This is a genomic window from Marinovum sp. PR37 (assembly GCF_028807375.1).
Lineage (GTDB): Bacteria > Pseudomonadota > Alphaproteobacteria > Rhodobacterales > Rhodobacteraceae > Marinovum > Marinovum algicola.
In genome coordinates this window covers 1-111,356 of record NZ_JARAML010000002.1, presented here as the reverse complement: position 1 = coordinate 111,356, position 111,356 = coordinate 1, and the positions used below count along the sequence as shown (strand labels likewise).

Below are 111,356 nucleotides of genomic sequence, written 5' to 3'. Positions count from 1 at the left end.
CGAGCCTCGCGATGGTGCTGATCTTCGTCTACGGCTTCATCATCTTCACCTTCTACCTTTCCTTCACCGACAGCCGTATCCTGCCCTCCTACGATCTGGTGGGCTGGGAAAATTATTCCAAACTGTTCCGCATCCGCGCCTGGGACACTGCCGTTACCAACCTTCTGATCTTCGGTTCGCTTTATATCGTGATCTGCTGCGCGCTGGGCCTGACGCTGGCGATCCTGCTGGATCAGAAAATCCGGGCCGAGGGCTTCATCCGCACGATCTACCTCTACCCGATGGCGCTCAGCTTCATCGTCACCGGCACCGCCTGGAAATGGTTCCTCGATCCCGGCATCGGCTTGCAGGCCGTGGTACGCTCCTGGGGCTGGGAAAGCTTTACCTTCGACTGGATCAAGGACGGCGACATGGCGATCTATACCATCGTCATCGCCGCGGTCTGGCAGACCTCCGGCTTTGTCATGGCGATGTTCCTCGCCGGCCTGCGCGGCATCGACAACGAGGTGCTGAAAGCGGCCCAGATCGACGGCGCGTCGAACATGGCGCTCTATCGCCGGATCGTCATCCCGCAACTGCGCCCGGCCTTCATGTCGGCCTTCGTGGTGCTGGCGCATATGGCGATCAAATCCTACGACCTGGTTATCGCGCTGACCGGCGGCGGGCCTGGCACGGCCACCGAACTGCCGGCGACCTTCATGTATTCCTACACCTTCACCCGCAACCAGATGGGCATCGGCGCGGCCTCGGCCACGATCATGCTGATGGCGATCGCCGCGATCATGGTGCCTTACATCTATTCCGAACTCAGGGAGAAGAAGTGATGTCCAGCAATGCAACCGCAACCGTGGTGCGCACCGGGGCCGGCACGCGCTTCGTGATCTACACCCTGCTCACCTTGTTCTGTCTCTATTATCTGCTGCCGCTTTACGTGATGGTGGTCAATTCGCTGAAACCGCTAAGTGAAATCCAGGCCGGCGGGATGATGTCCCTGCCCGACCAATGGACCGTCGCGCCGTGGAAAAGCGCCTGGTCGACGGCGCAGATCGGCGTCGAGGCCACGGGTCTCAAGCCGTTCTTCTGGAACTCCATCGTCATGGTGGTGCCGGCGGTCGCGATCTCGACCGTGCTGGGCGCGCTCAATGGCTATGTGCTGACCAAATGGCGGTTTCGCGGCGACACCGTGCTCTTTGGCCTGCTGCTCTTCGGCTGCTTCATCCCCTTCCAGATGGTGCTGATTCCGATGGCGCGGATGCTGGGGCTGGCGGGTCTGGCTGGCACCGTGCCGGGGCTGGTGTTCGTACACCTGGTCTATGGCATCGGCTTTTCGACGCTCTATTTCCGCAACTACTATCAGCAGTTCCCCACCGAACTGGTGCGCGCGGCGATGATCGACGGCGCCGGGTTCTTCACCATCTTCCGCCGCATCATGCTGCCCTCGTCAGGCCCGATCGCCGTGGTCTGCGTGATCTGGCAGTTCACCAACATCTGGAACGACTTCCTGTTCGGCGCCTCCTTCTCGGATTTCGACAGCCAGCCGATGACCGTGGCCCTCAACAACCTGGTGCAAAGCTCGACCGGGGTGAAGGAATACAACGTCCATTTCGCGGGCGCCATCATGGCCGCCCTGCCCACCCTCCTCGTCTACATCGTCGCCGGCCGCTACTTCGTCCGCGGGCTGATGGCCGGATCTGTGAAAGGATAATCCGATGGGATTTCTCGATATCAACAATGCCACCAAATCCTATGGCACGGTCAAGGTGCTGCACGAGACCAATATTTCGGTCGAGGAAGGCGAATTCCTCGTGCTCGTCGGCCCCTCGGGCTGCGGCAAGTCCACCCTGCTCAACATGATCGCCGGGCTGGAAGAGGTCACCTCGGGCGACATCGCCATCAAGGGCCGGTCGATGAACGGCGTCCGGCCGGCCGAGCGCAACATCGCCATGGTGTTCCAGAGCTATGCGCTCTACCCCAACATGAACGTCGGCCAGAACATCGTCTTTGGTCTCGAGATGCACGGCACGCCCAAGCCCGAGCGCGAGAAGGCGATGAACGAAGTGGCGGATCTGTTGCAGATCAAGCACCTGCTCGATCGCAAACCCGGCCAGCTCTCCGGCGGCCAGCGTCAGCGGGTCGCCATGGGCCGGGCGCTGGTGCGTGACCCCGATGTCTTCCTGTTCGACGAACCGCTGTCAAACCTCGATGCCAAGCTGCGCGTCGACATGCGCACCGAGATCAAGAAACTGCACCAGAAGCTCAATACCACCATCGTCTATGTGACGCATGACCAGATCGAGGCGCTGACGCTCTCGACCCGGATCGCGGTGATGTTCGGCGGCCATGTGCAGCAGCTGGGCACGCCCAAGGAGATCTATGACAATCCGGCCAACATGTTCGTGGCGGGCTTCATGGGCTCACCCTCGATGAACCTCTTCCCCGCCCGCATCGCGGTGGAAAACGGACGCGCGGTGGCCATGGCCGGGCTGGCCGACGGCACCGAGGCCACCCTGCCCTTTCCCGAAGGCAAGGGGTTCGAGGCGCACGACGGCCGCGAGATCGTGCTGGGCCTGCGCCCCGAAGCGATCACCGACCGCGACGGCGCCGACCGCAACAGCCGTTCCGTGCAGATCGTCGAGGCGCATGTGGAAGTGACCGAACCGGCGGGCTCGGACACCTTTGTCGTCACCCAGCTCGGGGGCAAGGAGGTCACCGGACGGTTCCGCGCCGATGTGGATGTCCATGCCGGGCAAAGCTTCCCCTTTGCCATCAACATGGACAAGGCGGTGGCCTTCGATCCCGAAACCGAGTTGCGGATTTCCTGAATGAGCGCGGCGGCGGATATCGTGATCGTCGGCTCCGGGATCGGCGGAGCAACGCTCGCCGCCAGCCTGGCGCCGAGCGGCCGCCGCATCGTCATCCTCGAACGCGGCCACCATCTGCGCCCTTCGGAACATGATCGCGATCCCGAGGCGATCTTTGCGCGCGGCCATTACCGCCCGGACGAACAATGGCTCGACGGGGCCGGCCGCGCCTTCAATCCTGGCAACTACTACAATGTCGGCGGCAACTCGAAATTCTACGGCGGCGCGCTGATCCGCTATCGCGCCGAGGATTTCCGCCCCCTGCGCCACATCGGCGGCACCACGCCGGGCTGGCCAATCTCCTATGCCGATCTCGAACCATTCTATTGCGAGGCCGAGCGGCTCTACAGCGTGCGCGGCAAGACCGGCGACGACCCGACGGAACCGCCGCATGCCCGCGACTATCCCTTTGGCCCGGTGCCGCATGAACCGGTCATCGCCGATCTGAGCGACCGGCTGGCCGCGCTCGGCCTGCATCCGTCATCGGTGCCGCTGGCGGTCGATCTGGAGCGCTGGCTGTCGCGGGCCAGGACGCCCTGGGATGCCTTTCCCGACACCAATGGCGGCAAACGTGACGCCGAAAGCGCCGCGCTGACCCAGGCGCTGGCGCAGGACAACGTGACACTGCGCACCGGGGCGCGGGTCAGGCGGCTGCTGCGCGGCGCGGACAACCGGCTGCGCGGTGTCGAACTGGAGAGCGGCGAGGTGATCGAGGCCGGCCTCGTCGCCCTGGCCGCCGGCGCGGTGCAGAGCGCCGCGCTGCTGCTGGCCTCGGCGGACGAGAGCTGCCCCACCGGGCTCGCCAATCGCTCCGATCAGGTCGGGCGCAATTTCATGAACCACAATTGCTCGGCGGTTCTGGCCCTGCACCCGCTGCGCAAGAACCCGTCGGTCTATCAGAAGACCCTTATGCTGAACGATTTTTACCTCACCGGCGGGCCCGGCGGCGAACCGCTGGGCAATATCCAGCTGCTGGGCAAGATCTCGGGTCCGATCCTGCGCGCCAGCTCCGGCCTGCCGGGGCCGCTGGCCGACTGGATCGCCGCCCGCTCGATCGACCTTTATGCCATGTCCGAGGATCTGCCCAACCCCGCCAGCCGGGTGACGCTGAAAAACGGGCAGATCGTGCTCGACTGGCAGCGCTCGAACATGCAGGCCCATGCCGCGCTGGTCAGCCGGCTCAAGCGGCTGCTGCGCAAGGCAGGCTATCCGGTGGTTGTGGCGAAACCCTTTGATCGGCGCACGCCGTCGCATCAATGCGGCACCGCGCGGATGGGCGATGACCCGGGTGCCAGCGTCACCGACAGCTTTGGCCGCAGCCACGACCACCCCAACCTCTTCATCACCGACGCCGCGCTCCTGCCGACCTCGGCCGCGGTGAACCCGGCGCTGACCGTAGCGGCGCTGGCGTTGCGGGCCGGGGCGCATCTGCGCCAGCACGATCTCGCGGGCTGACCACCGTCCCAAACTCAGGAAGACCCCATGTCCAAAGGTTACGATTTCATCATCATCGGCGGCGGCTCGGCCGGTTCGGTCCTGGCCGGGCGGTTGTCCGAGGACGCCTCGGCGCGGGTGCTGCTGCTGGAAGCAGGGGGCAGCGACCGCCATCCGTTCTACCACCTGCCCGCCGGCTTCGCCAAGATGACCAAGGGCATCGGCTCCTGGGGCTGGGACACGGTTCCGCAGAAACACATGCAGAACAAGGTGTTCCGTTACACCCAGGCCAAGGTGATCGGCGGCGGCTCGGCGATCAACGCCCAGATCTACACCCGCGGCAATCCCCAGGACTACGACGACTGGCGACAGATGGGCTGCACCGGCTGGGGCTATGACGACGTGTTGCCCTATTTCAAGAAGGCCGAGGACAACGAGACCTACGAGAACGCCTTCCATGGCAAGGGCGGGCCGCTGGGGGTCAGCGAACCGCGCGCGCCGCTGCCGATCTGCGAGGCCTATTTCGAAGCCGCCGCCGCGCTTGGCATTCCGCGCAACCCCGACATCAACAGCGAAACGCAAGATGGTGTCTGCTATTACCAGCTGACCCAGCGCAATGTGCGGCGCTCCTCGGCGGCGATGGCCTATGTCACCCCGAACCGCGGGCGCCCGAACCTGACGGTCAAGCTTGGCGCGCAGGTGCGCAGGCTGCTGGTCGAGCGTGGCTGCGCCACCGGCGTCGAGATGATGGACGGCACGCGGCTGATGGCGGATCGCGAGGTGCTGCTCTGCTCCGGTGCCGTGGGCTCGCCACGCCTCTTGCAGCTCTCGGGCCTCGGACCGGCGGACCATCTGTCGCAGCTCGGCATCGACGTGGTGGCCGACCAGCCCGAGATCGGTGCGAACCTCCAAGACCACCTCGACCTTTACTGCATCAGCGAGCTGTCCGGCCCCTACAGCTATGACCGCTACGCCCGGCCGCATTGGGCGGCGCTGGCCGGGCTGCAATATGTCATGGGCCGCAAGGGGCCGGTGGCCTCGTCGCTGTTCGAGACCGGCGGCTTCTGGTACGCCGATCCCGACGCGCGTTCGCCCGACATCCAGTTCCACCTCGGCCTCGGCACCGGCATCGAACATGGGGTCGCCGCCATGCCGCAGGGCGGGATCACGCTGAATTCCTGCTACCTGCGCCCGCGCTCGCGTGGCACCGTCCGATTGCAGAACGCCGATCCGGCCAAGGCGCCGCTGATCGATCCGAACTATCTGCAAGACCCGCTGGATCGCGAGATGTCGATCCGCGGGCTGAAGCTGACGCAGGAGATCCTGTCGCAAGCCCCGCTGGCCAAATACATCCTGGCCGAACGCCTGCCCGGCCCGGATGTGAAGACCGATCAGGCGTATTTCGATTTCATCTGCATCCATTCCAAAACCTCGCACCATTGCGCGGGCACCTGTCGGATGGGGGTGGATGACGGCGCGGTGGTGGACACCCGCCTGCGGTTCAACGGCATCGAGCGACTGCGGGTGGTCGACAATTCGATCATGCCGACGGTGATCTCCTCGAACACCAACGCCGCCGCCATCATGATCGGCGAAAAAGCGGCAGAGATGATCAAATCAGACAACGGGATGAAAGCATGATCCGACACGTGGTATTGATCCGGTTCCAACCGGAGGTGAGCGAGGCGAAGATCGCCGCGCTGTTTGCCGAACTGAAAGAGATCGAGGACAAGCTGCCCGCCTGCCTCGGCATCACGGCCGGCAAGAGCGAAAGCCCGGAAAAGATGGAGCGCGGCTACATGCACGGCTTTATTGCCGATTTCACCGACTGGGACGGGTTGCAGGCCTATCAGGACCATCCCGATCACCAGATTGCCGGCGCCAAGCTGACCGAACACGCCCAGGGCGGCAAGAACGGCATTCTCTGTTTCGACCTGGAGGTCGCGGGCGCCTGAGCGGTCACGACTGGCGTTTGCCCTCGGACCAGCCTATGGCAAGTTGATCCGAGGAGAACGGCGGAAGAGCACAGAAATGACCCGCAGACCGACCATCATCGACGTCGCGCGCGAGGCGGGCGTGTCGAAATCGACCGTCAGCCTGGTGTTGCAGAACAGCGCCTCGGTGCGCGACGAGACCCGCAAGCAGGTGCGCGCCGCGATGGCGCGGATCGGCTATGTCTACAACCGATCGGCCGCCAACATGCGCTCGTCGAACGCCGGTCTGGTCGGGCTGGTGATCAATGATCTGCGCAACCCGTTCTTTACCGAATTCGCCACGTCCTTGCAGATGGCACTGGCCGACAAAGGGTATTCCGCCGTCATCGCCAACACCGACGAAGACCCGGGGCTGCAAGCCCAGGTGGTCGGCTCGATGATCGAACATGGTGTTTCGGCGCTGATCCTCTGCCCGGCCTATGGCGAGACGCGGGCGACCTTTGACGCCATCGCGCGCGCCGGAATTCCGGCGATGCAGATGCTGCGCCGGGTCGACGACCGGCTCGATCTCTTCCCCCTCACCGCGCCCGATTACGCCCGGGGCAGCGGCGAGGCGACCCGGCATCTGCTGGCCGGAGGCGCGCGGCAGGTGGCCTTTGTCGGCGGGCTCGAGGGACGGGCGGTGACGGAAGAGCGCCAGGACGGCTATCTGTCGGCGCTGGCCGAGGCCGGCATGACGCCGGTGATGCTGACCGGCCAGTCGACCCGCGAATTCGGCCGCGAGACGGCAAGACGGTTGGCCGAGACACATCCGCAGGTCGATGCCGCCGTCTGTTTCAACGATCTCGTCGCGCTGGGCATGCTGTCCGGCTTTCAGGAAGTGGGTCGCGACGTCGGGCAAGGCTTCCGCCTCGTGGGATTCGACGATATTTCCGAGGCGGCCCAATGCTTTCCCACGCTCACCTCGGTGCGCTGCGACATTGCCCGGATCGGCGCGCAGGCGGCGGAAACGGTGATCGGCTGGCTCGACAAAGGCACCCCGCCGCCGGGGGAAACCCGGACGCCGGTGAGCCTGGTGGTACGTCAGTCGAGCGGCGGCGACGGCAGGTCATAGATCGCCCCGGTCAGCCAGGCCGGCCAGTCGCGCTCGAAAAACGCCTTGGCCCCTTCGTCGAACGCCCGATTGGGCCGCGTGGCAAGCGTCATCCTGCCGCCCGCCATCCGCAGGGTGATCTGGCTGGCCTTGTCGTCCTCGCGCTCGGGGCGGAAGCGCACGTCTTCCAGCGGGCCTTGGACCGACATCGGCAAAGCGGTGCCGGCCGGATCGCAGATTGCCCGCGCGCCCCGGCTGCCGCCGCCGGATGAGATGTAGTGATCGAGCGCCGCCAGCACCGCCTCCGAGGCCAGCGCCATCTGCTGCCATTGCAGCGCCCGGCCGGCCTCGCTGCTGCGGCCAAAGGCGATGCCCTGCGCCCGGATGCGTGCGTTCAAGGCGCGGGCGTCCCGCAAGGCGGCGCGCACCTCTTCTGCGGTGCAGAGAATGCCGGCCGTGTCGCTCATCCGCGCCTGCACCTCGCGGCGCACCTCCTGCAACGGCACCCCGGTTTCCGGCCGCAACAGCGCGTCGATGGCCACCACCGCCTCGGCCACGCCCGGAGCCAGGCCCTGCGCCGGCACCGAGGCACGCCCGGCCGCCGCGATATGTTCGGCAACCCGGGTGCCAAAGACCTGCCCGGCATTCAGTGCCGACCCGCCCGGCCGCGTGGCGCCATGGGTGCCCGCGGCCTCGCCCACCGCATAGACCCCGGCGAGATTGCTCCGCCCCCAGGGATCGACTGCGATGCCGCCGTTCATGTGCTGGTTGTTCACCGCGAATTCCAGCGGATCGGCGGCGATATCGACCTTGTAGCGGCGGTAAAGCTCGATCGCGAGCGGGTTCATGTGCCGCAGCCGGTCGATCGGCAGCGCCTGATCGGCCCCGGCATTGCGCAGGTAACCGCGCACGTCGTCATCCAGCCGGTCGAGGTCAAACGGTGCGTCGCCGGGCACCGGCAGAGGGTTGCGATTGAAGTCCATGAACACCCGCCGGCCCTTCTGCGTCTCGCGAAAGATCGCCAGGTCGACAAGGCTGGAGCGGAAATCGAGCATCCGCGCGGCATGGAACGGCCATTGATAGCCCTTGCGAAAGACGTTCGAGGCCAGTTCCTGCGTGCTGCGGTAATAGTCGGCGAGGAAATGGCGCTCCTGCCCGGCGTCGTCGAGCGAATAGATATGCGGGATGACCTGCACATAGGTGCCCGACAGGTTCCAGGGAAAACCCTCGCGCCGGGTGCCGATGCCGAACTGGCTCTCGGTGATGTTGACCAGCTCGAGCCCGGCCTCCAGCGCCAGCCCGAGCGAGCCGAAACAGCCGTTGGGAAAGACACTGTCGCGATAGAGCTCGCCCGGTCCCCCCGCCGCCAGCACCAGCGCCTCGCAGCGAAAGAGCGCGAGGCCCAGCGGATTCTGCTCTGACCGGTCCTTCGGGCGGATGGCGAGAAATCCGGTGACCCGATGGCCGTCGCTCAGGATGCGTACGGCGGTGGTCTGGTTGGAAAAGCCGATGCCCAGGCGGAGCGCCTCCTGTGCCAGCACCTTGACCATCAGCCGCGAGGTGCGCGGCCCGCAGCTGGTGGCGCGGCCGACCTCGTCATGGTCGGTCTGATAGCGCAGGGTGCCGCCCAACCCGTCCTGCGGCAGCGGAAGACCGAGAAATTGCAGCGAAGCCATCGCCCGGACCGAGCCCACCGCCTCGATATAGGCGGTGTCCTCGTCCATCGCGCCGCCCGAGCGGATGGCGCGGGCCATCTCCTTGAAATTGTCGGCCTGATCGGCGGTATTGGCGGTGTGCAAGGTCTGCTTGTCCGAGCCGGAACAGGCCGAGGTGCCGCCCCAGGCGCTCTGGCTGACGATGCTCACATCGCCACCGCGCCGCTTGAGTTCCACCGCCGCGCGCAGCCCCGCCGCACCGCTGCCCACCACCATGGCGCCGGCCCGATGCACCGGAATGACATGCCCGGCCAGCGACAGCTTGTCGTCGAAACCCGGCTCGGGCGCCAGACGCGGCATATCGACGTCGGTCAACGCATCGAGGATGTCTTGCGGGATTGTCTGGGTCATTTCTGTCCGGCCTGACTGATCTATTGGAACGTTCCATTCAGGCGTATTGAATGGCGCCGCTTCTGTCAAGACGCGACCTCGGCGGTGTCTGGCGCTGGACGATGTCGCGGCGCGGCCCTAGGCTGAGGCCATGACAAACAAGGTCGTTTCCGCCGTTGACGCTGCCGCCCTGATTCAGAGCGGCGATACCCTCACCACCTCGGGCTTTGTCGGCATCGGCGTGCCCGACGAATTGCTTGCCGCGCTCGAGGCGCGGTTTCTCGAAACCGGCCAGCCGCGCGACCTTGGCCTCGTCTTTGCTGCCGGCCAAGGCGACGGAAAATGCCGCGGCCTCAACCGGTTGGGCCATGAGGGACTGCTGCGTCGGGTGGTCGGCGGGCATTGGGGGCTGATCCCCAAGGTGGCGGCGCTGGCGGTGGCCGGCAAGATCGAGGGCTGGAACCTGCCGCAGGGCTGTATCAGTCAGCTCTACCGCGATATCGCGGCCGGCAAGCCGGGGATGCTGTCGAAGGTCGGGCTTGAGACCTTTGTCGATCCGCGCAATGGGGGCGGTGCGATCAACGATATCTCAACCGACCCGCAGCTGGACCTGATGCAGATCGGCACTGAGGAGCTGCTGTTTTATCGGGCGCAGCGGCTGTCGGTGGCGCTGTTGCGGGGCACCACCGCCGACGAGGCCGGCAATATCACCATGGAGCGCGAGGCGCTGACCATCGACAACCTGGCGCAGGCGATGGCGGTGAAGAACGCCGGCGGCGTGGTGATCGTTCAGGTCGAACGGGTGGCCCGCGCCCGCACCCTGCCCGCGCGCGAGGTCCAGATCCCCGGCATTCTGGTGGATGCCGTGGTGGTGGCGCAGCCCGAGCATCATGTGCAGACTTATGCCACCGGGTTTTCGCAGGGGTTCACCAACCGGATGCGCACCCCGGCCGGAGACATGCCGCCAATGCGGCTTGACGCGCGCAAGGTGATCGCCCGACGCTGCGCCTTCGAATTGCCGGTGAACGGTGTGGTCAATCTGGGCATCGGCATGCCCGAAGGCGTGGCCGCTGTCGCTGCCGAGGAAGGCCTGCTGGAACATCTGACCCTGACGGCAGAGCCCGGGGTGATCGGCGGCCAGCCGGCCTCGGGCCTCGATTTCGGCGCGGCGGTCAACACCGACGCGGTGATCCCGCAGAATGCGCAGTTCGATTTCTACGACGGCGGCGGGCTCGACATGACCTGCCTCGGGCTGGCGCAGGCCGACCGGCTGGGCAACGTCAACGTCTCGCGCTTCGGGCCTCGGCTGGCCGGCGCCGGCGGCTTCATCAATATCTCGCAGAACGCCCGTGCGGTGGTTTTTGCGGGCACGTTCACTGCCAAGGGACTCGAGCTGGCGGTGGAGGACGGCGCGGTGCAGATCCGCCGCGAAGGCGCGGCGCGCAAGTTTCTGCGCGACGTGGAGCAGGTCACCTTTTCCGGTGCCCGCGCGGCGCGGCTGGGCCAGCCGGTGCTCTATGTGACCGAACGCTGCGTCTTCGAGCTGACGCCGGAGGGCCTGCGCCTGACCGAGATCGCCCCCGGCGTGGATCTCGACCGGGATATTCTCGGCCAGATGGAGGTGCGGCCGATTGTCGGCGAAGTGGCAATGATGGACGCACGCATCTTTCGGCCTCGCGAGATGGACCTGCGCACCGATCTGCTGCATCTCGACCTGCCGGATCGCGTGGCGCTGGATGCCGCCTCCAGCCAGCTTTTCCTCAATTTCGAAAAGATGCGCCTGCGGTCGCAGGCCGAGGTGGACCGCGTCGGCCGTCTTGTCGAAGAGCGCTGCGCGCCGCTCGGCCGCAAGGTCGACGTGGTGGTCAACTACGACGGCTTCCGCATCGACGAGGCGCTGGAAAAGCCCTGGGCGCGGATGGTCGCAGATCTGCACGCGCGCTTTTACGCCAAGGTCTCGCGCTATTCCGGCTCGGCCTTCATGCGGATGAAGCTGGGCGAGGTCTTTCCCGAGGCGCGCACCCATATCTACGAGACGGCGGAACAGGCCCGCGCCTATCTTGAGGGCTGAGGGCCCTGCCCCGCCTGCCGGTGTCCGCCCCGCCCGGCGTCAATATTGCATGTAGACCGTGCGTTTCTGCAAAAAGCCCTCGAGGCCGTGAATGCCGTCCTCGCCGCCGAGGCCAGAGCGTTTGTGGCCGTTGTGATAGCCCTGCACATAGCCCGAGATCCCCTTGTTGAGAAAGATCGTGCCGGTCTCCATCTCGTGGATGGCGCGCATGTAGCTGCCGGCGTCGCGGGTCCAGAGATAGGCCGAGAGCCCGTCGGGGCGTGCATTGGTGATGCGAAGCGCGTCGTCCAGCCCGCCGATGCGCACCACCGGCATGACGGGGCCGAATATTTCCTCGGAAACGGCCGGCGTGTCGGCCTGGGCGTCGAGCAGGATGGTCGGCTCGTACCAATTGCCGCTGGCGAAATCGCCGCTGCCGCGTTTGCCGCCCAGCGCGACCCGTGCGCCCGCATCGACGGATTGTGCCACCAGCGCCTCGATCCGGCTCAGCGCGCCCTCGGTCGAAACCGGGCCCATGCCCGCATCCTGCATCGGGTCGCCCAGCTTCACCTGCGCGGCGCGGGCAAGCAATTTCTCGGTAAAGGCCTCGGCCACGCTGTCCTCGACCAGCACGCTTTCGTTGCAGATGCAGACCTGTCCGGCATTGGCATATCGCGCCACCACCGCCGCCTCGACCGCCGCATCGAGATCGGCGTCCTTGAGCACGATGAACGGCGCATTGCCGCCCAGTTCCAGCGACAGCGCCGCAAGGTGCTGCGCCGCCGCCGCCGCGATGGCCTGGCCGGCGCGGGTCGATCCGGTAACGCTGACCAGACGGGTCGCGGGATTGGAGACCAGCGCCGCGCCCAGCTCGGCCCCGCCGCCGGTGACCAGCCCGACAACGCCCGCCGGCAGGCCGGCGTCGCGCACCAGCCGGCAGAATTCGCTGCCGGTCACCGGGGTCGCCTCATGCGGTTTGATCACCATGACATTGCCGGTCACCAGCGCCGGCCCGAGCTTGCGCCCGATCAGGGCGAGCGGATAATTGTAGGCGCAGATGCCCAGCGTCGTGCCATAGGGGACGCGGTAGATGAACAACTGTTCATTGGGCAGGTCAGAGGGCAGGATCTCGCCCTGGATGCGCCGCGCGGCCTCGGCGGCATAGGTCATGTAGCGGATGGTATCGTCGACCTCGGCCCCGGCCTCGGCCAAGGGCTTGCCCTGCTCCATCACCAGCAGCCGGGCGAAATGGTCGCGTTCGGTGCGCAGGGCCTCGGCGACGCGATAGATGTATTCGGCACGTTTGACCGAAGGCAGCGCCGCCCAGTCGCGGCGGGCGGCCTCGGCGGCGTCGATCGCGCGGCGGGCATCCTCGGGGCCGCATTCGGGCACCTCGGCCCAGACCGCGCCGGTCGCCGGATTGCGCACGGGCCGACGGTCGCCGCCGGCGGCATCGGTGAACTCATTGGCGATGAACGCCTGATAATAGGTGGTCATGTCGGTGTCCTTTTGGATGGGGTGCGGCGCGGGCGGGCGGCTAGTGCCCCTGCCCCGCGCCGGCCATGTCGGCCAGCATCCGGTCCTTGTCGAAACCGGGATAGGCATATTCCGAGACCGTCGCACCCTGGTAGAGGGTGAGCACGCGGTCGGCGAGCATGATGACCTCGTCGATTTCATACGACAGGATCAGGATGCCGACGCCGCGGCCGGCGAGGTCTTCGATAATGCGGTAGATGTCGGCCTTGGCGTGAACGTCGATGCCGCGCGTCGGCTCGAGCAGGATCAGCAGTTTCAGGTCCGGGTCGAGCCAGCGGGAAAAACAGATTTTCTGCTTGTTGCCCCCCGAGAGAAAGCGGATCTCCTGTTCCGGCGAGGAGGTCTTGGTCGAGGTGTCGCGGATCGCCTTGTCGACCAGCGCGTCGATCCGGCGGCCGTCAATCAATCCGGCCTTCACCGATTTCTCCAGATAGGGCAGCGCGATGTTGTCGCGCACGGAGAGTGGCGGCAGGATGCCGTTCTTGTCGCGGTTTTCCGTCACCAGCCCCATGCCGTCGGCCACCGCCTGCGCCGGGCCGCGTCCGGGCTTCAATGGCTGGCCGAAATAGGAGATCTTGCCCGCGTAACTGCCGTCCAGCCCAAAGATCGCCTTGGCCAGTTCCGGGGCGCCGCAGCCGCGCAGCCCGGTCATCACCACAATCTCGCCTTCATGGACATTGAAGGAAATGTCCTCGTAGGCACCGGGATGGGTGAGGTTTTCCACCGTCAGGATGGTCTTGCCGGTGATCTCCTTGTGCGGTTTGACGAAATGGTCGAGCTCGGCGCCGGTCATCGACCGGATGACATGATCCTCGGACGAGGCGGCGGTGCGTTCCGACAGCACGATCACCCCGTCGCGCATCACCGTCACCTGTTCGGCAATGCTGAAGATCTCGGGCATGTGGTGCGAGATATAGATGATGGCGATGCCCTCTTCCTTCATCTTGCGGATGAAGTCGAACAGCATCTCCTTGTCCTCTTCCGACAACGCCGAAGTCGGCTCGTCCATCACGATCAGCCAGGCGTCCGACATCAGCGCGCGGATGATCTCGACGATCTGTTTTTCGCCCGAGTTCAGGTCGGCCACCTTGCGGTTGGGGTCGAGCGTCAGCCCAAAGCGATCAAGCTGGGCGCGCACCTGCCGCGCCATTTCACGCTTGTTGACGAAGGGCGTGGCGCCGTGGCGCAGCTCGCGGCCGAGGAAGATGTTGCCCGCCACGGTCAGCTCGTTGATCAGCGACAGCTCCTGGTGGATCATCGCGATGCCACGGTCTCCGGCGTCCGAGGGCGCGGCGATTTCGACCTTTGCGCCGTCGATCTCGATCACGCCTTCGTCTTTCTGATAGACGCCGCCGAGGATCTTCATCAGCGTCGATTTCCCGGCGCCGTTCAACCCCACAAGCGCATGCACCTCGCCCGCCACGCAGGTAAAATTCACGTTGTCGAGGGCGCGGGTGGCGAAAAAGCTCTTGCCGATGCCCTTCATGTCGAGCCGTTTGGTCATTGCGCGTTCCTCCGCTGTACCAGCGTGTCGAGCAGCACCACGCCCAGCAGGATCATCCCCTTGATCAGGCTCTGCAAATAGGGATTGGTGCCGGTCAGTACGAGGCCGTTGATGATGATGCCGTAGAGCAGGACGCCGAGGATTGTGCCGAGCAGCCGCCCGCGACCGCCAAAGAGCGAGGTGCCGCCAAGGATCACCGCGGTGATGGCGTCGAATTCGAGGTAGAGCCCCGCCCAGGGCTGCCCCGAGGAGACGCGGCCGACGGTGATGATGGCCGAGAGGCCCGCCAATGCGCCCGAGAGGACATAGACCCAGACCAAGGTGCGTTCCGGCCGGCGGCCCAGCACGAAGGCGGTGTTGATATTCGACCCGGCGGCATAGACATCGCGGCCGAAAGTGGACTTGTAGAGCAGCACCGAGAGCGCGACGAAAACCAGTGCGACAAAGGGGATGACCACCGGCATGTTGCCCCAGCTCACCCCGCCCAGCCAGAGGAAGGCGGCGTCGGAGACATTGATCGAATCCGCATTATAGATCACCAGCGCCATGCCCCGGGCCAGCGCGTAGGTCGCCAGCGTCACCATGAAGGCCGAAAGCCTCAGCCGCCCGATGAAAACGCCGTTGATCGCGCCGATCGCCATGCCGGCGGCGACGGCGGCGGCAAACCCGATGGGGGCCGAACCGGTGGCGGTCAGCGCCACCACGCCCACCCCGCCGGAAAAGGCGACGTTGGAGCCGACCGAAAGGTCGATGCCGCCGGTCAGCATGATGAAGGTCATGCCCATCGACAGCAGGAACAGCACCGCAATGGAGCGCAGCAGGATGCCGATATTGGCCAGCGAATAGAAATTTTCGTTGGCGATGCCGAAGCCCACCGAGGCGATGACGATCAGCAGGATCAGGAACAGGTAGCGCTGGGTCAGGCTGTCGAGCTTGAAGCCCGGCCGTGACGGCGTCGTGGCGGTGGCTGTGGTCATGGTCTCTCCTCCCCGGAAGGGGACGGCCCCGGCTGGGGGCCGCCCCGGTCGTGTCGTTACTTCACCGAATCTGGGCCGAACTCGAGATAGCCCTTGGCGGCCACGTCGAGCGCCTGATCGACGTAATAGACCTGCACGTCCTCGGGAAAGCCGTTCGCCAGTGCCAGCTTGTGGTTCTCTTCGCTCATCACCAGCGGGGTGAAGAAGTCATAGACCTTGTCCGGCGTCTCGCCCTTGTGGATGCGATAGGCCATCTGCACGAAGTTCCAGCCCTCGCGGGTGCCCGACAGCAGGATATCGGCCTTGACCGGCCCGTCCTGCATCTGTTGCAGGATCGGGATGTCGCCGTCATAGCCAAAGAACTCCAGGTCCTTGCCCGAGTTGGTGGCGATGGCAATCGAGGGGTACATATACGCGTCGGTCACGCCCGAGATGGCATCGAGGTCCGGATATTGCGTCATCCAGTTCTCGGCAATCGACTGCGCCTTGACGGTGTCCCAGTCGGCGGGCTGTTCGGCCACCACCTCGACATTGTCGCACGAGGCGATACCCTTCATGATGCCTTCGCGCCGCGCCTCGCCCGACGGGTTGCCCGCCTGCCCCAGCATCACGGCCACCTTGTAGGCCTCGCCGCCCGACAGCGCGCACATCGCCATGCCCTGATTGGTGCCATTGGCCACGTCGCCCAGGGTAAAGCTGTAGTCCGCGCTTTCCATCGGCGAATGCACGGCGATCCAGGTGATGCCCGCCTCCTGCGCCTTCGCCACCAGCGGCTCGAACGCATCGACGTTGATGGCGTTGACGAACATCACATCGGGCTTTTCGTTGATCGTCACTTCGGTCTGCTGGATCATCTTTTCCAGCGAGCCTTCAGCCGAGAGCCAACGGCCGGTGATCTCGATGTCCTCGAAGGCGTCGTCATAGGCTTCGATGGCGTCCTCGAACCCCGAGAGCCAGGCGACGTGATAGGGCGCGACATGGCCATCGTTGATGAACACGATGTCGAGCTTGCCTTCGTCGGCCAGCGCGCCGCCGGCCAGCCCCGTGGCCAGCGCAAGCGTGCTGGCGAATGTCCGTTTGAAAGTCATCTGTAGTCTCCTCCTTGTTGATTGGTCTTTGGTAATTTCGCGGGTCAATGCGCCTCGACCTGCCGCGACTGCCAGAGCAGCCAGTTGGCCCCCAGCGCGGCCAGAATGACCGCCCCCTTGAACACCTGGTGCCAGACGTCCTCGACGTTGAGCAGGTTGAGCGCGTTGTTGATGACGCCGATGAACAGCAGGCCCCAGAAAGCGCCGCCAATGGTGCCGCGCCCGCCCAGGATCAGCGTGCCGCCGATGATGATCGCGGCGATGCCGTCGAGCAGCAGGCCGTTGCCGTCCAGCCCCGGCTGCACGAACCCCATGCGCGAGGACAGGACGATCCCCGCCAGCCCGCTGCACAGTGCCGAGAACATGAACACCCCGATCTTGACCCGGTCGACATCGATGCCGGCGAGGCGGGCGTTTTCCTCGGAATTGCCGATGGCGATCACATAGGCGCCCCAGCGGGTGTGGTTGTAGACCACATAGGCCAGCACGAAGAGCGCCACGAGGAACAGGAACGACCAGTAGAGCCCCATGAACTTGCCGGCGCCAATGAAGCGGAAGAAATCGCCCATCAGGAAAATCTGTTGCCCGCGCGGGATGATCAGGCCCGAAAGCCCCTGCGCGCTGAACAGCATGGCGAGCGTGACGATGAAGGCCGGTAACTTGAGCTTGGCCACCAGCACCCCGTTGAAGAAGCCCAGCGCCAGCGAGCAGACGATCACCGCGACAATCCCGAGGGCGACGCCGCCCGTGAGGCCGAAGAACACGCCCAAAACGATGGCAAAGAGCACCGATCCCATGCCCATCGACAGGTCGATATTGCCCGAGACCACGACAAAATACTGCCCCAGCGCGATCAGCCCGATGGGCACGATCTGGCGCGAGATGGCCGACATGTTGTCGAGGCTCAGAAAGCGCGGGCTGATCAGATAGAACAGCACACAGAGCGCGAGGGTCACGAAGATGATGTTCCTTTCGCGCAGCAGTCGTCCGAAGTTGGGCATATCTGTCATCCTTCTCATAGCCGCCCCAGCACCATCTCGGCGCAGCGGTCGCCCAGCACCATGGCGGGCGCATTGGTGTTGCCGGCAGGAATGTCGGGCACGGCGGACATGTCGCAGACGCGCAGCCCCTCGACGCCCCGCACCCTCATGCGCGCATCGAGCACCGCCATCGGATCGCCATCGGCGCCCATTTTCGCGGTGCCGGCGGGGTGGAAATTGGTCTTGACCACGCGGCGGCAATGGTCGCGCAGCGCCGCGTCGGAATAGTCTGTGGGCGCCACGACCTCGGCAATCCGGTCGGCCAGCGGCGACTGGTTCATGGTCTCGCGGAAATAGCGCAACCCCTTGACCATCTCGTCCATGTCGCGTTCGTCCGACAGGAAGTTGGGGTTCACCAGCGGCATGTCGTCGGGGTTGGCAGAGGCCAGCTTCACGTCGCCGGTGGACTGCGGCTTGAGCAGCACCATCTGGATCGAGACGCCGTAATCCTCGGGGATGGTCCTGGCCTGCGCGTCATTGAGATACATCACCGGGATGCAGTAGGCCTCATGCGTGGGCAGCGCCTCGGGATCGGTTGGGTTGACGAAACAGGCGGCCTCGAGCCCGGTGGTGGTGATGCGGCCCCGGCCGAAGAGTTTGAACTCCATGCCGTTGCGCAGCATGTTCCAGCCGCGATCCTGCTTGAAATAGCCGTAGTTTCCATTCGCCCGCGCGACGATCGAGACGTCGGGGTGATCCTGAAGGTTCCGGCCGATGCCCGGAATGTCCTGCACCACGTCGATGTCATGGTCGCGCAGGTGATCCGCTGGGCCCAGCCCCGAGAGCATCAGCAGCTTCGGCGTGATCAGCGCCCCCGCCGAAAGGATCACCTCGCCCGCGCAGCGCGCGGTGTGCTCGGTGCCGGATTTGTCGCGATAGACCACACCCACCGCGCGGCCATCCTGGATCAACACGCGCTGTACCGTGCTTCGCAGGCGGATCGTCAGCTTCGGGTTGTTCTTGATCGGATCAAGAAAGGCATAGGCCGCCGAAACCCGTTGGCCCCGATCATAGGTAAACTGGAAGAACCCGGCGCCGCGCTGGCTCTTGCCGTTGAAATCCGGGTTGAACGGCTCGCCCTGCGCCTGAAGCGCCTGCACGAACCATCGCGCCATATCGTCGATATGCCCCGGGTCCGAGACCGTCAGCGGCCCGTCGCAGCCATGCAGATCGTCGTTGAACTTGCGGTTGCCTTCGAGCCGCTTGAAATGCGGCAACACCGCCTCCCAGTCCCAGTGCACCGCGTCATTGTTCCCGCGCAGCGCCGCGTGCCAGGCGTCGTAATCCTGCGGCCGGCCGCGCACATAGGCCTGACCGTTCACGGTAGAGCCCCCGCCCAGCACGTTGCCCTGCGGGATCTCGGTCTGGCGCCCGCCAAGCTGGGACTGCGGGGTGGATTTGTGGGTGCGAAAAAACTTGGAGCCGTTCTTGAGCAGCTTGAACACCCCCGGCGGCATGTCGAGCAGAGGATGGCGATGGTGATACCCGCCTTCGAGCAGCAGCACCTTGGCGCCTCCCTCGATCAGCCGTGCGGTGGCCACGCTGCCCGCCGATCCCCCGCCGATCACGATATGATCGAAAGTCTCCATCATCCTCCCTCCCCAAGAAAGTCGCACTCCCCTCAATTTTGGTAATACCAAAATATGGAAAACTTGTGCCAAACGTCCGACATTCTGTCAATAGCCGTCGGTTTCGATATCTTTTGTAAGACTAAATAGATTTTCCTGTCAGGCCCTCTCCCAGCAACAATATCTTGCCGAAGGCCTTGCCGGCCGTCATATACGCCAGCGCGGCCCCGGTCTGATCAAGCGGGTATTCCGCGGCCGTCAGTGCCTCGAAATTCACCGCGCCGGATTCGATCAGCTGCACCGCTTCCTCGAATTCGCGGTTGAACTGAAAGGAGCCGCAAAGCTCGATTTCCTTGAGCATCACCAGATGCAGCATCACCCGGGCCTCACGCAGCTGGATATTCGACAGGATCGATACCCGGCCCTTCTGGCGCACTGCCTTGAGCGCGGTATTGAAGGCCGGGATCGCGCCCGAGGCCTCGACCACCACGTCAAAGCGTTTCTCGATGTCGGCGTCCGAAATCCGGTCGGCCAGAAGCCCCTCGCCGGCGCCGGCCTTGCGCGCGACCTCGACCGCACCGGGCCGCAGATCGAGCGCCGTGACTTGCGCGCCCCGTGCCGCCGCGCCGGCAATCGCCAGGAGCCCCATCGGCCCGCAGCCCGTCACCAGCACCTTGTCCCCCGCGCCCACGCCGCCCTTGTTCAGCGCGTGCAGCGCACAGGCCATCGGCTCGGCAAAGGTCAGGTGGCGCGGGTTCACATCTTCGGCCACCGGGCGGCAGCAGCGCGCCGGGTGATCGATCACATCGCGGAAAAAGCCGTCCAGATGCGGAACGGTGGTGGCCGATCCGGGGAATTTCTTGGCGGTGCAGAGGTTTTCCTCGCCCCGCTTGCAGGGATCGCAGCTCTGGCAATTCATGATCGGGTTGAGCGCAACGAGCTGGCCCCTGCGCAGTCTCGATCCGTTCGGATCCTCCACCCAGGCGCAGGCTTCGTGGCCCAGAGTCACCGGATTGTGCAGCTCGAACCCGGCATTGGCGAAATGCGCGTAGTAATGCAGATCGGTGCCACAGAGGCTGGCAACCGCAAGGCGCAGGCGGACATGGCCGTCTGCGATCTCTTCGGGCGGCGATTGGGGGCCGGTGGCAACGCTTTCGGCGGCGGTCAGGCGGGTCTGGACAAAGCTCATGACGGTTCCTTCAAAATCCGATGGCATAGCCGCCGTCGACCGGCAGATTGACGCCGTTGACATAGGCCGCCTGGTCTGAGGCGAGATAAAAGATGGCATTGGCCACATCCTCGGGCTGGCCAAAGCTGTGGGTTGGGATGCGGCTTTCGATCCTGTCGCGGCGCGCCGGGTCTTTCGCCAGCACGGCGCGGGTCATGTCGGTATCGATGAAACCCGGGCTGACGGCATTGCAGCGGATGCCAAACTGCGCCGCATCCACCGCGACGGAACGGGTCAGCCCGACAACGGCGGTCTTGGCGGTCACATAGGCCGCGGCCGAGGGCAGCGCCATGATCCCGCCCATCGACGAGACGTTGACGATGGCGCCGCCGCTGTCCTGATGCAGGCTGACATAGCGCCCGCAGGCCGCGAACATGGCGCGCACGTTGATGTCGAGCACCTGGTCGAGCGCCTCCGGCGGCACCTCCCAGATCGGCTTCTTGAAATGCACGCCGGCGTTGTTAACCAGCGCCGCGATCGGGCCGGCGCCGGCATGGATCGCAGCCAGCCAATCAGCCGCCCGGTCGGCGGCAATGTCGCATTCGTGGAAATGCGCCCCCTGCCCCAGCGCGTCAAAATCGGCCCGGCTCCGGGCCACCACATGCACCTCGAACCCGGCTTGCAGGAAACGCCGCGACTGGCTGAGGCCCAGCCCCTTGTTTCCCCCGGTGATGACGGCAATCGGCATGGCTCAGGCCTCACAAAAATGATGGTGATAGAGTTGGTTGATCCGCGCGAGGAACTGCTCCTCGGGGATCGCCCTGCGAAAGAAATCCGGCATGATCGCACAGACCTCGTCGACAAAATCCAGAAACCAGATGTCGCGCGGCCTGGTCCAGGCGTTGTCGATGGTGTGAAAGCCGCCCTTGAAGAAACCGGCAACCGCCGGGTTTTCCGCCTGCGCCAACCAGGTGTGGCGGTTGGCGGGTTGGCCATTGTTGTCCAGGTAGACGCCGGATTGCACCTCGGGCGAAGTGATCCATTGCGCGAAACCGATAGCGGCCTCGGGGTGCCGCGTCTTGGCGGACACGCCGATCCCGGCGCCCCCGAGGATGCTGCGCGCGCGGGAATGCCCGGCGCAGAGCGGCAGATCGAAATAGCCCACGGGATGCGGGCGAAATCCGGGGCGGGCGTAGTTGACGTATCCGAACAGGCAGGGCGACAGGGCGAAATCATCGGTGGTCGAGAGCACCTCCAGCGCGCCGATCGGGTTCATGTCGACCTGCTCATCCGGCCCGAGATTGTAGAGCGCGCGCAGAACCCCGAGCGCATAGAGTCCATTGTCGTCAGAGACGAAATGCGCCGGGCCCACCGGCATCACCGCACCCCCGCGCCCGGCGACAAGCGTCATCAGCATGTCGAAGGCATCGACCGGCAGCAGCGGCGTCAGCGGACGGAAGCGCGCGGCCTCCCCGCTCAGGAAATCCTCCCAGTGGCGCGGCAGATCGGGGCCCAAATCGGGGCGATAGGCCGCCATCTGGCAGGCCGCATCCACCGCATAGGCCCAGCATTTTCCGTTCCAGAAATAGCTCTCTGCCGACCCACCCAGCGAGGCCGAGGCATCTTGTGGCATCGGCAGCGACAGCAGCGCGCCGGTTTCGGCAATCTGGCCGACGTGCGGATGGTCGAGCACGATGAAATCGTAGCGCTCCGCCATCTCGGCAATCGGCGCATCGGCAAAGGCCTGAAGCGACCGCTTGTCCCAGGCGATCTCGACGCCGGTCTCAGCGCGAAACACTTCTGACGCGGCGACAACCGGGTCGAAGCCCCGCGGATGATCCCAGGTCATGCCCCTCAATTTCATGCGCTTGCCCTCCCGATTCTGCGGCTTGCCTTCTTGCTTGCCGAATCCGGATTCTATTTTCAAGTATCAAAATTACTTCTAAATTTGAAATTCCTGTGTTATCCCAGACTCGGAAACGGCGCAGACACTGCCGCCGACCACCGAATCGGAGGAGGAAAATTCATGACTTTTCAACTTATTGGCCGCGCTTCCCGCCTGATCGGCATTGCCGGCCTCGCCCTGGCCCCCTTGGCGGCCGGAGCGGCGGAATACACCTTTCGGCTTGCCCATGTGACCTCGGACAAGGAGCCGATCCAGCAGGCGATGGAAGAATTCGCAAAGAACGTGGAGACCCGCACCGACGGCGCGGTTGCGATCCAGATCTTTGCCAATGCGCAGCTCGGATCGAACCCGGAAGTCTTTGAGCAGATCCGCGCAGGCGCGCCGATCATCTCGATCTCCGACCCCGGCTATCTCAGCGATTTCGTGCCCGATTTCGGCGTTCTGGGCGGGCCCTACCTGATGGATGATCCCCGCGATTTCACCAAAATCGTGGAAAGCGATCTCTATGCCGAGATGAAGGACCGGCTGCGCAGCGAATCCGGCATCGAACTGCTGTCGCTCAACTGGCTGTTCGGCGCGCGCCACATGCTGGCCGACAAGGCGATCTCCAGCCCCGCGGACACCGAAGGCATGACCTTCCGCACCCCGCCCAACATCATGTGGGTGGAAACCTTCAACGCCATGGGTGCGCGCCCGACGCAGGTCGCCTGGGGTGAGGTCTATTCGGCGCTGTCCGCCGGCGTGGTCGATGGCGCCGAGGCGCCCCTGCCCTCGATCCACGGCGCCAAGCTGCACGAGACCAAGAAAACCATCTCGCTCACCGGCCATTTCAAGGGCTTCACCGGGCTGATGATGAACGCCGATCTCTTCGCCTCGTTGCCCGAGGACATCCAGATCGTGCTGGACGAAGAGGCCAACAAGGCCGGTGTCTTCATGACCGACGTTATGCTGAACTCGGAAGAAGAGTGGATTTCCAAGCTCGAGGCCGAAGGCGTCACATTCAACCGCGACGTCGACATCGCGGCCTTCCAGGACGCCACGGCCGAAGTCTATACCAAGTTCCCGGACTGGTCCGAAGGCCTGTACGACCGCGTGCGCGCGATCCTCGACAACTGAGGAAGGCCCCCGGTCCGGGCCAGATGCGGCCCGGGCCAACCAAGGGAGGAGAGATCATGCAGAACCTTGCCAAATGGGTCCGGCGGGCCGAGAATCTGGTGTCCTTCACGGCGCTGGCGGTGCTGACCGGCTCGGTGCTCTGGGGTGTTTTGACGCGCTACGTCACCGAACGCCCGGCGGTCTGGACAACCGAGCTCTCCGGCATCCTTTTTACCTGGGTGGTCTTTATCGGCGCGATGACCGCCCATCAGGAAGGGCGGCACATCCGGGTGACCCTGCTGATCGATCTCCTGCCCGCTGCGGCCCGGCGCGCGCTGCGCAAGCTGGCCGACGGGCTGGTGCTGGCCTTTCTCGCCTATGCCGCCTGGCTGAGCTTTGTCATGATGCAGAAGGGCGCGACGCGGCCCTCGCCGGTGCTCGATATTCCGTTCTCCTGGGTCTACCTCGCCACGCTGCTCGCCTTTGTCGGCATGTCGCTGACCTCGGCCCTGCGGCTGCTGGGCCTGATGGACCCGCCGCCGGTCGACGCGCTGGAGGATGTGGTATGAGCCTCGCGCCCGTCCTGATCCTGCTGCTCGGCATCGCCATCGGCATTCCCGTCGCCTTCGCCATCGGCATGGCGGGGCTCTCCTTCTTCCTGATTTCCGGCGCCATGCCGCCCGAGATCTTCATCCAGCGCATTGTCGCCGTCACCCATTCCTTTCCGCTGCTGGCGGTGCCGCTGTTTGTCATGACCGGCGTCGTGATGAACTACGCCGGCATCACCAGCCGCATGATGAGCTTCGCCGAGGCGATGACCGGCCATTGGAAAGGCGGGCTGGCGCAGGTCAACGTACTGCTCTCGACGCTGTTGGGCGGTGTCTCGGGCTCGGCCAATGCCGATGCGGCGATGCAGTCCAAGGTTCTGGTGCCCGAGATGACGAAGCGCGGCTATGACCCGGCATTTTCTACCGCCGTCACCGCGTCCTCCTCGATCATCTCGGTGATCATTCCGCCGGGGATCGGGCTGATCCTTTATGGCTTCATGGGCGATGTGTCGATCGGGCGGCTGTTTCTCGCCGGGATCGTGCCGGGGGTACTGATCTGCGCCGCGATGACGGGCGCGGTGGCCCTGCGCGCCCGCCAACTCGACCTGCAACCGGCGTATGAGGCGCCCCTGCCCTGGGCCGGCCGCGGCCGCGCCTTTCGCGGCGCCTTCCTGGCGCTGCTGGTGCCGGTGGGCATCGTGCTGGGCATCCGGCTGGGTTATTTCACGCCGACCGAGGCCGGCGCGATGGCGGTGCTTTTCGCGGTCGTCGTCGGGCTGGTGCATGGCGACCTGAAGCTTTCCCACATTCGCCCGATCCTTGAGCAGACGATGCAGGCGACGGCGGTGATCCTGCTGATCATCTGCGCCGCCAACGCCTTTGGCTTCTACATGACATGGGAGCGGATCCCGGCGCAGGTCGCCGAGGCGATGCTGGCCCTGACCCAGAACCCGCTGCTGCTGCTCCTGCTGATCAACCTGCTGCTGGTGCTTGCGGGCATGTTCATCGAAGGCTCGGCCGCGCTGATCCTGCTGACGCCGATTCTGGTGCCGGTGATCACCAAGGTCGGCATCGATCCGGTGCATTTCGGTGTCGTCATGGTGTTCAACCTGACCGTCGCCGGCGTCACCCCGCCGCTCGGCACGCTGATGTTCACCACCTGCTCGATCACCGGGGTGCGGATCGCCGATTTCATCCGCGCCTGCGCCCCCTTCTACCTGGTGCTTTTCGGGATGCTCTTCGTGCTCACCTATCTTCCGCAGCTCTCGCTCTGGCTGCCCAACCTGCAATTCGACGGAGGCCCGCAATGACTCAGGACACCGACGGCAGCGTGGATTTCACCCACGACGGACATGTCGCCGAGATCACGCTGAACCGCCCCGCCAAGCACAACGCGCTGACGCCGCAGATGTATCGCCAGATCGGCCAATGCTGCGCCGAGGCGAACGAGACCGCCGCCGTTCATGTGGTGATCTTTCGCGGCGCGGGCGACCGCGCCTTCTGCGCCGGTTCCGATATCAAGGCGCTGGAGGGCTATGAGGATTTCTGGGCCTGGCGCAACCGCCTCGATTACATCCCGCCGATCCTGTCGCTGCGCAAGCCCGCCATCGCGGCGGTCAAGGGCTGGGCCCTGGGCGGCGGGCTGGAAATCGCGCTGGCCTGCGACCTGCGCGTGGTGGCCCGCTCGGCGATCTTTGCCGCGCCCGAGGTGCGGCTCGGCTGGAATGGCGCCGGCGGCGCCGCGCAGCATCTGACGCGGATGTGCGGCCAGGGCCAGGCGATGCGGCTGCTGCTGACCGGGGATCGCTTCGACGCCGAAGAAGCGGCGCGGATCGGCATGGTCGAATACCTCGTCGCACCGGGCGAAGAGCTGGACAGCGCCCGCGCCATCGCCGGCCAGATCGCGGGACACGCGCCGCACGCCACCCAGGGCGTCAAGGCGGCGGTGCGCGGGGCGATGGATCTGAGTCTGGAACAGGGGCTGCGCAACGAAAATGAACTGATGTCCCTCTGTTTCGCCAAGGCGGAACAGGCCAAGATGCGCGCCAGGCAATCAGGGGACACCAGATGAACAAACCTGCGGCAAATGACGCGACCAAGAAAGCCAAATCCTCGGTTCCGGCGGTGGAAAAGGCGCTCGACGTGCTGGAACTGCTGACCGACCGGTCGGGCGGCCTGACGATGAACGAGATCGTCGATGCGCTGGGCCGGACCATGGGCGAAATCTATCGCGTCGTGGTCTATCTCACCGAACGCGGCTACCTGCATCAGGATCCGCGCACCAGCCGTTATGCGCTGACGCTGAAACTGTTCGAGCTGTCGCACCGACACGACCCGACCGAACGGCTGATCCATGCCGCCCTGCCGCTGCTGGAACGGATTGCCGCGCGCACCAGCCAATCCTGTCATCTCGGTGTCCTAAACCGCGACAACGTCCTTGTGCTCACCTCGGTGCAAAGCCCCCTGCCCGCCGGCTATGCGGTGCGCACCGGCGCCTTGTTTCCGGTCAGCCAGACCAGCTCCGGCCATGTGATCCTCGCCTTCTCGCCCGAGGACGTGCAGGACCGCCACATCGCCCGCCAGCCCGAAGACCAACGCGCGGCGCTGGCCCGGCGCCTCGCCCGCATCCGCCAGAACGGCTTCGAGGATACGCCCAGCACGATGATCACCGGCGTGCGCAACCTCTGCGTGCCGGTCTTTGACACGCGCGGCGTCACCGCCGCCATTACCTCGGGGTTCATCGGCCAGGTGGGCGACGCGCCCAGCGCCGAAGACGCCCTCGCCACAATTCGCCTCACCGCGCTCGAACTGTCGCGCTCGCTGGGCTTTCTGCCCGACGCCAGCCCATTCGGCGCCGCACTTACCTCATGACACAAAGGACCTGACCCATGACCGATCTTCCGCTCTCCGGCCTGCGCGTGCTGGATTTCGCGCAATTCCTTGCCGGCCCGGTGGCGGCGCTGCGGCTGGCCGACCTGGGGGCGGAGGTGATCAAGATCGAACGGCCCCAGGGCGGCGATCTGTGTCGGTCGATGGTAGTCAACGATCAACGGCTGGACGGCGACAGCCTGGTGTTTCACACCTTCAACCGGGGCAAAAAAAGCGTCACCGCCGACCTCAAGAGACCCGAGGATCTGGCCGACGTGCGCAGGCTGATCGAAACCGCCGACGTGATGATCCACAACTTCCGTCCCGGCGTGATGGAGCGGATCGGGCTGGGCTATGACGCGGTCGAGACCCTCAACCCGCGACTGGTCTATGGCGCGGTCTCGGGCTATGGCGCCGAGGGTCCGTGGAAGGACAAGCCGGGACAGGACCTGCTGGTGCAGGCGCTGTCCGGGATTGCCTGGCTCAACGGCAATGACGGTGACGGGCCGGTGCCGACCGGCTTTGCCATGCTCGACGTGGCGACGGCGGGGCAGTTGGTGCAGGGCATCCTTGCCTGTCTGGTGCGGCGCGGGGTCAGCGGCAGAGGCGGGCTGGTCGAAGTCGATCTGATGTCGGCGGCGATCGACATGACCTTCGAGCAGTTCACCTGTTTCCTCAATGACGACAGCGGCCAGCCGCGCCGCCACGCGCAGGGCAACGCCAACCCCTATCAGCCCGCGCCTTACGGTGTGTACCGGACCGCCGATGGCCACATGGCGCTGGCCATGGCACCTCTGGCCAAGCTGGCGGAGCTGCTCGCCTGCCCCGAGATCGCGGCCTTCGGACAGGCGCAGGCCTTTGCTCGGCTCGACGAGATCAAGTCGGTGGTGGCCGGCGTTCTCGCGACGCAACCGACGAAGCATTGGCTCGACATTCTCGAACCGGCCGGGCTGTGGTGCGCCCCGGTTCTCGACTGGCCCGCCTTTGCCGCGACCCCGGGTTTCGCGGCGCTCGATCCGGTGCAGGTGATCCGAACCGAAGGCGGTGCCGACGCCAAGACCACCCGCTGCCCGATCCGCATCGACGGCCGGATGCTGCGCAACCCCGTGGCCGCGCCGGCGCTGGGCGCCGACACCGACGCGGTGTTCGGCAGCCTTGTCGCCGCAGCCCGGGCATGAGGCCGCTCGATGGCGTGACGGTGGTGGATTTCAGCCAGTTCCTGGCCGGTCCCTATGCCGCGCTGCGGCTGCTCGATCTCGGCGCGCGGGTGATCAAGGTGGAAAACCCCGACCGTGGCGATCTCTGTCGTCATCACTATGTGTCCGCGACCCGCGTCGAAGGCGACAGCACGCTGTTTCACGCCATCAACCGTGGCAAGGAAAGCCTGACCCTCGACCTCAAGAGCGCCGACGGACAGGAGGCGGCGCAAAGGCTTGTCGCCGGGGCCGATGTGGTGATCCAGAATTTTCGCCCCGGCGTGATCGACCGGCTGGGCCTCGGCTATGAGACGGCGCAGGCCCTGCGGCCGGGGCTCGTCTACGGCTCGATTTCCGGCTACGGCGAGACCGGCGATTGGGCCGGGCTGCCGGGGCAGGATCTGCTGGCGCAGGCGCGCAGCGGGCTGATGTGGCTGAGCGGCGACCGGGGCCAGGGTCCGGTGCCGGTGGGGCTGCCGATTGCCGATATCACCGCCGGTGCCTGTCTGGCGCAGGGGCTGCTCGCCGCGCTTTTTCGGCAGGCTCGCAGCGGCGAGGGCACCCATGTGCAGACCAGCCTGCTGGAAGCGCTGATCGACCTGCAATTCGAATTCCTGACCACCTGGATGAGCAACGGCCAGACCCCGCCGCGCCGGATGCGCCAGGGGTCGGCGCATGGCTATCTCGCCGCGCCTTACGGGGTCTACGACACCGCGGAGGGCTGGCTGGCGCTGGCCATGACACCGCTGCCGGTGCTGACCGAGGCGCTGGGCCGGCCGGCGCTGACGGCAGAGCTGGACGGGATGGACGGCTTCGCCGACCGCGAGGCGATCCGCACAGCGGTGCAGGCGGTTTTCGCCACCGGCCGGGCGGCGGACTGGGAAGCGGAGCTTGCGGCCAAGGGCATCTGGTGCGCCCGGGTCCGTACCTGGGAGGACATGATCGCCGAGGGCGGCCCGGCGGTGACCGGAATGCTGCGGCCCGGAGCGGAACTGGCCCGCGTTGCGGCGCCGTTCCGGCTCGACGGTCAGCGCCCAGAGCCTGCCCGGCGCGGCCCGGCACTGAACGAACACGGGCAAAAACTGGCCGCGGAGTTCGGGTTCAGCGCCGCGGTCGCGACAGGCTAATGCGCCGCGACGTTCTTCATCCCCAGCGCCCGGATCTGCTGTGACATCTGCACGAAGGAGCCGTCGACATGCTTGCGGATCACGGTATCCGCGCGGGCCGGATCATTGGCGCGCAGGGCGACGATCAATTCGTCATGTTCCTTCTTGATCGCCTCGAACCGCGCCGGTGAAATCCGCAGCCGGGCCGCCTGGACGTTGAGCGTGGTGCGCAGGTTGCGCCAGATCTCGGCCGCTGTCTGGTTGTAATGCCCCCGGCAGAAAATCTCGTGAAACTGAAAGTCGAGCTTGCGAAAGGTCCGCTGCTCGGAATGCGGCAGCTCGTGGATCCTGGCCTGGATGCCCTCCAGCTCGTCCAGCAGATCGGGCGGCGCGTAATCGGCGAACCAATTGACGAAATACGGCTCGAGCATTTGCAGGACCTCGAAGATGTTCTGGATCGATCCGGCATCGGTGGGTCGGATCGTGGCGCCGCGGTTGGGATGGATCTCGACAAACCCTTCACCCTGCATCCGGCGCAGAACCTCGCGCACCGGGCTGGTGCTGGTGCCATAGCGCTCGGCGATCTCGGAGACCTTCAGCCGCTGGCCACCGGCCAGACGGCCATCATAGATGTCATCGAGGATCGCATCGTAGAGCGGGAGTTCCGCGGTATCGTCGCCGGTTTTCATGATAATGTCATACTCTTTGGATCAAGCGCCATCATAACGGTCTGCCCCGCCCTGTTCCAGTGGGGCGGGGCCCTTGCTGTCAGATCTCTCCCGCATAGTGGCACAGCACATCGGCGCCGGCGCTGGACTTTGCCGGCGGCCGAGTCTCGCGGCAGAGATCGGTGGCGTGCGGGCAGCGCGGGCTGAAGCGGCAGCCCTTTGGCGGCACGCCGACATCGACCGGCTCGGGTTTGCCGGAGCGACGGCCGCGCTGGCGCGGATCGGCCACCGGCACCGCTTGAAGCAGCGCGCGGGTATAGGGGTGCTGGGGGTTTTCGAACAGGGTTCTTGTGTCGGCCACCTCGACGAACTGGCCGCGATACATCACCGCCACCCGGTCGCAGATATGTTCCACCACGGCCAGGTCATGGGCGATGAACAGAAAGGTCAGCGCGAATTCCTCCTGCAAATCCTGCAACAAGTTCAGCGTCTGCGCCTGGATCGACACGTCCAGCGCCGAAACCGCCTCGTCGGCGACCACCAGCTCGGGGTGCGTCGACAGCGCCCGGGCAATGCCCAGTCGCTGGCGCTGGCCGCCGGAAAACGCGTTGGGATAGCGGTGCATGAATTCCTTGCGCAGCCCGACGTTCTCCAGAAGCTCGGCCACGCGCGCGTTCAGCGCCTTGCCTTTCAGCCCTTCGGTTTTTTGCAGCGCCTGGCCCACCACGTCGATCACCCGCAGGCGCGGGTTGAGCGAGGCCTGCGGATCCTGAAAGATCATCCGCACCTTGCGCCAGACCTGCCGCATCTGCTCCAGCGGCGCATTGGCCAGCTCGACCTCGCCACCCTCTTTCGGCAGGAAGCGGATGCTGCCGGAGCTCGGGTCCAGAACCCGCAGGATGCAGCGGCCGAGCGTCGTCTTGCCGCTGCCCGACTCGCCGACGATGCCGAAGGTCTCGCCGCGCCGCACCTCGAAGGAGACGGAATCCACCGCGACAAAGCCCTGCACCGGGTCCGAGAACCAGCCGCCCTTGCTGCCGCCGAATGACATCGTGAGGTCCTTGACCTCGAGTATGGCCTCAGACATTGGCATGCGCCTCCTCTTCGTGCAGGAAACAGGCCACCTGCCCCGGCCCATGCGGTTTCAGCAGCGGTTCGCGCAGGTCGCAGAAACCCTGCATGAAATGATCGCAGCGGGTGCGGAAGGTGCAGCCCGAGGGCCGCGCCAGCGGATGCGGAACCATGCCGCGAATGGCCGGCAGGCGGGCCCGTGCCGTCACCCCGATACGCGGCACGGAATCGAGCAGCGCCCGCGTATAGGGATGCTGCGGCGTCTCGAACAGCCCGTAGACATCCGATTTCTCGACGATCTTGCCCATGTACATCACCGCCACGTCATCGGCCACTTCGGCCACCACGCCCAGATCATGGGTGATCAGCATCACCGCCATCTGGAATTCCTCTTTCAGCTCGGCGATCAGGTCGAGGATCTGCGCCTGCGTCGTCACGTCGAGCGCCGTGGTCGGCTCGTCCGCGATCAACAGGCGGGGCTGGCAGCTCAGCGCCATGGCGATCATCGCCCTTTGCCGCATGCCACCGGAGAGCTCGAAGGGATAGGCCTCGAACCGCTCGGCCGGACGCGGGATGCCGACGCGGGCCAACATGTCGATCGCCTCTTCGCGGGCCTCGGACTTTGAAACGTCGCGGTGCAGGCGGATGGTCTCGGTGATCTGCTTGCCGATCTTCTGGATCGGGCCAAGCGAGGACATCGGCTCCTGAAAGATCATCGCGATGTCGCTGCCCCGGATCGAGCGCAGCTCCTTTGATCCCGCCCGGGCGCGCGCCAGATCGACCGTGCGGCCATCGGCGGAATGATAAAGGATGCTGCCGCCGGTGATCCGGCCCGGCGCATCGACGATGCGCAGGATCGATCGCGCCATGATCGACTTGCCGCAACCGCTCTCGCCCAGAAGGCAGAGGGTGCGGTTGGGCAGGATGTCGAGATCGACGCCCTCGACCGCCTTGACCAACCCGTCATCGGTGAAGAAGTGGGTTTTCAGGCCCTTGATCTCGACCAGGGGTTTTGCGGAGGTGTCAGTGTGCATAGGGATCTGCGGCATCGCGAAGGCCGTCTCCTAGAAAGTTGAGGGCAAGCACGGTGATCACGATCACCGAACCGGGCGCGATCAGAAGCCAGGGCGCCTCGATGATGGTGCGGATGTTCTGTGCCTCTTTCAGCAAAGTGCCCCAGGACACGATGGGCGGTTGCAGCCCGATGCCGAGGAACGACAGCGAGGTTTCCGCCAGGATCATCAGCGGCACCGCAAGGGTGAGCGAGGCGATGATATGGCTGGCGAAACTGGGCACCAGATGCTTGCGGATCACCTCCCAGTCCGACAGCCCGTCAAGCCGCGCCGCGATGACGAAATCCTCGTGTCTGAGCGACAGGAACTTGCCGCGCACCTCGCGCGCCAGCGTTGTCCAGCCGATCATCGACACGATCAGCGTCACCACGAAATAGGTGCGCAAGGGCGGCCAGTCGAGCGGGATGGCCGCCGCCAGCCCCATCCAGAGCGGGATCGTCGGGATCGAACGCAGGAACTCGATCAGCCGTTGGATGGCATTGTCGATCCAGCCACCGTAGTAGCCCGAGATGCCGCCCAGGCTGACGCCGACGACCAGCGAGACCGCCACGCCGACCAGACCGATCGACATGGAAATCCGCGTGCCCATGATGATCCGGCTCAGGATATCGCGACCCAGCCGGTCGGCGCCGAAGAAATAGACCCTTTGCCCGGGGTCCGTCGGGCCAAAGAAATGCCGGTTCGTCGGGATCAACCAGAGCAGCTTGTACTCGTACCCTTCGACAAAGAACCCCAGCGGGATCACCTTGGACGGATCTTCGACGAAATGCCGGCGCATCGCCTCGCGGTCGATCTCCATCTTCAGCCCGCGGGCATGCAGTTGAAAGTCGCGGCCGCCGTCCTCGCCCTCGGTGAAGAAATGGATGCCCTGCGGCGGCGCAAAGGGCGCGCGGGTGTTGGTGTCGAGGTAATTGGAGGGGGCCAGGAACTCGCCAAAGAGCGCGACGAAATAGATGAACCCCACGATATAGAGGCTGACCCAGGCGACCTTGTGCCGGCGGAACTGGCGCCACATCAGGGCCCAGGGCCCCAGGAGCGCCGGGGATTTCACGGATTCGGCCGCCTGAACTTCGGCTGCGGTATCGATGGCTGTCATTGGTAGCGTATCCTCGGGTCGACCCAGGCAAGAAGTACATCGGACAGAAGGGTGCCGATCACCGTCAGCAGGCTGACGATCAGGATCAGCGATCCGGCCAGGTACATGTCCTGCACCAGAAGCGCGCGCAGCAAGAGCGGGCCGGTGGTGGGCAGGTTCATCACCACGGCGACGATGATTTCGCCCGAGACAAGCGTGGGCAGGATCCATCCGATGGTCGAGATGAACGGGTTGAGCGCGACGCGCACCGGGTAGCGCATCAGAAGCTGGAATTCCGACATGCCCTTGGCGCGGGCGGTCACGACATAAGGCCGATAGAGCTCGTCCAGCAGGTTGGCGCGCATGATGCGGATCAGCGCCGCCGCGCCGGAGGTGCCGACGACAAAGACCGGCATCCAGATGTGTTTCAGCAGATCGACGAACTTGGCCCAGCTCCAGGGCTCGCCCAGGTATTCCGGGCTGACCAGACCGCCGACCGACTGGCCGAAATACTTGAAGGCGACATACATCATCACCAGCGCCAGCAGGAAATTCGGGATCGCGAGGCCGACAAAGCCGAAGAAGGTGGCGATGTAGTCGCCCACCGAATACTTGCACACCGCCGAATAGATGCCGATCGGCAGCGCCACCGCCCAGATGAACCCGAGCGTCAGCAGCGAGATGCCGAAGGTCCAGCCGAGCCGGTCCCAGATCACATCCGTCACCGGCAGGTTCTTTTCAAAGGAAATGCCGAAATCGCCTTCCAGCAGGATGCCGGTCATCCATTTCCAGTATTGCAGATACATCGGCTGGCCGAGGCCGTATTGCGCGCGCAGCTGTTCGACGACGGCGGTATTGTCGACGCCCGCTTCGCCCATCTCGGCGGCGAGGCTGTCGAGGTAGTCGCCCGGCGGAAGCTGGATGATGATAAAGGTCACGATGGAGACCAGGAAGACCGTCGGGATCATGTAGAGAACCCTTCGGAGGATGAAGCCACCCATGTCCGCTCCTTGCGTTTGAGTTCAAGTGGGGCGCCCGGAAGGGAGGATACCGGACGCCCCGTCACTGTACTTCGGATCAGGGCAGGTTGGTGCCACCTTCGAAGTACATCTGCGCGGTATAGGGTGCCGGGAACCAGAGCTGACCGGCGATCGGCAGCGGATCGGGCACGTTGCGCACATTGTTGCGGGCGATGCCGAAGACCGGGTCGTTCTGCACCATGCCGATGGTAAAGAACTGATCCGCAGCCATGTCGAGCACCTGCTGCATCAGCGCCTTCTGCTCTTCCGGCGTGGCCGCGGCGCGGACCTGCCGATAGGTCTCGAAGATGTCCTTGACCTCCTGCGGCGGTTCTTCACCGGTGGACGGATCGACACCCCAGGCCGCCCATTCCCGGGCCCAGCTCACCGAGTTCGAGATCGTCGGCACGTAGCAGATCGGCGAGGTATAGGCATCCGCCTGCCCGCCCGAACAATTCCACAGATAGGCGTCGAAATCGTTCGAGGTGTGCAATTCGATCAGCCGCGACCGGTCGGTGGCGCGGATCTGGAAGTCGAGCCCCACGTCCCGCGCATAGCCGGCAATCAGCTCCATCGCGTCGGGATATTGCAGGCCAAACACATCGGCGACCAGGAAGATCAGCGAGAAACGCTCGCCGTCCGGGCCAAGGCGGAAGCCTTCGGCATCCTTCTCGGGCAGCACCTTGTCGAGATATTCATTGGCTTTCTCGACGTCATATTCGGTGTACTGCTTGACGTATTCCTCCTTGTAGAGCTCGGTGCCTTCACGCGGCGCGGTCTGGGCCGCCTCGCCCGCCCCGAAGTAGAGCAGATCGATCACCTCCTGCCGGTTCATCGCGTGGCTGACGCCGATGCGGAAATCCTTGTTGTTGATCACCTCGCGTTTCACCGGATCGGTGTGGTTGAGGTTCATCATCAGGATCATGATGTTGGCCGGAAGATCGCCGACGTCGAAGAACCCGTATTTGCCGCGTTCCATGTTGTCGGTCAGCGAAGCCTTGTTCGACGGCCGGCCGAGGTGGCGCAGCATATAGTCGATCTCGCCGTTGAAGGCCTTGAGCAGGATGGTTTCCACATCCTCGACCTGATCATAGGTGATCCGGTCCATGTAGGGCAGTTGCTGCCCTTCGCTGTCGACCTTGTAGTAATAGGGATTGCGCTCGGCGACCACGCGGTCGGTGGCGCCATAGGCATTGGTCAGATGCCAGGCATGCAGCGTCGGACGATCCGGGTTCTGCCAGAAAAGCGGCGTGTCCATCGGCCCGGCCTTGAGGTTGAACAGCTGTTTCCAGTCCGCCGCCGCCGGCTCGGCATCGACCAGCGCTTGCAGGTCGTCATTGTATTTCGCATGGAACTGGCTGAGGTAGTGTTTCGGATAGGCGGTCGGGTGATAACCGAAACCATAGGCCAGCGCTTGCAGGAACAGCCCGTTGGGCGCGCCGAAATCGAATTCGACGGTGACGTCGTCGATCTTGCGCACGGTGACCGGGCCGGCCGGACCGATGAAGGTGCTGTCCTTGTTCGGCGTCAGATCGGTGTTGGTAAAGACATCCTCGTACCAGAACATGATGTCATCGGCGGTAAAGGGCGCGCCATCCGACCATTTCATCCCGTCGCGCAGGTGGAAGGTGAACTTCGAGGCGTCGTCGGAGACATCCCAGGACTTGGCGATATTGGGCCGCACCTCGGACCAGTCGGGGGACCAGCGCACCATGTTGTCGCTGCCGATGGTGCGCACCATGTTGTGCTGATCGCCGCCGCCGAGGATGGCGCGACGCAGGGTGCCGCCGTATTCGCCGGGGCCTTCGATGGTGTCCATCACCAGCGGTTCCGCCGGCAGGCGTTCGTCCACCGGCGGCAGTTCGCCGGCAGAAACCTTTTCGTCCAGAACCGGCGCCTGCTCATAGGCCGCGGCGTGGCTGGCGACGGCCATTGCAAGCGCGCTGGCGAGCGTGGTCCATTTCCATCTGTTTTTCATTGGTCTTTCTCCTCCTCCGTTGAAGTGTATCACCAGTTGGTGACAGAGCCGTCCGGCCGCGTCAGATGCGGCGGTTCGACATGGGTGGGCCGGGATGCCCGGATCTTCTCTTCGTCGACCTCGACCCCCAGCCCCGGCCTGTCGGGCACCTTGTAGGTGATGCCGTCGAGCGGGATCTGAACCGGGAACAATTCGGGATCGTGGAAGCCGAGGCTTTCGGTCGGGCCCTGCCGGGTCTCTGCCCAGCTGAAGTTCGGGACCGCCGCGGCCATGTGGACCGTGGCCGCGGTGCAAACCGGGCCAAGTGGGTTGTGGGGCATCAGGTCGATGTAATGCTGCTCGCACCAGCCGGCGACCTTCATCGCCTCGGTAAAGCCGCCGATGTTGCAGATATCGAGCCGCATGTACTGGGTCAGCCCCTCTTCGATGTAAGGCGCGGCCTCCCATTTCGAGGCGAACTCCTCACCCACGGCAAAGGGGATATTGGTCATGCCGCGCAGGGTGCGATAGGCCTGCGGCGTCTGGCAGCGGATCGGCTCTTCGAGAAAATCCAGCGTGCCGGCCGGCAGGCGGTTGCAGAAATCCGCGGTCTCGGCGATCGACAGACGGTGGTGCAGATCGATCCCGAGGCAGAGGTCGGGGCCGAATTCCTCGCGCAGGGCGATCAGTTCCTTGGCGGCGCGGTTCAGGTTCTGGCGCGGGTCGAACACCGCGTCGCCGTCGAAATCACCGGTATAGATTCGCAGGCAGTCCCAGCCGGCATCGACCAGCACCCGCGCCTTTGCCAGAAGCTCGTCCATGTCCGGTGACTGACAGCTCGGAAAGGTCGGGATCTCGTCGCGCTGCTTGCCGCCGAGAAGCTGATAGACCGGCACGCCCAGCCGCTTGCCGAGGATGTCGTAAAGCGCGATGTCGATGGCCGACATGGCCGCGGTGAACACCCGCCCGCCTTCGAAATACTGGCTGCGGTAGGTTTCTTGCCAGATCCGCCCGATCTGGCGGGAATCCTTGCCCACCAGGAAATCGGCGAAATGGGCAATGGCGGCGGCCACCGCGCCCTCGCGGCAGGACAGGCCGGATTCCCCCCAGCCGTACAGGCCATCCTCGGTCGTCACCTTCACCAGAAGTTGGTTACGGATGCCGACACGGGCGTGAAGCGGTTCTATCGAGGCGATCTTGGTCATCTTGGTCCTTTTCAGTGCCAGCCGACGCGGGGCGCGGCGGGGATCATTGCGGGGCGGTCAATCGCGATTGTCGCGCAGAGCCGGTCGCGCATGGCGGCGGCTCCGGCATCGTCCCAGAGGTTGGTCATTTCGTGGGGATCGGCGGCGAGATCATAAAGTTCGCCCGCCCCGCTATTGAGGTCGACCGAGAGGCGGTGGCTGCGAGACCGCACCGTGCGCAGATCGAGATCGACGCCGCTGCGGGTGGCATCCACCTCCCATTCGTTGTGCGCCACTTCGCGCGCGCCGCCCTGCATCACGTCGGTGAGTGATGTTCCGTCATCGGCGGAGGCGCTCAGCCCGCAAAGCTCGGCCAGGGTGGCGCGGAGGTCGAGGGTCGAGACCGGCGCATCAAAGCGCCCCCGCGTGACCCCCGGCCCGGCCATCACCAGCGGCACCCGCAGCAGACCGTCATAGAGCATCGGCCCCTTCAAGAGCAGGCCGTGATCGCCCAGCCATTCGCCGTGATCCGAAGTGAAGATCACGATGGTGTTCTCGAGCCGACCCGAGGCCTCGAGGTGATCGAGGATGCGCCCGACCTGCATGTCGATGGCGGCGATCATGCCGTAGTAGACCGCGATCACGTCGCGCAGATCTTTGTCCTGCAAGGCATCGTCGTTGCCCCAATACGGCTGGTCGCCGGCATGCGGCCGCTTCTGGTTGCGTCGCGCCGGGCTTTCGAGAAAGGCGCGGTGCCACCAGGGCCGCCGGTCGAGATCGAGCGCCCGGTGCGGCGGCAGATCGACCTCGGCCGGGTCGTACATCGTCGCCCAGGGCGCCGCCGCCAGGAAAGGCGGATGCGGATCGGGAAAGGAGATCCAGGACATCAGCGGCCGGTCGCGGTCTTCCTCGAGCATGTCGATGGCCCGGTCGCCGACCCAGGCGGTGGAGAACCACTCCTCCGACAGCGCCGAGCGCCAGACCTGCTTGTGCTCGGTCAGCGGCGGCACCCGGTCCTTGGCCTGCGCCCAGCGGTCGCCGCCCCTGCCGTCCTGGTCGAGGAAATTTTCGTAGTGCAGCGTATACGGCCGGTCCTTCCAGCCGCAGTGATGGTGCGGCCTGAGCGTGAGATCGACCCGTTCGAAGCCCATGTACGGCCCGGCCCAATCGCCGTCGTAATCCGCGACCGAGCTGTAGCATTCCGCGGCGCCGGTCGGCGCAAAGGTCTCATGTGTCGAAAGATGCGCCTTGCCGATGAAGCGGGTGTCATAGCCGGCGCGGGCAAACAGTCCGCCCAGCCCCTCTTCGGCAAGCGCCGGATCGAGGTTGCGGCCATTGTCGCGCACGCCGTGGCTGTAGGGCAGCTTACCGGTCAGGATCGAGGCGCGGGCTGGCTGGCACATCGGATGCGGCGTGATGCAGGTATCGAACCGTGCGCCGCGACCGGCGATCCGGTCGATGTTCGGGGTGCGCACCTGGCGGCCGGCGCCGCCGATGCAGTCGCCGCGCTGCTGATCGGTTGTGATCAAGAGGATGTCGGGCGTGCAGCTCACAGGGCGACCCCCAAGCAGACACACTCTCTCTGTTCGGCCAAGGCCGGTGCAACGCCGTTCATCTCTTCCTCCCGGGATTCGGTGTTCCCCCGGGTTAATAGTTATATGAAGATTTCCAGATAGTCGACGATTTTATTGTGTTCATCGCTCTAAATTTCAAAAACCCTCGACAAACGTAAAAGCCGCCCCGAAGTGGGGCGGCTTTCCAAAAGGCCGGGGCCGGCGGGACCGGCGCTCTGACGCGGGTCGGCCTACCGCCCCATCCAGCCGCCATCGACGGTGAGGATTTCGCCATTGACGTAATCCGATGCGGCCGAGGCCAGGAACACCGCCGGACCCGCGAAATCCTCGGGCCGGCCCCAGCGTCCGGCGGGGATACGTTCGAGGATCGATTTCGATCGCGCGGGATCGTCTTGCAGCGCCTGGGTGTTGTCGGTCGCGATATAGCCCGGCGCGATGGCATTGACGTTGACACCCCTGCCCGCCCACTCATTGGCCAAGGCCTTGGTGAGCTGGCCGACCCCGCCCTTGGAAGCCGCATAGCCCGGCACGGTGATTCCGCCCTGAAAGGTCAGCAGCGAGGCGGTGAAGATGATCTTGCCAGACCCGCGCGCCACCATGCCCCGGCCGATCTCGCGCGACAGGATGAACTGCGCCGAGAGGTTGACCTCGATCACCTCGTCCCACCAGGCGTCGGGGTGTTCGGCGGCCGGCTTGCGCTTGATGGTGCCGGCATTGTTCACGAGGATGTCCGGTGCCACGCCATCGCTGTCCAGCTGCGCGGCGAAGGCCGTCACCGCCGCGCGGTCGGAAAAGTCGCATTGGTAGCCGGTGAAGCGGCGGCCCAGCGCCGTGACCGCCTGCTCCACCTCGGAGCCGGAAACCTCGAGCGAGGCCGAAACACCGACGATATCCGCCCCGGCCTGCGCCAGCGCCTCGGTCATGCCGCGGCCGATGCCGCGTTTGCAGCCGGTCACCAGCGCGGTCTTGCCGGACAGGTCAAAGGATTTCAGAACATCCATGGCTCAGGCCCCCACCTTGATCAGGCTCTTCAGCGCGGTCGGCGAAGCATCGAGCTGTTCGAAGGCCCTCTGGATCTCGGCCAAGGGGCTGACATCGGTGATCACCTTGTCGGCAGCAATCGCGCCCGAGGCCACCAGCGCGATCGCCTTGTCGTAATCCGCCGCCTCGTAAACCCGCGCACCGATCAGCTGCAACTCGCGCCAGAAAAAGCGGAACATGTCGACCTGCGGTTTCTTGGCGTGGATCGCCACCATGCAGATACGCCCGCGGGTGGCGGCCACATCGGTCATCGCATCGACGCCGGGCTGGCTGCCCGACACTTCAAACACCACGTCGGCGCCCTTGCCGCCGGTGCGATTGCCGATTTCGGCAACCAGGTCGGATTTGGCCGGGTTCACCACGTCAAAGCCCATGTCGGCGGCAATCGCCAGACGGTTTTCATTGACCTCGGAGATCACCACCTTGCCGCCCGCCTCGCGCGCGACCATCGCCACCAGTACGCCGATCGGGCCGCCGCCGATGACAACCACGTCCTCGCCTTCCTTCAGGCCGGCCATGCGGACATCATGACAGGCCACCGCCACCGGCTCGATCAGCGCCGCATGGTCGAGCCGCATGTCATCGGGAAGGACATGCAGGGTATGGGCCGGCACGTTCCAGACCTCCTGCATCGCGCCATCGGTGTCGAGGCCGAGAAATTTCAGATTGTGGCAGATATGGGTGTGGCCGGCGTCACAGGCCGGGCAGTCGCCGCAATGATCCAGCGGCCGCACGACGACCTTTTGCCCCTTGGTGAAGCCTTCGACACCAGCGCCAAGCGCCTCGACCGTGCCCGACATCTCATGGCCGATGATGCGTTCAAATCCGACGCGGGCGTCCATGTTGCCGTGAAAGACATGCATGTCCGTGCCGCAGATGCCGCAAAAGGCGATGCGCAGGGCAACCTGGCCCGGCCCAGGCGCCGGGGCAGGCTTCTGGGCGACGTCAAAGCGCCGGTCGCCCCGGTAAAAGGCGGCATGGATCTGGGTGTCGGTCATCCGGAAAGTCTCCTCTGGTTCGCGCCCGCCAGTCACCGGCGGCCAATCTTGATTTATGGTATGACCAAAAATGAAGATACTTGTCAACTCCTCAAGAATTTTGCGCGAAACACCACCTACCTGCCACACATGGTATGACCAAAGCTCTCAGAACTTAAAACAGCAAAGGGGAGCGCAGGCCGCCCGCCCAAGGACGCCACCGCACAACCAAATTACCGGAGCGCCCGAGATCTAGAGATCGTCGAAAGTATCGCGGACCTGTTTCCACGCCGATTCGAGGTGATCGCGCAGCGCCGCTTCGGCGCGGTCGGGATCGCGGTCGAGGATCGCCTCGAGGATCCGCGCATGTGCCTCGTAGTTCTGCTGGTTGCGCTCCGGCAGCCGTGGCATCTGACGCCAGCGCAGATCGAGCCAGTCGCGAAAGGCGTTGTGGATAGCCGGAAAGATCGGGTTTCCTGGGATCGAATAGAGCACACCATGAAAGGCGGTGTCGGTCTCGTAGAAAGCCAGCGAGTCATCGATGCTGGTGTGATTGGCCTCCAGCGCCTGGCGCAGCCTGGCGATATCGGCCTTGTCGGCCCGGGTCGCGGCCTGGCGCACCAGCCCGGCCTCGACAAAGATGCGGACATCGAAAATCTGGCGCACCCCGCCCGCCTGACCGGTCAGATGGCCGACCAGCCCGCCCAGCACATCCATCACCGTATGGGCATCGGGTTTGCGCACGATCGGCCGGTGGCGCGGCTGAATGTCCAGCAGGCCCTTGCTGCCGAGGATCTTGATCGCCTCGCGTGCCACCGGGCGGCTGACGCCCATGGCCTCGACAATGCTGCGCTCGGCCGGAAGCGATTCCCCGTCTCTCAACTCACCCGAGATGATCTGCGCCTCGATGGCGGCGACCACCCGCTCTACCGCGCTTTCGCGCGGCACGACCCGAGATTCGGAGGAGGCTGGCTGAATGTCGCTCATGCGGATTTATCCCATGTGAATCCAGGCAGGACAAGCTGCGACAATGGACTTACCAAACATCGGAAACGCGAGCAAGACCTTCAAATATTGACGCATTAACAAGTATTTTGGCAAGACCAAATAAGGGCAGGAGGATAATATATGCCCAGGATCGAAGCCGTCACCGCCGAATTGTTCACCCTGCCGCTCTCCGAGGTGCTCAGCGATGCAACGCAAGGCGATCACACGCATTTCGAACTGGTGATCGCCCAGATACGGCTCGACAGCGGTGTCACCGGCTCCGCCGCGCATCCCCGAGGCGCGCCGATGTCAGCCCGGCGCCGCCACCATCGCTTGCAGATCGAAGATCGGCAACAGAATCGCCAGCACCACGACCAGAACGAAGCTGCCGACGATCATCATCAGCAGCGGGTCCATCAGCGCGGCGATGCGCTTGCGGTCGTTCTCCAGCCAGCTTGCCACCAGCCGCGCGGCGCGGTCGGCCATGGGCGCCACCCGCGCGCTTTGCTCGCCGGCGCCGATCAGCTGGCAGCAGACCGGCGGAATCACCGTCAGCTGCGCCAGGGCACGGCTGAGGCTTTCGCCCCGTTGCAGCGCCACCGAGACCTCGGCGGCCTCGCGCTGAAACCGGCGGATGGTCAGGACACGCTCGGCGCTGCGCACCGCATCAAGCGCGGTCTGCCGGCTCGAGATCACCAGCGCCAGGGTCCGGAGATATTGCAGTGCGGCGGCGTTGCGGATCAGCCGGCCGGCAATCGGCAATGACAGGCGGAACCCGTCCCAACGGTCGCGCAGGCGCGGCACGCGCAGCGCCAGCCGCGCGGCGGTCCCGGCCACGATTACCGCAACCAGGCAGGCCAGCCAGTTGGCTTGCAGCCAGTCCGAAACCGCCAGCAGACGCAGGGTGATCCCCGGCAGCGGCTGGCCGGTCGCCTCGAACATCGTGACCAGCTGCGGCGCGACGCTGGTGACGAGGATGGCGCAGACCACCAGCGAGACGGCGGCAACGAAGGCCGGATAGATCAGCGCCGTGGCCAGGCGCGACTGGTCCTGTCCGGCGGTTTCCAGGTGGTGGGCCAGCTCGTTGACCACCCGTGCCAGCTCGCCCGATGTCTCGCCGGCGGCAATGGCGGCCAAAAAATACGGCGGAAACCCGGCATCGCTGTCACCCAGCGCCCGGCTCAGGCTCTCGCCTTCCTGAAGTGCGGCGCGAGCGGCATTGGCCACCGCTTCTATGCGCTGCGATCCGCCCGAGCTGCTCACCGTCTCGAGCGCCATGTCGACCGCGATATCGGCCGAGAGCAGCACCTCGAGCTGACGGGTGAAAACCGCGCGTTCATCGGCGCTGAGCACGGTGCGCGGTCGCAGAAAGGCGATGCGGCGCCCGGCGGCGCGGGCTTCGATCTCGGCCGGAAACAACCCCTTGGCGCGCAGCTGGTCATTGGCCTGGGTCCGGGTCTCGGCCACCAATGTACCGCGGCGGCGCTGGCCCGAAGCGGTATAGGCGGTGTAGCGAAAGGCGGTCACGGGCTGGTGCCCACGACCCGCGCCACCTCGCGGAAATCGGTGGTGCCGGCGCTGACCAGGCGCAGCGCCTCGCCCAGAAGTGTCTGTTGCGGGGTGAGCGCCAGCGCCTTGAGCCGCTGTTCCGGCGCGCCCTCGTCAATCGCGGCGCGCAGCGCGTCTGTCACCGTGGCGATCTCGTATATCCCGGCCCGACCGGCATAGCCGCTGCCATTGCACTCCGGGCAGCCCTCGGCATGGAAGACCTCGGCCGGGGGGCTCATCTCCACCGCGTCAAAAGCCGCGCGGGCCACCGCATCGGGCGGTGCCGCGCGGCGGCAGGCGGGGCAGAGCTGACGCAACAGCCGCTGCGCGATAATCGCGCGGACGGTGGCGGCGATCAGGTAATCCTCGAGCCCGAGGTCGCGCAGCCGGATGATCGCCGCGACCGAGGAATTGGCGTGCACCGACGAGAACACCAGATGGCCGGTCAGCGCCGCCTGCGCGGCGACGCTCGAGGTCTCCTGATCGCGGATTTCGCCGACCAGGATGATGTCGGGGTCCTGGCGCAGCGCGGCGCGCAGCCCGGCGGCAAAGGTCAGCCCGATCTCGGCGTGGATCTGGCTCTGGTTGATGCCCGGCAGATCGTATTCGATCGGGTCCTCGACGGTGAGGATGTTGCGCTCGGCCTGATTGGCGAGCTTGAGCAGGGAATAGAGCGTGGTGGTCTTGCCCGCGCCGGTCGGCCCGGCGGCCAGCACGATGCCATGCGGCGCGGCGCTCAGCGCCTCGAGCTCGGCCACCTGCGCCGGGCGCAGCCCGAGATCGGCCAGCGGCATCAGCCCGGCGGTCTTGTCGAGCACCCGCATCACCACTCGTTCGCCGTAGTTGCCCGGCAGGGTCGAGACCCGCACATCGATCGAGCGCCCGCCATAGCGCAACGCGATATGGCCGTCCTGCGGCAGCCGGGTCTCGGCGATGTCGAGCCCGGCCATCACCTTGAGCCGCGAGATCACCCGTCGTGCCGGGGCGCCGGCGCGGTCATAGATCGTCTGCAAGGTGCCATCGACCCGGATGCGCGCGCGCAGCCCGCCTTCATGCGGCTCGACATGCAGGTCCGAGGCCTGGGCCTCGACCGCGCGGCGCAGGAAATGGTTGACCAGCCGGATCACCGGTGCGTCGCTTCCGGTGTCGAGCAGGTCGGTCGGCGGCGCCTCGAGCGAGCTGTCGTCCAGCACCACGCTGTCCTGCGCCTCGACCTCTTCGGGCCCGTCCTGGCCATGGCCCTGATAGGCGGCCATCAGCCTGTCCTGAAAAGCGTCGGCGTCGAGCTGGGTGAAATCGACCGGGGCATCAAAGGCGCGGCGCAGGGCCTCGCGCAGCCCGGTGGGCGTGGCTTCCGGCCCGGCCACCAGGGCGCCTTCGGACAGCACAACCTGATGGTCGCGGGCGAAGGCGAACGGAAGCTGTGCCCTTGTGCTCATGCCCTCACCTGCTGAATTCGAGCCTTTTCGGCAGGGCCGGCATCAGCCGCTCGATCACCATGTTGTCCGAGGCGCCGGCCTCGAACGGCTGGTTCAGATCGGCACCGTCGAAGGGCAGCCGGCCCTCGGGGATCGTCGGATAACGGCCATCGTCGCGCGGCGCGATCCGCTCGGTCACAAGCCGGGCCTCGCGGGCGATCTTTCGGGTGTAACGCGTCGCCTCCTCGGCGCTGTCTAGGATGCGGGGCCGCAGCATGATCAGCAGCACCCGCTGCCCCGACGCGACATTGCGGCCGCGAAACAGGTTGCCGATGATCGGCGCCCGGCTCAGCCCCGGCACCCGCTGATCATTGACGCCCGAGCCATCTTCGACCAGCCCGCCGAGGATAATCACATGATCGTCGCGTACGATGGCATTGGTCGACAGTGTCCGTTTCGAGGTGATCTCGCCGCCGGCGGCAGAGGCGGAATTGGTCAGGTTCGAGACCTCCTGATTGATCTTGAGCCGCACGTTGTGATCGGCGGTGATCTGCGGCGTCACCTCGAGCGTCAGGCCGACATCCTCGCGCTGGATGGTCTGAAAGGGATCATTCGGGATGGCGCTGTCGCCGACGGTGGAATAACTGCCGGTGACAAAGGGCACGTTCTGCGCCACCACGATCCTTGCCTCTTCGTTGTTCAGCGTCAGGATCGAGGGGGTCGACAGCAGCCGGGTCGAGCTCTGGCTGGCCAGCGCGGCAAGAAAGCCACCGATGCCGGACTCGCCCCTGACCTGCCGGCCACCCAGGAATCCGCCGCTGCCGGGCGCCGAGATATTGCCCTGGAGCACCGAGCTGACCAACCCGGTCAGCGTCGGGCGACCGTCGAGCGAGAACTCCACCCCGCCGACCAGCGCATCGTTGAGCAGCGCGCCGAACTGCACCGAGAGATCCGAGAAATTCTCGACCGACAGCTCGAAGACCACCGCCTCGATCAACACCTGGCTGGGCTTCTGATCGAGCGCCGCGATGGATTGCGCCACGGTCTGGATGCGCTCGGTCGGGCCGGTGATGATCAGAGAATTCTGCTGCGGCTCGGCGACGATATTGATCTCCCCGCCCGAGCTGCCGTCTTCGCCCGTCGCGGCGCCGAAAGAGCGCTGGATCACCGGCTCCAGCTCCTTGGCATCGGCATAGTTCAGTCGCACGACGACGGTGGCAAAGCTGCGCTGCGGCGTGTCGAGCTGGCCGACCAGCCGGCGCACCCGCTGCCGATAGGCCTTGTCGCCCGAGACCACCAGCGCATTGGCGCGGGAATCGGCCGAGACATTGCTACCTTCGGGCCCGAGATCGAGCGATTGCACCACCGCCAGCAGCTCCACCGCATTGGCGTTTTGCAGTCGGATGGTCTCGATCGCGTCGCTCCGCGGGGTGTCGAGCCGGGCCACCAGCGCCGAGATCCGCTGATAGCTCTCGAGCCGGTCGGAGAGCACCAGCAGGTTGGCATCCGGCACCGCCGTCAGCACCGCCTCGCCAGCGACCAGCGGGCGGATCACGTCGACGATGTCGGTCACCGGCACGTTGTTGACCGGGATCACCCGCGTCTGATAGCCGCCGCTGCCCACCACCCGTGGCGGCGCCAGCTCGCGCGCGACATCAAGCGGCACGATGCGGTCGGCCTCGGTGCCCTCGACAATGGTCAGCCGGTTGAGTTCGAGCACATTGAGAAAGATCTCGTAGAGCGCCGCCGGCGTCACCTCGCGCGGGGCCAGCACGGTGACCGTGCCCTGCACCCGCGGATCGAGGATGAAATTGCGCCCGGTGCTGTCGGCGACGATCGAGACGAAATCCCGCAGGTTGGCCTGGCGCATGTCGAGCTTGACCTGCGCCGCGCCGGTCGTGGCCACCGCGAGCCAGATCAACCCGGCAAGAAAGAGACGCTCAACTGTCTTCATCAATTTGCACTTTCAATGTCATGCGCGCCCCGGCCCGCAGAAGCTCAAGCTCGAAATCACGTTGCCGCAACAGCTCCGGCGCGGCCTGGCGCAGCGCGTCGATATCGCCCGCCGGTACGCCGTTCAGCGTCAGGATGATGTCGCCCTTGCGCAACCCGACCTTGTCATAGAGCCGCCCGTTGCGCACCCACATAATCTGCTGCGCCAGATTGCCGTTGCCCTGATCGACGATCTTCGAGCCCCCGGCCAGCCCAAGCGATCGCTGGAACCCGTCGTCGCGCAGCGCCGAGAGCGACAGGCTGGCACTTTGCACCGCCGGCGCTGGCGCGAGTTCTGCCGCAACCATCGGCGCCTCGGCCTCTTCGTCGAACCCGATCAGAAATTCCTTGTCATCCAGAGAGATGCGCACGCCATCCGGCTGAATCTCGATCACCTCGGCTCCGCCCGGCAGCACCGAGCCGACACTGACCAGGTGATCGCCGCTGTCGGCCGAAACGATGGCCCAGCCCCCCTCGCCGCCCGCCACCAGCCCCTTGAGGCTGAAATCCGGTGAAGGCTCGGGCGCGGCGGTTTCGGTGGCGGCCACCGGCTCCGGCGGGATCTCGCCGAAAAGCGCCGGCCAGAGCCACTCGGCGCGGCTCTCGGCGGCCTCGGCGCGGGCAGTCGGATCAAAGGTGACACGGCTCAGCGGGATTTCCGGGCTCGCGGTCAGGATCAGCGCCAAGGCGCCCCCGCCCAGCCCCAACACGGCGGATCCGACAAGCGATAGAATGTGATCTGCCCGAAACACGAGTTGCGCTTCGCTCCTCCTTGGGTGCCGCCAGCCTCATTGGCGAATATATTATAGTGTTGCGCCCGGTCCCCTGTGAATGAAAGACAATTTCCAGCAGATTGAACCAACGCGAACTTTTGATATAGTTTAGAAAAAAAGAGGCAGAATTTCAAATCAATTCAATGGGTATGAGCATGGCACGACTCCGCGTTCCGGCCGTGGTCGGACTGGCCCTGCTGGGCTTTTCGGGCTGTACGGATCTCGCCGCCCCGTCCGGTGGCGGCTTTCAGCAGCAATATTTCGCCGCGCGCGACGCCCTGGAAACCGGGCGTTATGATGCGGCCGCCCGCAGCTATCAGAAACTGTTGAAAAACTACCCCGCCGGCGCGGTCGAGGCCCGGCTGATGCTGGAATTGAGTCACGCCCAGCTGCGTGGCGGCGACTACGAGGCCGCCTCGCGCGCGGCGCGCAGCCTGGCCGCGTCGCAGACCGGGCCGGTGCGCGGCATGGCGCTGGCGGTGGCGGCCTCGGCCGACCACGAGATCGCCCGGAGCGCGATTGCCGCCGGCGACAGGGGCGCCGCCACCCGCCAGCGCCTGCAAGCGGCGGCCTCGGCGCTCGATGTGCTGCTGGCGGAATATCCCGGGCTCGACATCGGCAAGGCGATGGCCCGGCGCCGGGCGCTGATCACCAGTGAACTCGCCGCGCTGGGCTGAGCGCCTCAGCGCAGCGGCAGACGTGTCCGCACTTGCCAGCCGCCGGCCTCGAGCCGGTCGGCCAGTAGGTCGAGCGATTGCCGCCAGGCCTCCGGCATCGCCTCGCGCGGGATGATCCGCGCGTCCAGCGTGGCCTCGGCACCGCCGATCAGGCCCGACAACCGGCCCTCGAGCGCAACCGCGGGCCCCGCCAGCTCGATCCTGAGCCGCCAGGCCCCGCCGGCGTCGGTGGCGATGTTGAAACTGCCGTTGCCGAGCAGCGTGCCATCATAATACGCGCCGAGGATGCGCCCCGCCCCGGTCAGCCGCTCCAACCGCCGGGCGGCGGTGATGACGCTGGCCTCGAGCCGGTCCAGCCGCACCTCGCCGCGCGCTCCCAGAGCCGGCAGCGCCGCCAGGTCGAGACTGCCGCTGCCGCCTTGCAGCCGGGCGTGACTGAACGGGGCGGGCAGCAGCAGATGTGCCGAAGCCTGCGCGCCGGTCGTGCCGGCCGTCACCCGCCAGCGCGGCGCGCCCGCCTCGAGGCCGGCCCAGGCCCAGGTGAGCGCGATATCCTCGGGCCATGGCGTTCCGGCCGCCACCTCGGCACGGCCGCTGACCAGCCCCGCGGCGTCGTCCAGCCCGGCCGTCCAGGGCGGCAGGCTCTCCGGCGCGGCCTGGCGCAGATGGCCGACCGCGCCAAACAGCGCCACCGCCGACAGCAGCCCGACCAGCAGGCCGAAAATGCCCAGCATCACCCTCATGCCCCCGGCTCCAGAACCAGCGCCACCGCGACATAGCCCGGCGCGCCGAGGCTCTCGATCGAAAAGCTCTCGGGGGTGTAGCCCGCGGTGTCCGCCAGCCCCGCAAACCACGGCATGAACCGGCCAAAGGCCACGCGGTCGAAACGCAATGCCACCCGGTCCGCGCCCTGGTTCGACAGCGACGAGACCGCCGCGCGCAAACCGGCGTCAACAAGGCTCTGTTCCAGCCCCGACATGCCCGCAGCGGGCCGCGGACCGGCCTCGCCGGCCGGATCCTCCACTGGCGGATACAGCCGCGCCTGGGTGCTGACCCAGAGATGCAGCTCACGCGCCTCGGCCAGCCTCTGGCTCGCGGCCTGACGGGCCTCGACCAGCGGCAGGAGCACCAAAAATACCACCGCCAGCGGCAGGGCGCCCGCCACCAACAGGCCGACCAGCCCGCGTTCACGGCGGCTGAGCGCGGCAAGGCTGTCCGAGACCGGGATCATCGCAGCCCCCTTTCCGCCGCACCCGGCGCCGCCAAGATTTCCACCAGCGCCGCTACCCGCGCATCGGCCTCAGCCGAAGAATTGACCACGCGCGCCCGGGTTGCGCCCCCGTTCAGCCGCGCGACCACCTGCTCGAGCGCGGCAAAATCGCCGACCTCGAGCTCGACCCGCAGCGGTGTGCCGGCGGTGCGCGTGACGCGGCGCAGGGTGACCGGGCTCTGCGCCAGCACCTGCGCCGCGGCGTGCAGCACATCCATCGAGCCCACCCCCTGCGCCGGGGTGGCCTCGGCCGCCTGCCGTTCGGCCACGACACGGCCCACCTGAAGCCGCAGGTTGAGGATCGGCCCGCTGGGCAGGAACGCCGCGCGCGCCACCTCGGTGGCGGCGTCGCGCTGGCGCTGGGCCGCAGCCTCGATCCGCGCGCCGTCGATCCAGAGCGCCGCCGCCAGCGCCGCCAGCCCGGCTGCCATCGCCGCCATCGGCCCGCGCCAGCGCCGCACCTGCCGCCGCACCGCCATCCGGTCGGCAGCAGGATCGCGGAACAGGTTGAAATCGGCCTCGCCATGACCCAGCAGCGCGGCTTCGTCCGGCCAGCCGGCGTGGATCTCGGCCGAGGTCGCCTCGAGGACGCTGCGCAGGGTCTCGGGCACCGGGCTGTCACAAAGGTAGACATGCTGCGGCGCCCCGGACCGCGCCAGGACCGCGCGGAGCTGTGCCAGCGCCACCGGCAGGCCGGCGGCAAAGCCATCGGCCGGGCCGAGCCGCGCCAGCACCCGGTCGCCCTCGGGCAAACAGCGCAGCGCCCAGCCCTCGGCCACTACCGGCAGGACCAGATAGTCGGGCAAGAGCGCGGCGACCCGCCGCCCCTGCTCGCTCAGACGGTCACGCCAGTCGCGCGCGCGCTCTGCCGTGACCACAAGCGCCGCCGCCGCGCCGTCGCGGCCGGGCCGGTTCACCCGAAGCTCGACCGCGTCGAGACTGTCCTGAAGCAGGTTTTCCACCTGCTGGCGGGCGACCTGATTGCGGATGCCGTCGCGCAGACGCGCGGGCAGATCGAGCGGAAAGAGCGGCGCCGCCTCGCCCGGCACCACGGCGATGAAGGCGCCGCTTGGGGGCGGCGCATCGCCGCTGTCCATCCGCCAGATATCCGGCATGGTCCTCGTCTTGCGGCCCGTCATGGCAATGTCATTCTATAGGTTTCCGTTACCGTGCCGCTGCTGAGACTGCGATGCAGCCAGATCATCCTGCTTTGGCGCTGATCGTCCAGTGCGACATCGAGTGCGGCGGCGAAATATTCGCTCACGACGCGAAAATCCCGCGGGGCCGGACCGGCGGCGACCTCGCGGCGCAGGATCGTGCCCGCGCGGCTGGCGAAATCGCCGGCAGAGGCAAAGGGCGCGGCCGCCCGCTCGCTTAAGAGCTTCTCGGCATCGCGCAGCGCGGCGCCCGGCAGCACAGCGGCCAGCACCGGCGCGCTGGCGGTATTGACGTTGAGCCCGGTGCCCAACGGCAAGGCCGCCACATGCGGCGCAAGCGTGTCAAAGGCCGCCTCGGTCATCCCCGGCACCCGGCGCAGCTCTGCAATTGTGGCGATTGTGCCGCCGGGCGCTGTCACCGGCAGAGCGCGGTTGTAATAAGGCGCCGGATTGGCCGGGCCGCCGGGGCGCAGATGCTCGGTCACCGCACGGCCGAGCCGGATATCCAGCCCGAGCAGGCGGATCAGCCGCTCGAAGGCCGCCTGCGCCGGGCCGGCGTCGTCACTGGCCAGCCAGTTGAGGTTGAACCGGCCTTGCAGGTCCGAGATGCGACCGGCGAGCACACCCCGGTCGATCGGCACCGAATAGCCCTCGGTGGCCCAGATCTCGCCGTCATGGTCGATCTCGGCGCCGGCGTCCCAATCGGCCGTCAACACCTGGGCCACCAGCGGCGTGCCCGCATCGAGATAGAGCGCCATCTGATCGCCACCGTGGATGGCGGCCAGGCGCGTGGTATCGCCCACCGCGAGCGACAGTACGGTATTGGCCGCAGCGGTCATCGCCACCACCAGAAGCAGCGCGTTGAGCAGCACCACGCCCCGATCACGGCCGCTATCCCGCCACCGGATCATCGCGCCGCCACGATCCGAAGATCGCCGTGATCGCCGGTTCTCAGCGTGACTTCCACCGCCCGGGGCAACCGGGTGCGCGAGGCGGCCTCCTCCAGCCCGAAATCGCTGACCCAGCCGGTCTCGGTCAGCGCCCGGACCTGAAGCGCGCTGACGTCGCGCAGGATCACCTGGTCCGGCCCGGCGACGCTGGCATTGAACGGCGCCAGGTCGCGCCAGTAACGGCGGCGCAGGGTGCCGCTGGCCGCGTCAAGCCGCCATTCGGCCCGGCCCAGCCCGGTCTCCTGCGTGCCGGGCAGCCGCCCGACACCGGCAAGCGAGAGGCTGAAGCGGCCGTTGGCGGCATCGGCGACAAAAGCCGGCTGGCGGTCGTCCTGCCCGTCCGGCGGTACAAAGGCAAAGGGCGCAAGCGCGTCGAAATCCGCGCGCAGGCGGGTCAGCGCTTCGCCCAGCTCCCAGGTTGCTGAATGGCGGGCGCCAAGACGGTCCTGCAACAGCACCGTCGCGCTCAACGCCTGCAACCCCATCACCGCGATCAGCGAAAAGATCGCCAGCGCGGCGGTGAGTTCCAGCAGGGTCAGCCCGCGTTCGGATGTCATCCTGCCGCCTCCTCTTCGCCAACAAAGCCCACCACCAGCGCACCTTCGCCCCCGGGCCCCACCGCCTGGATCCTGAGCTCGGTGTAGCCGCCGAGGGTTTCGGTCTCGGTCACCGCGAGTTGCCAGTCGCGGCCGGCATAGGTGACGGTCTCGGGCAGGCCGCGCGCGGCCTCGGCGCCCAGCGCCCGGAACTCCGCCGCACGATTGAGCGCCACCTGCTGCGCAAAGAGCCGCTCCGGCGCGCCGCCGATCTGAAGCCGGGCGGCATCGAAGGCCCGCAGCGCCGCCACGGTGCCGATCGACAGCACCAGCACCGCCACCGTCACCTCGATCAGCGTCAAGCCGCGCTCGCGCGCCCGTTTCGCGTCTGCCTGTCTCAGCTCTCGCCGTCGCATGCCAGCGCCCCCCAGCCATCGGCGGCGCAGGTCCAGACCTGTCGTCCGGCTTCGAGCCGCAGGTCGAAGGCACTGGTGCGGCCGTCGGGCAGCAGCGCAACGATTACACGGCCCAGATCATCCCGCAGCGCGCCATAGCCGGCGGTGGCGGTAACCAGACCGTCAAGCGCGGACTCGCCCCCCTCGGGCTGCCATCCGTCCTCTCCCGGCGCCATCCGCGTCACTCCGGTCGGGCTGATCGCAAAGCGCGCCTCCCTCCGGGTCAGAATTGCCTCGCGGCGCGCGGTCGCGAAGGTCTGTTCCAGCCAGGCCACGTCGCGGCTGCCGCGCGGATCGCGCAGGTTGATGGCCAGCACCGCGCCGAGGCTCAGGATCGAAAAGACCGCGACGACGATCATCAGTTCGACCAGCGAAAACCCGCTTTGAGGCGTTATTCGACCTGCCATGTCCCCAAATCCGCGTCACTTCCGCTGCCGCCTTCGCGCCCGTCGGCGCCAAGCGAAAAGATGTCGAAACTGTCATGGATACCGGGCTGAAGATATTGGTACGCGCGCCCCCAGGGATCGCGCGGCACCCGGTCGATATAGCCCTTGCTGGCATAATTCTCGGGCACCGGCGGCTGGCTTGGCCGTTCGACAAGCGCGGCAAGCCCCTGTTCGGTGGTGGGATAGCGGAAATTGTCGAGCCGGTAGAGCTCGACCGCGCTCTTGAGCACCGAAAGATCGGTCTGCACCCGCGCCGCGCGCGCCTGATCGGGCCGGTCGATCACCCGGGGCACGATGACCAGGGCGAGGATCGACATGATGACCACGACGACCATAAGCTCCAACAGCGAGAAGCCCGCGTCCCGGCCTTGCGTTTTCGAGGGAATGTGGTTGTTTTCAATCATGGAATTATCAATGCCGCGAGGAGAACATGCATCGAGCCTATCCGATGATTGAGCAGCGCTCAATGTTGTTGCGGCTGGTCGGCATCGCGGTTGCAATCGCGCTTGGCATGCTGGTGACCGATCTGGGGGGCGCGGCGCTGCGGCGGCTTTTCCTGCTGGAAAATGGCGCCGTGCTGCGGGGCGAGCTCTGGCGGCTGGTGACCGCGCATCTGGTCAATCTCAGCCGTGTGCACACCCATCTCAACATCCTCGGGCTGGGGCTGATCCTGGTGAGCCTGTGGTCGATCCTGACACCCCGGATGCTGGCGCGCGCGATCCTGCTCTCCGGCGCGGCGATCAGCCTGGGCTGGCTGGCGCTGATGCCTGCCGGGGTCACCTATGTGGGATTTTCCGGCATCACCCATGGCGTGATGACCTTTGGCGGGCTGGTGATGCTGCGGACCGGGCCACGCTGGTTCGGCGGGCTAATCCTGGCCTGCGTCGCGGCCAAGCTGGGGCAGGAATTCTTCAATGGCGCGGTGCCGGGCGCCGATGCGGCGATTGGCGGGCGGGTCAGCTTCGTGTCGCATACGCTGGGCACCCTGGGCGGAGCGCTGGCCGCGCGCGAGGGGCCGTTCTGGCCGCGGCTCGGTGTCGGGCTGGTCTGCCTGATGCTGTCGCTGATCCATGCCGAGCGCGAAGCGGCGGCGCTGCCGGCGGCGGTCACCGCCGATGGATGATCTCTGGCTCTGGCTTGCCGTGTTGCTGGCCGGGCCGGTGGGCTCGTTCCTGGCGGTCTGGGCCGAGCGCAGCTGTGACGGGCGCTCGCTCTCGGCGCCCTCGGCCTGCACCGGTTGCGGCAGGCGATTGGCGGCGCGCGACCTGATCCCCGTGGTATCCTTCCTTCTGCGCAGGCGGCGTTGCCGGTACTGCGGCGCCGCCCTGCCCTGGCGCTTGCTGGCGGCAGAGGTTCTGGCGATCGCCGCGGCGCTGGCGGCCATCGTGGTGACAGAGACTTTGCCGGGGCTGGCGCTGACCCTCGGATACCTCTGGCTGTTGCTGGCGCTGGGATTGACCGACCTGATCTGCCTACGGCTGCCGGATGTGATGACCGGGCTGCTGTTTGCCCTCGGGCTGGGGCTGGCCTGGCTGGACGGCCGGGGCCCGGGCAATGCGCTTGTCGGCGGGGCAATCGGCGCCGTGACGCTGTTGGCGTTGCGCTGGGGTTATCAGGGCCTCCGGGGCCGTGAGGGCCTGGGGCTGGGCGACGTGAAACTGGCCGCCGGCATCGGCGCCGGGCTGGGCGCGCTGGCGTTGCCTTGGGTGGGCCTGCTGGCCTCGCTGGCCGGGCTGGCGGCGGCGGCGCTGGGGGTCTTCGGCCGCGCCAACCGCGACACGCCCCTGCCCTTCGGCGTCTTTCTTTGCGCGGCGGCGGGGCTTGTCCTGCTGTGGCGGTGACGACTCAGGCGCCCAGGAGCGCCGGAATCCGCTCGACCACCATGTAGGTTGCCACCAGACCAAGGATCACCAGAACGCTCTTGCGGGCCAGTTCGGCCCCCGGTGCGGTGGCCTGGCGCAGCCCCCAGAACAACGCCAGCACCATCGCCACGATAGCCAGCTGGCCGATCTCGATCCCGACCGTGAATGCCGCCAGAGCCGGCACCAGATCGGGCGAGCCGGGCCCCAGCAACCGGGCGAGAACAAAGGAAAACCCGAAGCCGTGCAGCAGGCCGATCAGCACGTAAATCGTGGCAGAGGCGCGCATCCGCAGGTAGCTGGTGATCGCCGCCATGATGATCGTCGCGGCAATCGCCGCCTCGACGGCGGGGATGAACCACGCGCTCCTCGGGGCATACCCAAGGAACCCGGCGGCCAGCGTGACCGCATGGCCCAGGGTGAAGGCGGTGATGTTGCGCAGCAGGCTCAGCGCGGTCGTCGCGGCAAGCGACATGGCCACCACAAGGAAGACATGATCGATCCCTTCGAGGATATGAACGATGCCCTGATAGACATATTCCGCCGCCCAGCCGATCCAGCCCTCGGGCAGCGTCAGCGGCCGTTCGAGCTGGCCCGGGCGGGTGAAGCTGCGCGGCGTGTCGCTGCGGGCATCGACCACATGATTGTCGATCCTGACACCTTCGGCCAGGGTCAGCGCCGGCAATCCGGCCTCTACCGTCAGGGGCAGCAGCAGGGCCTGCGCGTCCAGCCGCAGCCGCATGGCGACATAACCCGAACCGATGCTCACCGGCCCTTCGGGCGACGGCGTGGCCAGCAGCGCGGCCGCCGCCTCGACCGAGGCCAGCCCCTCGGGCGGCGGCCCCGGCAGGATACGGAACGCCTCGATCTCGGGCGTGATCTCGCGTGGGCCGACCCGCCAGCGCAGGCTTTGTGCCAGTCGCGCGGCAAAAGCCTCTGGCGCGGCATTGGCGGCCTCGGGCAAAAGAATGACGCCGGGCGCATCGGCGGGGCCGACGGTGGCAAGAAACCCCTCGGTGTCCCTTTCGCCGCTCAGCACATCGGCAAAAACCAGCGGGATCGGCGAAAAGACAAGAACCTCGGTCAGGCCCTCCGCCTCGCTCAGAAACATATGGCGGATCTTGGTGCCGAGGCTGAAATGCGCCTGCGCCGCACCGGCGATGACAAGGAAAAGACACGTCAGGATATAGATTGCCCGCTGCGCCGGGAAAAGGCGGGGACGTCGCTTGGAAAAACAAATCCGCATGAATTCGCAAGGCTCCGGGTTGATAAAATTCAAGTCACCGAATTACTTGGTAAGTGTGACAATAATTTGCGCGGCCGGCATCACCGGCATCCTTTTTCACCGCGACCGCAGTCCGCGCGCGCCTTGGTGAGGCCAGCGCCCGGGTACGGACACTCTATGGATGCAATCTTTGGACACTCCGTCAAGTATCGCAACAATGTCCGTGGATTGCCAAATCTGCACCCGCAATCGCGCTCCGCTTGTTCCAACTGAGTCGAAATGCCGATCATCGCCATAATAAACTTCACGTTAACAAAGCGTTACAGCAAGAGTTGACGCAGGGACAATACGGCGTTTATCCTCTTCTCATAGATTTTATCGTTTAACCGGGAGTCCGGTCGTGCGGAATATACTGCCGCTATTCTTTTTAATTTTCAGCCTGGTCATTCCGGGTGCAGCGCTGGCCGCATGCGAGACTCGCGACACCCGCAGCATCGACGTGGTCATCGGGCAGCTTGATGCCGGCTCTTATCTTCGCGAAGGATTCAGGATCAGCCCGGACGGCACATTGAGCCGTGCGCTCTGGAACGACGGAAACAATATGCTCGGCCGGTCCCAACTTGTCGACCTTGGGGTAGAGGCATATCAAAGCGCCCTGGCGGATATTTCCCGCACGCAGCCGCGTCACGCCATGGTGCCCAACGATGGCACGATCCCTTCGCCTCCGACATTTACCGTCGAGATCGCCTATCTCGAACCCGACGGCAAAACCCGCTTTGTCTTCCGCATTGCCGCCACGCCGGCGCTGAGCGGGTTGATCGAGGCCTGGCGCGGCGCGGCGCCAGTGAGTGCGCCGCCCAGCGGAGAATACATCTGGTCCATTCTGGCGCCAAACAACCCCGGTCGTGCCGATCTCGCGCTTTCCGCGGACGGCTGTGGCGGGGACATTGAAAAGAATTTGGCTGAGGCGCTTGGCGGAAGTCACATTGTAACCCGTACCGACAGTGCGTTCCGGGGGTTCGTCGAAACCAACCCGGGCCGGTCCCGATTCATAGCGGACCTGCCGGACGGCCACGCGTATTTTGGTATTCTTTCGGGCAGGTGACCGCTTAGCGGCACTCATGCGCCCGATGGATGTTTGTTCGAAAAACCATTGATCCAGGGGGAGTTCGTCTGATGAAGCATGTACGACACACTATAGCCAAATTATTGGCGACCGCCGGGGTGGCCTGTTTGGCGGCCCAGCCGGCCTATGCCGCCTCAAGTTGGTTGTCGACGGTGACAACGATCGAGAATGGCGCGCGCACGACCTACAGTGCCGGGGAACTGAGCAGCCGACCGCTGCCAAGGGCCACCAGCACCACCGCGGTCTTCGATCTCAGCATCTCGCTCGAGGAAAACCCGCAGGGCGACGACGAGTACCCGGAAGAGCCGACACCGGCCACGGATGACGACGACCAGAACAAATTCGAGAAGAAAATCGAAGAATTCGCCGACGCCGTCTTCCAGATGACCAACGGCAAACACAAGATCGGCAAGGTCACGATCTTCCGCGATGGCGATCAGGCCAACAACACCGACGTGCAATGGAAGGAAAACTGCACCGACAGCGATCCGACGACCACGGCCCCCGGCCCGCGGGCCAATCCGAGCGGCTTTGGCGTGGCGGGTGCCCGGATCTATTTCTGCACCAACTGGGAAGGCGCGCCGACGCTGATGGACACCCCCAAAGGCGCAGGGTTCACCCTGGCGCATGAATGGGGACATTACACCTACGGCATCTATGACGAATATGTCGCCAACTGCGGCCAGACGCCGGAAACCAACTGCGTGATCTTCTTCCCGCGCTCGACCGATACCGCCTCGTCGCCGTCCATCATGAACGGCCAATGGACCGCGGTCAGCGGCAGCCAGGACTGGCTCGAGGTTTCGACCCTCGGCGTCGAACCCTATGCCACACAGGCCGATGGCGACGACAAGAACGGTCAGGCCAGGGTGTTCGGCGAAAACGGATGGGCCACGCTCACGCGTGATCCGGCGACTGACCCGCGGCACAGCTTCCTGCCGACGCGGACGCAATACACCAACCTGGTGGCACCCACCGCGCCGAACCTGATCGTCAACGATGACGAAAGCACCGCCCGCAGCGAGCTTGACATCATCTGGGCCGGCAATCAGGTGGCGGAACTGATGATCGACACCTCGGGGTCGATGTCAGGCACGCCGATTTCCAATGCCAAGACCGCGGCCAGCCTTCTGGTCGGCCAACTGACCCCGGGCGAAAACGCCGTCGGCGTCGGCCGGTTCACCAGCAGCGCCACCCAGGTCTTTGCGATCACCGATATTCCTGATCCGGATACCGGCGTGCGCAGCGGCGCCCAGACGGCCATCGCCGCCTTCAGCGCTGGCGGGGGCACCGATATCGAGGACGCGGCCTTGACCGCGCTGGCACAGGTGCAGGGCTTCCAGGGCGGCACCCGTCCCTCGGTGGTCTATCTGCTGACCGATGGTCAGAGTTCGGTCAATCAGACGACCGTGATCAACGCCTATACCGCCGCCAAGGTGCCTCTGGTGACCTTCGGCTTCGGCTCGGGCGTGAACGCCGGCCTGTTGCAGAGCCTGGCCAATGGCACCGGCGGGCAGTACTTCTTCTCGCCCACCACGCTGGCGCAGATCCAGCAGGCCTTTGTCGCTGCCAATGCCGCCTTCTCGTCGAGTGTGGTTGTGCAATCGACCACTGCGGCGGCCACCGCCAGCACCACCGACGTGCGCAATGTCACGCTTGACAGCTCGCTGGCGACAGCGGCGATCAACGTCTCCTTCGCGGGGGCGGTGACCGATGTCTCGCTGCGGCTGCTCGACGGCACCGGCGCGGACACCGGCGCGGCCTTTACCTGCAACGCTGGGGCCGAGGTCTCCTGTGACGCCGAGGTCGACGTTACGACCCTGGGCGCAGGGCAATACGGGGTCGAGGTGGTGAACAACACCTCGAGCGACATCGATGTTTCGGTTCTGGTATCGGGGACACCCTCGGACTTCGAGAGCTATGACATCGCCGTCGAGTTCAACAACGTGAACTATCCCCAGAGCTTCGCGATCGAAGCCACCGTCACCGACGGCCCGGCAATCACCGGTCTCGACGTGACGGCGACGGTGACCAAGCCGGACAGTTCGACGGTCAATCTGCCCTTGCTCGACGACGGCAAGAACTCCGACCGGCTGGCCGACGACGGCACCTACACCGCGGATGTGCCCTACGACATGGACGGCACCTATACCGCGGTGGTCACCGCCGAGAACACGTCCGGCAATGCGCAGACCACCTTCACCGCGACTGCGATCTCGGTGGATGAAAACGGCAATGGCGTGACCCCGACACCCACCAACATCACCGAGATGTTCACCCGCGTTGCGGTGACCAACGCGGCGGTGACGGGTGTCGCACCCGACGATCACAGCAACGATCCGTCGGTGCCCGGAGCCTGTACCGCGATCACCGACAACAACGTCGATACCGCCGGGCGGATCGACGCGGCCGGCGACGTGGACTGCTTCTTCTTCACGCCGACCTCCACCGCCAATGATCTGATCGCCCGCGTGACTTCGCTGGCGCTGGACATGCAACCGGTGGTGCGGGTCTACGACGCGACCGGTGGAACCGAGCTGCTGATGGTCGACCTGTCGACCAGCGCCAATGCGGCTTCGGGGGCTGTGGCCACGGTTCCGGCCTCTTCGCTGGATGCCGCGGGTCACGTGGTCACGGTGGAACACGCCGATGCCACGGCGGCCATGGGCAACTATGCGGTCTCGATCGGGGCGAAACTGGCTTCGGATGAGCCGGTGAAAGTGCCTGATGGCGGCGGCAACGGCGGCGGCGGCGGCGGCAATGGCGGCGGCGGCGGTGGTTCCGGCGGTGGCATCGGCCCCTGGGGCGTGATGTTCGCGGCACTGCTCGCCCTGATCGGCCTGAGACAGCGGCGTCGCATCATGTGATCGCTGGCGGAGATCAGCAAAAGAAGGCCCGGAAAATCCGGGCCTTCTCGGACCACTGACAAACCCCGTCATTTTGGCGGGGTTTTGTTTTGACGTGTGAGGTTCGGAGCTGGTTTCAGGCCTGCGGGACATGGCAGCCCATGGTGCCAATACGAGTTTCTTGATGTTCTGGGCGCTGGCGGCGAGGAGGCCCTGGCCGACAACCGTCCCGTCAAATCTGCGACGCCGGTTCTGACGGAAGGGCGCGGCGGTCGGCCTTGGTCCGGGCACAGAGGCCTTCGGTCATCTCCCCGACGAGCCCCAAGTCGATGCCCGCGCCGATCTTGCGCAAAGGACCATCGCCAGGCACCAACCGCTCCAGCGTCACCGTCTCAAGATCGCTTTGCTGCGATGACCAACACACCCCATAGACTCAAAAGTCCCCGCACGAGGCGAGGACTTTGCCGGCAGGCCGAGGCGGCGCGAAAGTGCCACCCGCTGCCTTGTGTGAGATCAGAAGAGAAACCGCGTGGCCCTGGCGGCAAATCTCTCAGCCGTTCGACCACCGGGTGACCAGGTGACCAGTCTGCGCTTGCTTGACGAACTGTCGCAGGCGCCGGGCAGCCATGCACATCACCGGCACACCCACCATCGAAAAGAGCGAAATGCCGAGATAGATGCCGAAGGCATCGCCGAACGAAAGCCCCTGCGCCAGTGCATAGATCGCGGCAAAAACGCCGGCCAGCGCTCCGAATATGACACATGCTAGCATGACTATACTCCATTTCAGGTTGTATCCATGTTGGACCAAATTGTGCGCACTGGTCCAGAGACAATCTTGGCGTGTGCGATATTTCGCTGAAAATTCACGTAAAACATGCATGTCTTCTGCGATTTTTGCGGAAACTGGGTAACTAGGCACCTCAGAGGGTGAAAAATGCGGCATCGGGGCCGGTCTGACGCGATTCGCGACGGCCGCTTTGGAGTGATTTTCTTCTGCAATTTCGCGCCAGTGGGTTGAAAACCACCCTGCGGGCAAGCGAGGCCAGCAGTGGCACGGCACCCTGCATCGGGACGGTCGGCGAAGTCCGCCGTGGGGTGGATTTTCGACCCACCCCTGCGCGCAAGTGGGCTAAAACCCACCCTGTTTCATTTCAGGCAAAGGTTACCTGGCTATTGAACACGTCAAGCGCTGAACGTGAACCACCAATTGGAACCATTCCAAATTCGCATTCGACGCTCTATCCCGTCGCTGGGAATTAGAATTGATACGGAATTGATTTATCAACTTCAAAGCACTTTGGGATTCAGCCGGCCGCCAATTCCCCGGGGTTTCAACCCAAGACGGCCTGAAACTCCCGCCACTCGCCTTTGGACATGCCGGAGGTTTCCTGCGTCACCTCTTCGCCTTTCAGCATCCGGCGCACACAATCGAGCGCGGTCGACGACAGGGTCGCCCCGCCCATCCGGTAATCTTCGAAGGCGCGAAAGGCGAAGGGCACCCAGTCGGCGACGACCTTGCAGATTTCATCCGCATAGACCCGGATCTCGTATTGCGCATGGGCGTCGGCACGCAGGCGCAGGAAATGCAGCAGATTGTGCAGATCGACCTTCCAGTACCATTGCGTGTAGATGTTGGCCGGCAGGTTCATCCGCGCCAGCTCTCGCGCCAGCCCCTGCTGACCGTCCGACGAAATCATTTCCTCGTAATGGTCGTAGGCCCGCATCGCATCGTCGCGCAGATAGCGCAGCACGCGGTCGGCCTCTTCCCCGGTCAGCGCCTCGCCCCGACCCTGGTTGTTGACCACGGATTGCGCCGCCAGCGCATCGCGCTCGGGGATGTAGAACTCGCGGTCGAGGATCGAATAGCGGGCGGAATATTCGTTCACGTTGGCGGTGCGGTGGCGAATCCACTGCCGCGCCACGAACACCGGCAGTTTGACGTGCAGCTTGATCTCGCACATCTCGAACGGCGTCGAGTGCCAGTGCCGCATCAGATAGCGGATCAGCCCTTCGTCGTTCTGCACCGACTTGGTGCCGCGACCATAGCTCACCCGGGCGGCCTGACAGATGGCGGCATCGTCGCCCATGTAATCGACAACCCGCACGAAGCCGTGATCGAGCACCGGATAGGCGGTATAGAGATGCGCCTCCATCCCGGCCGAGGTGGCGCGCAGGGTCGGTCGCGTCTCGGCCCGCAGAGCTTCGATTTCGGCGGCCTGTTCGGGCGTGACGGACATGGGGCGAATCCTTTCTACAAGATGAATCAGGGCTCCACTATATCTGGTGTGGCACCCAAGAAAAAAGCGGAGACTTGGTATGCCCGATTTGCCGCAGTTGCCGGGTGTCGGGCGCCCGCGCGGCTTTTTACATTGACTTTCAAGGCCCCGAAAATCAGCGTGTGGGCAAAACAAACGGGCAAAGACCGGGGCAGTTTCATGAATCGTTTTGTATTACCGCTGATTGCAGCGGTGGCCGTCAGTGCCTGCGAAGGCAGCACAGGCAAAGACAATCCCTTCCAGGAAGATCCGGAAGACACCGAAGAGCAGGCCGAGGCCAGCACGATCAACGAGGCGCTGGCGTCGAATGTGTCCAATGTGTCCAAGCCCGGCGCCGACACGATCACCGTCGAGATCTTTGCGCTCGACGGCACGCCGCTGACCAATTCCTTCACCCGCAATGCCGCGCTCGATACCGCCGGCTACATGGCCTATACCACGCAGGAAGATCCGCTGGACCGGATGTTCATTGCGCTGGCGGCCGAGAGCCTTGACGGCAGCGTGCATGCCGGGGTGGCCATCGATGGCGGCCAGTTCAACTATTTCCACGGCGGCGGCTATTACCAGCGTGACGGCGGCTTCAATGCGCCGTCGATCGGCAACGGCCCCGGCGAAGGCCAGGTCTCTTATGCCGGCAACTATGCCGCCGTGACCAATATCAGCAGCTCCGAGGGCGCCGATCTGTTGCCGATCCCGCCGGGCGTCGACCCGGACGATCTTCCCGATCTGCCGGGCCAGCCGTCGCGCATCGAGGGCACGATCTTCCTCAACGCAAATTTTGCCGACAATGCGGTGAATGGCGAGATCTACAACCGCGTGCTGATCAGCCCGATCGACAACACCACCACCGTCGTGCTCGACGACCTGACGCTGGTGGTCAGCGACATCGACGAAAACGGCGAGTTCTTTGGCGATGTCGAGATGAGCGGCGAAGTCGGCTCCGACGTCGGCGATTACGGCGGTATCTTTGGCGGCAACGGCGCCACCAGCGTGGCCGGGATCGTTTCCGTCAGCGATCACATCGACGATGTCGAGAACGAACAGGAATATGGTGTCTTCGTGCTGACGCAATGCGGCCAGCCGAACGATGCGGCGGTCTGCGATATCGTCGCTCCGAACTGATCCCATGTTGCGCCGTGTCGCAATCCTCGGGCTGTGCCTGGGCCTGATCGGCCCGGCATGGTCCGACAGTGCGCCGCCCGCTGCACCGGCTTCGGAGTTGCTGACCCCCGAGGACAGCCGCGCGCTGATCCTGCGCGCGCTCTCTGCCGACCGGCATGACATCGCCGGCAAGCTGGCGCTGGGCCTGTTGCGCGCCGACCCCGAGGATCCCTTTGGCCATATGGTGATGTCGACCGTGCTGATGCGGGCCGGCAATCTCGAAGAGGCGCGCCGCGCCGCCAAGCTGGCCTATCGCCACGCCGACACCAGGCGCCAGCGCCACGAGGCCGCCCGCGTGGTGGCCGCGACCGAGGCCCGCGACGAGCGGTTTGTACTGGGTCAGCTCTGGATGCGCCGGGCGCTTCAGGCCGCCCCCACTGCGCCGACGCGCAACCGGTCGATCCACGAATACCGCGCCCTGCGCAGCGCCGCCCGGCTCAAGTTCCAGATTGCGGGCCAGATCGCGCCCTCGTCGAACGTCAACAATGGCTCGGCCGACCGGATCAACGTGATCGACGGCATTCCGGTGGTGGGCATCCTGCCCGCCGCGAGCCAGGCGCTGTCAGGCACGATCGCCGAGATCGGCGGCAGGTTCAGCTACCGGCTGCATCAGGGCGCGGCATCGGAAACCCGGTTGACCGGGGGCGGCCAGCTGCGCCGCGTCAGGCTGAGCGACGAGGCGCGGAAAAAGGCACCGCAGGCCGAGGACGCCGATTATGGCTCGACCTATGTCGCCCTTGGCCTGTCGCATCACCGCGCCCTGGGGGCCGCCGGCGGGCTGGCCTCGGCCCGGCTCAGCTTCGGCCAGGTCTGGAATGGCGGCGACCGGTCCTACGATCTGGCCAGCGGCGGGCTGTCTTATGGTTTCGACCTCGGCCCCGAACTGCGACTGACCGCCGGGGCCAACTACCAGATCCGCCACAACGACGCCGACGGTCTGGCCGATGTCGAGACCACCGGCGTCAGCTTTGGCGCCATCCACACCATGGCCAACAAGGACCGGCTGGCGCTGACCGTGGGCACCACCTGGGCCGCCTCCGACAATGGGCAGTCGCGCTCTACCGAGCGCTCGGCCCGGCTCTCCTATCACCGCGCCAAGCCGATCGGGCCGGTTTCGCTCTCGGCCGCGATCGGAGTGTCCGAGACCACCTATCCCGATTACCGCATCCTGTTCTGGTCCGTCCCCGGCGGGCGCGAGGACACCCGCAGCAGCGCCGAAGTCAATGTCAGCTTCGACCGGTTGGGCTACATGGGCTTCACCCCCACCCTCAAGCTCTCGTCCGAGCGCACGCTGTCCAACGTCAGCCGCTTCGAGACCGACGAACTCTCGGTCTCGCTCGGGCTGCGCACGGCATTCTGAACGCCAGACCACTGGACATCGCCGCCCCCGTGCCCGAGGCTCCGCCCCAGCAAACAAAGGAGACAGGCATGGGCTTGCGCTATCTGCACACCATGGTCCGGGTCAAGGACCTCGAAACCTCGATGAATTTCTACCAGCTTCTGGGCCTCAGAGAGACCCGCCGCAACGAGAGCGAGAAAGGCCGCTTTACCCTGGTCTTCATGGCGCCCGAGGGGCAGGAGGACTGCCCGATCGAGCTGACCTACAACTGGGACGGCGACGAGGGCCTGCCCTCCGACAGCCGCCATTTCGGCCATCTCGCCTATCGCACCGAGGACATCTATGCGCTGTGCCAGAAACTGATGGACGCGGGCGTCACCATCAACCGCCCGCCGCGGGACGGCCACATGGCCTTTGTCCGCTCGCCCGACAATATCTCGATCGAACTGCTGCAAGAGGGCGACAACCTGCCATCGCAAGAGCCCTGGGCCAGCATGGAAAACACCGGTCACTGGTGATGCCCCGGTTGGCCGCCCGTCTTTGGACGACCCGTCTTCTGACTGCCTGTCTTCTGGCCCTCTGGGCCGGGGCGGCGGCGGCCAACTGCCGGCTGGCGCTGGTGCTGGCGGTGGATGTCTCGGCCTCGGTCAACGCCTCCGAGCATCAGCTGCAACGCCAGGGCCTCGCGGCCGCGCTCACCGATGACGCCGTGGCCGAGGCCATCCTCGAAGGCTCCGGCCCGGTGGCGCTGGCAATCTTTGAATGGAGCGGCCGGCAGCAACAACAGGTCCTGCAAGACTGGCTCCTGCTCGACAGCGCTGAAGACCTGGCGGCGGTCGCCGACCGCGTGCGCCGCCTGCCGCGCTCCTATTCCGAATTTCCCACCGCCATGGGCTATGCCCTGGGATTTGCCGCCGGTCTGCTGCAACGGGCCCCGGTTTGTTTGCGGCAGGTGGTGGACGTCTCTGGCGACGGCATCACCAACGAAGGTTTCCGGCCGCAGCTCGCCTATCGCCACTTTCCCTTTGACGGGGTGACGGTGAACGGCCTTGTGGTCACCGGCGACGACACCCGCGTCGTGCCGTATTACCGCCAGGAGGTGCTGCGTGGCCGGCGCGCCTTTCTCGAAGAGGCGCAGGGCTTCGAAGGCTTCGAGGCGGCGATGACCCGCAAGCTCTACCGCGAAACCCGCGAGCTGGTTCTGGGCGTCACACCGCAGCGCTGAAAAGGCTTGCCGGACCCCGCCAGAGTGGTAGAGCGGAGCCATGCAGACGCCCCTGACCCACAGCCAGCACATCCGTGCCATCACCCGCATCGGCCTGCCGCTGGTGGGCGGGCACCTGGCGCAATTCCTGATCGGTCTGACCGACACGGTGATGATGGGCTGGTACGGGGTCGAGGCGCTGGCGGCGCTGGTGCTGGGCACCACGGTGTTCTTTGTCACCTTCCTGCTGGGCTCGGGCTTTGCCTTTGCAGTGATGCCGCTGGTGGCCTCTGCCGCCGCCGAGGGCGACGAGATCGGGCTGCGCCGCATCACCCGCATGGGGCTCTGGCTCTCGGTGATCTACGGCGCGCTCTTCCTGCCGATGTTCTGGTTTTCGGCGCCGCTGCTCGAGGCGCTGGGGCAGGCGCCCGAGCTGGCCGCCGAGGCCCAGGTCTATCTGCGCATCACCGGTGTGGCGCTGATCCCGGCGCTGCTGGTGATGGTGATCAAGAGCTACCTCGCGGCGCTGGAACGCACGGCGGTGGTGTTCTGGATCACCGTGCTGGCGGCGGCGGCAAATGCGCTGGCAAATTACATGCTGATCTTCGGCAACTGGGGCGCCCCCGAGCTGGGCGTCGCCGGCGCCGCCTGTGCCTCGCTGATTGTGCATCTGGTCTCGCTGGTGGGGGTGGTGATCTATGCCCGCGCCACCCTGCCCGCGCACAACCTCTTTGCCCGGCTCTGGCGCCCGGATTTCGACGTGCTGGCCCGGGTTCTGCGCATGGGCGTGCCGATCGGCCTGACCAATTTCGCCGAGGTCGGGCTCTTTGCCGCCTCCTCGATCATGATGGGCTGGCTGGGCACCGTGCCGCTCGCCGCGCATGGCATCGTGCTTCAGATCGGCACCGCCGCCTTCATGATCCACCTCGGCCTGTCCAATGCCGCCACGGTGCGCGCGGGCAATGCCTTTGGCCAGAAAGACCGGCTCGCGCTGCGCCGCGGCGCCCAGAGCGTCATTGCCCTGTCGGCCTTTTTCGCCGCGATCACCTGCGCGATCTTCCTGATCTGGCCCGAGGCGCTGATCTCGCTCTTCCTGTCGGACAACGACCCCGACCGCGCCGCGATCGTCACCATCGGCACCGGCCTTCTGGTCATGGCGGCCCTGTTTCAGCTGGCCGACGGCATGCAGGTGCTGGCCCTGGGCCTGTTACGCGGGGTCCAGGACACGACGGTGCCGATGATCATCGCCGGCATCAGCTATTGGGGCCTCGGGCTGACCACCGCCTATCTGCTGGGATTCACCTGGGGGTTCGGCGGCATCGGGGTCTGGGCCGGGCTGGTCATCGGCCTGGCCGCCGCCGGGGTGATGATGATGTCGCGCTTCTGGCTTCGTGCCGACCGCCTCGCCACTTCCGGCCCGGCCTCTGTCTCGTAACCGCTCCAGAAAGGCGGCCCTAGTCTTTCAGCAGGCGATCGGCTTTCTTGCGCACCAGCACGCTGCGCAGATCATGCATCGCCAGCAACAGCGCATCGGTCACCTGATCGAGCTGCTCCGGTGTTGCCCGCGACTGCGCCCATTGCGTGGTCAGGTTCATGTGATCTACCGCACGCAGGATGTCGTCGAGGTCGCGCGCTTCGAGCAGGGCCTGCCGCTCGGCGATCCAGCGGTCGATCTCGGCCCGGTCCGCCGCGCTCAGCTCGCGCCCGCCATGCGGCTTGACCTCGCCGTTGCGGATATTGACCACCGCGATCTGGTCCATCTCGATCCGCCGGTGCCGGTTGCCGGTGTCGATACGGAACACCAGGGCGCCGTTCTCGCGCACGCGAAAGTAATATTCTGGCAGGCCGGAGGTCATCGGCTCATGTCATCCCCGCGCAGAAGCTCTGAATGCGGCGGCAGGCCTCCTCCAGCTGCGCCTCCGAAGTGGCGTAGCTTACCCGGAAGTTCGGGCTGAGGCCGAAGGCCGCGCCAAAGACCACCGCGACGCCGGTCTCTTCCAGCAGCGCCGTGGCAAAGGCCTCGTCATCGGCGATCACCGTGCCGCCGGCGCTGGTCTTGCCGATCAGACCGGCGATCGAGGGATAGACGTAAAAGGCGCCTTCCGGGTTCGGGCAGGTCACGCCCTCGGCGGCATTCAGCATCCGCACCACCAGATCGCGGCGGCCGGAAAACAGCGTGACATTGTCGGCCAGGAAATCCTGCGGCCCGGTCAGCGCCTCGACCGCCGCCCATTGCGAGATGGTGCAGGGGTTCGACGTCGATTGCGACTGGATCTTGCGCATCGCGGCGATCAGAGGTTTCGGCCCGGCGGCATAGCCGATCCGCCAGCCGGTCATCGCATAGGCCTTGGACACGCCGTTGCAGGTCAGCGTGCGGTCATAAAGCCCCGGCTCGACCTGCGCCGGCGTGCAGAATTCGAAATCGTCGTAGGCCAGATGCTCGTACATGTCGTCGGTCATCACATGCACATGCGGATGCCGCATCAGCACTTCGGTCAGCGCCTTGAGCGCGGCGCGGTCATAGCCCGCCCCGGTGGGGTTCGACGGAGAGTTGAAAATCAGCCACTTGGTCTTGTCGGTGATCGCCGCCTCGAGCTGATCCGCTGTCAGCTTGAAGCCGTTCTCGAGCGCGGTTTCGGCAATCACCGGCGTGCCGCCGGCCAGCAGCACCATGTCGGGATAGCTCACCCAGTAAGGCGCGGGGATCACCACCTCGTCGCCGGGGTTCAACGTGGCCATCAGCGCATTATAGAGGATCTGCTTGCCGCCCGAGGCAACGCTGACCTGATCGGGCGTATAGCTCAGCCCGTTCTCGCGGGCGAATTTCTCGCAGATCGCCGCTTTCAGCTCGGGGATGCCGTCGGGCGCGGTGTATTTCGTCTTGCCGGCCTCGATGGCGGCAATGCCGGCCTGCTTGATGTTGTCCGGCGTGTCGAAATCCGGCTCGCCGGCACCAAGGCCGATCACATCGCGGCCCGCGGCGCGCAATTCGGCGGCCTTGGTGGTGACGGCGATGGTGAGCGAGGGTTTGACACGGGCAAGCGTGTCGGAAAGCAGGGACATCGGGTCGGGCCTGTGGTTTGTAACTCAACGACATCCGTCTTAGATTGCGCGGGAAGGCCGTTCAAGCGGGATCGGCAGCGAGGAGCATGAGATGCAGGACGACACCACCGACTGGTATGGCCCCGAAGCGGCAACCTTCGGCGACCGGCTGGCCGCCGCGCGCGACCAGGCCGGGATGACACAGACCGATCTGGCCAAGCGCCTGGGGGTCAAGCTGAGCACCCTGAAGAAATGGGAGGACGACCTGCTTGAACCGCGGGCCAACCGGCTCTCGATCATGGCGGGCGTGCTCAATGTCTCGCTGGTGTGGCTGCTGACCGGCGAAGGCGAAGGCGTGTCGGACCCCGACGACACCGACCTGATGACCCCCGACATCAATGACCTGCTGATCGAGCTGCGCGAGATGAAGGCGACGATGAAGGCCAATGCGGAAAAGCTCGGCCGGCTTGAGAAGAAGCTGCGCCTGAAGCTCTCCGAGGCGGTGACATGAGCAGCCGCGAAGCGCGCGAGGCGCGGATCAAGCGGCTGCGCATGCGGTCGATGCGGCGCGGCATCAAGGAGATGGACCTGATCCTGGTGGCCTATGCCGAGGCGCGGCTGGTGGCGATGGATGCGCCCGCGCTCGACCGCTACGATGCGCTGTTGTCGGAAAACGACCAGGATCTCTATCAATGGGTCTCGGGCCAGATGACACCGCCACCCGCCCATGCCGCATTGATCGCCGACATCCGCGATGTGGCCCTTTCGGCGGCGGGCGGCGTGGGACAGACCGGCCGGGTCGGGTAATTCCTTCCGCCTTTAACGCTTTTTTCGGGATTTTCCTGCAACTTGCCCGAAAGAAGACGCATGGCGGAGATCCTTATGAGCTTGCATTCCTCCCTGCCCGCACCCGGCAATGCGGGCTTCATGGCCAATTATCTCGAAGCGCTCGCGCTCGTCGAACGGTTGCACCGGCTGCTGCTGGATGTGATCAAGGACGAGTTCGAGCGGGTTGGCGTGCTTGAAATCAACGCGGTCCAGGCGCTGTTGCTGTTCAATATCGGCGACCACGAGGTGACCGCCGGCGAGCTGAAGAGCCGTGGCTATTACCAGGGCTCCAATGTCAGCTACAATCTCAAGAAACTTGTCGAAGCCGGATACATGCACCATCAGCGCTGCGAGATCGACCGGCGCTCGGTGCGCGTGCGGCTGACGCCCAAGGGCCGCGACATCCGCGATGTGGTGTCGCAGCTCTTTGCCCGCCATGCCGAAGGGCTCCAGGCGCGCGGCGTGCTCGGCCCCGAGGGGATCACAGAGATCACCACATCGCTGCGCCGGGTCGAACGCTACTGGACCGACCAGATCCGCTACATCTACTGAACGGGGCTTGCGCGGGCCGGCGGCTCAGCGCTGGATGCTTTCGAGATATTCCATCAGCGCCACCAGCTTGCGCGGCGTCGGTGTCGGTCTGCCATCGCCGACATCCACCGGGATCAGATCGCCGCGCAACAGCTCGCCGAATTCCGGCATGCCGGCGCCGGGAAAATCGACCCGGGAATAGCCATCGAGAGTCGAGAGCACCTCGGCCCGGGGAAAGCGGCCGCCATTGCGGGCGCTGATCCGCGTGAGATCGGCCGGCCCGGGCTTCAACCCCGCCCCCGCAGGACCGTCCCCCAAGCCCTGCCGGCCATGGCACAGGGCACAATTTTCGACAAACAGCCTGCGGCCATCATCCGGTTCCGGCATTTCGTTCGGTTTGCAGGCCGCAAGGGCGGCCAAGGCGGCAAGGCCAAGGCCGAGACGTTGAATCGGGGTCATTTTTTATCCTGTTGCTCGATTGAGTTGAGAGTCGCAAACCGCATTGCGGACCGCAATGGCAAAGAGGCTGGCGTCCCGCGCAGATCCCGCGATAGTGTGCCGCAGCAATTCGAGGAGATGGCCGATGCCGATCTATGCCCTGACCATGCTTGCCGCCGGGTTCGGCATTCCGCTGCTCGCCGCGCTGAACGCCGCGCTGGGCCAGCGCATGAGCTCGCCCGCGGCGGCCGCGACGATCCTGTTCTGCGTGGCGCTGACGGCGACGATCGCCGTTTTGGCGGTCACCGGCCCGGCGGCGCTGGCGCGGGCGGCGGGCGCGCCGCGGCACCTGTTCCTGGCCGGGCTTTTCGTTGCCTTCTACGTGCTCACTGTTACCTGGGTGGCGCCAAAATTCGGGGTCGGAAACGCGGTGTTCTTTGTCCTTCTGGGGCAATTGGTCAGCGCCGCCGCGATCGATCATTTCGGCCTCTTTACAGCGCAGGTCTCGCCCCTCACCTTCACCCGCGCGCTGGGCATCGGCGTCATGGGCATCGGCGTCTGGATCACGCAACAGGCCTGAGCGCCGCCGCTCAATGCGCCATGAAGACCGGCAGCTGCGCGCTTTCAAGCATTTCGCGCGTCGCCCCGCCAAAGATCGCTTCGCGGAACCGCGAATGGCCGTAGGCCCCCATCACCAGCAGGTCGGCCCCCATGTCGGTGCAATAACGGCTCAGCACGTCAGACACCCGTGGCAGCGACCGTGACAGGATGTCGATCTCGACCTTGACCCCGTGGCGCGCCAGATATTGCGACAACAGCCCGCCGGGATCCGACCGGTTGGGCCCGTGCACCGGCGGATCGACGACGACCACCGCCACCCGCTCGGCCGCCATCAGCAACGGCAAGGCCGCGCGCACCGTGCGCAGCGCCTCGGCGCTTTCGTTCCAGGCAACCGCTATGCGTTTCGGCATGCTCCGCAGCTCTGCGCCCTCGGGCATCACCAGAACCGGCACCTGCGCCCCGAACAAGGCGCCCTCGATCACCGCCTCCTGATCGAAACCGCCATCCTCACCGTAGGGTTGCGGCAGGATCGCCAGGTCCGAGAACCGGCCGTGGCCGGCAACGAACCGGCCCAGATCGCCGGATTGCGCCATGGCGGCATCGCTGCTCCAGTGCAGATCGGTCCGGTCCAGCCAGCCCCGCACCGCCTCGTCCACCGCCTTGGCCTCGGCCGAGGCCCGGCTCAGCGTCTCTTGCAGGATCACCGCATTGGCGCCGGCAAAGTAATATCCGCCCTGGCTGGTGTCGATGCCCAGGCAGAGCACCTCGAGATGCGCCTCGAACAGCCGCGCCACATCGGCGGCCTGGGGCAGAACAGAACTGTCCAGCTTCGGATTGGTGAGAACCGTGAACACGGATTTGTAGGTCATGGGTGTCTCCTTCCCGTTGTCGCTGCACGTTAGCCGCCTGCATCGCAGCCTCGCCTTGAGCCACGTCAAACCGGGACGGCGAAAGTATTGACCCAGATCAAGGCAGCTTTCGCCCGGCAGGCGCAGAAACTCCCCCATCCGTATTTGCCCCGCCGGACAACGAATCGCGCGGGGCCAGACGAAGGGACGAACAATGTCTAATTATATCAAGCTGGCGGCGCTTGGTCTGCTGGTGCTTTTTTCGGCGCTGGCGGCCAATTTCGCGCGCGACCTGGCCTATCAGGTGCACGCCGTCCTGATCCTCGTGATCAGCGGCGGGCTGTTTCTCTGGGTTCTGCGCAACACCGACGAGGACCCACCCGAACCCGCGATCGAAACCGCCTATATGGACGGCGTCGTGCGCTACGGGGTGATCGCCACCGCTGTCTGGGGCGTGGTGGGCTTTCTCGTGGGCACCTTCATCGCCTTTCAGCTGGCCTTTCCGGGGCTGAACTTCGACTGGTCGGAGGGTTATACCAACTTTGGCCGGCTGCGGCCGCTGCACACCTCGGCGGTGATCTTCGCCTTTGGCGGCAACGCGCTGATCGCCACGTCGTTCTACGTGGTCCAGCGCACCAGCGCGGCGCGGCTCTGGGGCGGCAATGCCGCCTGGTTCGTCTTCTGGGGCTATCAGCTCTTTATCGTCCTGGCCGCCACCGGCTATCTGCTCGGCGCCACACAATCCAAGGAATACGCCGAGCCGGAATGGTACATCGACCTCTGGCTGACCGTGGTCTGGCTGGTTTATCTCGCGGTCTTTCTCGGCACGATCATCCGCCGCCGCGAGCCGCATATCTACGTGGCCAACTGGTTCTACCTCGCCTTCATCGTCACCGTGGCGATGCTGCATGTGGTCAACAACCTCTCGATCCCGGTGTCGATCTGGGGCTCGAAATCGGTGCAGGTCTTCTCGGGCGTGCAGGATGCCATGGTGCAATGGTGGTACGGCCACAACGCCGTGGGCTTCTTTCTGACCGCGGGCTTCCTGGGCATGATGTACTACTTCATCCCGAAACAGGCCGAACGCCCGGTGTTCAGCTACAAGCTCAGCATCATCCACTTCTGGGCGCTGATCTTCCTCTACATCTGGGCCGGTCCGCACCACCTGCATTACACCGCCCTGCCCGACTGGGCCTCGACGCTGGGCATGGTGTTCTCGATCGTGCTCTGGATGCCCTCCTGGGGTGGCATGATCAACGGGCTGATGACGCTGTCGGGGGCCTGGGACAAGCTGCGCACCGATCCGGTGATCCGCATGATGGTGATCTCGGTTGGCTTCTACGGCATGTCGACCTTCGAAGGGCCGATGATGTCGATCCGCGCAGTCAACTCGCTGAGCCATTACACCGACTGGACCATCGGCCACGTGCATTCCGGCGCCTTGGGCTGGAACGGCATGATCACCTTTGGCGCGCTCTATTACCTGGTGCCGAAACTGTGGAACCGCGAGCGGCTCTATTCGCTGAGCCTGGTCAACTGGCACTTCTGGCTCGCCACCATCGGCATCGTGCTCTACGCCGCCGCGATGTGGGTGACCGGCATCATGGAAGGGCTGATGTGGCGCGAGGTGGATGCCAATGGCTTCCTGGTGAACTCCTTCGCCGACACCGTGGCCGCGAAGCTTCCGATGTACGTGGTGCGTGGTCTGGGCGGGGTCCTGTTCCTCGCCGGTGCGCTGATCATGTGTTTCAACCTGTGGATGACTGTGAAACGCAGCCCGGCCGCCGAGGCCCCTGCCGCCGCAGCCCATGCCACACCGGCCGAATGAGGAGGACCGGAGATGGCTACTGAAAAACCCGCAATGCCCGCATCCGCCACGGCGATTGGCGAACGACTGCGCCGCCGCTCACTCCTGGATCGGCACAAGATCCTCGAGAAAAACGCCACCCTGCTGCTGATCTTCAGCTTCCTGGTGGTGACCATCGGCGGGCTGGTGCAGATCGTGCCGCTGTTCTACCTCGACAACACCATCGAAAAGGTCGAGGGCATGCGCCCCTATACCCCGCTGGAGCTGGTCGGGCGCGACATCTATGTGCGCGAGGGCTGTTATACCTGCCACAGCCAGATGATCCGGCCGATGCGCGACGAGGTCGAGCGGTATGGCCATTACTCGCTGGCGGCGGAATCGATGTATGATCACCCGTTCCAATGGGGCTCCAAACGGACCGGGCCGGACCTGGCCCGCGTCGGCGGGCGCTATTCCGACGACTGGCATGTCGATCACTTCCGCGATCCGCAATCGGTGGTGCCGGAATCGGTGATGCCGAAATACGACCAGCTCGAACGGACGCTGATCGACGGGCGCCATGTCGATGAGCTGATGGCGACCCACCGCTTCGTCGGCGTGCCCTACAGCAGCGAAATGATCGAGGCGGCAGAGGCCGATTTTCGGGCGCAGGCCGATCCCGACAGCGATTACGACGGGCTGCTCGACCGCTACGGCGAAGGTGTCAACCTGCGCAATTTCGACGGGGCGCCGGGGGTTTCCGAAGCCGACGCGCTGATCGCCTATCTTCAGATGCTGGGCACGCTGGTCGATTTCTCGACCTTCACGCCCGCTGTAAGCCGCTAAGGAGGCACTGACATGGAGAATTATTCCTTTCTGCGCGAACTGGCCGACAGCTGGGGCCTTCTGGTGCTCTTCACCTTCTTCGTCGGCATGGTGCTCTGGGTGCTGCGCCCCGGCAGCCGCGCCGCCCATCGCGACTGCGCCGCCATCCCGCTGCGCCACGATGACAGACCTGCCGCCGCAGAGGACAAGGAGGCACGGACATGAGCCGGACACCGCCGAAACAGACGGGCGATCCCGAAACCACCGGCCACAGCTGGGACGGGATCGAGGAGTTCAACAATCCGCTGCCGCGCTGGTGGCTCTGGGCCTTCTACGCCACGATTGTCTGGGGGGTCGGATACACCATCGCCTATCCGGCCTGGCCGGGGATTACCAAGGCCACCGCCGGCGTGCTGGGCTATTCCACCCGCGCCGAAGTGGCCAGCGAGATCGCCGCCGTCGACGCCGCCAACGCCGCGATCAACGCAAGGCTCGAAACCACCGATCTGACCGCCATCGCAGCCGATCCCGCGCTTCTGAGCTATGCCACCAATGCCGGCGCTGCGGTGTTTCGCACCTGGTGCGCGCAATGCCACGGCTCGGGTGCGGCCGGCGCGCAGGCCGGTGGCTATCCCAATCTGCTCGACGATGACTGGCTCTGGGGCGGCGATATCACGGCCATTCACGAGACGATCTCTTACGGCATCCGCAATGAGGAAAACCCCGATGCGCGGTTTTCGATGATGCCGGCCTTTGGCCGCGATGAACTGCTCGAAGGCGAAGAGATCAGCCAGGTGGTCAACTACGTGATGTCGCTTTCCGGCCCACCGCAGGATGCCGGCGAAGTGGCGGCCGGGGGCCAGGTCTTTGCCGATCAATGCGCGTCCTGCCACGGAGCGGACGGCTCCGGCGACCGGATGCAGGGCGCCCCCGATCTGACCGATGCGATCTGGCTGTATGGCGGCGATTATGCGCGGCTGGTTGAGACGGTGCACAATGCCCGCTACGGCGTCATGCCGGCGTGGCAGGGACGGTTGACCGAGGCGCAGATCCGCGCGGTCTCGGCCTATGTGCACGGGTTGGGCGGCGGCGAGGCGCCACCGGCCGAATAGCCCCGGAACAGCCAGGACAGCCCTTCCGTCTCGGGCTGGCGTGCGGGCCCGGTCGGGAACCGTGACGCCCGAGATCCCGCACAGGGCCTCTGTGTTCAAAGCCAAAGGCCGCCGGAACCGGCGGCCTTTCCGCGTCAGAGATAACGCCGGCCAAACGGCACCTGGTGCCGCCGCCAGCGCCCGGTCCGCCAGGGCCAGCGAAGCGCACCGGGCTTGGCGCGGGGCTCATCCATTGTCGTCGCCGAACAACCGGCGGCGGGTCTCGAAAGACCAGTGGAAGGGCGCGCGCTGCTGGATGTCGCGGCGCGGCGGCTCTTCCTTGCGATAGCCCGCATCACGATCCTCGAGATAGGTTGCGCGCTTGAAGACATCTGCAAAAATTCCGAACATGTCAGCCTCCTGAGACCTTGGGGATATGCAGGTAATATGCGCTATTGACGGCGCTCAGGCGAGGCAGGAATAATTCGGTCATGTAAGACAGGATTACATGATGGATTGGACTGCCCTGCCCCCGCTGGCCGCCCTGCGCGCCTTTGCCGCCTTTGCCGATGCCGGCGCGGTGCAGCCCGCGGGCGCCGCGCTCAATGTCAGCCACGCGGCGATCAGCCAGCAGATCCGCAATCTCGAGGCGCATCTCGGCCTTACCCTGCTCGACCGGTCGGGCCGCCGGATGGTGCTGACGCCCGAGGGCCAGCGGCTGGCCGATGCCCTGCTCGACGGGCTTGGCGGCGTCGCCCGGGTCTGTGACGAGCTTACCGGGCGCGATGCCGACCGGCCCCTGACAGTATCCGCGACACCGAGCTTTGCCTCGTCCTGGCTGATGCCGCGGCTGGCGGATTTCCGGGCGGCGAACCCCGCGATCAGCCTGATGATCGACCCCACCGCCGAGGTGAAGCCGATCGAACCCGGCGGCATCGACGTGGCGCTGCGGTATGGCTCGGGCGAATGGCCCGGGCTCGAGGCCGAACTGCTGGTGCAATCGCCGATCGCGGTGGTGGCGGCGACCTCGCTGGTGGGCATGCGCGACTTCGACGATCTGAACGATCTGCGCGCCTTTCACTGGCTCCAGGAGCTGGGCACCAACGAGGCGACCGAATGGTTCGCCCGGCTCGGCGTCGGCCGCAACCGCGCCATGGGCATCTCTTCCCTGCCCGGCAACCTGATGATCGAGGCGGCGCGGCAGGGCCAGGGCATCGCCATCACCGCGCGGGTCTTTGTCGAGGAGGATGTCGCCGCCGGCCGGCTGCGGGTGCTGTTCGAGGATGTGCGCAAGAAAGGCTATTTCATCGTCACCCGCCCCGGTGTCCAGCGCCCGCCGCTGCGGCGTTTCGTGGCCTGGCTGCGCCAGCAGGGCAAGGCACAGGGCATGGCGGCGGGCTGAACATAAAGGGGGACCGGGCGGCGCAGTTTGACTCAGGTCAAAGCCGTGGCGCGGCGCAACGTCCAAAAGGACGCAAACGCAGCACCCGGAGCCCCCTCTTGACCGACACGACAGAGCAAAGCCTCTACAAGTCGCGCGAACCGATCTTTCCCAAGCGCGTCTCGGGCAGGTTCCGCAATCTGAAATGGGCGATCATGGCGGTCACCCTGGGCATCTATTATCTGGTGCCCTGGATTCGCTGGGACCGGGGCCCAAGCCTGCCCGATCAGGCGGTGCTGATCGACCTGGCCGGCCGGCGGTTCTATTTCTTCTGGATCGAGATCTGGCCGCATGAATTCTATTTCGTCGCCGGGCTGCTGATCATGGCCGGTCTCGGCCTCTTCCTCTTTACCTCGGCGCTGGGCCGGGTCTGGTGCGGCTATGCCTGCCCGCAGACCGTCTGGACCGATCTTTTCATGCTGGTCGAACGTTGGATCGAGGGCGACCGAAACGCCCAGTTGCGCCTGCACCGTCAGGCCATGAGCCTGCGCAAGGCCCGGCTGCGGCTGACGAAATGGGCGATCTGGCTGCTGATCGGGTTGGGCACCGGCGGCGCCTGGGTGTTCTATTTCGCCGATGCGCCGACGCTCCTGCGCGATCTGGTGACCGGCCAGGCCCATCCGGTGGCCTATACCACCATGGCGATCCTGACGCTGACCACCTTTGTCTTTGGCGGCTTTGCCCGCGAACAGATCTGCATCTACGCCTGCCCCTGGCCGCGCATCCAGGCGGCGATGATGGACGAGGACACGCTGACCGTCGGCTACCGCGCCTGGCGCGGTGAGCCGCGCGGCAAGGGTAACACCCGCCGTCAGAAGAAGAACAAGGCGCTGTCGCTGAAAATCGCCGCCGAAGAGGCCGCCACCGGGCGCACCTCGCCGGCCTATCCCTCGACACCGATGCCCTATGCCGCGCCGATCCTGCCGCAGCCGCTGGCCGATCAGCCGCCCGGCGATTGCATCGACTGCATGGCCTGCGTCAACGTCTGCCCAATGGGGATCGACATCCGCAACGGCCAGCAGATGGAATGCATCACCTGTGCGCTCTGCATCGATGCCTGCGACGACGTGATGGCCAGGATCGGCAAGCCCCGCGGGCTGATCGACTACATGGCACTGACCGACGAAGCCGCGGAACGCGCCGGCGGCACGCCCCGGCCGGTCTGGCGCCATGTCTTCCGGCCGCGCACCGTGCTTTATACCACGCTCTGGGGCGGGGTCGGGCTGCTGCTGCTCTTTGCGCTCTTCATCCGGCCCGAGATCGACATGACGGTCGCCCCGGTGCGCAACCCCACCTTTGTTACCCTGTCGGACGGAGCGATCCGCAACACCTACGAGGTGCGGCTGCGCAACAAACATGGCATGGCGCAGCCCTTCCGGCTCTCGGTGGCCGGCGACCCGGCGCTGCGGCTCGAGGTCGAAGGCGCCACACACACGACCGTCACCGTTCCCGCCGACAGCACGCAATTGCACAAGGTCCATGTGATCGCGCCCGCCGCCGCGGCCCCGGCCCGGCGGGCACGTAGCGATATCCGGCTCTGGGTCGAAGACACCGAGAGCGGCGAACGCAGCTTCGAAGACACCGTCTTCAACGGCAAGGAGAACTGAGATGACATCCGCGACACGGAAACTCACCGGCTGGCACGTATTGGCAATCTTCACCGCCGCCTTTGGCGTGATCATCGGCGTCAACCTGACCCTGGCCTTCAACGCGGTCGCGACCTTTCCGGGGCTCGAGACCGGCAATTCCTATGTCGCCAGCCAAAGCTTCGATGCCAGACGCGACGCGCAGCAGGCGCTGGGCTGGACCGTCACCGCCACCGCCGATGACGGCAGGGTGGTGCTGGCGATCGAGGATGCCGAGGGCCGGCCGGTGCAGGTGGCCGACCTGCATGCGGTGCTGGGCCGGGCCACCCATGTCAAGGACGACATCGCGCCCGACTTCAGTTTCAACGGTCGCGCCTATGTCGCCGATGCCGAGATTGCACCGGGCAACTGGAACCTGCGGATGACCGCCAAGGCGCCGGACGGCACCGCATTTTCGCAGCGCGTCCTTCTGCGCGGGGAATAGGCCATGACGGTCGCGCTTCGCCCCTCGCCTTCGGCCTGCCCGGCCTGCGCCGCGGCCCCGGCGGCCCAGGCCCTCGGCGCCGCCGAGGCATCCGGACCGCTGGCCCTGTCGCTGCCCACGATCCATTGCGCCGCCTGCATCGCCACGGTCGAACGGGTGTTGAATGCCCAGGCGGGGGTTCGCGAGGCGCGGGTCAACCTGACGCTGAAACGGGTGACGGTTGCGGCCGGGCCCGAAGTCACCCCCGACGCGCTGATCCGGGTGCTGGCGGATGCGGGCTTTGAGGCGCATGAGCTCGACGCCGGGCTGCTCGGCGCCACCGCAACCGACAAGGTCGGGCGCGACCTGCTGATGCGGCTGGCGGTGGCGGGCTTTGCGGCGATGAACGTGATGCTGCTCTCGGTCGCTGTCTGGGCCGGGGCCGAGGGTGCGACACGCGACATGTTTCACTGGATTTCGGCGGTGATCACCCTGCCCACCATCGGCTTTGCCGCCCAGCCGTTCTTTGTCAGCGCCTGGCGTGCACTCCGCGCCCGGCGGCTCAACATGGATGTGCCGATCTCGCTGGCCATTGCGCTGGCGCTCGCGACCTCGCTCTGGGAGACATGGCTCTCGGGACACCACGCCTATTTCGACGCCGCCATCGCGCTGACCTTCTTCCTGCTGGCCGGCCGCTATCTCGATCACCGCACCCGCGCCATCGCCCGGTCGGCCGCCGAGGAGCTGGCGGCGCTGGAGGTGCCCCGCGCCACCCGCCTGCGCGACGGCGAAGAGACCCAGGTGCCGCTGGGCGCGCTTTCGGTTGGCGACATCGTCCTGGTGCGGCCCGGCGGCCGGATGCCGGTCGATGGCGAGATCCTGGCCGGCAACTCCGAACTCGACCGGTCACTGCTGACGGGCGAGACCCTGCCGGTCTTTGCCGCGCCGGGCATGGCCGTCAGCGCCGGCGAGGTGAACCTCACCGGGCCATTGCAGGTTCGCGCCAGCGCCATTGGCAGCGACAGTGCGCTGCACCGGCTGGCCGATCTGGTGGCCGTGGCGGAATCCGGCCGCGCGCGCTATACCTCGCTGGCCGACAGGGCCGCCCGGCTCTACGCGCCGGGCGTGCACATCCTTTCGGCGCTGGCCTTTATCGGCTGGTTTGCCTGGTCGGGCGACCTGCGGATCGCGCTCAACATCGCGGCCGCCGTGCTGATCATCACCTGCCCCTGCGCGCTGGGCCTCGCGGTGCCGGCGGTGACCACCGCCGCCTCCGGCCGGCTGTTCAAACACGGCATGCTGATCAAACATGAAACCGCGCTCGAGCGGCTGGCCCGGGTCGACACCGTGGTGTTCGACAAGACCGGCACGCTGACCGAGGGCCAACCGGTGCTCTCGCACCCCGACAGCCATTCAGACGCAGTGCTGCGCCCGGCTCTGGCGCTGGCCGAATGCTCGGCTCATCCGCTGAGCCAGGCACTGGCCCGCGCCGCGCGCGATCGCGGGCTGCAACCGGCGCGGGTCACCCGGCTCCACGAGGTGCCCGGGTTCGGCACCGAAGGGCAGTTCGAGGGCCACACGGTCCGCCTCGGCCGCGCCGCCTGGGCCGGCGCCGGCGACCAGGGCCGCGAGACCGCCGCCTGGCTGACCCTGCCGGATGGCACAACCCACCGCTTCGCCTTTCGCGACGCCCTGCGCCCCGGCGCCGAAGCGGCGGTTGCGGCCTTGCAGGCGGCGGGCCATCGGGTGCTCCTGATGTCGGGCGATGCCCCCGGCCCGGTGGCGGCCATGGCCGCGCGCCTCGGCATCGAGGACTGGACGGCCGAAGCCCGCCCGGAGGACAAGGCGGCGCGCATCCGGGCGCTGAAGGCCCACGGCGCACATGTGCTCATGGTCGGCGACGGGCTGAATGACACCGCCGCATTGGCCATGGCCGATGTCTCGATCTCGCCCGCCAGTGCGCTGGATGCGGCGCGGGTGGCCAGTGATATCGTGCTGCTCGGCCGCGATCTTGCCCCCCTGCCCCTGGCGCTGACCACCGCGCGCGCGGCGACCCGGCGCATCCGCGAGAACTTTCGCATTGCCACGCTCTACAACATCCTTGCCGTGCCGTTGGCCGTTGCCGGGCTGGCGACGCCGCTGATCGCCGCGCTGGCAATGTCGACCTCGTCGATCACCGTCTCGCTCAACGCCCTGCGCCTGAGGTCGCCATGAACGTCCTGATCTATCTGATCCCGATCGCGCTGTTCCTCGGCGGTATTGGCCTCGCCGGCTTTGTCTTTACCGTCCGGGCGCGGCAATACGACGATCCCGCGGGCAATGCGCAGCGTATCCTCTGCGACCAATGGGACGACCGGCCCAAACCCTGATCGCCGCTGATGGACGCCGCCCCGCGCTTCATGTTACGGTCCGCGCCGATGAGGCGGAGCAGGCCCGGCAGATGACAGCGTTGAAGGAATTCCAGAGGTTGGAGGCACAGGGTCTCTGGCGCGCCACCGAGGGCGCGCAGCGCCGACATGTGGTGGTCTCTCTGGGCGAAGCGACGCTGGTTCTGAGCGACATGAACGACCAGGCCCTGGCGCATTGGTCGCTGGCGGCGGTGGAACGCGCCAACCCCGGCCAACGCCCTGCCCGCTACTTTCCCAACGGCGATCCCGGCGAAGAGCTCGAGCTTGACGACGACGCCAATGACATGATCGACGCCATCGAGCGGCTGCGGCGCGAGATCATCCGCCGCCGGCCGCGCCAGGGCCGGCTGCGCTGGGGGTTGGGCGCCACGGCGATGGCGGCCTTTCTCGGCCTGGCGGTGTTCTGGCTGCCGGACGCATTGGTCGCCCATACCATGCGAGTGGTGCCGGATGTGAAACGCGATGCCATCGGCCGTGCCCTGCTGACCGAGATTTCGCGCGTCTCCGGCCCCGCCTGCCGCTCGGACACCGCCGTCGCGCAACTGCGCATGCTGAGCCGCCGGGTTCTCGGCCCCGAGCGCGCCGGCGATCTGGTGGTACTGCGCGCCTCGTCCCGCGCGACGGCGCATCTGCCGGGCGGCTTCATCCTGCTTGACCGGCGCGTGCTCGAGGACACCGAAGACCCCGAGGCCGCCGCCGGCTATGTGCTAGTCGAGAATCTGCGCGCCCAGGCCGAGGATCCGCTCGAAGCACTGCTGCGGCAGGCCGGGATGATGGCCACCGCGCGCCTGCTGACCACCGGGCAACTGCCCGACGAGGCGCTTGAGCGCTTTGCCGTCACCCTGATGGCCGGATCGCCCGAGCCCCTGCCCGACCGGCGCGTGATCGAGGCGTTTCACGCGGCCCGGCTGCACACTGCGCCTTATGCCTATGCGGTTGACTTCACCGGGGAAACCACGCTCCCCCTGATCGAGGCCGATCCGCTGGAAGACGCCGATGCCGCGCCGGTGATGTCGGACAACGACTGGCTGCGCTTGCAGGCGATCTGCGGCGAATAACGCAACTTTCGGAAAGCGAATGGGGCGGGCCCGAAGCCCGCCCTGCTGTCAAACCTGTCGTGTCGTCACTTGCGCAGCGTGGCCGAGCGATAGCCGATCCGGTTGCGCACCGTGTCCAGCGCGGCCCTGAGCCGATCCTGCCGCGCGAAAGGCCCGACCAGAACCATCCGGTGCGGCACGCCGGCGCGGCTGAATTCATTGATCCGTACAGGCAATCCCGCCGCCTGCACCCGACGGATCGCCGCCTGCGCCTTGGCCGGCGTGCTGAAGGTGCCGAGCTGAACATACCGGTGGCTGGCCGGAGCCACGGCGCTCTTGCGGATCGGTTTCGGCGTGTCCTTGCGCACCGCCTCGGGCGCGCTCCGGCGCTGTTGCTCCGGCGCCGCCTCGGGCACTGCCCCGCGTGAGCTGACAAAACCGGCGGCCTGCTGTTCCTTCATCGAGCGATAGGGATAGACAAGCTGGGGGAAATAATGACTGACCTCTTCCCCGGTACTCTTGTCGATCAGCCGGCGCGGCACCGTATTTGTCCAGGTCAGTAGCATCTTGCGACGGCCATCAAGGGTCTGATGCGCGCGGGTGGTGCTCAGCCGGCCGTCGTCGAAGGCACGCTGATACCCTTTCGGCACCGGCACATCGACAGAAGCACCACGGACATAGGCTTCCTTGGGCGCGATGCGCGTCTGGCCGGTGACACGCTGGATGCCGCTGGTGCCGGTAAAGACCTTGACGCCCTGATCGGCCAGACGCACCGCCTTGCCCGTCTCGCGGACCACGACTGTCGGGCCTTTGCTCAGCCCGGCCGGGGTACGCAGCACAGTATTCGGCGGCAGCTGCCCGGCGCGGCGGACGATGACCTTGTTCGCCGGCGCCGGCGCGTTGCGCACGATCGGCGTCGAATGCCGGATCACCGTTTTGCCCGAGGCATCGCGACGCACGCGCCGCTTGGGGGCGACCTGTGCCGGGGCTTGTGTGACCTGACGCGGCGCCGGGGGCTGCGCCACCCTGCGCGGGGCCGGCGCCTGCACCACCCGGCGCGGCGCGGCGGGGGCCGCTGCGGGCGCCGGGCGCTCGGTGACAACCGGCCGGGGCGCGGGTTCGGCGGGGGCGGCCGGCGCGGGTTCGGGCTCTGCTACCGGCGCCGGGGCCGAGGCAACCGGAGCGGGCGCGGCGGCGGGCGCAGAGGCGGTCTGGCCGCAGATCACCTGCCGGTTGCGGTCGACCCGCGGAACCCAGGTGACATTGCCGTCGATCCCGGCACGGATGTACATGCAGCCCCGGCTGTCGACATATTGCCGGCCGGTAAAGGAAGCCGGCGGCAACTCGGCCGGTGCGGCCAGATCGTCGCGGATCTGGGCCACCCCCGAGGTTGCACTTGCCGAAAGTCCAATTGCGACCGCCAACGCCGCACAGATGCTCGATTTATTCATCACCAGTCCCCACAGGTTTGGGGCTCAGCATGACAAAAGGTTGCTATTTAGTAAAGCGGTCTCGGGCCTATTTTGTGCCGAACATCCTGTCACCCGCATCACCTAGGCCCGGGATGATATATCCCTGATCATTCAGGCAGCGATCAAGCGAGGCGGTGATGATCGGCACATCGGGATGCGCCTCCTGCATCCGGGCGACGCCTTCGGGCGCGGCAAGCAGGCAGAGAAACCGGATATTGGTCGCCCCGGCCTGCTTGAGCAGGTCGATCGCGGCGGCCGAGGAATTGCCAGTTGCCAACATCGGATCGACGGCGATCACCAGCCGGTCATCGAGGCCGTCGGGCACCTTGAAGTAGTATTGCACCGGCAGAAGCGTCTCTTCATCGCGGTACAGCCCGACAAATCCGACCCGCGCCGATGGCACCAGTTCGAGCACCCCGTCCAGCAGTCCGTTGCCGGCCCGCAGGATCGAGATCAGCGCCAGCTTCTTGCCGTCGAGCACCGGCGCATCCATCATCTCCATCGGAGTTTCCACCTGCTGCGTCGTCATCGGCAGCTCGCGGGTGATCTCATAAGCCAGCAACTGGCTGATTTCGCGCAGCAGGCGACGGAATTCGGCGGTCGAGGTCGCCTTGTCGCGCATCAGGCTGAGCTTGTGCTGCACCAGGGGGTGTTCGACGACGGTCAGATGTTCGGTCATGCGGTTTCCAGTTTCTTCGCGATCCGGTCGCGGGTCGCGTCATCACAGAAGGCCGCCGCGAGGGCGGTCTGGTTGAGGGCCTTGAAGTCGTCTTCGTTCCATTCGAAGACGCGTGCAAGCCCTTCGTATTCCTTGGTCATGTCGGTGTGAAAAAACGGCGGATCATCGGTCGAAACCGTGACCTTGATGCCCCGCTCGCGCAGTTTTTCGATCGGATGCGCGGCAAGCTTGGGGTAGACCCCCAGCATGACATTGGACCCGGGGCAAACCTCGAGCACCACATCCTTTTCAATCAGTTCGTCAACCAGCGCCAGATCCTCGATCACCCGCACCCCGTGCCCGACGCGCTCGACCCGGAGATCGCGAACCGCCGCCCGCACTTCCTCGGGGCCGCGCCATTCGCCGGCATGGGTGGTCAGCCGCAGACCGGCCTCGCGCGCCATGTCGAAGGAATAGGCGAAATCGCCCTGTTCGCCGGCATTCTCGTCGCCGCCCATGCCAAAGCCGCAGAGCCAGTCATCGGCGGTTTCGGCAGCGCAGAGCGCCGTCTTCTTGGCCTGCTCCGGCCCGAAGTGGCGCACGCAGGTCACCACACCGCGCAGGGTGATGCCCATTTCGCGCTCGGCCTGATCGGCGGCCTCGCGGATCGCATGCAGATATTCGCGCCAGGCCGCCAGATCGCCGCCGCCGCAGAAATCCGGGCTCAGAAAGGCTTCGGAATAGACAACCCCATGCGCGGCGCTTTCCTCAAGCACCGCCAATGTCAGGCGGCGGTAGTCCTCGGGCGTCTGAAGCACCTGAGTTGCGGCCTCGTAGACCTTGAGAAATTGCAGAAAATCGCGATAGACGTAATTGCCCCGCTCGTCGAAGACACCGGCGATATCCACAGACTTTTCCCGGGCCAGCCCGGCAATCAGTTTCGGCGGCGCCGCGCCTTCGATGTGGAGATGCAGCTCCGCCTTGGGAAATGTTCGAAAAGTCACAGAAAGCTCCGCATATCAGGGGGGTATTCGACGTTAAGGTGTTCGGATATGGCAGCCGCCACGGCGGTGAAATCGACGATTCCGATGCCCTGGGCGTCCCGGCCGGCGCCCAGAACCGGTACCCGTTCGCGGGTGTGATCGGTGCCGGTCCAGGTCGGATCGTTGCCGTGATCGGCGGTGAGGATCATCAGGTCGTCCGGCCGCAGCCGCGCCAGGATCGGCCCAAGTTCGGCGTCGAACCACTCCAGCGCACGGGCATATCCCGACACGTCTCGGCGGTGCCCCCAGAGGCTGTCGAACTCGACAAAATTGGCAAAGACCAAGCCGCCGTCGGGCGCGTGATCGACCTGATGCGCCAGCGCCTGCATCAGCGTGGCATCTGTGCCCTTGGACACCGCGTCAATCCCCTGCATCGAGAAGATATCGCCAATCTTTCCAATCGCATGCACCGCACGGCCCGCGTCCTGCACCCAGTTTGTCAGCACCTTGCCTGGCGGCGTCAGCGCATAGTCGCGGCGGTTGCCGGTGCGCGCGAACGCGCCGGGCGTGCCGACGAAAGGCCGCGCAATCACCCGCCCGACGCGCATCGCATGCAGATGCGGCGCAAGCTCCTCGCAGAGCCTGAGCAGGCGCGCGAGGCCGAAATGCTCTTCATGCGCGGCAATCTGAAAAACGCTGTCGACCGAGGTGTAACAGATCGGCCAGCCGGTGCGCAGGTGCTCTTCGCCAAGCTGCTTGAGGATTTCCGTGCCCGAGGCATGGCAATTGCCCAAAATCCCGTCTGTTCCCGCAAGTTCGGCAGCCAATTGGCTGATATCCTTGGGAAAGGCCGGAACGGTCTTGGGAAAGACCGTCCAGTCCCAGGGCACGGGAAGCCCGGCGAGCTCCCAATGCCCCGACGGCGTGTCCTTGCCGCGCGAATGCTCTGTCGCTGCGCCCCAGAGGCCCTTTGGCGTCGCCTCGAGCCCCGGCGCCGCGTCGCCCGAGGCCAGCCGGCAGGCCGCGCCCAGCCCCAGCCCATCGAGATGCGGCAGGTGCAGCGGGCCGGAGCGTCCTTCTTCCGCCTCGCCCGCTGCGCAGGCCTGGGCGATATGGGCCAAGGTGTTGGCGCCGGTGTCGGGGATGTCACCGTTGAAATAGGCCGCGGCATCCGGCGCCCCGCCGATGCCCAGGGAATCCATCACCACAAGGAAGGCACGCGCCATCAGCTGATCCTTTCGTGTATCAGCGGCGGTTCCGGCGCGGCATCGCCGATGCGGATCGCCGCCCGCACGGCCTGCACCGCCGCATCCGCCTGACTTTCGCGCGCGGCATGGACCCGCGCCAGCGGCTGGCCCTGTGCCACTTGCTCGCCCAGCGACACCACGTCCGACAGGCCGACCGCCGGGTCGACCAGGTCGCTTTCGACCAGACGGCCGCCGCCCAGATGTACCACCGCGAGGCCCAGCGCCTCACCATCCATCGACGCCACGACGCCCGCTTCCGGCGCCGGGATCTCGCGGATCACCGGCGCCTCGGGCAGAAAGCGCTGCCAGTCCTCGACAAAATGCACCGGGCCGCCCATCGCCTGCACCATGCGGCCGAAATGTTCGGCGGCCTTGCCGGAGCGGATCGCCTCGGCAATCGCTGCCTCGCCCGCCATGGCGTCGCGCGCCAGCCCGCCCGAGGCCAGCAGCGCCCCGCCGAGGCCGCAGGTGATCGCGTGCAGCCGCCCCTCGGCGGCGCCGGTCAGCACCCGCATCGAGACATCGACCTCGAGCGCATTGCCCAGCGCGGGGGCCAACGGCTGCGACATGTCGGTGATCAAGGCCTGGGTCGGGCAGCCGGCGGCATTGGCGGTCGAGACCAGCGCCTGTGCCAGTGCCTGCGCATCGGCGTGCCGTTTCATGAAGGCGCCCGAGCCGAGCTTGACGTCGAGCACCAGCCCCTCGAGCCCCGCTGCCAGCTTCTTGGACAGGATCGAGGCAGTGATCAGGTCGAGGCTATCGACCGTAGCGGTGACGTCGCGCACCGCATAAAGCCGCTTGTCGGCCGGCGCGATCTCGGCGCTGGCGGAAACGATGGCGCAGCCTGCATGGCGCACCACCTCGGAAAATCGCGCCTCGTCGAGCGTCGTGGCGAGCCCGGGAATGCTTTCCATCTTGTCGAGCGTGCCGCCGGTATGGCCGAGGCCACGGCCCGAAATCATCGGCACAAAGGCGCCACAGGCCGCCAACGCCGGCGCCAGCACCAGGCTGACACAATCGCCCACCCCGCCGGTGGAATGTTTGTCGAGCACCGGCCCCGGCAGATCCCAGCGCAGGATATCGCCGCTGTCGCGCATCGCGCGGGTCAGCGCCACGCGGCCGGCCTCGGGCAGCCCGTGCAGGCAGACCGCCATGGCAAAGGCCCCGGCCTGGGCATCGGTCACGCCGCCATCGGCCAGCCCCTGGACGAACCACGTCAGATCGGCCTCGGTCGGGGGATCGCCCCGGCGCAAGGCGGCAAGAATCGCCCGCGCATCGCTCATGTCGCGGCGGTGTCCATATGGGCGGTGGCAAAGGCGCCCGGCAGCAGCTCGGCGATGGTCAGGGCCATTTCCTCACCGCCCAGCGTCGCCATGGTCACCACCACATCGGGGCCGCTGGCGAATTCCGCCAGCTTCTGCCGGCAGCCGCCACAGGGGGTCACCGGCGTCGGGCTGTCGGCCACCACATAAGCTGCGTCGAACCGGGTCTGCCCGCCGGCCACCATGGCGGCGATGGCGCCGGCCTCGGCACAGGTGCCCTCGGGATAGGCCACGTTCTCGACGTTGCAGCCGGCATAGACCGTGCCATCGCCGGCGCGCAGGGCGGCGCCCACCTTGAAACCGGAATACGGCGCATAGGCATTGTCGCGCACGGCACGCGCGGTTTCGGCCAGTTCCATCAAAAACCCCCATCGTTCAAACTGGCCGTCATGATCGGGCCGCGCGCCACGCGATGCAAGCATGACGTGGCCCGGCCCTGCCGGGAAAAGCGACGAAAGACACGACAGAACCGCACTGTTATCGCTAAGCTGATTTACAGGATTAGCAAATAGCTGTTATCGCCGCGCCGGGTATAATACTCCGGGCCGAGATAGTTTAACACTAAACCAAACACGCAGAGGGACTTCGAGATGACCGACAGCAAGGCACAGGAAACACTGCGCGAGGCGGCCCTGTTCTATCACGAGTACCCCAAGCCGGGCAAACTCGAGGTGCGGGCCACCAAGCCGCTGGCCAATGGCCGCGATCTGGCGCGGGCCTATTCGCCCGGCGTGGCCGAGGCCTGTGTCGAGATCACCAAGGCCGAGACCAATGCCGCCCGCTACACCGCGCGCGGCAACCTGGTGGCGGTGGTGTCGAATGGCTCGGCCGTTCTCGGGCTGGGCAATATCGGCGCGCTCGCCTCGAAGCCGGTGATGGAGGGCAAGGCGGTGCTCTTCAAGAAATTCGCCGGCATCGATTGTTTCGACATCGAGGTGAACGAGACCGACCCCGAGAAGCTCGCCGATATCGTCTGCGCGCTCGAGCCGACCTTCGGCGCGATCAACCTCGAGGACATCAAGGCGCCGGAGTGCTTCATCGTCGAAAAGCTCTGCCGCGAGCGGATGAACATTCCGGTGTTCCACGACGATCAGCACGGCACTGCCATCGTCGTCGGCGCGGCGGCGACCAATGCGCTGCGCGTGGCGGGCAAAAAATTTGAGGACATCAAGATCGTCTCGACCGGCGGCGGCGCGGCCGGCATCGCCTGTCTCAACATGCTGCTGAAACTGGGGGTGAAACGCGAAAACGTCTGGCTCTGCGACATCAAGGGCGTGGTCTACGAGGGCCGCACCGAAGAGATGACCGACCAGAAGGCGGAATACGCCCAGAAGACCGACAAGCGCACGCTGGACGAGGTGATCGAAGGCGCCGACCTGTTCCTCGGGCTGTCCGGGCCCGGCGTGCTCAAGCCGGAAATGGCGGCAAAAATGGCGGATCGACCGATCATCTTTGCCCTCGCCAACCCGACGCCGGAAATCATGCCCGACGATGCCCGTGCGGTAAAACCCGGGGCGATCATCGCCACCGGCCGCAGCGATTTTCCCAACCAGGTCAACAACGTCCTCTGCTTCCCCTTTATCTTTCGCGGGGCGCTGGATGTCGGCGCGACCGAGATCAACGACGAGATGAAGATCGCCTGTATCGAAGGCATCGCCGCCCTGGCCCGCGCCACCACCAGCGCCGAGGCGGCGGCGGCCTATCAGGGCGAAGACCTGACCTTCGGCCCCGAATACCTCATCCCCAAGCCCTTCGATCCGCGGCTGTCGGCCGTGGTCTCGAGCGCCGTGGCCAAGGCGGCGATGGAGACCGGCGTCGCCACCCGCCCGATCGAGGACATGCAGGCCTACAAGCACAAGCTGAACGCGTCGGTCTTCAAATCGGCGCTGTTGATGCGTCCGATCTTCCATGCCGCCGCCACCGCCAGCCGCCGCATCGTCTTTGCCGAGGGCGAGGATGAGCGCGTGCTGCGCGCCGCGCAGGCGATCCTCGAAGACACCACGGAAAAGCCGATCCTGATCGGTCGCCCCGAGGTGATCGAACAGCGCTGCGAACGCCACGGGCTGAACATTCGCCCCGGCCGCGAATTCGAGATCGTGAACCCCGAGAATGACCCGCGTTACCGCGACTACTGGGGTACCTATCACCAGATCATGGCGCGGCGCGGCGTCACGCCCGATGTGGCCCGGGCGGTGATGCGCACCAATTCTACCGCCATCGGCGCCGTCATGGTGCACCGGGGCGAGGCCGACAGCCTGATCTGCGGCAGCATCGGCGAGTTTCGCTGGCATCTGAACTATGTCACCCAGGTGCTGGGCAACCAGACCTTTCGCCCGCATGGCGCGCTCAGCATGATGATCCTCGAGGACGGGCCGCTGTTTCTGGCCGACACCCATGTCTGGTCCCTGCCCTCGCCGCAGGAGCTGGCCGAGGTGGCCCTGGGCGCGGCGCGCCATGCCCGCCGCTTCGGGGTGGAGCCGCGTATCGCCTTCTGCTCGCAGTCCCAATTCGGCAATCAGGCCGAGGGCTCGGGCAAGCGCCTGCGCGAGGCGATCGCCATTCTCGACGAGATGGAGACCGATTTCCAGTACGAAGGCGAGATGAATGTCGATGCCGCGCTCGACCCCGACCTGCGCGAGCGGCTGCTGCCCGGCGGGCGGCTGGAAGGCGCGGCGAATGTGCTGATCTTCGGCCATGCCGATGCCGCGTCGGGGGTGCGCAACATCCTCAAGATGAAGGCCGACGGGCTGGAAGTGGGGCCGATCCTGATGGGCATGGGCAACCGGGCGCATGTGGTGACCCCCGGCATCACCGCCCGCGGGCTGCTCAACATGGCGGCCATCGCCGGCACGCCGGTGGCGCAGTACGGCTGATCCGAATGCCGTGCCGCCCAAGCGGGCGGCACGGACTTCCTTTGTTGAAAATTACTTCTTGACCGTCTTGTCGCCAGTCTTGACCGGCTTTTGCTTCTTGTCGCCCATGGCAACATGACCTTTTCTGAAAAGGCGCAGCCCTGTGCCGCGCCATATCTCCTCTATGCCAGCGAGTCGCCCGGCCCGCGCGACAGGAATCGACATCGGCAGTGTCGAAAATCTGCCAAACTTTGCAAACCCGCATAAAGCGCCAAGTTCGCCCGCAAATATTGCCAAGTTTGCAAAAATTTGCAGGTTTCCGTCGGAAATTCTGCAAACAAATTGCGTTAATCTGACGCTGATAGCGCCAAGCGGCTTGCCCGATGGGCGGCGGCTCTCGTATCCCGAAGGCAATCGCCGGAGGAGGATACAATGGCATACAAGGATGTTTACGCGCGCTGGCAGGCCGACCCCGAGGCCTTCTGGATGGAGGCCGCGCAGGCCATCGACTGGGACGAGGCGCCGTCACAGGCGCTGTTCGACAGGGGCGACGACCTTTTCGAATGGTATGCCGATGGCAAGGTGAACACCTGCTGGAACGCCGTCGACCGCCATGTTGCCGCCGGACGCGGCGATCAGGTGGCGATCATCCACGACAGCCCGATCACCGACAGCCAGCAAAAGATCACCTTTGCCGAATTGCAGACCCGTGTTGCGACCCTGGCCGGGGCGTTGCGCGCCAAGGGCGTGGAACAGGGCGACCGGGTGATCATCTATATGCCGATGGTGCCCGAAGCGCTGGAGGCCATGCTGGCCTGCGCCCGGTTGGGGGCGGTGCATTCGGTGGTGTTCGGCGGCTTTGCCGCGAACGAACTGGCGGTCAGGATCGACGACGCCACGCCCAAGGCGATCATCGCCGCCTCCTGCGGCCTCGAACCGGGGCGGGTGGTGAAATACAAGCCGCTGCTCGACGGCGCCATCGATCAGGCCAGCCACAAACCCGACTTCTGCGTGATCCTCCAGCGTGAGCAGGAGATCGCAAGGCTCACCGAAGGCCGCGACCACGATTGGCACGGTTTCCAGATGGGCGTGGCGCCGGCCGATTGCGTGCCGGTCGCGAGCAACCACCCGGCCTATATCCTCTATACTTCGGGCACCACCGGCGCCCCCAAGGGCGTGGTGCGACACACCGGCGGCCATCTGGTGGCGCTGAACTGGACGATGAAGAACATCTATGATGTCGACCCCGGCGATGTGTTCTGGGCCGCCTCGGATGTCGGCTGGGTCGTCGGTCACAGCTATATCTGCTACGGCCCGCTGATCCACGGCAACACCACCATCGTGTTCGAGGGCAAGCCGGTCGGCACCCCCGACGCCGGCACCTTCTGGCGGGTGATATCGGAACACCGGGTCAAGAGCTTCTTCACCGCCCCCACCGCCTTTCGCGCCGTGAAACGCGAGGATCCGCAGGGGGCGCTGATCAAGGAGTATGACCTGTCGTCGCTCAAGACCGTCTACCTTGCCGGCGAGCGTGCCGACCCCGACACCATCCTCTGGGCCCAGGACAAGCTGGGCGTGCCGGTGATCGATCACTGGTGGCAGACCGAAACCGGCTTTGCCATCGCCGCCAACCCGATGGGGATCGAGCCGCTGCCGGTCAAGATCGGGTCACCCTCGGTCGCCATGCCGGGCTATGACGTGCAGATCCTCGACGACGCCGGCCACGAAATGCCGCGCGGCGAACTGGGCGCCATCGCCGTCAAGTTGCCGCTGCCGCCGGGCACGCTGCCGACGCTGTGGAACGCCGAGGACCGCTATCGCAAGAGCTACCTCACCACCTTTCCCGGCTTCTACGAAACCGGCGATGCCGGGATGATCGACGAGGACGGATACCTCTATATCATGGCCCGCACCGATGACGTGATCAATGTCGCGGGGCACCGGCTTTCGACCGGAGGAATGGAAGAGGTGCTGGCCAGCCACCCGGATGTGGCCGAATGCGCGGTGATCGGCGTCAGCGATCCGCTCAAGGGCCAGTTGCCGGTGGGCTTCCTCTGCCTGAACGCGGGCTGCTCCCGGACGCAGGACGAAATCACCGGCGAGGTCGTCAAACTGGTGCGCGACAAGATCGGCCCGGTGGCGGCATTCAAGCTGGCGGTGGTGGTGGATCGCCTGCCCAAGACCCGCTCGGGCAAGATCCTGCGCGCCATCATGGTCAAGATCGCCGACGGCCAGGAATACAAGATGCCGGCCACGATCGACGATCCCGCCATTCTCGACGAGATCAGATCGGCCCTGCAAACCCTTGGCTACGCGAAATAGACACCCGTCCAAAACGCAGAGCAGGCCGCCCGGGGGAACACCGGACGGCCTGGATCACTTCAGGATCCTTCAAACCGCGCCACCTCGGCAGCAGGAACTGCACCCTGTCGGTGCCGGGCCTCAGCAACACGGGTGATCGGCGAAAGGACGAACGTCACTCACTCGTCCGCCCTCCGCACGATCGAACCTCCGCGGAAATGCCACGAAGATAGGGGTGCGCACCCGCCAGACTCGGGAAAAAGGGTTTGGGAACTATGGTGAGACACCGACCCCGACGAACGCTCCCAGAAGATTCACTTTTTATGCACCAAAATCTGTGAGCCAAGTCACAGTTCTGGAAAGTTATTGATTTTCAGACGCTGTTTGCTGTCGCAGCATATGGGTGTAGAATGATTTTGAGGCCCGATCCCTGCGGTTCGGGCAGGTTCCGGTTCAGATTTTATGACGTTGAAGTTTCGCGATATCGCCAGCAGGGAAAGCCTGATTCTCGGCGCCCTTTCGGCCAAGGAGCGTGCGACGCTGCTTGGCCTGTCGAAACCGTGCCACTACCACGGCGGCAAGGTGATCTTTTCCAAGGACAGCCCCGGCGAGACTATGATGCTGATCGAAACCGGCCGGGTCGAGATCAGCCTGACCTCGGCGGCGGGCAACCGTTCGATCGTGGCGCATCTCGGCCCCGGCGATTCCGTCGGCGAGATGGCGGTGCTGCTGGGCGGCGACCGGACGGCGGATGCGGTGGCCACCAATGACGTGACCGGCCGGATGCTGCACCGCACGGTGCTGATGTCCTTTCTCACCCAGCACCCGCGCACCACTCTCGGGCTGATCGCCGATCTCTGCCGCAAGCTTCAGGCCACCACCGCGGCGCTGGCCGACCTTTCGACCGCCGATGGCGGAACCCGGCTGGCCAAGGTGCTGATCGGATTGTTCGACCGCTGGGGGGTGGAAGAGCCGGGCGGCTACCGCCTGACCCCCTCGGTCTCGCAATCCGATCTCGGCGACATGGCGGGGCTGACGCGCGAGACCGTCAACCGGCAGATCCGCACCTGGGAATCCGACGGGCTGCTGCGCCGCGATGGCCGTGAGCTGATCCTGACCGATCCTGACCTGCTGGCCGAGAAAGCCCAGTAGGACAGGCGCCAGCCGCAAAGCCCAACGCGCCCCGGACCCGATCCGGGGCCTCCCCTCCGGCGGCTCACAAGAGGTCCCGGGTCAAGCCCGGGACTGGGTCAGACGAATTGCTCGCGGATCAGCCGCTCTTCCAGCCCGTGCCCGGGATCGAACAGGATGCGGTGGGCAATCGACGGGTCGGACCGGATCTCGACCTTGACCACATCCTGCACCGCGCGGGCATCGGCCTCGGCCATCACCGGGCGCTTGGCCGGATCGAGCACCTCGAAACAGACCTCGGCCGTCTTGGGCAGCAGCGCGCCACGCCAGCGCCGCGGACGAAAGGCCGCCATGGCGGTAAGCGCCAGCACATCCGCGCCGATCGGCAGAATCGGGCCATGTGCGGAAAAATTGTAGGCGGTCGATCCGGCCGGCGTCGCCAGCAAGGCCCCGTCGCAGACAAGCTCCGGCATCCGCACCCGGCCATCGACCGAGATCCGCAGCCGCGCCGCCTGCGGCCCGGCCCTGAGCAGCGAGACCTCGTTGATCGCCAGCGCGTGATGCAGCGTGCCGGTGAGACAGGTGGCCTGCATCCTCAGCGGGTTGATCACCTCTTCCTCGGCCGCGCTCAGCCGTTCGATCAGGCCCTGTTCGCCGTATTCGTTCATCAGAAAACCGACGGTGCCGCGATTCATGCCATAGACCGGCGCCGGGTTGGCCTCGGTCCGGTGCAGGGTCTGAAGCATGAAGCCGTCGCCGCCCAGCGCCACGATCACATCGGCACCCTGTTCGGCGTGGTCGCCATAGCGCGCGCTAAGCGCCGCCTTGGCCGATTGGGCAATCGGCGCATTCGAGGCGCAAAAGGCGATTCTGAGCGTCATGTCGGGTTTCCTTGCCGGCCGCGTCGTTTCCGAAACAACCACAAGTTCTCCGGCAAGGCCAGCGGTGCCGCACGCGCCGGGACATGCGTCGCTTTCCCGGCTTTTCGTCGCGTCCGCTTTGCATTAGGAAACGCGCCAAGACATTGCTTGCCCAAGGAGCCAGCCCATGGATGCGTCTGTCAAGGACCAAGGATTCTTCACCCAACCTCTCGCCGAGCGCGACCCCGAGCTGTTCGGCGCGATCACCGGCGAGCTGGGCCGCCAGCGTGACGAGATCGAGCTGATCGCCAGCGAGAACATCGTCTCCCGCGCGGTGATGGAGGCGCAGGGCTCTGTCCTGACCAACAAATACGCCGAAGGTTACCCGGGCCGGCGCTACTACGGCGGCTGCGACTGGGTCGACGTGGCCGAGAACCTCGCCATCGACCGCGCCAAGGAGCTGTTCGGCTGCGAATTCGTCAACGTCCAGCCCAACTCCGGCAGCCAGGCCAACCAGGGCGTGTTCCAGGCGCTGATCCAGCCCGGCGACACCATCCTCGGCATGTCGCTCGACGCCGGCGGCCACCTGACCCACGGCGCCCGCCCCAACCAGTCGGGCAAATGGTTCAATGCGGTGCAATACGGTGTCCGCAAGCAGGACAACATGCTCGATTACGATCAGGTCGAGGCGCTGGCCAAGGAGCACCAGCCCAAGCTCATCATCGCTGGCGGCTCGGCCATCCCGCGCCAGATCGACTTCAAGCGCATGCGCGAGATCGCCGATATGGTGGGCGCACTGCTGCATGTGGACATGGCGCATTTCGCCGGTCTCGTGGCGGCCGGCGAACACCCCTCGCCCTTCCCGCATGCGCATGTGGCCACCACCACCACGCACAAGACCCTGCGCGGCCCGCGCGGCGGCATGATCCTCACCAATGACGAGGCCATCGCCAAGAAGGTCAATTCGGCCATCTTCCCGGGCATCCAGGGCGGCCCGCTGATGCATGTCATCGCCGGCAAGGCCGTGGCCTTCGGCGAGGCGCTCAAGCCCGAGTTCAAGACCTATGCCAAACAGGTGATCAAGAACGCCCAGGCGCTGTCGGATCAGCTGATCAAGGGCGGTCTGGACACCGTGACCCATGGCACCGACACCCATGTGGTGCTGGTCGATCTGCGGCCCAAGAACGTCAAGGGCAACGCCACCGAAAAGGCCCTGGGCCGGGCACATATCACCTGCAACAAGAACGGCGTGCCGTTCGACCCGGAAAAGCCCACGGTGACCTCGGGCATCCGCCTCGGCTCGCCCGCCGGCACCACCCGCGGCTTCGGCGAGGACGAGTTCCGCCAGATCGCCGACTGGATCATCGAAGTGGTCGACGGGCTGGCCGCCAATGGCGAAGACGGCAATGCCGAGATCGAAGCCAAGGTAAAAGCGGAAGTCGAAGCGCTCTGCAAACGCTTCCCGATCTACCCCGAGCTCTGATCCTTCAGCCCGCCAGAGATGACAAAGGCCCGGATTTTCCGGGCCTTTTCTGTATTTGCACCAGCGATACCGACGGAACGGCCGTGGTCACCCGTATCACCGGAGACAGCCGCCGCAGAAGGACCGCCGATGAAACGTCCCTATTACATCCCGCCTATCCTGACTGCCGCGCTCATCGCTCTGGGCATGCTGGCCAGTGCCACCGGCAGCCCCCAAGGCACAGGCGCCCGTGACGCTCCGGCGGCCTGTGCCATGCCGGTCGAGGCCGATCGGGCAAGTTGCACCCGCTGAGCGGCCTCAGATCAGGCCACGCCAGCGCAGCACCGCCAGCAGGAGCGCACCGACAATCAGAAGCTTGAGAACGATCCCCCCGGCCAGATGCAGCCGCGCCGTGGTGCAGCGTTCGTCGGGATCGATGCTGCCGAGATAGCGCGTCAGCCGCGCCTCGGCCTTGTCGAGCGCCGCCTCGTCGATCTGACGCGCCAGCTTGGGGTGTGCCGCCAGCCGCCCGGCCTCGACAAACCGCGACGCATCGCGCCGGGCCCAGCGCGGCAACAGCCGCCCGGCCCGCCGCAGCCGCTGCTCCAGCGTCACCCCGCCAACCCGCAGCCGCGTGCCGATCTGCTCGGCCAGTTGCGCATTGCGGCGCTCCATCTCTTTTGCGTCGATCACCCGGGCCACCTCCGGCCCCCTGCATAAGACCCGGCCTCGCGCCCGGCAACTTCTTCTCTTTGCAAATACGCATTTCCCGGTTTCCCCCCGGGCGCCGGCAGGCTAATTCTGCCCCATGTTGAACCAAATCCACCACGGCGCCCCCGGCGGCACGCCACTGATCATCGTCCACGGCCTCTATGGCTCGGCCCGCAACTGGGGCGTGATCGGAAAACGCCTGTCGGAAAACCGCCACGTCATCGCCGTCGATCAGCGCAATCACGGCGACAGCCCCTGGCACGACAGCCATTCCTACCCCGACATGGCCGCCGATCTGGCCGCGGTGATCGACGCCAATGGCGGGCGCGCCGATGTGGTCGGCCATTCCATGGGCGGCAAGGCGGCGATGGTGCTGGCGCTGGCGCATCCCGAGAAGGTGGCCAGGCTGGTGGTCGCCGATATCGCCCCGGTGGGGTACAGCCACGATCAGACGCAATATATCGACGCCATGCAATCGGTCGATCTCGGTGCCGTCACCAAGCGTGCCGATGCCTCCGAACAACTCGCCCGACAGGTCGAGGACAAGGTGCTGCAAAGCTTCTTTACCCAGTCGCTCGACATCGCGGCCAAGCGCTGGAAGCTCAACCTCGAGGTGCTCAAGCGCGAGATGGACAAGATCGTCGGCTTCCCCGAGGTCTCGGGCCGGTTCGAGGGCCCCACCCTGTTTCTGTCCGGTGCGCTCTCGGAATATGTCCTGCCCGAGCATCGGCCCGTGATCCGCGCGCATTTTCCCAAGGCGAGATTTGCCAGACTGGCGCAGGCCGGCCACTGGCTGCACGCGGAAAAACCGCGTGAATTCGAAGCCTCGCTGCGGGCCTTCCTCGACGCCTGACCCCGGCCGCCGCAGTTTCGGATTTCCCAAATCCGCGCGTGCTGCCAGTGCAACGCACCGCTGGTGTCACGCCGCAAGCAGCCGAAGCTGATCCTTTAACCAAGGCAGTTGCACCAGCGCCGGCGCGATCACCAGCTCGCTCACCAGCCGGCGCATGGTGGCGGCGATGTCGCGCGGCACCTGGTCGGTCCAGTCAGGGCTGGCAAACAAGGAGATGGTCCGCGAAAACGGCGCGAAGGGCAGCGGGTGGGCCTCGATCTCGCCATGGATGCGCACCGCCCGCATATATCCCAGCGGCGTCGTCAGCGCCCAGCCCATGCCCCGCGCCACCAGCGTCATCAATGCAAGATGCGAGCCGATCTCGAACCGCCCGGGGCAATCGAGCCGGAGCCGTGTCAACTGCGCCTCGATCTGCCGCCCGATCATCTGGTCGCGGTCATACCGCAGCAGCGGCAATTGCCCCATCGCCGCCTCGGCCCCGCCGCTGAAGCCGCGTGGCGTGACCAGAATGAAGGGATCGCAGACAAGCGGATATTCGGCGACATGGTCGACCACTTCGCCGGTCGAAGCCGCCACCGCCACATGCAGTCGCTTGTCGCGCAGGGCGTCGCTGATTTCATGACTGGGCGCCGAGATCAGTTTGAAGCGGCAGCGCGACAGGCTCTCGCCGAGGATCGTCGCCAGTCGCGGCGTCAGGTCGGTGTCGAAATCGTCGATCATGCCCAGATTGAGCGTCGACAGATGCGCCAGATCCATCACCGTCAGCTCGCTCTGCGCCAGCCTGAGCTGGCCCAGCACCGTCTCGGTCCGGGCCAGGAAAGACCGCCCGGCCGGCGTCAGCTGCATCGGCCTTCGGGCGTGATCGACGAGCGCGGTGCCCAGCGCGGCTTCGAGGTTCTTCATCTGCTGGCTGACGGCGGGCTGGCTCAGCCCGGTGGTGCGCGCCGCCTGGGCCACCGATCCGCTGTGCGCAAGCGCCTCGAAGACCTCGAGCCCGCGCAATGTCACCCCCTTGGCCAGCATCGGCCGCCCTCCACACAGTTTTGCCTTTTGTGAAGGTATCTCCCGCTTTGTTCAACCTGTGGGCCAGGCTGGCCGTGCCAGCGCAGGGCCAAAGCCACGTCCCGCCCGGTTCACGTCGGGACGGCGCCGCGCCTCAGTAGCCGCGACAGCTGGATTCGGCCTGGGTACCGAACGCCTTGTAGCGCAGCCAGAAGGCCTCGTCGCTGGCGCGGTCGGACTGGCGGATTTCCTGTGCCCGGTGCGGATCGCGAAAGAATTTGGCGGCCATCCGCTGGTCGCGGCGCGACAGGGCCACATCGGCCACCGCCTGGATACAGCCGCACAGGCTCGAATTCGCCGCCTTGCGCCCGGATGTCAGACACGCACGGCTGATCGGCCCGGCGGAGGCAAGGCTTGCAAAGACCGGAGTCAGAATAGCCGCAATGGCCAGGGTATAGATCACCTGTTTCATCAACTGCCCTCTCATGGTGCGGCGCGAATTGGCTCGGGTGCGCCGCCTTTGTTTTGGGGCAGTGTGCGCCATTTTGGCGAAAAATTCAATTCACGGCAGCGTCACTCCCGGCGCTTTCCGGCGGGAATGGCAAGCCGGCGCCGAAGATCGGCAAGCAGCGCCTCGCGCGGCAGCCCCTCGTCGATGGCCAGGCGACGCAGGCCGAAATGCACATGCGCCATTTCCTGGTAATAGCTGGTATAGGCGAAATTCGTCGCCGCGCCGGCCACCGCCCCCACCACCGGCACCGCCTGCGCCGCCAGTTTCTGGCCCAGAACCGTGGCCAGCCGCGGTGCCACGCGGGCAATGACCCCATGCACCGTCGCCCCGGTCAGGGTGACCCGCGCCGAAAGAAAGGCCATGTTGGCGCCGTCGTCATGCTCGAGCGGGCCGGCGGCGGCAAAGACTTGCAGGCATTCGGCGCGAATTTCGGGATCGTCCGGGTCAAACCCATGTTCGGCGGCAATGCCCTGGATGGCGCGCAGCAGCACCGTGGTGGTCACCGGCAATTCTGCCAGCGCCGAGGGCAGCCCGCCAAAGCCCCCCGCCGCGCCCATCGCCGTGGTCGCCGCGCGATTGAGCCAGCCCGGCGCATCGCCCACTCGCGTCCGGCTTTGCCCGGCCGCTTCGAGCGCGATGCCGAGGGCGCGTTCCGTTGCGGATTCAAGCCGGTGCTTGACGCCGTCGGGCAGCCGCTCAAGCAGGTTCTCGGCCTGGGTGCCGACAAGGTTGAGCACCTGAAGCCCGACGCCCCCGGCCTTGCGATAGCGCAGCGCCAGGGCATCGAGCCGCAACGCGGCCGTCGGCGAGATCAGATCTGTTCCGGTTGTATGCTCTGCGGTCATGGCGGCCCCCGATGTTACAGCTATTTACATTGGGCCTGCGGGGCGGAAGTCAAGCCTCGTGGCCCGGCGTGTCACCCCAACGGGTGACTTCGCCGCGGATGCCCCGCCAGGCGCCTTCGGTCAGATTGTGGCCCAGCACCCGCTCGGGATTGGTCGGCGGCGGCATCTCGACGCCGGTCAGCTTGTCAAAGCCGAAGCGCGCATAATACGGCGCATCGCCCACCAGCATCACCCGATGCCAGCCCAGTTCGGCCGCCCGCGCCAGCGAATCACGCATCAACGCGGCGCCGAGCCCCTCGCCCTGCCGCGTCGGGTGCACCGCGATCGGCCCGAGCAGCAGCGCCGGGTGCGCCCCGACCCGGACCGGCCAATAACGGATCGCGCCACCGATGATGCCGGTTTCGTCCTCGGCCACGGTCGAGAGCGCGGCCACCGGCGGCACATCCTCGCGCAGCCGGTACGAGCTGAGCGCGGTGCGGCCTGGCGCGAAACAGAGATCAAAGAGCGCCTCGACCGCCCAGAGGTCGGCCGGTGTTTCTTTGCGCAGCTGGATCAAAGGCGACCGTCCTCGGCTGGTTGTGGTGGAAAGCCGGTTAACATGCGGTTAGGTCAAGGGTAAAGCCAAAGGATTTCCGCATGTTCTATCGCCCCGAGGATGGCCACGGGCTGCCGCACAACCCGTTCAGCGCAATTGTCAGCCCGCGCCCGATCGGCTGGATTTCCAGCCGCGGCGCGGACGGCCAGGACAATCTGGCGCCCTATTCGTTTTTCAACGCCGTCGCCTATACGCCGCCGCAGGTGATGTTTTGCTCGACCTCGGCCAAGGAAGATCGCGGCGATACCAAGGACAGCGTCGGCAATATCCGCGAAACCGGGGTGTTCTGCGTCAATATCGTGGCCTCGGCCCAGCGCGACGTGATGAACGTGAGCTCGGGCCCCTGGCCGCGCGAGGTGGATGAATTCGGCAAGGCCGGCATCGCGCGCGACGCCTGCCACGAGATCGCCTGCGCCCGGGTGGCCGACAGCCCGGCGGCGCTGGAATGCCGGATGACGCAGATCATCGAGCTGGCGGGCCGGTCGAATTTCATGGTGCTGGGCGAAGTCGTCGGCGTGCATATCCGCGACGATTGCCTCGATGACGGCCGCGTCGACGTGACCCGCTATGCGCCGCTGAGCCGGCTGGGCTATCGCGATTACGCGGTGGTGCGCGAGGTGTTTTCGCTCAAGCGGCCGGGCGAATAGGCGCGCCCCCGGACCCCCGCGCGCCCCGGACCCCGATCCGGGGCCCCTGGCCAGAAGCGAAGAAGTCCCGGAGCCGGTCCGGGACGGGTCAGCCGGCGGGATGCGAGATTTCGCCACCGCCGACCAGCGCGCGCACGCCGGTGGTTCCCGGGGCCGAGGTCGGCAGACCGCGGGCCACCCGCACCGCGAGATAGGCAAAGGCCTGCGCTTCCAGCATGTCGCCATCGAGGCCCACCGCCTCGACCGGCGCCACCGGGCAGTCGAGCGACACCCCCAGCATCTGCATCATCACCGGGTTGTGGCGCCCGCCGCCGGTGACATAAAGCGCTGCGGGCGGCGCCGGGCAATGCTCCATTCCCCGCATCACCGCGCTTGCCGCCATGGCACACATCGTGGCCGCCGCATCGGCGTCCCCAAGCTCGCGCACCAGATCGAGCATCAGCGAGAAATCGTTCCGGTCCAAGGACTTGGGCGGCATCTTGAGGAAATACCCCTCGTCGAGGAACAGCTCCAGCGCGCCCTCCACCACCTCGCCCCGCAACGACAGCGCGCCATCGGCGTCATAGGGCAGCCCACGCCGTTCCTGCATCAGGTCGTTGAGCGGCGCATTGGCAGGGCCGGTGTCAAAAGCCAGAAGCGCGCCGGCCGCCTCGGGGCCTGGGTGACGCGGATCGACCCAGGTAAGGTTGCCGACACCGCCGAGGTTGAGGAACGCCACGGGCTGGTCTGCCCCGATCCAGCGGGCGCAGGCAAAATGAAAGAACGGCGCCAGCGGCGCCCCCTGCCCGCCCAGCCGCACGTCGGACGAGCGGAAATCCCAGACCACCGGCAGCCGCAGAGCCTCGGCCAGCGCCGCGCCATCGCCCAGCTGATGGGTGCCGCGCCCGCCCGGCTCATGCGCCAGGGTCTGGCCGTGAAAGCCGGCGATATCGACACCGTCGAAACCGGCCATCGCCTCGGCGTGGGCACGTTGCACCACCGCCAGCGCCGCGCCCAGATCCTCGCCCGGCCAGCGCCCCAGTGCCGCCCGCAGCACCGCGCGTTCGCTGTCGGAATAGGCGCGGTAGCGATGTGCGCCGAAACCTTCGATCGTCACCCCGTCGGTGCGGATCAGCGCCGCATCGACCCCGTCGAGCGACGTTCCCGACATCGCGCCCAGCGCATTGACCATGCCTGCCTGCAACATGCTCTTTTCCTCGTGGCCTGTGGCCTTTATAGCCTTGCCCCGACCATATCGGAGAGACCTCATGACCTACCATCCCAAATCGGACTTCATGCATGTCATGATGGAGCGCGGCTATCTGGCCGATTGCACCGATTATCAGGGGCTGGACGAGGCCCTGTCCAGTGGCATGGTGACCGCCTATATCGGTTATGATGCCACGGCGCAGTCGCTGCATGTGGGGCATCTCCTCAACATCATGATGCTGCGCTGGCTGCAAAAGACCGGGCACAAGCCGATCACCCTGATGGGCGGCGGCACCACCAAGGTGGGCGATCCCTCGTTCCGGTCGGACGAACGCCCGCTGCTGGGGCCGGAGCAGATCGACGCCAATATCGCCGGTATGCAGCAGGTCTTTGCCAAATACCTCGATTACGGGGACGCCGACGGCCCGCACAATGCGGCCTTGATGCTGAACAATGCCGAATGGCTCGACGGGTTGAACTATCTCGAGTTCCTGCGCGACATCGGCCGGCATTTCTCGGTCAACCGGATGCTGAGCTTCGAAAGCGTGAAATCGCGGCTCGATCGCGAACAATCGCTGTCGTTCCTCGAGTTCAACTACATGATCCTGCAAGCCTATGATTTCCTTGAGCTGAACCGCCGCTACGACTGTGTGTTGCAGATGGGCGGATCGGATCAATGGGGCAATATCGTCAATGGCATCGACCTGACGCGCCGGGTGCTCGACCATGAGATCTTTGGCCTGACCTCGCCGCTGCTGACCACCTCGGACGGCCGCAAGATGGGCAAATCTCAGGGCGGCGCCATGTGGCTCAATGCCGACATGCTCTCGCCCTACGAGTTCTGGCAGTTCTGGCGCAATTCCACCGATGCCGATGTCGGCCGCTTCCTCAAGCTTTATACCGAAATCGACGTCGCCGAATGCGGGCGGCTGGGCGCGCTGGCCGGCTCGGAGATCAACGAGGCCAAGATCGTGCTGGCCAATGCGGTCACCACGCTCTGTCACGGGGCCGAGGCGGCGGCGGCGGCAGAGGCCACCGCGCGCGAGGTGTTCGAAAAGGGTGGCGTGGGCGACGACCTGCCGACCCTGACGCTTTCGGCCGAAGAACTGGGCGACGGCATTTCCATCGTGCAGGTGATCGTGCGGGCCGGGCTGGCGAAATCCGGCAAGGAGGCCAAGCGGCTGATCGCCGAAAACGGCGCGCGCCTCGACGATGCGCCGCTGACCGACGCCGGGCTGATGCTGGATGCCGGCGCGCTGGCCTCGCCGGTCAAGCTCTCGGCCGGCAAGAAGCGACACGCGCTGGTGCAGCTCGGCTGAGCGCCAGGGCGCGGCGATCCCTCGCCGCGCCTAGAGCAACAGCCACTCCGTGAGCCAGAGCAGCAGTCCGGCCGGCAGGGCCAGAGCGGCGGAGAACAGTGCGAGGCCCGCAGGGGCGAGGCGCGGCGGCGGGGCGTGGACGCCGAGGACAATGTGGTTTTTCATGGCAGCCATTAATCCCTGATTTACCTGAATCAGATGTTAATGCCGCCATGACGTTTCACGCTTCTCGTTTCGCGGCGGTACAGACCGCACCGTTCCAGCAGCATCCGGCCTATGGCGCCACGCTCACGCATCTGGGTCGCCCGCCGCTGCGCATCTTTCTCGGCCCGTCCGGCGGCGAGGTGCAGGTGCTGCGCCGCCGCTTCGGGCCTTTTGCCAAGGTGGCGCTGGTGTCGCGGGCGGATGTCAGCCGGAGCGACCTGCGCCGATTGCGCGCGGCCTGCGACTGCCGCCTGTTTCTGATCAATGCCGAGACGCCGGGAACCGCCCCCGGCCTGCGGCTCAGGACGGCGGCGCATGTGGCCGAGTTGTCGCTTGACGGCACGGCGGCGGATCTGCGGGCACGGATGGCGCAGAAATGGCGCAATCGGCTGAATCGCGCCTCGGACGCCGGGCTGCGGGTGGCCTCGGTCGGGCTGCCGGCCGATCCCGGGCACTGGCTCTTGCGGGTGGATCAGGCGCAACAGGTGGTGAAACGCTATCGCGGCTATCCACCGCTCTTTACCGCCGCCTTTGCCGCCGCCAACCGCGGCCAGGCGCGGATTTTCGAGGCCCGGCATCAGGGCGCGCCGGTGGCGGCGTTGCTGTTTCTCTGCCACGGCGCGGTGGCGACCTATCACATCGGCTGGTCCGGCCCCGAAGGCCGGGCGCGCGCGGCGCATCATCTGCTGCTCTGGCGGGCGATGATCGAGCTGGCGGCGCGCGGCATCACGCGGCTCGATCTGGGAATGGTCGATACAGTCACCGCGCCGGGGCTGGCGCGGTTCAAGCTTGGATCGGGCGCCCGTTGCCGGGCGCTCGGGGGGACATGGCTGGCGCGGGCCTGAGCCCTGTCCCCCGCGGCGTCAGTGACCGCCGAGAATGCCGGTGCGGACGTGATAATCCACCGCCAGCTCGTAATCGGGGTCATCGTCGCTGTCGACCATCAGGTGACCGGCCTTGGTCAGCAGGCTGTGGCAGTCCCGGCTCAGGTGCCGCAGCTTGATGATCTTGCCCGCCGCCTCGTATTTCGCGGCGACGGCCTCGATCGCCTGAAGCGCCGATTGATCGACCACGCGGCTTTCGGCAAAGTCGATGATCACCGTGTCGGGGTCGCCGGCGATGTCAAAGAGCTCGATGAAACCATCCGACGAGCCGAAGAACAGCGGCCCCTGGATCTCGTAGACCTTGGCGCCCTTGTCGGTGATCGATTCCCGGGTGCGGGCATGGATGCGCCGCGCGTTGTTCCAGGAATAGGCCAGCGCCGAGACGATCACACCCACCACCACGGCAACCGCCAGGTCTTCGTAGACGGTGACCGCGGTGACCAGCAGGATGACGAAGGCATCCATCTTGGGCACCTTGCGCAGGATGGTCAGCGAGTTCCAGGCGAAGGTGCCGATCACCACCATGAACATCACGCCGACCAGCGCCGCCAGCGGAATGAGCTCGATCACCGGCGCGGCGAAGAGGATGAAGATCAGCAGGAAGAGCGCCGCCGCAATGCCGGCGATGCGGGTGCGGCCACCGCTTTTCACGTTGATCATCGACTGGCCGATCATGGCACAGCCGCCCATGCCGCCAAAGAAACCGGTGACGGTATTGGCCACGCCCTGGGCGACGCATTCCTGGCTGGCGCCGCCGCGCTTGCCGGTGATCTCGCCCACCAGATTAAGCGTCAGCAGAGATTCGATCAGCCCGATGGCCGCGAGGATCACCGCATAGGGCAGGATGATTTGCAGGGTCTCCCAGTTCAACGGCACCATCGGAATGTGAAACGGCGGCAGCCCGCCCTGGATCGAGGCCATGTCGCCCACCCGCGGCACATCGATGCCGAAGGCGATGACCAGCGCCGCGACCACGCCGATGCCGGCCAGCGGCGCCGGGATCACCTTGGTGATCCTGGGCATCACCCAGATGATCGCCATGGTCAGCGCCACCAGTCCCAGCATCACGACCAGCGGCCAGCCGGTCAGCCATTCGCCGCCGCCCATGCCGTGGCCGTTGCTTTCGGCTGTTCCGGGCACCTTGAACTGGGTCAGCTGCGCCAGGAAGATCACGATCGCCAGGCCGTTGACAAAGCCCAGCATCACCGGATGCGGCACCAACCGGATGAACTTGCCCCATTGCATGACACCGGCAAAGATCTGCAACAGCCCCATCAGGACCACCGTCGCAAAGAGGTATTCGACACCATGCTGCGCCACCAGCGCCACCATGACGACGGCCAGCGCGCCGGTCGCGCCTGAGATCATGCCGGGCCGGCCGCCGATCAGCGCGGTGATCAATCCGACGAGAAAGGCGGCATAGAGGCCGACCAGCGGATGCACGCCGGCGACAAAGGCAAAGGCCACCGCCTCGGGCACCAGCGCCAGCGCCACGGTGAGACCGGACAGCAATTCGATCCGCAGCCGCCCCATGGTAAAGCCCTCGTCGGGCATCCAGCGGAGGTCGGGCATGGCAAAGCCCTTGGCGAATGAGGCCAGCAAGGCGCGTTTCATCGGCGGATCCTGATATTTGGTGTGTTTCCGCTAGCGCTATAGTCCGCCGCGGCGCGAAACGCCACCCCGCCAGGCCCGGCCGGCGCGGTCGCGGGCCGGGTCGCGCAGCCGTGGCTTGCGCTCGCAACCGCGCGCCCTAAGGTGGCGTCGACAACAAACGGAGCACAGGCATGACGGACACGATGATCGGGGTGATCGGCGGATCGGGGATTTACGAGATCGCCGGGCTGAGCGGGGCGGAATGGGTCTCGGTCGCCACGCCCTGGGGCGCGCCGTCGGATCAGCTTCTGACCGGCACGCTCGACGGGGTGAAGATGGCCTTTCTGCCGCGCCACGGCCGTGGCCATGTGCATGCACCCGCCACCGTGCCCTATCGCGCCAACATCGATGCGCTCAAACGGCTCGGGGTGACCGACGTGGTCTCTGTCTCGGCCTGCGGATCGTTCCGCGAGGAAATGGCGCCGGGCGATTTCGTCGTCGTCGACCAGTTCATCGACCGCACAATCGCGCGCGAAAAATCCTTCTTCGGCACAGGATGCGTGGCGCATGTGAGCGTGGCGCATCCCACCTGCCCGCGCCTGTCGGACGCCTGCGAAACCGCCGCGCGCGACGCCGGGATCAAGGTGCATCGCGGCGGCACCTATCTGGCGATGGAGGGGCCGCAATTCTCGACGCTGGCGGAATCGCGGATGTATCGCGAGGCCTGGGGTGCGGATGTGATCGGCATGACCAACATGCCCGAGGCCAAACTCGCCCGCGAGGCCGAGCTCTGCTACGCCAGTATGGCGATGATCACCGATTACGACAGCTGGCACCCCGACCATGGCGAGGTGGATGTGACGCAGATCATCGCCACGCTGATGGGCAATGCCGAAAAGGGGCGCGATCTGGTCAGCCGGCTGCCGGCGCTTCTGGGCGCCGGTCGGGCGCCCTGCCCGCATGGCTGCGACCGGGCACTGGAATACGCGATCCTGACCGCGCCGGACAAACGCGATGCCGGGCTGATGGCCAAGCTCGATGCGGTGGCGGGCCGTGTTCTGGAAAAGGCGACGGGCTGACGCCCGGCGGGTGAAAGGTGTGATGGGATGACACTCGAACTCTGGCTGACCTTCGTGGCGGCGTCGACGGCGCTCTTGCTGATCCCGGGGCCGACGGTGCTGCTGGTGCTGAGTTATGCGCTGTCCAAGGGGCGCAGCGTGGCGGTGGCCTCGGCGGCCGGTGTGGCAACCGGCGATTTCATCGCCATGACCGCTTCGCTGGCCGGGCTGGGGGCGCTGGTGCTGGCCTCGGCGACGCTGTTCACGGTGCTGAAATGGGCCGGCGCGGCCTATCTGATCTGGCTCGGCGTCAAGCTGATCCGTTCGGCCCCCTCCGAGGGGCTGGCCGCCGATCGCATCCGGGCCGAAGTCACCGCGCGGGGAGTGTTTGCCCATAATGCGGCGGTGACGGCGCTGAACCCGAAATCCATCGCCTTTTTCATCGCCTTCGTACCGCAGTTCCTCGACCCTGCCGCACCGCTTGGCGGGCAATTCGCCGTGCTGATTGCCACCTTCGTAAGCCTGGCGACGCTGAATGCGCTGGCCTATGCGATTTTGGCAGACCGGCTCCTGCGGATGATCTCGCGGCCGCAGGTGATCACCTGGATCACCCGCGCCGGCGGGGGCGCGCTGATTGCCATGGGCGTGCTAACAGCGACGATGCGGCGGGCCAGCTAGCTCAGCTCTTGCCGGCGTTCTTCTTCATGAACTTGCGGATGAAATGCCGGATCTCGCGTGCCGCCGTGGTGTCAAGCTCGCGGCACAGCGCGACAAAATCGTCGCGCTCGTCCTTGTCGAGCCGCAGGATCAATTGCGCGTCCTTGTTCGCGGTTTTCTTCTTTTGCGGTTTCTCGCTCACGTCGTTCGGCCCGGCCCTTGATTCTTCCGCCACGGCAGTGTATATACATTGCATAGGCGGCGCTGCGCGATGCTATGTCGCCACAGGTCAAAAGGAAAGAGTGAATATGTTGCCGACAAGCATAGCCAGATGTCTGCTGATGCAGGACCGGATGGATTGGAACCGCCCGCATGCCGCGTGGCTGACCCGAAAATTCTATGCCCTGCGCTTTCCGAGCAAGCATGACGGGCACCCAATCTGGCGCAGCCGCGGCTGATCAGAAGGCATAGCCGAAGCGGGCGATATCGGCGGCGCAGACGCGGGCGATGATGCCGGCGCCCGCATCGTCGTAATAGCTGCGGTAATCGGCCGCGCGGGCGGAGCGATTGGCATGGGGCATCGTCAGCCGGAAGCCGAGATGTGCATCGAGTGGCGGCATATCCTCCGCCAGATGCTCGAGCCGCAGAAAGCGCGCCGGCCGCTCGCGCCCGGCCGCATCGGTGACATAGCTTGCGGCCGGTGTGTTGTGCAGGCTGGCTTGAATCTGTGGCGCTTGCAGAAAGGCGGCAAAGCTCAGTCGTTTCGACAAGGTCACCGCGGGATGGTCGAAGCTCTGGACTTGCAGCCAGTGATAATAGCTCACCACCCGGTCCCAGGGATTGCGCACCAGCGTGAAGATCAGCAGCCTGTCAAGCTCACCGGCAGCGATCACCCCGTCGATGTCGGCCAGCGTCGAATGCTTCCACAGCCGGCCGCGCGGCGTAAGCGCCCGGAGCCGCCCACGCCGCCGAAGGGCTTTCGGCGTGTCGCCGATCAGGATGTCATCGGCCTTGGCGCGCGCCTCCAGCGCCAGCGCCATGGCGGTGCCCCCAGTCTTGGGGATATGGACAAAGATATAGCGCCGCCCGCGAGAGATGATCATGGCGGCGACGCTAGCCGGTCGCGCCGCCAACGGCAATTCTCCGGCAGGCCGAAGGCGGGCGTTTTCGGCCCCACGCCCCGGCCCCCGCGCCCTTCACCCGTCGCGCAGGCGCCAGACGATCACCAGCCCGGCCCCGGCGATCAGTGCGATGCCCGCCACCTCGTTCCAGCCCACCCGCTGGCCAAAGATCACGAAGGCCGCGAGCGGGCCGAAGATGAACACCGAATACTCGAAGACCGCCACATAAGAGGCATCGCCCAGCGCATAGGCCCGGGTGATCAGCCCGACACCCAGCACCGAAAACACCGCCTGAATCACCATCAGCAGATGGACCAGCGGCGACATCGGCCAGACCCAGCCGCGAGAGACAAAGCCCGAAGCCCCGGCGCCGACTTCGGGCGCCAGCACCGCCACCGTGCCCAGACCCGCAAGGCCGATCAGCCCCTGAACCAGAAACATCGCCAGCAGCATCGCCAGCACGTCCTCGCCGGCGCAGACCGTGCGCGTTGCAATCGCGCCCAGCGCATAGAACAGCCCGCCGAACACCGGCAGAAAGGTGGCGAGGCTGAGGCTGGCCGGATCGGGGCTGAGTACCACGAGAATGCCGGTGAACCCCATGCTCACGGCCAGAACGCGCCACGGCCCGATCGGCTGGCGCAGGGCCAGCGCGGTGATCACCAGGACAAAGACAGGCGAGGTGAAAAGGCCCGAAAGGGCCTGGGCAATCGGCATGACCGAGAGCGCGCCAAAGTAGAACATCATCGAGATCGACAGCATCGCCCCGCGCAAGAGCACAGCCCAGAGCCGCCCTGGCTTCACCGTGCCAAAGCCCAGCCGCGCCGCCAGCAGGATCACCGGCACCGCCATCACCACCCGCCAGGCGTAGAACTGCCAGAGGCCGATTTCACCGGCGAGGACGGGCACGGCATTGTCGATCACACCGATCACGGCCATGGCCCCCAGCATCGAGGCGGCGGCCACCAGCGGCCGGGTTTGGGGGATGGGTCTGCTCATGGGGGGCAACGGGCCAGCTTGCGGGAGGTCTGTCTTGCCTTATAACGATATGTGAGCTACCCCCCGAAATTCGGACACTGACATAAGCTACGATT

The 111,356-nt window shown here is 66.0% G+C and carries 109 protein-coding genes (1 of these 109 running past the window's edge); 50 read left to right on the top strand and 59 right to left on the bottom strand.

Annotated elements, in window-relative coordinates:
- The 7 genes from PVW49_RS02095 to PVW49_RS02065 form a co-directional block, all read left to right on the top strand.
- Positions 1 to 824 carry the 3' portion of a carbohydrate ABC transporter permease gene (locus tag PVW49_RS02095; RefSeq protein WP_048530128.1) on the top strand. 76 nt of this gene lie to the left of the window's left edge, so only the last 824 of its 900 coding nucleotides appear in the window; the start codon falls outside the window, past its left edge; the stop codon is at positions 822 to 824.
- Entirely contained in the window at positions 824 to 1,705 is an 882-nt protein-coding gene (locus PVW49_RS02090; RefSeq protein WP_048530126.1) for a carbohydrate ABC transporter permease, read from the top strand. Before PVW49_RS02095 ends, PVW49_RS02090 begins: the two co-directional genes overlap by 1 nt.
- Positions 1,706 to 1,709: 4 nt before the next feature.
- On the top strand, positions 1,710 to 2,822 hold the full coding sequence (locus PVW49_RS02085; RefSeq protein ID WP_274589774.1) for an ABC transporter ATP-binding protein: 1,113 nt from the start codon (positions 1,710 to 1,712) through the stop codon (positions 2,820 to 2,822).
- Positions 2,823 to 4,316 carry a GMC oxidoreductase gene (locus PVW49_RS02080; RefSeq protein ID WP_274589773.1) on the top strand — a complete coding sequence of 498 codons (1,494 nt, stop codon included), beginning with the start codon at positions 2,823 to 2,825 and terminating at the stop codon, positions 4,314 to 4,316.
- A 27-nt stretch (positions 4,317 to 4,343) separates the two neighbouring features.
- Positions 4,344 to 5,936 carry a GMC family oxidoreductase gene (locus PVW49_RS02075; RefSeq protein ID WP_274589772.1) on the top strand — a complete coding sequence of 531 codons (1,593 nt, stop codon included), beginning with the start codon at positions 4,344 to 4,346 and terminating at the stop codon, positions 5,934 to 5,936.
- The gene (locus PVW49_RS02070) at positions 5,933 to 6,250 is read left to right on the top strand and encodes a Dabb family protein (protein ID WP_274589771.1); all 318 of its coding nucleotides are present in this window, start codon (positions 5,933 to 5,935) and stop codon (positions 6,248 to 6,250) included. The genes PVW49_RS02075 and PVW49_RS02070 overlap by 4 nt, the downstream gene beginning before the upstream one ends.
- Before the next feature lie 76 nt (positions 6,251 to 6,326).
- On the top strand, positions 6,327 to 7,343 hold the full coding sequence (locus PVW49_RS02065; protein ID WP_274565588.1) for a LacI family DNA-binding transcriptional regulator: 1,017 nt from the start codon (positions 6,327 to 6,329) through the stop codon (positions 7,341 to 7,343).
- On the opposite strand, the gene PVW49_RS02060 is transcribed toward PVW49_RS02065, so the two are convergent.
- A complete protein-coding gene (locus PVW49_RS02060; protein WP_274589770.1) occupies positions 7,313 to 9,388 on the bottom strand; it encodes an FAD-dependent oxidoreductase in 2,076 nt (691 codons plus the stop codon). The two genes, PVW49_RS02065 and PVW49_RS02060, sit on opposite strands and share 31 nt — an antisense overlap.
- 130 nt (positions 9,389 to 9,518) lie before the next feature.
- Here PVW49_RS02060 and PVW49_RS02055 point away from each other — a divergent pair, with 130 nt between their 5' ends.
- Complete coding sequence (locus PVW49_RS02055) at positions 9,519 to 11,438, top strand: acyl CoA:acetate/3-ketoacid CoA transferase (protein ID WP_274589769.1); 1,920 nt, start codon at positions 9,519 to 9,521, stop codon at positions 11,436 to 11,438.
- 39 nt (positions 11,439 to 11,477) lie between these two features.
- Here PVW49_RS02055 and PVW49_RS02050 read toward each other — a convergent pair whose 3' ends face one another.
- The 9 genes from PVW49_RS02050 to PVW49_RS02010 all read right to left on the bottom strand — a co-directional run bounded on the left by PVW49_RS02050 (position 11,478) and on the right by PVW49_RS02010 (position 22,162).
- Entirely contained in the window at positions 11,478 to 12,914 is a 1,437-nt protein-coding gene (locus PVW49_RS02050) for an aldehyde dehydrogenase family protein (RefSeq protein WP_274565591.1), read from the bottom strand.
- 40 nt (positions 12,915 to 12,954) lie between these two features.
- Positions 12,955 to 14,457 carry a sugar ABC transporter ATP-binding protein gene (locus PVW49_RS02045; RefSeq protein WP_274589768.1) on the bottom strand — a complete coding sequence of 501 codons (1,503 nt, stop codon included), beginning with the start codon at positions 14,455 to 14,457 and terminating at the stop codon, positions 12,955 to 12,957.
- Positions 14,454 to 15,434, bottom strand: coding sequence for an ABC transporter permease (locus PVW49_RS02040; protein ID WP_274565593.1), 981 nt, complete (start codon positions 15,432 to 15,434; stop codon positions 14,454 to 14,456). Before PVW49_RS02040 ends, PVW49_RS02045 begins: the two co-directional genes overlap by 4 nt.
- Before the next feature lie 56 nt (positions 15,435 to 15,490).
- Positions 15,491 to 16,522 (bottom strand): sugar ABC transporter substrate-binding protein, encoded by a 1,032-nt coding sequence (locus PVW49_RS02035; protein ID WP_074834497.1) that lies wholly within the window; start codon positions 16,520 to 16,522, stop codon positions 15,491 to 15,493.
- Between the two features lie 44 nt (positions 16,523 to 16,566).
- The gene (locus tag PVW49_RS02030; protein ID WP_274565595.1) at positions 16,567 to 17,523 is read right to left on the bottom strand and encodes an ABC transporter permease; all 957 of its coding nucleotides are present in this window, start codon (positions 17,521 to 17,523) and stop codon (positions 16,567 to 16,569) included.
- Between the two features lie 14 nt (positions 17,524 to 17,537).
- On the bottom strand, positions 17,538 to 19,151 hold the full coding sequence (locus tag PVW49_RS02025) for a GMC family oxidoreductase (RefSeq protein ID WP_274589767.1): 1,614 nt from the start codon (positions 19,149 to 19,151) through the stop codon (positions 17,538 to 17,540).
- Between the two features lie 121 nt (positions 19,152 to 19,272).
- A complete protein-coding gene (locus tag PVW49_RS02020) occupies positions 19,273 to 20,319 on the bottom strand; it encodes a zinc-binding dehydrogenase (RefSeq protein WP_274589766.1) in 1,047 nt (348 codons plus the stop codon).
- Positions 20,320 to 20,329: 10 nt separating this feature from the next.
- On the bottom strand, positions 20,330 to 21,046 hold the full coding sequence (locus PVW49_RS02015) for an SDR family NAD(P)-dependent oxidoreductase (protein ID WP_274589765.1): 717 nt from the start codon (positions 21,044 to 21,046) through the stop codon (positions 20,330 to 20,332).
- Positions 21,047 to 21,049: 3 nt separating this feature from the next.
- Complete coding sequence (locus PVW49_RS02010; protein ID WP_274589764.1) at positions 21,050 to 22,162, bottom strand: extracellular solute-binding protein; 1,113 nt, start codon at positions 22,160 to 22,162, stop codon at positions 21,050 to 21,052.
- Between the two features lie 162 nt (positions 22,163 to 22,324).
- Here PVW49_RS02010 and PVW49_RS02005 point away from each other — a divergent pair, with 162 nt between their 5' ends.
- Genes PVW49_RS02005 through PVW49_RS01975 form a run of 7 tightly spaced genes read left to right on the top strand, consistent with a single transcriptional unit; the run spans position 22,325 to position 29,038 of the window.
- The gene (locus tag PVW49_RS02005) at positions 22,325 to 23,320 is read left to right on the top strand and encodes a C4-dicarboxylate TRAP transporter substrate-binding protein (RefSeq protein WP_083415911.1); all 996 of its coding nucleotides are present in this window, start codon (positions 22,325 to 22,327) and stop codon (positions 23,318 to 23,320) included.
- A gap of 56 nt (positions 23,321 to 23,376) precedes the next feature.
- A complete protein-coding gene (locus PVW49_RS02000) occupies positions 23,377 to 23,868 on the top strand; it encodes a TRAP transporter small permease (RefSeq protein WP_048530090.1) in 492 nt (163 codons plus the stop codon).
- Positions 23,865 to 25,157: a TRAP transporter large permease gene (locus PVW49_RS01995; protein WP_274589763.1), complete on the top strand. Its 1,293-nt coding sequence runs from the start codon at positions 23,865 to 23,867 to the stop codon at positions 25,155 to 25,157. The genes PVW49_RS02000 and PVW49_RS01995 overlap by 4 nt, the downstream gene beginning before the upstream one ends.
- Positions 25,154 to 25,918: an enoyl-CoA hydratase/isomerase family protein gene (locus PVW49_RS01990; RefSeq protein WP_074834488.1), complete on the top strand. Its 765-nt coding sequence runs from the start codon at positions 25,154 to 25,156 to the stop codon at positions 25,916 to 25,918. The genes PVW49_RS01995 and PVW49_RS01990 overlap by 4 nt, the downstream gene beginning before the upstream one ends.
- Positions 25,915 to 26,718 carry an IclR family transcriptional regulator gene (locus tag PVW49_RS01985; RefSeq protein WP_048530085.1) on the top strand — a complete coding sequence of 268 codons (804 nt, stop codon included), beginning with the start codon at positions 25,915 to 25,917 and terminating at the stop codon, positions 26,716 to 26,718. The genes PVW49_RS01990 and PVW49_RS01985 overlap by 4 nt, the downstream gene beginning before the upstream one ends.
- Before the next feature lie 17 nt (positions 26,719 to 26,735).
- Positions 26,736 to 27,893 (top strand): CaiB/BaiF CoA transferase family protein, encoded by a 1,158-nt coding sequence (locus tag PVW49_RS01980; protein WP_274589762.1) that lies wholly within the window; start codon positions 26,736 to 26,738, stop codon positions 27,891 to 27,893.
- Positions 27,890 to 29,038, top strand: coding sequence for a CaiB/BaiF CoA transferase family protein (locus tag PVW49_RS01975; RefSeq protein WP_274589761.1), 1,149 nt, complete (start codon positions 27,890 to 27,892; stop codon positions 29,036 to 29,038). The genes PVW49_RS01980 and PVW49_RS01975 overlap by 4 nt, the downstream gene beginning before the upstream one ends.
- Here PVW49_RS01975 and PVW49_RS01970 read toward each other — a convergent pair.
- The 15 genes from PVW49_RS01970 to PVW49_RS01900 all read right to left on the bottom strand — a co-directional run bounded on the left by PVW49_RS01970 (position 29,035) and on the right by PVW49_RS01900 (position 47,311).
- On the bottom strand, positions 29,035 to 29,706 hold the full coding sequence (locus tag PVW49_RS01970; protein ID WP_074834481.1) for a GntR family transcriptional regulator: 672 nt from the start codon (positions 29,704 to 29,706) through the stop codon (positions 29,035 to 29,037). The genes PVW49_RS01975 and PVW49_RS01970 overlap by 4 nt on opposite strands.
- Positions 29,707 to 29,785: 79 nt before the next feature.
- Positions 29,786 to 30,772, bottom strand: a complete 987-nt coding sequence (locus PVW49_RS01965; protein WP_083415910.1) for an ABC transporter ATP-binding protein — start codon at positions 30,770 to 30,772, stop codon at positions 29,786 to 29,788.
- The gene (locus PVW49_RS01960; protein ID WP_274589760.1) at positions 30,765 to 31,790 is read right to left on the bottom strand and encodes an ABC transporter ATP-binding protein; all 1,026 of its coding nucleotides are present in this window, start codon (positions 31,788 to 31,790) and stop codon (positions 30,765 to 30,767) included. The genes PVW49_RS01965 and PVW49_RS01960 overlap by 8 nt, the downstream gene beginning before the upstream one ends.
- Positions 31,780 to 32,925 carry an ABC transporter permease gene (locus PVW49_RS01955; RefSeq protein WP_074834475.1) on the bottom strand — a complete coding sequence of 382 codons (1,146 nt, stop codon included), beginning with the start codon at positions 32,923 to 32,925 and terminating at the stop codon, positions 31,780 to 31,782. Before PVW49_RS01955 ends, PVW49_RS01960 begins: the two co-directional genes overlap by 11 nt.
- Entirely contained in the window at positions 32,922 to 33,905 is a 984-nt protein-coding gene (locus PVW49_RS01950; RefSeq protein WP_074834473.1) for an ABC transporter permease, read from the bottom strand. The genes PVW49_RS01955 and PVW49_RS01950 overlap by 4 nt, the downstream gene beginning before the upstream one ends.
- A gap of 76 nt (positions 33,906 to 33,981) precedes the next feature.
- Entirely contained in the window at positions 33,982 to 35,901 is a 1,920-nt protein-coding gene (locus PVW49_RS01945; RefSeq protein WP_274589759.1) for an ABC transporter substrate-binding protein, read from the bottom strand.
- Between the two features lie 29 nt (positions 35,902 to 35,930).
- Positions 35,931 to 37,085, bottom strand: a complete 1,155-nt coding sequence (locus tag PVW49_RS01940; protein WP_274589758.1) for a mandelate racemase/muconate lactonizing enzyme family protein — start codon at positions 37,083 to 37,085, stop codon at positions 35,931 to 35,933.
- A gap of 11 nt (positions 37,086 to 37,096) precedes the next feature.
- A complete protein-coding gene (locus tag PVW49_RS01935; protein WP_274589757.1) occupies positions 37,097 to 38,617 on the bottom strand; it encodes a sulfatase family protein in 1,521 nt (506 codons plus the stop codon).
- Positions 38,618 to 38,868: 251 nt separating this feature from the next.
- Positions 38,869 to 39,639 carry an SDR family oxidoreductase gene (locus PVW49_RS01930; RefSeq protein ID WP_274589756.1) on the bottom strand — a complete coding sequence of 257 codons (771 nt, stop codon included), beginning with the start codon at positions 39,637 to 39,639 and terminating at the stop codon, positions 38,869 to 38,871.
- Positions 39,640 to 39,642: 3 nt separating this feature from the next.
- Positions 39,643 to 40,677 carry a zinc-dependent alcohol dehydrogenase gene (locus PVW49_RS01925; RefSeq protein WP_274589755.1) on the bottom strand — a complete coding sequence of 345 codons (1,035 nt, stop codon included), beginning with the start codon at positions 40,675 to 40,677 and terminating at the stop codon, positions 39,643 to 39,645.
- Between the two features lie 231 nt (positions 40,678 to 40,908).
- Complete coding sequence (locus PVW49_RS01920) at positions 40,909 to 41,643, bottom strand: FCD domain-containing protein (RefSeq protein WP_274589754.1); 735 nt, start codon at positions 41,641 to 41,643, stop codon at positions 40,909 to 40,911.
- A 309-nt stretch (positions 41,644 to 41,952) separates the two neighbouring features.
- Positions 41,953 to 43,170: a type II secretion system F family protein gene (locus PVW49_RS01915; RefSeq protein WP_074834463.1), complete on the bottom strand. Its 1,218-nt coding sequence runs from the start codon at positions 43,168 to 43,170 to the stop codon at positions 41,953 to 41,955.
- On the bottom strand, positions 43,167 to 44,630 hold the full coding sequence (locus PVW49_RS01910) for a GspE/PulE family protein (RefSeq protein ID WP_048530059.1): 1,464 nt from the start codon (positions 44,628 to 44,630) through the stop codon (positions 43,167 to 43,169). The genes PVW49_RS01915 and PVW49_RS01910 overlap by 4 nt, the downstream gene beginning before the upstream one ends.
- Positions 44,631 to 44,634: 4 nt before the next feature.
- Positions 44,635 to 46,563: a type II secretion system secretin GspD gene (gspD, locus tag PVW49_RS01905; protein WP_074834460.1), complete on the bottom strand. Its 1,929-nt coding sequence runs from the start codon at positions 46,561 to 46,563 to the stop codon at positions 44,635 to 44,637.
- Positions 46,550 to 47,311: a type II secretion system protein N gene (locus PVW49_RS01900; protein WP_170850495.1), complete on the bottom strand. Its 762-nt coding sequence runs from the start codon at positions 47,309 to 47,311 to the stop codon at positions 46,550 to 46,552. Before PVW49_RS01900 ends, gspD begins: the two co-directional genes overlap by 14 nt.
- Before the next feature lie 218 nt (positions 47,312 to 47,529).
- On the opposite strand from PVW49_RS01900, the gene PVW49_RS01895 reads away from it, so the two are divergent.
- The gene (locus PVW49_RS01895; RefSeq protein WP_158499013.1) at positions 47,530 to 48,051 is read left to right on the top strand and encodes a tetratricopeptide repeat protein; all 522 of its coding nucleotides are present in this window, start codon (positions 47,530 to 47,532) and stop codon (positions 48,049 to 48,051) included.
- 5 nt (positions 48,052 to 48,056) lie between these two features.
- Here PVW49_RS01895 and PVW49_RS01890 read toward each other — a convergent pair whose 3' ends face one another.
- From PVW49_RS01890 to gspG, 8 genes are read right to left on the bottom strand one after another with little or no spacing between them, the layout of a single operon-like run.
- On the bottom strand, positions 48,057 to 48,794 hold the full coding sequence (locus PVW49_RS01890) for a hypothetical protein (protein WP_274589753.1): 738 nt from the start codon (positions 48,792 to 48,794) through the stop codon (positions 48,057 to 48,059).
- The gene (gene gspM / locus PVW49_RS01885) at positions 48,791 to 49,282 is read right to left on the bottom strand and encodes a type II secretion system protein GspM (protein ID WP_274589752.1); all 492 of its coding nucleotides are present in this window, start codon (positions 49,280 to 49,282) and stop codon (positions 48,791 to 48,793) included. The genes PVW49_RS01890 and gspM overlap by 4 nt, the downstream gene beginning before the upstream one ends.
- The gene (gene gspL, locus PVW49_RS01880) at positions 49,279 to 50,436 is read right to left on the bottom strand and encodes a type II secretion system protein GspL (RefSeq protein WP_274589751.1); all 1,158 of its coding nucleotides are present in this window, start codon (positions 50,434 to 50,436) and stop codon (positions 49,279 to 49,281) included. Before gspL ends, gspM begins: the two co-directional genes overlap by 4 nt.
- Before the next feature lie 20 nt (positions 50,437 to 50,456).
- The gene (gene gspK, locus PVW49_RS01875) at positions 50,457 to 51,389 is read right to left on the bottom strand and encodes a type II secretion system minor pseudopilin GspK (protein WP_274589750.1); all 933 of its coding nucleotides are present in this window, start codon (positions 51,387 to 51,389) and stop codon (positions 50,457 to 50,459) included.
- Positions 51,386 to 51,985, bottom strand: coding sequence for a type II secretion system protein GspJ (locus PVW49_RS01870; protein WP_074834448.1), 600 nt, complete (start codon positions 51,983 to 51,985; stop codon positions 51,386 to 51,388). Before PVW49_RS01870 ends, gspK begins: the two co-directional genes overlap by 4 nt.
- A complete protein-coding gene (locus PVW49_RS01865; RefSeq protein WP_274589749.1) occupies positions 51,982 to 52,380 on the bottom strand; it encodes a type IV pilus modification PilV family protein in 399 nt (132 codons plus the stop codon). The genes PVW49_RS01870 and PVW49_RS01865 overlap by 4 nt, the downstream gene beginning before the upstream one ends.
- A complete protein-coding gene (locus tag PVW49_RS01860) occupies positions 52,362 to 52,826 on the bottom strand; it encodes a prepilin-type N-terminal cleavage/methylation domain-containing protein (protein WP_274589748.1) in 465 nt (154 codons plus the stop codon). Before PVW49_RS01860 ends, PVW49_RS01865 begins: the two co-directional genes overlap by 19 nt.
- Complete coding sequence (gene gspG / locus PVW49_RS01855) at positions 52,811 to 53,269, bottom strand: type II secretion system major pseudopilin GspG (protein ID WP_048530035.1); 459 nt, start codon at positions 53,267 to 53,269, stop codon at positions 52,811 to 52,813. Before gspG ends, PVW49_RS01860 begins: the two co-directional genes overlap by 16 nt.
- A 26-nt stretch (positions 53,270 to 53,295) precedes the next feature.
- Between gspG and rrtA the strand changes: the two genes are divergently transcribed.
- Together rrtA and PVW49_RS01845 are read left to right on the top strand one after the other, a co-directional pair.
- Positions 53,296 to 53,988: a rhombosortase gene (gene rrtA, locus PVW49_RS01850; protein ID WP_274589747.1), complete on the top strand. Its 693-nt coding sequence runs from the start codon at positions 53,296 to 53,298 to the stop codon at positions 53,986 to 53,988.
- Positions 53,981 to 54,706 (top strand): prepilin peptidase, encoded by a 726-nt coding sequence (locus PVW49_RS01845; RefSeq protein WP_074834441.1) that lies wholly within the window; start codon positions 53,981 to 53,983, stop codon positions 54,704 to 54,706. The genes rrtA and PVW49_RS01845 overlap by 8 nt, the downstream gene beginning before the upstream one ends.
- Before the next feature lie 4 nt (positions 54,707 to 54,710).
- Here the strand turns inward: PVW49_RS01845 and PVW49_RS01840 are convergent, their stop codons facing one another.
- Positions 54,711 to 55,970 carry a HupE/UreJ family protein gene (locus tag PVW49_RS01840; protein ID WP_274565623.1) on the bottom strand — a complete coding sequence of 420 codons (1,260 nt, stop codon included), beginning with the start codon at positions 55,968 to 55,970 and terminating at the stop codon, positions 54,711 to 54,713.
- A 379-nt stretch (positions 55,971 to 56,349) separates the two neighbouring features.
- Between PVW49_RS01840 and PVW49_RS01835 the strand changes: the two genes are divergently transcribed.
- Both PVW49_RS01835 and PVW49_RS01830 read left to right on the top strand, forming a co-directional pair.
- On the top strand, positions 56,350 to 57,054 hold the full coding sequence (locus PVW49_RS01835) for a hypothetical protein (RefSeq protein WP_274589746.1): 705 nt from the start codon (positions 56,350 to 56,352) through the stop codon (positions 57,052 to 57,054).
- Positions 57,055 to 57,125: 71 nt separating this feature from the next.
- Complete coding sequence (locus PVW49_RS01830) at positions 57,126 to 59,942, top strand: VWA domain-containing protein (protein WP_274589745.1); 2,817 nt, start codon at positions 57,126 to 57,128, stop codon at positions 59,940 to 59,942.
- 529 nt (positions 59,943 to 60,471) lie between these two features.
- Here the strand turns inward: PVW49_RS01830 and PVW49_RS01825 are convergent.
- Together PVW49_RS01825 and thyX are read right to left on the bottom strand one after the other, a co-directional pair.
- The gene (locus tag PVW49_RS01825) at positions 60,472 to 60,693 is read right to left on the bottom strand and encodes a hypothetical protein (RefSeq protein WP_074834435.1); all 222 of its coding nucleotides are present in this window, start codon (positions 60,691 to 60,693) and stop codon (positions 60,472 to 60,474) included.
- A 562-nt stretch (positions 60,694 to 61,255) separates the two neighbouring features.
- Positions 61,256 to 62,161, bottom strand: coding sequence for an FAD-dependent thymidylate synthase (thyX, locus tag PVW49_RS01820; protein WP_048530023.1), 906 nt, complete (start codon positions 62,159 to 62,161; stop codon positions 61,256 to 61,258).
- Positions 62,162 to 62,359: 198 nt separating this feature from the next.
- Between thyX and PVW49_RS01815 the strand changes: the two genes are divergently transcribed.
- The 5 genes from PVW49_RS01815 (at position 62,360) to PVW49_RS01795 (ending at position 67,339) form a co-directional block, all read left to right on the top strand.
- Positions 62,360 to 63,322 carry a hypothetical protein gene (locus PVW49_RS01815; protein ID WP_048530021.1) on the top strand — a complete coding sequence of 321 codons (963 nt, stop codon included), beginning with the start codon at positions 62,360 to 62,362 and terminating at the stop codon, positions 63,320 to 63,322.
- Positions 63,323 to 63,326: 4 nt separating this feature from the next.
- On the top strand, positions 63,327 to 64,721 hold the full coding sequence (locus PVW49_RS01810; protein WP_274589744.1) for a hypothetical protein: 1,395 nt from the start codon (positions 63,327 to 63,329) through the stop codon (positions 64,719 to 64,721).
- A 68-nt stretch (positions 64,722 to 64,789) separates the two neighbouring features.
- Positions 64,790 to 65,218, top strand: a complete 429-nt coding sequence (locus PVW49_RS01805) for a VOC family protein (protein ID WP_048530018.1) — start codon at positions 64,790 to 64,792, stop codon at positions 65,216 to 65,218.
- Positions 65,218 to 65,925, top strand: coding sequence for a DUF1194 domain-containing protein (locus PVW49_RS01800; RefSeq protein ID WP_283638190.1), 708 nt, complete (start codon positions 65,218 to 65,220; stop codon positions 65,923 to 65,925). Before PVW49_RS01805 ends, PVW49_RS01800 begins: the two co-directional genes overlap by 1 nt.
- A 40-nt stretch (positions 65,926 to 65,965) precedes the next feature.
- Positions 65,966 to 67,339, top strand: a complete 1,374-nt coding sequence (locus PVW49_RS01795) for an MATE family efflux transporter (protein ID WP_048530017.1) — start codon at positions 65,966 to 65,968, stop codon at positions 67,337 to 67,339.
- Positions 67,340 to 67,358: 19 nt separating this feature from the next.
- Here the strand turns inward: PVW49_RS01795 and PVW49_RS01790 are convergent, their stop codons facing one another.
- Positions 67,359 to 67,760, bottom strand: coding sequence for a hypothetical protein (locus PVW49_RS01790; RefSeq protein WP_048530015.1), 402 nt, complete (start codon positions 67,758 to 67,760; stop codon positions 67,359 to 67,361).
- 4 nt (positions 67,761 to 67,764) lie between these two features.
- Entirely contained in the window at positions 67,765 to 68,967 is a 1,203-nt protein-coding gene (locus tag PVW49_RS01785; protein ID WP_274589742.1) for a pyridoxal phosphate-dependent aminotransferase, read from the bottom strand.
- Positions 68,968 to 69,058: 91 nt separating this feature from the next.
- Here PVW49_RS01785 and PVW49_RS01780 point away from each other — a divergent pair, with 91 nt between their 5' ends.
- The 3 genes from PVW49_RS01780 to PVW49_RS01770 all read left to right on the top strand — a co-directional run bounded on the left by PVW49_RS01780 (position 69,059) and on the right by PVW49_RS01770 (position 70,326).
- Entirely contained in the window at positions 69,059 to 69,457 is a 399-nt protein-coding gene (locus PVW49_RS01780; RefSeq protein ID WP_048530011.1) for a helix-turn-helix domain-containing protein, read from the top strand.
- Positions 69,454 to 69,753: an FAD assembly factor SdhE gene (locus tag PVW49_RS01775; protein ID WP_274589741.1), complete on the top strand. Its 300-nt coding sequence runs from the start codon at positions 69,454 to 69,456 to the stop codon at positions 69,751 to 69,753. Before PVW49_RS01780 ends, PVW49_RS01775 begins: the two co-directional genes overlap by 4 nt.
- A gap of 75 nt (positions 69,754 to 69,828) precedes the next feature.
- Positions 69,829 to 70,326 (top strand): MarR family winged helix-turn-helix transcriptional regulator, encoded by a 498-nt coding sequence (locus PVW49_RS01770; protein WP_048530007.1) that lies wholly within the window; start codon positions 69,829 to 69,831, stop codon positions 70,324 to 70,326.
- 24 nt (positions 70,327 to 70,350) lie between these two features.
- Here the strand turns inward: PVW49_RS01770 and PVW49_RS01765 are convergent, their stop codons facing one another.
- Complete coding sequence (locus tag PVW49_RS01765; RefSeq protein ID WP_048530004.1) at positions 70,351 to 70,764, bottom strand: c-type cytochrome; 414 nt, start codon at positions 70,762 to 70,764, stop codon at positions 70,351 to 70,353.
- A gap of 124 nt (positions 70,765 to 70,888) precedes the next feature.
- Between PVW49_RS01765 and PVW49_RS01760 the strand changes: the two genes are divergently transcribed.
- Positions 70,889 to 71,323 carry a DMT family transporter gene (locus tag PVW49_RS01760; protein ID WP_048530003.1) on the top strand — a complete coding sequence of 145 codons (435 nt, stop codon included), beginning with the start codon at positions 70,889 to 70,891 and terminating at the stop codon, positions 71,321 to 71,323.
- A gap of 10 nt (positions 71,324 to 71,333) precedes the next feature.
- Here the strand turns inward: PVW49_RS01760 and PVW49_RS01755 are convergent, their stop codons facing one another.
- A complete protein-coding gene (locus PVW49_RS01755) occupies positions 71,334 to 72,173 on the bottom strand; it encodes a universal stress protein (RefSeq protein WP_074834426.1) in 840 nt (279 codons plus the stop codon).
- Positions 72,174 to 72,366: 193 nt separating this feature from the next.
- Here PVW49_RS01755 and ccoN point away from each other — a divergent pair, with 193 nt between their 5' ends.
- Genes ccoN through ccoP form a run of 4 tightly spaced genes read left to right on the top strand, consistent with a single transcriptional unit; the run spans position 72,367 to position 75,875 of the window.
- Positions 72,367 to 73,980 carry a cytochrome-c oxidase, cbb3-type subunit I gene (gene ccoN, locus PVW49_RS01750; RefSeq protein WP_274589740.1) on the top strand — a complete coding sequence of 538 codons (1,614 nt, stop codon included), beginning with the start codon at positions 72,367 to 72,369 and terminating at the stop codon, positions 73,978 to 73,980.
- Between the two features lie 33 nt (positions 73,981 to 74,013).
- Complete coding sequence (gene ccoO / locus PVW49_RS01745; protein ID WP_274589882.1) at positions 74,014 to 74,784, top strand: cytochrome-c oxidase, cbb3-type subunit II; 771 nt, start codon at positions 74,014 to 74,016, stop codon at positions 74,782 to 74,784.
- Positions 74,785 to 74,796: 12 nt separating this feature from the next.
- Entirely contained in the window at positions 74,797 to 74,988 is a 192-nt protein-coding gene (locus PVW49_RS01740) for a CcoQ/FixQ family Cbb3-type cytochrome c oxidase assembly chaperone (protein WP_048529989.1), read from the top strand.
- Entirely contained in the window at positions 74,985 to 75,875 is an 891-nt protein-coding gene (ccoP, locus tag PVW49_RS01735; protein WP_274589739.1) for a cytochrome-c oxidase, cbb3-type subunit III, read from the top strand. Before PVW49_RS01740 ends, ccoP begins: the two co-directional genes overlap by 4 nt.
- A gap of 225 nt (positions 75,876 to 76,100) precedes the next feature.
- Here ccoP and PVW49_RS01730 read toward each other — a convergent pair whose 3' ends face one another.
- On the bottom strand, positions 76,101 to 76,265 hold the full coding sequence (locus PVW49_RS01730; RefSeq protein ID WP_158499009.1) for a hypothetical protein: 165 nt from the start codon (positions 76,263 to 76,265) through the stop codon (positions 76,101 to 76,103).
- A gap of 100 nt (positions 76,266 to 76,365) precedes the next feature.
- Here PVW49_RS01730 and PVW49_RS01725 point away from each other — a divergent pair, with 100 nt between their 5' ends.
- From PVW49_RS01725 to PVW49_RS01700, 6 genes are all read left to right on the top strand, one after another.
- Positions 76,366 to 77,256 carry a LysR family transcriptional regulator gene (locus PVW49_RS01725; RefSeq protein WP_048533672.1) on the top strand — a complete coding sequence of 297 codons (891 nt, stop codon included), beginning with the start codon at positions 76,366 to 76,368 and terminating at the stop codon, positions 77,254 to 77,256.
- A 98-nt stretch (positions 77,257 to 77,354) separates the two neighbouring features.
- Positions 77,355 to 78,902, top strand: coding sequence for a cytochrome c oxidase accessory protein CcoG (gene ccoG / locus PVW49_RS01720; protein WP_274589738.1), 1,548 nt, complete (start codon positions 77,355 to 77,357; stop codon positions 78,900 to 78,902).
- A 1-nt stretch (position 78,903) separates the two neighbouring features.
- The gene (locus PVW49_RS01715) at positions 78,904 to 79,365 is read left to right on the top strand and encodes a FixH family protein (protein WP_274589737.1); all 462 of its coding nucleotides are present in this window, start codon (positions 78,904 to 78,906) and stop codon (positions 79,363 to 79,365) included.
- Between the two features lie 3 nt (positions 79,366 to 79,368).
- The gene (locus PVW49_RS01710; RefSeq protein WP_274589736.1) at positions 79,369 to 81,558 is read left to right on the top strand and encodes a heavy metal translocating P-type ATPase; all 2,190 of its coding nucleotides are present in this window, start codon (positions 79,369 to 79,371) and stop codon (positions 81,556 to 81,558) included.
- A complete protein-coding gene (gene ccoS, locus PVW49_RS01705) occupies positions 81,555 to 81,713 on the top strand; it encodes a cbb3-type cytochrome oxidase assembly protein CcoS (protein WP_274565635.1) in 159 nt (52 codons plus the stop codon). The genes PVW49_RS01710 and ccoS overlap by 4 nt, the downstream gene beginning before the upstream one ends.
- Positions 81,714 to 81,784: 71 nt before the next feature.
- On the top strand, positions 81,785 to 82,810 hold the full coding sequence (locus PVW49_RS01700) for a hypothetical protein (protein ID WP_074834415.1): 1,026 nt from the start codon (positions 81,785 to 81,787) through the stop codon (positions 82,808 to 82,810).
- Positions 82,811 to 82,875: 65 nt separating this feature from the next.
- Here the strand turns inward: PVW49_RS01700 and PVW49_RS01695 are convergent, their stop codons facing one another.
- The 6 genes from PVW49_RS01695 to PVW49_RS01670 form a co-directional block, all read right to left on the bottom strand.
- Complete coding sequence (locus tag PVW49_RS01695) at positions 82,876 to 84,240, bottom strand: SPOR domain-containing protein (protein WP_274589735.1); 1,365 nt, start codon at positions 84,238 to 84,240, stop codon at positions 82,876 to 82,878.
- Between the two features lie 67 nt (positions 84,241 to 84,307).
- The gene (gene upp, locus PVW49_RS01690) at positions 84,308 to 84,940 is read right to left on the bottom strand and encodes a uracil phosphoribosyltransferase (RefSeq protein WP_048529974.1); all 633 of its coding nucleotides are present in this window, start codon (positions 84,938 to 84,940) and stop codon (positions 84,308 to 84,310) included.
- Positions 84,937 to 85,923 (bottom strand): adenosine deaminase, encoded by a 987-nt coding sequence (locus tag PVW49_RS01685; RefSeq protein ID WP_274589734.1) that lies wholly within the window; start codon positions 85,921 to 85,923, stop codon positions 84,937 to 84,939. The genes upp and PVW49_RS01685 overlap by 4 nt, the downstream gene beginning before the upstream one ends.
- A complete protein-coding gene (locus PVW49_RS01680; RefSeq protein ID WP_274589733.1) occupies positions 85,920 to 87,128 on the bottom strand; it encodes a phosphopentomutase in 1,209 nt (402 codons plus the stop codon). Before PVW49_RS01680 ends, PVW49_RS01685 begins: the two co-directional genes overlap by 4 nt.
- On the bottom strand, positions 87,128 to 88,432 hold the full coding sequence (locus PVW49_RS01675; protein WP_074834408.1) for a thymidine phosphorylase: 1,305 nt from the start codon (positions 88,430 to 88,432) through the stop codon (positions 87,128 to 87,130). Before PVW49_RS01675 ends, PVW49_RS01680 begins: the two co-directional genes overlap by 1 nt.
- Entirely contained in the window at positions 88,429 to 88,830 is a 402-nt protein-coding gene (locus tag PVW49_RS01670) for a cytidine deaminase (protein ID WP_074834845.1), read from the bottom strand. Before PVW49_RS01670 ends, PVW49_RS01675 begins: the two co-directional genes overlap by 4 nt.
- Positions 88,831 to 89,061: 231 nt before the next feature.
- Here PVW49_RS01670 and PVW49_RS01665 point away from each other — a divergent pair, with 231 nt between their 5' ends.
- A complete protein-coding gene (locus PVW49_RS01665; protein WP_074834407.1) occupies positions 89,062 to 91,344 on the top strand; it encodes an NADP-dependent malic enzyme in 2,283 nt (760 codons plus the stop codon).
- A 51-nt stretch (positions 91,345 to 91,395) separates the two neighbouring features.
- Here PVW49_RS01665 and PVW49_RS01660 read toward each other — a convergent pair whose 3' ends face one another.
- Complete coding sequence (locus PVW49_RS01660; protein WP_158499008.1) at positions 91,396 to 91,548, bottom strand: hypothetical protein; 153 nt, start codon at positions 91,546 to 91,548, stop codon at positions 91,396 to 91,398.
- Positions 91,549 to 91,755: 207 nt separating this feature from the next.
- Here PVW49_RS01660 and prpE point away from each other — a divergent pair, with 207 nt between their 5' ends.
- Complete coding sequence (gene prpE / locus PVW49_RS01655) at positions 91,756 to 93,645, top strand: propionate-CoA ligase PrpE (RefSeq protein WP_274589732.1); 1,890 nt, start codon at positions 91,756 to 91,758, stop codon at positions 93,643 to 93,645.
- A 441-nt stretch (positions 93,646 to 94,086) separates the two neighbouring features.
- Entirely contained in the window at positions 94,087 to 94,776 is a 690-nt protein-coding gene (locus PVW49_RS01650) for a Crp/Fnr family transcriptional regulator (RefSeq protein ID WP_048529960.1), read from the top strand.
- A gap of 98 nt (positions 94,777 to 94,874) precedes the next feature.
- Here the strand turns inward: PVW49_RS01650 and PVW49_RS01645 are convergent, their stop codons facing one another.
- Positions 94,875 to 95,636, bottom strand: a complete 762-nt coding sequence (locus PVW49_RS01645) for an NAD kinase (RefSeq protein ID WP_048529957.1) — start codon at positions 95,634 to 95,636, stop codon at positions 94,875 to 94,877.
- 166 nt (positions 95,637 to 95,802) lie between these two features.
- Here PVW49_RS01645 and glyA point away from each other — a divergent pair, with 166 nt between their 5' ends.
- Together glyA and PVW49_RS01635 are read left to right on the top strand one after the other, a co-directional pair.
- On the top strand, positions 95,803 to 97,098 hold the full coding sequence (glyA, locus tag PVW49_RS01640; protein WP_274589731.1) for a serine hydroxymethyltransferase: 1,296 nt from the start codon (positions 95,803 to 95,805) through the stop codon (positions 97,096 to 97,098).
- A 129-nt stretch (positions 97,099 to 97,227) separates the two neighbouring features.
- Positions 97,228 to 97,389, top strand: a complete 162-nt coding sequence (locus tag PVW49_RS01635; protein ID WP_274589730.1) for a hypothetical protein — start codon at positions 97,228 to 97,230, stop codon at positions 97,387 to 97,389.
- A gap of 6 nt (positions 97,390 to 97,395) precedes the next feature.
- Here PVW49_RS01635 and PVW49_RS01630 read toward each other — a convergent pair whose 3' ends face one another.
- Positions 97,396 to 97,770, bottom strand: a complete 375-nt coding sequence (locus PVW49_RS01630) for a hypothetical protein (RefSeq protein WP_274589729.1) — start codon at positions 97,768 to 97,770, stop codon at positions 97,396 to 97,398.
- A 115-nt stretch (positions 97,771 to 97,885) separates the two neighbouring features.
- Here PVW49_RS01630 and PVW49_RS01625 point away from each other — a divergent pair, with 115 nt between their 5' ends.
- Positions 97,886 to 98,641, top strand: a complete 756-nt coding sequence (locus PVW49_RS01625) for an alpha/beta fold hydrolase (RefSeq protein WP_274589728.1) — start codon at positions 97,886 to 97,888, stop codon at positions 98,639 to 98,641.
- Between the two features lie 66 nt (positions 98,642 to 98,707).
- Here PVW49_RS01625 and PVW49_RS01620 read toward each other — a convergent pair whose 3' ends face one another.
- The 4 genes from PVW49_RS01620 to PVW49_RS01605 form a co-directional block, all read right to left on the bottom strand.
- Complete coding sequence (locus PVW49_RS01620; RefSeq protein ID WP_274589727.1) at positions 98,708 to 99,664, bottom strand: LysR family transcriptional regulator; 957 nt, start codon at positions 99,662 to 99,664, stop codon at positions 98,708 to 98,710.
- Positions 99,665 to 99,797: 133 nt separating this feature from the next.
- Positions 99,798 to 100,115 carry a hypothetical protein gene (locus tag PVW49_RS01615; protein ID WP_048529949.1) on the bottom strand — a complete coding sequence of 106 codons (318 nt, stop codon included), beginning with the start codon at positions 100,113 to 100,115 and terminating at the stop codon, positions 99,798 to 99,800.
- A gap of 101 nt (positions 100,116 to 100,216) precedes the next feature.
- On the bottom strand, positions 100,217 to 100,999 hold the full coding sequence (locus tag PVW49_RS01610) for an EcsC family protein (RefSeq protein ID WP_074834400.1): 783 nt from the start codon (positions 100,997 to 100,999) through the stop codon (positions 100,217 to 100,219).
- A 49-nt stretch (positions 101,000 to 101,048) separates the two neighbouring features.
- Complete coding sequence (locus PVW49_RS01605; protein ID WP_274589726.1) at positions 101,049 to 101,555, bottom strand: GNAT family N-acetyltransferase; 507 nt, start codon at positions 101,553 to 101,555, stop codon at positions 101,049 to 101,051.
- 80 nt (positions 101,556 to 101,635) lie between these two features.
- Between PVW49_RS01605 and PVW49_RS01600 the strand changes: the two genes are divergently transcribed.
- Positions 101,636 to 102,241: a flavin reductase family protein gene (locus PVW49_RS01600; RefSeq protein WP_074834397.1), complete on the top strand. Its 606-nt coding sequence runs from the start codon at positions 101,636 to 101,638 to the stop codon at positions 102,239 to 102,241.
- Between the two features lie 88 nt (positions 102,242 to 102,329).
- Here the strand turns inward: PVW49_RS01600 and PVW49_RS01595 are convergent, their stop codons facing one another.
- Positions 102,330 to 103,427, bottom strand: a complete 1,098-nt coding sequence (locus PVW49_RS01595; RefSeq protein ID WP_074834396.1) for an anhydro-N-acetylmuramic acid kinase — start codon at positions 103,425 to 103,427, stop codon at positions 102,330 to 102,332.
- A gap of 61 nt (positions 103,428 to 103,488) precedes the next feature.
- On the opposite strand from PVW49_RS01595, the gene tyrS reads away from it, so the two are divergent.
- Positions 103,489 to 104,748, top strand: coding sequence for a tyrosine--tRNA ligase (gene tyrS / locus PVW49_RS01590; protein ID WP_274589725.1), 1,260 nt, complete (start codon positions 103,489 to 103,491; stop codon positions 104,746 to 104,748).
- A gap of 212 nt (positions 104,749 to 104,960) precedes the next feature.
- On the top strand, positions 104,961 to 105,797 hold the full coding sequence (locus PVW49_RS01585) for a GNAT family N-acetyltransferase (protein WP_048529934.1): 837 nt from the start codon (positions 104,961 to 104,963) through the stop codon (positions 105,795 to 105,797).
- Positions 105,798 to 105,815: 18 nt separating this feature from the next.
- Here the strand turns inward: PVW49_RS01585 and PVW49_RS01580 are convergent, their stop codons facing one another.
- Positions 105,816 to 107,450, bottom strand: a complete 1,635-nt coding sequence (locus PVW49_RS01580) for a SulP family inorganic anion transporter (RefSeq protein WP_048529933.1) — start codon at positions 107,448 to 107,450, stop codon at positions 105,816 to 105,818.
- A 170-nt stretch (positions 107,451 to 107,620) separates the two neighbouring features.
- On the opposite strand from PVW49_RS01580, the gene PVW49_RS01575 reads away from it, so the two are divergent.
- On the top strand, positions 107,621 to 108,508 hold the full coding sequence (locus PVW49_RS01575; protein ID WP_274589724.1) for an S-methyl-5'-thioadenosine phosphorylase: 888 nt from the start codon (positions 107,621 to 107,623) through the stop codon (positions 108,506 to 108,508).
- 27 nt (positions 108,509 to 108,535) lie between these two features.
- Entirely contained in the window at positions 108,536 to 109,165 is a 630-nt protein-coding gene (locus PVW49_RS01570) for a LysE family translocator (RefSeq protein ID WP_274589723.1), read from the top strand.
- Position 109,166: 1 nt separating this feature from the next.
- On the opposite strand, the gene PVW49_RS01565 is transcribed toward PVW49_RS01570, so the two are convergent.
- From PVW49_RS01565 to PVW49_RS01555, 3 genes are all read right to left on the bottom strand, one after another.
- Entirely contained in the window at positions 109,167 to 109,346 is a 180-nt protein-coding gene (locus PVW49_RS01565) for a hypothetical protein (RefSeq protein WP_048529928.1), read from the bottom strand.
- A gap of 256 nt (positions 109,347 to 109,602) precedes the next feature.
- Positions 109,603 to 110,247, bottom strand: a complete 645-nt coding sequence (locus PVW49_RS01560; RefSeq protein WP_274589722.1) for a sulfotransferase family 2 domain-containing protein — start codon at positions 110,245 to 110,247, stop codon at positions 109,603 to 109,605.
- A 93-nt stretch (positions 110,248 to 110,340) separates the two neighbouring features.
- A complete protein-coding gene (locus PVW49_RS01555; RefSeq protein ID WP_074834389.1) occupies positions 110,341 to 111,261 on the bottom strand; it encodes a DMT family transporter in 921 nt (306 codons plus the stop codon).
- Between the last annotated feature and the right edge of the window lie 95 nt (positions 111,262 to 111,356).

Excerpts from the sequence above, each read along its gene's own strand:
- PVW49_RS02090 (WP_048530126.1), top strand. The coding sequence starts at position 824 with ATGTCCAGCAATGCAACCGCAACCGTGGTGCGCACCGGGGCCGGCACG.
- PVW49_RS02085 (WP_274589774.1), top strand. The coding sequence starts at position 1,710 with ATGGGATTTCTCGATATCAACAATGCCACCAAATCCTATGGCACGGTC.
- PVW49_RS02080 (WP_274589773.1), top strand. The coding sequence starts at position 2,823 with ATGAGCGCGGCGGCGGATATCGTGATCGTCGGCTCCGGGATCGGCGGA.
- PVW49_RS02075 (WP_274589772.1), top strand. The coding sequence starts at position 4,344 with ATGTCCAAAGGTTACGATTTCATCATCATCGGCGGCGGCTCGGCCGGT.
- PVW49_RS02070 (WP_274589771.1), top strand. The coding sequence starts at position 5,933 with ATGATCCGACACGTGGTATTGATCCGGTTCCAACCGGAGGTGAGCGAG.
- PVW49_RS02065 (WP_274565588.1), top strand. The coding sequence starts at position 6,327 with ATGACCCGCAGACCGACCATCATCGACGTCGCGCGCGAGGCGGGCGTG.
- PVW49_RS02060 (WP_274589770.1), bottom strand. The coding sequence starts at position 9,388 with ATGACCCAGACAATCCCGCAAGACATCCTCGATGCGTTGACCGACGTC.
- PVW49_RS02055 (WP_274589769.1), top strand. The coding sequence starts at position 9,519 with ATGACAAACAAGGTCGTTTCCGCCGTTGACGCTGCCGCCCTGATTCAG.
- PVW49_RS02050 (WP_274565591.1), bottom strand. The coding sequence starts at position 12,914 with ATGACCACCTATTATCAGGCGTTCATCGCCAATGAGTTCACCGATGCC.
- PVW49_RS02045 (WP_274589768.1), bottom strand. The coding sequence starts at position 14,457 with ATGACCAAACGGCTCGACATGAAGGGCATCGGCAAGAGCTTTTTCGCC.
- PVW49_RS02040 (WP_274565593.1), bottom strand. The coding sequence starts at position 15,434 with ATGACCACAGCCACCGCCACGACGCCGTCACGGCCGGGCTTCAAGCTC.
- PVW49_RS02035 (WP_074834497.1), bottom strand. The coding sequence starts at position 16,522 with ATGACTTTCAAACGGACATTCGCCAGCACGCTTGCGCTGGCCACGGGG.
- PVW49_RS02030 (WP_274565595.1), bottom strand. The coding sequence starts at position 17,523 with ATGCCCAACTTCGGACGACTGCTGCGCGAAAGGAACATCATCTTCGTG.
- PVW49_RS02025 (WP_274589767.1), bottom strand. The coding sequence starts at position 19,151 with ATGGAGACTTTCGATCATATCGTGATCGGCGGGGGATCGGCGGGCAGC.
- PVW49_RS02020 (WP_274589766.1), bottom strand. The coding sequence starts at position 20,319 with ATGAGCTTTGTCCAGACCCGCCTGACCGCCGCCGAAAGCGTTGCCACC.
- PVW49_RS02015 (WP_274589765.1), bottom strand. The coding sequence starts at position 21,046 with ATGCCGATTGCCGTCATCACCGGGGGAAACAAGGGGCTGGGCCTCAGC.
- PVW49_RS02010 (WP_274589764.1), bottom strand. The coding sequence starts at position 22,162 with ATGAAATTGAGGGGCATGACCTGGGATCATCCGCGGGGCTTCGACCCG.
- PVW49_RS02005 (WP_083415911.1), top strand. The coding sequence starts at position 22,325 with ATGACTTTTCAACTTATTGGCCGCGCTTCCCGCCTGATCGGCATTGCC.
- PVW49_RS02000 (WP_048530090.1), top strand. The coding sequence starts at position 23,377 with ATGCAGAACCTTGCCAAATGGGTCCGGCGGGCCGAGAATCTGGTGTCC.
- PVW49_RS01995 (WP_274589763.1), top strand. The coding sequence starts at position 23,865 with ATGAGCCTCGCGCCCGTCCTGATCCTGCTGCTCGGCATCGCCATCGGC.
- PVW49_RS01990 (WP_074834488.1), top strand. The coding sequence starts at position 25,154 with ATGACTCAGGACACCGACGGCAGCGTGGATTTCACCCACGACGGACAT.
- PVW49_RS01985 (WP_048530085.1), top strand. The coding sequence starts at position 25,915 with ATGAACAAACCTGCGGCAAATGACGCGACCAAGAAAGCCAAATCCTCG.
- PVW49_RS01980 (WP_274589762.1), top strand. The coding sequence starts at position 26,736 with ATGACCGATCTTCCGCTCTCCGGCCTGCGCGTGCTGGATTTCGCGCAA.
- PVW49_RS01975 (WP_274589761.1), top strand. The coding sequence starts at position 27,890 with ATGAGGCCGCTCGATGGCGTGACGGTGGTGGATTTCAGCCAGTTCCTG.
- PVW49_RS01970 (WP_074834481.1), bottom strand. The coding sequence starts at position 29,706 with ATGAAAACCGGCGACGATACCGCGGAACTCCCGCTCTACGATGCGATC.
- PVW49_RS01965 (WP_083415910.1), bottom strand. The coding sequence starts at position 30,772 with ATGTCTGAGGCCATACTCGAGGTCAAGGACCTCACGATGTCATTCGGC.
- PVW49_RS01960 (WP_274589760.1), bottom strand. The coding sequence starts at position 31,790 with ATGCACACTGACACCTCCGCAAAACCCCTGGTCGAGATCAAGGGCCTG.
- PVW49_RS01955 (WP_074834475.1), bottom strand. The coding sequence starts at position 32,925 with ATGACAGCCATCGATACCGCAGCCGAAGTTCAGGCGGCCGAATCCGTG.
- PVW49_RS01950 (WP_074834473.1), bottom strand. The coding sequence starts at position 33,905 with ATGGGTGGCTTCATCCTCCGAAGGGTTCTCTACATGATCCCGACGGTC.
- PVW49_RS01945 (WP_274589759.1), bottom strand. The coding sequence starts at position 35,901 with ATGAAAAACAGATGGAAATGGACCACGCTCGCCAGCGCGCTTGCAATG.
- PVW49_RS01940 (WP_274589758.1), bottom strand. The coding sequence starts at position 37,085 with ATGACCAAGATCGCCTCGATAGAACCGCTTCACGCCCGTGTCGGCATC.
- PVW49_RS01930 (WP_274589756.1), bottom strand. The coding sequence starts at position 39,639 with ATGGATGTTCTGAAATCCTTTGACCTGTCCGGCAAGACCGCGCTGGTG.
- PVW49_RS01925 (WP_274589755.1), bottom strand. The coding sequence starts at position 40,677 with ATGACCGACACCCAGATCCATGCCGCCTTTTACCGGGGCGACCGGCGC.
- PVW49_RS01920 (WP_274589754.1), bottom strand. The coding sequence starts at position 41,643 with ATGAGCGACATTCAGCCAGCCTCCTCCGAATCTCGGGTCGTGCCGCGC.
- PVW49_RS01910 (WP_048530059.1), bottom strand. The coding sequence starts at position 44,630 with ATGAGCACAAGGGCACAGCTTCCGTTCGCCTTCGCCCGCGACCATCAG.
- gspD (WP_074834460.1), bottom strand. The coding sequence starts at position 46,563 with ATGAAGACAGTTGAGCGTCTCTTTCTTGCCGGGTTGATCTGGCTCGCG.
- PVW49_RS01895 (WP_158499013.1), top strand. The coding sequence starts at position 47,530 with ATGGCACGACTCCGCGTTCCGGCCGTGGTCGGACTGGCCCTGCTGGGC.
- PVW49_RS01890 (WP_274589753.1), bottom strand. The coding sequence starts at position 48,794 with ATGAGGGTGATGCTGGGCATTTTCGGCCTGCTGGTCGGGCTGCTGTCG.
- gspM (WP_274589752.1), bottom strand. The coding sequence starts at position 49,282 with ATGATCCCGGTCTCGGACAGCCTTGCCGCGCTCAGCCGCCGTGAACGC.
- gspL (WP_274589751.1), bottom strand. The coding sequence starts at position 50,436 with ATGCCGGATATCTGGCGGATGGACAGCGGCGATGCGCCGCCCCCAAGC.
- gspK (WP_274589750.1), bottom strand. The coding sequence starts at position 51,389 with ATGATCCGGTGGCGGGATAGCGGCCGTGATCGGGGCGTGGTGCTGCTC.
- PVW49_RS01870 (WP_074834448.1), bottom strand. The coding sequence starts at position 51,985 with ATGACATCCGAACGCGGGCTGACCCTGCTGGAACTCACCGCCGCGCTG.
- PVW49_RS01865 (WP_274589749.1), bottom strand. The coding sequence starts at position 52,380 with ATGCGACGGCGAGAGCTGAGACAGGCAGACGCGAAACGGGCGCGCGAG.
- PVW49_RS01860 (WP_274589748.1), bottom strand. The coding sequence starts at position 52,826 with ATGGCAGGTCGAATAACGCCTCAAAGCGGGTTTTCGCTGGTCGAACTG.
- gspG (WP_048530035.1), bottom strand. The coding sequence starts at position 53,269 with ATGATTGAAAACAACCACATTCCCTCGAAAACGCAAGGCCGGGACGCG.
- rrtA (WP_274589747.1), top strand. The coding sequence starts at position 53,296 with ATGCATCGAGCCTATCCGATGATTGAGCAGCGCTCAATGTTGTTGCGG.
- PVW49_RS01845 (WP_074834441.1), top strand. The coding sequence starts at position 53,981 with ATGGATGATCTCTGGCTCTGGCTTGCCGTGTTGCTGGCCGGGCCGGTG.
- PVW49_RS01840 (WP_274565623.1), bottom strand. The coding sequence starts at position 55,970 with ATGCGGATTTGTTTTTCCAAGCGACGTCCCCGCCTTTTCCCGGCGCAG.
- PVW49_RS01830 (WP_274589745.1), top strand. The coding sequence starts at position 57,126 with ATGAAGCATGTACGACACACTATAGCCAAATTATTGGCGACCGCCGGG.
- PVW49_RS01825 (WP_074834435.1), bottom strand. The coding sequence starts at position 60,693 with ATGCTAGCATGTGTCATATTCGGAGCGCTGGCCGGCGTTTTTGCCGCG.
- thyX (WP_048530023.1), bottom strand. The coding sequence starts at position 62,161 with ATGTCCGTCACGCCCGAACAGGCCGCCGAAATCGAAGCTCTGCGGGCC.
- PVW49_RS01815 (WP_048530021.1), top strand. The coding sequence starts at position 62,360 with ATGAATCGTTTTGTATTACCGCTGATTGCAGCGGTGGCCGTCAGTGCC.
- PVW49_RS01810 (WP_274589744.1), top strand. The coding sequence starts at position 63,327 with ATGTTGCGCCGTGTCGCAATCCTCGGGCTGTGCCTGGGCCTGATCGGC.
- PVW49_RS01805 (WP_048530018.1), top strand. The coding sequence starts at position 64,790 with ATGGGCTTGCGCTATCTGCACACCATGGTCCGGGTCAAGGACCTCGAA.
- PVW49_RS01800 (WP_283638190.1), top strand. The coding sequence starts at position 65,218 with ATGCCCCGGTTGGCCGCCCGTCTTTGGACGACCCGTCTTCTGACTGCC.
- PVW49_RS01795 (WP_048530017.1), top strand. The coding sequence starts at position 65,966 with ATGCAGACGCCCCTGACCCACAGCCAGCACATCCGTGCCATCACCCGC.
- PVW49_RS01790 (WP_048530015.1), bottom strand. The coding sequence starts at position 67,760 with ATGACCTCCGGCCTGCCAGAATATTACTTTCGCGTGCGCGAGAACGGC.
- PVW49_RS01785 (WP_274589742.1), bottom strand. The coding sequence starts at position 68,967 with ATGTCCCTGCTTTCCGACACGCTTGCCCGTGTCAAACCCTCGCTCACC.
- PVW49_RS01780 (WP_048530011.1), top strand. The coding sequence starts at position 69,059 with ATGCAGGACGACACCACCGACTGGTATGGCCCCGAAGCGGCAACCTTC.
- PVW49_RS01775 (WP_274589741.1), top strand. The coding sequence starts at position 69,454 with ATGAGCAGCCGCGAAGCGCGCGAGGCGCGGATCAAGCGGCTGCGCATG.
- PVW49_RS01770 (WP_048530007.1), top strand. The coding sequence starts at position 69,829 with ATGAGCTTGCATTCCTCCCTGCCCGCACCCGGCAATGCGGGCTTCATG.
- PVW49_RS01765 (WP_048530004.1), bottom strand. The coding sequence starts at position 70,764 with ATGACCCCGATTCAACGTCTCGGCCTTGGCCTTGCCGCCTTGGCCGCC.
- PVW49_RS01760 (WP_048530003.1), top strand. The coding sequence starts at position 70,889 with ATGCCGATCTATGCCCTGACCATGCTTGCCGCCGGGTTCGGCATTCCG.
- PVW49_RS01755 (WP_074834426.1), bottom strand. The coding sequence starts at position 72,173 with ATGACCTACAAATCCGTGTTCACGGTTCTCACCAATCCGAAGCTGGAC.
- ccoN (WP_274589740.1), top strand. The coding sequence starts at position 72,367 with ATGTCTAATTATATCAAGCTGGCGGCGCTTGGTCTGCTGGTGCTTTTT.
- ccoO (WP_274589882.1), top strand. The coding sequence starts at position 74,014 with ATGCCCGCATCCGCCACGGCGATTGGCGAACGACTGCGCCGCCGCTCA.
- PVW49_RS01740 (WP_048529989.1), top strand. The coding sequence starts at position 74,797 with ATGGAGAATTATTCCTTTCTGCGCGAACTGGCCGACAGCTGGGGCCTT.
- ccoP (WP_274589739.1), top strand. The coding sequence starts at position 74,985 with ATGAGCCGGACACCGCCGAAACAGACGGGCGATCCCGAAACCACCGGC.
- PVW49_RS01730 (WP_158499009.1), bottom strand. The coding sequence starts at position 76,265 with ATGTTCGGAATTTTTGCAGATGTCTTCAAGCGCGCAACCTATCTCGAG.
- PVW49_RS01725 (WP_048533672.1), top strand. The coding sequence starts at position 76,366 with ATGGATTGGACTGCCCTGCCCCCGCTGGCCGCCCTGCGCGCCTTTGCC.
- PVW49_RS01715 (WP_274589737.1), top strand. The coding sequence starts at position 78,904 with ATGACATCCGCGACACGGAAACTCACCGGCTGGCACGTATTGGCAATC.
- PVW49_RS01710 (WP_274589736.1), top strand. The coding sequence starts at position 79,369 with ATGACGGTCGCGCTTCGCCCCTCGCCTTCGGCCTGCCCGGCCTGCGCC.
- ccoS (WP_274565635.1), top strand. The coding sequence starts at position 81,555 with ATGAACGTCCTGATCTATCTGATCCCGATCGCGCTGTTCCTCGGCGGT.
- PVW49_RS01700 (WP_074834415.1), top strand. The coding sequence starts at position 81,785 with ATGACAGCGTTGAAGGAATTCCAGAGGTTGGAGGCACAGGGTCTCTGG.
- PVW49_RS01695 (WP_274589735.1), bottom strand. The coding sequence starts at position 84,240 with ATGAATAAATCGAGCATCTGTGCGGCGTTGGCGGTCGCAATTGGACTT.
- upp (WP_048529974.1), bottom strand. The coding sequence starts at position 84,940 with ATGACCGAACATCTGACCGTCGTCGAACACCCCCTGGTGCAGCACAAG.
- PVW49_RS01680 (WP_274589733.1), bottom strand. The coding sequence starts at position 87,128 with ATGGCGCGTGCCTTCCTTGTGGTGATGGATTCCCTGGGCATCGGCGGG.
- PVW49_RS01675 (WP_074834408.1), bottom strand. The coding sequence starts at position 88,432 with ATGAGCGATGCGCGGGCGATTCTTGCCGCCTTGCGCCGGGGCGATCCC.
- PVW49_RS01670 (WP_074834845.1), bottom strand. The coding sequence starts at position 88,830 with ATGGAACTGGCCGAAACCGCGCGTGCCGTGCGCGACAATGCCTATGCG.
- PVW49_RS01665 (WP_074834407.1), top strand. The coding sequence starts at position 89,062 with ATGACCGACAGCAAGGCACAGGAAACACTGCGCGAGGCGGCCCTGTTC.
- PVW49_RS01660 (WP_158499008.1), bottom strand. The coding sequence starts at position 91,548 with ATGTCGATTCCTGTCGCGCGGGCCGGGCGACTCGCTGGCATAGAGGAG.
- prpE (WP_274589732.1), top strand. The coding sequence starts at position 91,756 with ATGGCATACAAGGATGTTTACGCGCGCTGGCAGGCCGACCCCGAGGCC.
- PVW49_RS01650 (WP_048529960.1), top strand. The coding sequence starts at position 94,087 with ATGACGTTGAAGTTTCGCGATATCGCCAGCAGGGAAAGCCTGATTCTC.
- PVW49_RS01645 (WP_048529957.1), bottom strand. The coding sequence starts at position 95,636 with ATGACGCTCAGAATCGCCTTTTGCGCCTCGAATGCGCCGATTGCCCAA.
- glyA (WP_274589731.1), top strand. The coding sequence starts at position 95,803 with ATGGATGCGTCTGTCAAGGACCAAGGATTCTTCACCCAACCTCTCGCC.
- PVW49_RS01635 (WP_274589730.1), top strand. The coding sequence starts at position 97,228 with ATGAAACGTCCCTATTACATCCCGCCTATCCTGACTGCCGCGCTCATC.
- PVW49_RS01625 (WP_274589728.1), top strand. The coding sequence starts at position 97,886 with ATGTTGAACCAAATCCACCACGGCGCCCCCGGCGGCACGCCACTGATC.
- PVW49_RS01620 (WP_274589727.1), bottom strand. The coding sequence starts at position 99,664 with ATGCTGGCCAAGGGGGTGACATTGCGCGGGCTCGAGGTCTTCGAGGCG.
- PVW49_RS01615 (WP_048529949.1), bottom strand. The coding sequence starts at position 100,115 with ATGAAACAGGTGATCTATACCCTGGCCATTGCGGCTATTCTGACTCCG.
- PVW49_RS01610 (WP_074834400.1), bottom strand. The coding sequence starts at position 100,999 with ATGACCGCAGAGCATACAACCGGAACAGATCTGATCTCGCCGACGGCC.
- PVW49_RS01600 (WP_074834397.1), top strand. The coding sequence starts at position 101,636 with ATGTTCTATCGCCCCGAGGATGGCCACGGGCTGCCGCACAACCCGTTC.
- PVW49_RS01595 (WP_074834396.1), bottom strand. The coding sequence starts at position 103,427 with ATGTTGCAGGCAGGCATGGTCAATGCGCTGGGCGCGATGTCGGGAACG.
- tyrS (WP_274589725.1), top strand. The coding sequence starts at position 103,489 with ATGACCTACCATCCCAAATCGGACTTCATGCATGTCATGATGGAGCGC.
- PVW49_RS01585 (WP_048529934.1), top strand. The coding sequence starts at position 104,961 with ATGACGTTTCACGCTTCTCGTTTCGCGGCGGTACAGACCGCACCGTTC.
- PVW49_RS01580 (WP_048529933.1), bottom strand. The coding sequence starts at position 107,450 with ATGAAACGCGCCTTGCTGGCCTCATTCGCCAAGGGCTTTGCCATGCCC.
- PVW49_RS01575 (WP_274589724.1), top strand. The coding sequence starts at position 107,621 with ATGACGGACACGATGATCGGGGTGATCGGCGGATCGGGGATTTACGAG.
- PVW49_RS01570 (WP_274589723.1), top strand. The coding sequence starts at position 108,536 with ATGACACTCGAACTCTGGCTGACCTTCGTGGCGGCGTCGACGGCGCTC.
- PVW49_RS01560 (WP_274589722.1), bottom strand. The coding sequence starts at position 110,247 with ATGATCATCTCTCGCGGGCGGCGCTATATCTTTGTCCATATCCCCAAG.
- PVW49_RS01555 (WP_074834389.1), bottom strand. The coding sequence starts at position 111,261 with ATGAGCAGACCCATCCCCCAAACCCGGCCGCTGGTGGCCGCCGCCTCG.